This is a genomic window from Anisomitus miae (SeqCode), assembly GCF_054906395.1.
On record NZ_JBRACL010000008.1, the window covers coordinates 57,672 to 173,014 of the forward strand.

General features: G+C 29.6%; 109 protein-coding genes and 1 tRNA gene (2 of these 110 cut by a window edge). 34 read left to right on the top strand and 76 right to left on the bottom strand.

Features of this window, described 5'->3' with window-relative positions; translation table 11 throughout:
• The 16 genes from AALI31_RS05880 to AALI31_RS05955 form a co-directional block, all read right to left on the bottom strand.
• Nucleotides 1-1,143: the 5' end (the start) of a hypothetical protein gene (locus AALI31_RS05880; protein ID WP_489885603.1), read on the bottom strand. It extends 3,315 nt beyond the left edge of the window; the window shows 1,143 of its 4,458 coding nt (coding positions 1-1,143); its start codon is at nucleotides 1,141-1,143; the stop codon falls past the left edge of the window.
• A gap of 143 nt (nucleotides 1,144-1,286) precedes the next feature.
• The gene (locus AALI31_RS05885) at nucleotides 1,287-2,723 is read right to left on the bottom strand and encodes an ABC transporter substrate-binding protein (protein WP_489885604.1); all 1,437 of its coding nucleotides are present in this window, start codon (nucleotides 2,721-2,723) and stop codon (nucleotides 1,287-1,289) included.
• Nucleotides 2,724-2,780: 57 nt separating this feature from the next.
• A complete protein-coding gene (ligA, locus tag AALI31_RS05890) occupies nucleotides 2,781-4,763 on the bottom strand; it encodes an NAD-dependent DNA ligase LigA (protein WP_489885605.1) in 1,983 nt (660 codons plus the stop codon).
• Between the two features lie 19 nt (nucleotides 4,764-4,782).
• A complete protein-coding gene (locus AALI31_RS05895) occupies nucleotides 4,783-6,981 on the bottom strand; it encodes an ATP-dependent helicase (protein ID WP_489885606.1) in 2,199 nt (732 codons plus the stop codon).
• Nucleotides 6,982-6,992: 11 nt separating this feature from the next.
• Nucleotides 6,993-7,709: a pseudouridine synthase gene (locus AALI31_RS05900; RefSeq protein ID WP_489885607.1), complete on the bottom strand. Its 717-nt coding sequence runs from the start codon at nucleotides 7,707-7,709 to the stop codon at nucleotides 6,993-6,995.
• A 149-nt stretch (nucleotides 7,710-7,858) separates the two neighbouring features.
• The gene (locus AALI31_RS05905; protein ID WP_489885608.1) at nucleotides 7,859-8,443 is read right to left on the bottom strand and encodes a lytic transglycosylase domain-containing protein; all 585 of its coding nucleotides are present in this window, start codon (nucleotides 8,441-8,443) and stop codon (nucleotides 7,859-7,861) included.
• 70 nt (nucleotides 8,444-8,513) lie between these two features.
• Nucleotides 8,514-10,544, bottom strand: a complete 2,031-nt coding sequence (locus AALI31_RS05910; RefSeq protein WP_489885609.1) for a triple tyrosine motif-containing protein — start codon at nucleotides 10,542-10,544, stop codon at nucleotides 8,514-8,516.
• Nucleotides 10,545-10,709: 165 nt separating this feature from the next.
• Nucleotides 10,710-14,177 (bottom strand): BREX-1 system adenine-specific DNA-methyltransferase PglX, encoded by a 3,468-nt coding sequence (gene pglX, locus AALI31_RS05915; protein ID WP_489885610.1) that lies wholly within the window; start codon nucleotides 14,175-14,177, stop codon nucleotides 10,710-10,712.
• 4 nt (nucleotides 14,178-14,181) lie between these two features.
• Nucleotides 14,182-17,370, bottom strand: coding sequence for a BREX system P-loop protein BrxC (gene brxC, locus AALI31_RS05920; RefSeq protein WP_489885611.1), 3,189 nt, complete (start codon nucleotides 17,368-17,370; stop codon nucleotides 14,182-14,184).
• A gap of 69 nt (nucleotides 17,371-17,439) precedes the next feature.
• Nucleotides 17,440-18,792 (bottom strand): glucose-6-phosphate isomerase, encoded by a 1,353-nt coding sequence (locus AALI31_RS05925; RefSeq protein WP_489885612.1) that lies wholly within the window; start codon nucleotides 18,790-18,792, stop codon nucleotides 17,440-17,442.
• A gap of 57 nt (nucleotides 18,793-18,849) precedes the next feature.
• Nucleotides 18,850-19,035, bottom strand: coding sequence for a polysaccharide biosynthesis protein (locus tag AALI31_RS05930; protein WP_489885613.1), 186 nt, complete (start codon nucleotides 19,033-19,035; stop codon nucleotides 18,850-18,852).
• 124 nt (nucleotides 19,036-19,159) lie between these two features.
• On the bottom strand, nucleotides 19,160-19,822 hold the full coding sequence (locus AALI31_RS05935) for a hypothetical protein (protein WP_489885614.1): 663 nt from the start codon (nucleotides 19,820-19,822) through the stop codon (nucleotides 19,160-19,162).
• Nucleotides 19,823-19,852: 30 nt separating this feature from the next.
• Nucleotides 19,853-21,070 (bottom strand): ABC transporter permease, encoded by a 1,218-nt coding sequence (locus AALI31_RS05940; RefSeq protein WP_489885615.1) that lies wholly within the window; start codon nucleotides 21,068-21,070, stop codon nucleotides 19,853-19,855.
• The gene (locus AALI31_RS05945) at nucleotides 21,054-21,941 is read right to left on the bottom strand and encodes an ABC transporter ATP-binding protein (RefSeq protein WP_489885616.1); all 888 of its coding nucleotides are present in this window, start codon (nucleotides 21,939-21,941) and stop codon (nucleotides 21,054-21,056) included. Before AALI31_RS05945 ends, AALI31_RS05940 begins: the two co-directional genes overlap by 17 nt.
• A 14-nt stretch (nucleotides 21,942-21,955) precedes the next feature.
• Nucleotides 21,956-22,591 (bottom strand): hypothetical protein, encoded by a 636-nt coding sequence (locus tag AALI31_RS05950; RefSeq protein WP_489885617.1) that lies wholly within the window; start codon nucleotides 22,589-22,591, stop codon nucleotides 21,956-21,958.
• A 3-nt stretch (nucleotides 22,592-22,594) separates the two neighbouring features.
• Complete coding sequence (locus AALI31_RS05955; RefSeq protein ID WP_489885618.1) at nucleotides 22,595-23,083, bottom strand: hypothetical protein; 489 nt, start codon at nucleotides 23,081-23,083, stop codon at nucleotides 22,595-22,597.
• Nucleotides 23,084-23,253: 170 nt separating this feature from the next.
• On the opposite strand from AALI31_RS05955, the gene AALI31_RS05960 reads away from it, so the two are divergent.
• Nucleotides 23,254-24,063: a hypothetical protein gene (locus tag AALI31_RS05960; RefSeq protein WP_489885619.1), complete on the top strand. Its 810-nt coding sequence runs from the start codon at nucleotides 23,254-23,256 to the stop codon at nucleotides 24,061-24,063.
• Nucleotides 24,064-24,115: 52 nt separating this feature from the next.
• Here AALI31_RS05960 and AALI31_RS05965 read toward each other — a convergent pair whose 3' ends face one another.
• The 22 genes from AALI31_RS05965 to hcp form a co-directional block, all read right to left on the bottom strand.
• Nucleotides 24,116-24,352, bottom strand: a complete 237-nt coding sequence (locus AALI31_RS05965; protein ID WP_489885620.1) for a hypothetical protein — start codon at nucleotides 24,350-24,352, stop codon at nucleotides 24,116-24,118.
• A 103-nt stretch (nucleotides 24,353-24,455) separates the two neighbouring features.
• On the bottom strand, nucleotides 24,456-25,004 hold the full coding sequence (locus AALI31_RS05970; RefSeq protein WP_489885621.1) for a DJ-1 family glyoxalase III: 549 nt from the start codon (nucleotides 25,002-25,004) through the stop codon (nucleotides 24,456-24,458).
• 157 nt (nucleotides 25,005-25,161) lie between these two features.
• The gene (gene dut / locus AALI31_RS05975; protein WP_489885622.1) at nucleotides 25,162-25,599 is read right to left on the bottom strand and encodes a dUTP diphosphatase; all 438 of its coding nucleotides are present in this window, start codon (nucleotides 25,597-25,599) and stop codon (nucleotides 25,162-25,164) included.
• A 68-nt stretch (nucleotides 25,600-25,667) separates the two neighbouring features.
• The gene (locus AALI31_RS05980; protein WP_489885623.1) at nucleotides 25,668-26,570 is read right to left on the bottom strand and encodes a hypothetical protein; all 903 of its coding nucleotides are present in this window, start codon (nucleotides 26,568-26,570) and stop codon (nucleotides 25,668-25,670) included.
• Nucleotides 26,571-26,648: 78 nt separating this feature from the next.
• Nucleotides 26,649-29,195 (bottom strand): hypothetical protein, encoded by a 2,547-nt coding sequence (locus AALI31_RS05985; RefSeq protein ID WP_489885624.1) that lies wholly within the window; start codon nucleotides 29,193-29,195, stop codon nucleotides 26,649-26,651.
• A gap of 213 nt (nucleotides 29,196-29,408) precedes the next feature.
• The gene (locus tag AALI31_RS05990; RefSeq protein ID WP_489885625.1) at nucleotides 29,409-31,385 is read right to left on the bottom strand and encodes a clostripain-related cysteine peptidase; all 1,977 of its coding nucleotides are present in this window, start codon (nucleotides 31,383-31,385) and stop codon (nucleotides 29,409-29,411) included.
• Between the two features lie 295 nt (nucleotides 31,386-31,680).
• Nucleotides 31,681-33,246: a clostripain-related cysteine peptidase gene (locus AALI31_RS05995; protein ID WP_489885626.1), complete on the bottom strand. Its 1,566-nt coding sequence runs from the start codon at nucleotides 33,244-33,246 to the stop codon at nucleotides 31,681-31,683.
• A 23-nt stretch (nucleotides 33,247-33,269) separates the two neighbouring features.
• Nucleotides 33,270-33,611, bottom strand: coding sequence for a hypothetical protein (locus AALI31_RS06000; RefSeq protein WP_489885627.1), 342 nt, complete (start codon nucleotides 33,609-33,611; stop codon nucleotides 33,270-33,272).
• 169 nt (nucleotides 33,612-33,780) lie between these two features.
• Nucleotides 33,781-33,857 (bottom strand) — tRNA-Arg (locus AALI31_RS06005).
• Between the two features lie 201 nt (nucleotides 33,858-34,058).
• Nucleotides 34,059-34,817: a flagellar hook-basal body complex protein gene (locus tag AALI31_RS06010; protein ID WP_489885628.1), complete on the bottom strand. Its 759-nt coding sequence runs from the start codon at nucleotides 34,815-34,817 to the stop codon at nucleotides 34,059-34,061.
• A 26-nt stretch (nucleotides 34,818-34,843) separates the two neighbouring features.
• A complete protein-coding gene (locus tag AALI31_RS06015) occupies nucleotides 34,844-35,620 on the bottom strand; it encodes a flagellar hook-basal body complex protein (protein ID WP_489885629.1) in 777 nt (258 codons plus the stop codon).
• Nucleotides 35,621-35,644: 24 nt separating this feature from the next.
• Nucleotides 35,645-36,346: a FliA/WhiG family RNA polymerase sigma factor gene (locus AALI31_RS06020; RefSeq protein ID WP_489885745.1), complete on the bottom strand. Its 702-nt coding sequence runs from the start codon at nucleotides 36,344-36,346 to the stop codon at nucleotides 35,645-35,647.
• 431 nt (nucleotides 36,347-36,777) lie between these two features.
• Entirely contained in the window at nucleotides 36,778-38,187 is a 1,410-nt protein-coding gene (gene flhF, locus AALI31_RS06025) for a flagellar biosynthesis GTPase FlhF (RefSeq protein WP_489885630.1), read from the bottom strand.
• Nucleotides 38,177-40,270, bottom strand: a complete 2,094-nt coding sequence (gene flhA, locus AALI31_RS06030) for a flagellar biosynthesis protein FlhA (protein WP_489885631.1) — start codon at nucleotides 40,268-40,270, stop codon at nucleotides 38,177-38,179. Before flhA ends, flhF begins: the two co-directional genes overlap by 11 nt.
• Nucleotides 40,271-40,306: 36 nt before the next feature.
• Nucleotides 40,307-42,142 (bottom strand): flagellar biosynthesis protein FlhB, encoded by a 1,836-nt coding sequence (gene flhB, locus AALI31_RS06035; RefSeq protein WP_489885632.1) that lies wholly within the window; start codon nucleotides 42,140-42,142, stop codon nucleotides 40,307-40,309.
• 2 nt (nucleotides 42,143-42,144) lie between these two features.
• A complete protein-coding gene (locus AALI31_RS06040; RefSeq protein WP_489885633.1) occupies nucleotides 42,145-42,417 on the bottom strand; it encodes a flagellar biosynthetic protein FliQ in 273 nt (90 codons plus the stop codon).
• Nucleotides 42,414-43,157, bottom strand: a complete 744-nt coding sequence (gene fliP / locus AALI31_RS06045; RefSeq protein ID WP_489885634.1) for a flagellar type III secretion system pore protein FliP — start codon at nucleotides 43,155-43,157, stop codon at nucleotides 42,414-42,416. The genes AALI31_RS06040 and fliP overlap by 4 nt, the downstream gene beginning before the upstream one ends.
• Nucleotides 43,158-43,162: 5 nt before the next feature.
• Entirely contained in the window at nucleotides 43,163-43,411 is a 249-nt protein-coding gene (locus AALI31_RS06050; RefSeq protein WP_489885635.1) for a flagellar biosynthetic protein FliO, read from the bottom strand.
• 49 nt (nucleotides 43,412-43,460) lie between these two features.
• The gene (locus AALI31_RS06055) at nucleotides 43,461-43,916 is read right to left on the bottom strand and encodes a flagellar basal body-associated FliL family protein (protein ID WP_489885636.1); all 456 of its coding nucleotides are present in this window, start codon (nucleotides 43,914-43,916) and stop codon (nucleotides 43,461-43,463) included.
• Nucleotides 43,917-43,920: 4 nt separating this feature from the next.
• Nucleotides 43,921-44,631 (bottom strand): OmpA/MotB family protein, encoded by a 711-nt coding sequence (locus tag AALI31_RS06060; protein WP_489885637.1) that lies wholly within the window; start codon nucleotides 44,629-44,631, stop codon nucleotides 43,921-43,923.
• Between the two features lie 18 nt (nucleotides 44,632-44,649).
• Complete coding sequence (locus AALI31_RS06065; protein WP_489885638.1) at nucleotides 44,650-45,447, bottom strand: motility protein A; 798 nt, start codon at nucleotides 45,445-45,447, stop codon at nucleotides 44,650-44,652.
• A gap of 154 nt (nucleotides 45,448-45,601) precedes the next feature.
• Complete coding sequence (gene hcp, locus AALI31_RS06070) at nucleotides 45,602-47,173, bottom strand: hydroxylamine reductase (RefSeq protein ID WP_489885639.1); 1,572 nt, start codon at nucleotides 47,171-47,173, stop codon at nucleotides 45,602-45,604.
• A gap of 107 nt (nucleotides 47,174-47,280) precedes the next feature.
• Between hcp and AALI31_RS06075 the strand changes: the two genes are divergently transcribed.
• Nucleotides 47,281-47,919 (top strand): Crp/Fnr family transcriptional regulator, encoded by a 639-nt coding sequence (locus AALI31_RS06075; RefSeq protein ID WP_489885640.1) that lies wholly within the window; start codon nucleotides 47,281-47,283, stop codon nucleotides 47,917-47,919.
• On the opposite strand, the gene AALI31_RS06080 is transcribed toward AALI31_RS06075, so the two are convergent.
• Nucleotides 47,902-48,318 (bottom strand): acyl-CoA thioesterase, encoded by a 417-nt coding sequence (locus AALI31_RS06080; RefSeq protein ID WP_489885641.1) that lies wholly within the window; start codon nucleotides 48,316-48,318, stop codon nucleotides 47,902-47,904. The genes AALI31_RS06075 and AALI31_RS06080 overlap by 18 nt on opposite strands.
• On the bottom strand, nucleotides 48,296-49,627 hold the full coding sequence (purB, locus tag AALI31_RS06085; protein ID WP_489885642.1) for an adenylosuccinate lyase: 1,332 nt from the start codon (nucleotides 49,625-49,627) through the stop codon (nucleotides 48,296-48,298). Before purB ends, AALI31_RS06080 begins: the two co-directional genes overlap by 23 nt.
• A gap of 149 nt (nucleotides 49,628-49,776) precedes the next feature.
• On the opposite strand from purB, the gene AALI31_RS06090 reads away from it, so the two are divergent.
• Together AALI31_RS06090 and AALI31_RS06095 are read left to right on the top strand one after the other, a co-directional pair.
• Nucleotides 49,777-51,063, top strand: a complete 1,287-nt coding sequence (locus tag AALI31_RS06090; RefSeq protein ID WP_489885643.1) for an adenylosuccinate synthase — start codon at nucleotides 49,777-49,779, stop codon at nucleotides 51,061-51,063.
• A 64-nt stretch (nucleotides 51,064-51,127) separates the two neighbouring features.
• A complete protein-coding gene (locus AALI31_RS06095) occupies nucleotides 51,128-51,346 on the top strand; it encodes a glutaredoxin domain-containing protein (protein ID WP_489885644.1) in 219 nt (72 codons plus the stop codon).
• 349 nt (nucleotides 51,347-51,695) lie between these two features.
• On the opposite strand, the gene scpB is transcribed toward AALI31_RS06095, so the two are convergent.
• The 6 genes from scpB to AALI31_RS06125 form a co-directional block, all read right to left on the bottom strand.
• Nucleotides 51,696-52,247, bottom strand: a complete 552-nt coding sequence (gene scpB, locus AALI31_RS06100) for an SMC-Scp complex subunit ScpB (RefSeq protein WP_489885645.1) — start codon at nucleotides 52,245-52,247, stop codon at nucleotides 51,696-51,698.
• Nucleotides 52,240-53,004: a segregation/condensation protein A gene (locus tag AALI31_RS06105; RefSeq protein ID WP_489885646.1), complete on the bottom strand. Its 765-nt coding sequence runs from the start codon at nucleotides 53,002-53,004 to the stop codon at nucleotides 52,240-52,242. The genes scpB and AALI31_RS06105 overlap by 8 nt, the downstream gene beginning before the upstream one ends.
• A 101-nt stretch (nucleotides 53,005-53,105) precedes the next feature.
• Complete coding sequence (locus AALI31_RS06110; protein WP_489885647.1) at nucleotides 53,106-54,284, bottom strand: D-alanyl-D-alanine carboxypeptidase family protein; 1,179 nt, start codon at nucleotides 54,282-54,284, stop codon at nucleotides 53,106-53,108.
• 90 nt (nucleotides 54,285-54,374) lie between these two features.
• On the bottom strand, nucleotides 54,375-55,679 hold the full coding sequence (locus AALI31_RS06115) for a pyrimidine-nucleoside phosphorylase (RefSeq protein ID WP_489885648.1): 1,305 nt from the start codon (nucleotides 55,677-55,679) through the stop codon (nucleotides 54,375-54,377).
• Between the two features lie 16 nt (nucleotides 55,680-55,695).
• Complete coding sequence (locus AALI31_RS06120) at nucleotides 55,696-56,313, bottom strand: stage II sporulation protein M (RefSeq protein ID WP_489885649.1); 618 nt, start codon at nucleotides 56,311-56,313, stop codon at nucleotides 55,696-55,698.
• A 72-nt stretch (nucleotides 56,314-56,385) separates the two neighbouring features.
• A complete protein-coding gene (locus tag AALI31_RS06125) occupies nucleotides 56,386-56,925 on the bottom strand; it encodes an NUDIX domain-containing protein (RefSeq protein WP_489885650.1) in 540 nt (179 codons plus the stop codon).
• A 125-nt stretch (nucleotides 56,926-57,050) separates the two neighbouring features.
• On the opposite strand from AALI31_RS06125, the gene AALI31_RS06130 reads away from it, so the two are divergent.
• Nucleotides 57,051-57,371, top strand: a complete 321-nt coding sequence (locus AALI31_RS06130; RefSeq protein ID WP_489885651.1) for a hypothetical protein — start codon at nucleotides 57,051-57,053, stop codon at nucleotides 57,369-57,371.
• Nucleotides 57,372-57,643: 272 nt separating this feature from the next.
• Here the strand turns inward: AALI31_RS06130 and AALI31_RS06135 are convergent, their stop codons facing one another.
• From AALI31_RS06135 to AALI31_RS06155, 5 genes are all read right to left on the bottom strand, one after another.
• Nucleotides 57,644-60,724 (bottom strand): SbcC/MukB-like Walker B domain-containing protein, encoded by a 3,081-nt coding sequence (locus tag AALI31_RS06135; protein ID WP_489885652.1) that lies wholly within the window; start codon nucleotides 60,722-60,724, stop codon nucleotides 57,644-57,646.
• A 12-nt stretch (nucleotides 60,725-60,736) separates the two neighbouring features.
• Nucleotides 60,737-61,900 carry an exonuclease SbcCD subunit D gene (locus AALI31_RS06140; RefSeq protein ID WP_489885653.1) on the bottom strand — a complete coding sequence of 388 codons (1,164 nt, stop codon included), beginning with the start codon at nucleotides 61,898-61,900 and terminating at the stop codon, nucleotides 60,737-60,739.
• Between the two features lie 14 nt (nucleotides 61,901-61,914).
• Complete coding sequence (locus AALI31_RS06145) at nucleotides 61,915-63,156, bottom strand: competence/damage-inducible protein A (RefSeq protein ID WP_489885654.1); 1,242 nt, start codon at nucleotides 63,154-63,156, stop codon at nucleotides 61,915-61,917.
• A 113-nt stretch (nucleotides 63,157-63,269) separates the two neighbouring features.
• Entirely contained in the window at nucleotides 63,270-64,484 is a 1,215-nt protein-coding gene (locus tag AALI31_RS06150) for a sensor histidine kinase (protein WP_489885655.1), read from the bottom strand.
• Entirely contained in the window at nucleotides 64,444-65,325 is an 882-nt protein-coding gene (locus AALI31_RS06155) for a helix-turn-helix domain-containing protein (RefSeq protein WP_489885656.1), read from the bottom strand. The genes AALI31_RS06150 and AALI31_RS06155 overlap by 41 nt, the downstream gene beginning before the upstream one ends.
• A gap of 159 nt (nucleotides 65,326-65,484) precedes the next feature.
• On the opposite strand from AALI31_RS06155, the gene AALI31_RS06160 reads away from it, so the two are divergent.
• From AALI31_RS06160 to AALI31_RS06180, 5 genes are all read left to right on the top strand, one after another.
• Nucleotides 65,485-66,300, top strand: coding sequence for a hypothetical protein (locus tag AALI31_RS06160; RefSeq protein WP_489885657.1), 816 nt, complete (start codon nucleotides 65,485-65,487; stop codon nucleotides 66,298-66,300).
• A gap of 88 nt (nucleotides 66,301-66,388) precedes the next feature.
• Entirely contained in the window at nucleotides 66,389-66,586 is a 198-nt protein-coding gene (locus AALI31_RS06165) for a hypothetical protein (RefSeq protein ID WP_489885658.1), read from the top strand.
• Nucleotides 66,587-66,810: 224 nt separating this feature from the next.
• A complete protein-coding gene (locus tag AALI31_RS06170; RefSeq protein ID WP_489885659.1) occupies nucleotides 66,811-67,305 on the top strand; it encodes a hypothetical protein in 495 nt (164 codons plus the stop codon).
• Between the two features lie 37 nt (nucleotides 67,306-67,342).
• Nucleotides 67,343-67,822 carry a hypothetical protein gene (locus AALI31_RS06175; RefSeq protein WP_489885660.1) on the top strand — a complete coding sequence of 160 codons (480 nt, stop codon included), beginning with the start codon at nucleotides 67,343-67,345 and terminating at the stop codon, nucleotides 67,820-67,822.
• Nucleotides 67,791-68,198: a hypothetical protein gene (locus tag AALI31_RS06180; protein WP_489885661.1), complete on the top strand. Its 408-nt coding sequence runs from the start codon at nucleotides 67,791-67,793 to the stop codon at nucleotides 68,196-68,198. The genes AALI31_RS06175 and AALI31_RS06180 overlap by 32 nt, the downstream gene beginning before the upstream one ends.
• A 63-nt stretch (nucleotides 68,199-68,261) precedes the next feature.
• Here the strand turns inward: AALI31_RS06180 and AALI31_RS06185 are convergent, their stop codons facing one another.
• The 19 genes from AALI31_RS06185 to AALI31_RS06275 all read right to left on the bottom strand — a co-directional run bounded on the left by AALI31_RS06185 (nucleotide 68,262) and on the right by AALI31_RS06275 (nucleotide 82,348).
• Nucleotides 68,262-68,633, bottom strand: a complete 372-nt coding sequence (locus AALI31_RS06185; RefSeq protein ID WP_489885662.1) for a hypothetical protein — start codon at nucleotides 68,631-68,633, stop codon at nucleotides 68,262-68,264.
• Nucleotides 68,634-68,891: 258 nt separating this feature from the next.
• A complete protein-coding gene (locus tag AALI31_RS06190; RefSeq protein ID WP_489885663.1) occupies nucleotides 68,892-69,296 on the bottom strand; it encodes a DUF2634 domain-containing protein in 405 nt (134 codons plus the stop codon).
• Between the two features lie 17 nt (nucleotides 69,297-69,313).
• Nucleotides 69,314-69,667 (bottom strand): DUF2577 family protein, encoded by a 354-nt coding sequence (locus tag AALI31_RS06195; protein ID WP_489885664.1) that lies wholly within the window; start codon nucleotides 69,665-69,667, stop codon nucleotides 69,314-69,316.
• 14 nt (nucleotides 69,668-69,681) lie between these two features.
• Nucleotides 69,682-70,650, bottom strand: coding sequence for an XkdQ/YqbQ family protein (locus AALI31_RS06200; RefSeq protein ID WP_489885665.1), 969 nt, complete (start codon nucleotides 70,648-70,650; stop codon nucleotides 69,682-69,684).
• The gene (locus AALI31_RS06205) at nucleotides 70,647-71,261 is read right to left on the bottom strand and encodes a LysM peptidoglycan-binding domain-containing protein (protein WP_489885666.1); all 615 of its coding nucleotides are present in this window, start codon (nucleotides 71,259-71,261) and stop codon (nucleotides 70,647-70,649) included. The genes AALI31_RS06200 and AALI31_RS06205 overlap by 4 nt, the downstream gene beginning before the upstream one ends.
• Nucleotides 71,251-73,818, bottom strand: coding sequence for a phage tail tape measure protein (locus AALI31_RS06210; RefSeq protein ID WP_489885667.1), 2,568 nt, complete (start codon nucleotides 73,816-73,818; stop codon nucleotides 71,251-71,253). The genes AALI31_RS06205 and AALI31_RS06210 overlap by 11 nt, the downstream gene beginning before the upstream one ends.
• Before the next feature lie 151 nt (nucleotides 73,819-73,969).
• A complete protein-coding gene (locus AALI31_RS06215; RefSeq protein WP_489885668.1) occupies nucleotides 73,970-74,356 on the bottom strand; it encodes a phage tail assembly chaperone in 387 nt (128 codons plus the stop codon).
• Nucleotides 74,357-74,367: 11 nt separating this feature from the next.
• The gene (locus AALI31_RS06220; RefSeq protein WP_489885669.1) at nucleotides 74,368-74,820 is read right to left on the bottom strand and encodes a phage tail tube protein; all 453 of its coding nucleotides are present in this window, start codon (nucleotides 74,818-74,820) and stop codon (nucleotides 74,368-74,370) included.
• Nucleotides 74,821-74,834: 14 nt separating this feature from the next.
• Nucleotides 74,835-75,893: a phage tail sheath C-terminal domain-containing protein gene (locus tag AALI31_RS06225; protein ID WP_489885670.1), complete on the bottom strand. Its 1,059-nt coding sequence runs from the start codon at nucleotides 75,891-75,893 to the stop codon at nucleotides 74,835-74,837.
• Between the two features lie 39 nt (nucleotides 75,894-75,932).
• Nucleotides 75,933-76,364 (bottom strand): phage tail terminator family protein, encoded by a 432-nt coding sequence (locus tag AALI31_RS06230; RefSeq protein ID WP_489885671.1) that lies wholly within the window; start codon nucleotides 76,362-76,364, stop codon nucleotides 75,933-75,935.
• On the bottom strand, nucleotides 76,364-76,735 hold the full coding sequence (locus AALI31_RS06235) for an HK97-gp10 family putative phage morphogenesis protein (RefSeq protein WP_489885746.1): 372 nt from the start codon (nucleotides 76,733-76,735) through the stop codon (nucleotides 76,364-76,366). Before AALI31_RS06235 ends, AALI31_RS06230 begins: the two co-directional genes overlap by 1 nt.
• Nucleotides 76,725-77,060 (bottom strand): phage head closure protein, encoded by a 336-nt coding sequence (locus tag AALI31_RS06240; RefSeq protein ID WP_489885672.1) that lies wholly within the window; start codon nucleotides 77,058-77,060, stop codon nucleotides 76,725-76,727. Before AALI31_RS06240 ends, AALI31_RS06235 begins: the two co-directional genes overlap by 11 nt.
• A complete protein-coding gene (locus AALI31_RS06245; protein ID WP_489885673.1) occupies nucleotides 77,050-77,340 on the bottom strand; it encodes a head-tail connector protein in 291 nt (96 codons plus the stop codon). Before AALI31_RS06245 ends, AALI31_RS06240 begins: the two co-directional genes overlap by 11 nt.
• Nucleotides 77,340-78,482 (bottom strand): phage major capsid protein, encoded by a 1,143-nt coding sequence (locus AALI31_RS06250; RefSeq protein ID WP_489885674.1) that lies wholly within the window; start codon nucleotides 78,480-78,482, stop codon nucleotides 77,340-77,342. The genes AALI31_RS06245 and AALI31_RS06250 overlap by 1 nt, the downstream gene beginning before the upstream one ends.
• Complete coding sequence (locus AALI31_RS06255; protein ID WP_489885675.1) at nucleotides 78,475-79,086, bottom strand: HK97 family phage prohead protease; 612 nt, start codon at nucleotides 79,084-79,086, stop codon at nucleotides 78,475-78,477. The genes AALI31_RS06250 and AALI31_RS06255 overlap by 8 nt, the downstream gene beginning before the upstream one ends.
• A gap of 14 nt (nucleotides 79,087-79,100) precedes the next feature.
• Entirely contained in the window at nucleotides 79,101-80,024 is a 924-nt protein-coding gene (locus AALI31_RS06260; RefSeq protein ID WP_489885747.1) for a phage portal protein, read from the bottom strand.
• Entirely contained in the window at nucleotides 79,997-80,338 is a 342-nt protein-coding gene (locus AALI31_RS06265; RefSeq protein WP_489885676.1) for a hypothetical protein, read from the bottom strand. Before AALI31_RS06265 ends, AALI31_RS06260 begins: the two co-directional genes overlap by 28 nt.
• Before the next feature lie 118 nt (nucleotides 80,339-80,456).
• Complete coding sequence (locus tag AALI31_RS06270) at nucleotides 80,457-82,148, bottom strand: terminase large subunit (protein ID WP_489885677.1); 1,692 nt, start codon at nucleotides 82,146-82,148, stop codon at nucleotides 80,457-80,459.
• On the bottom strand, nucleotides 82,145-82,348 hold the full coding sequence (locus AALI31_RS06275; protein WP_489885748.1) for a P27 family phage terminase small subunit: 204 nt from the start codon (nucleotides 82,346-82,348) through the stop codon (nucleotides 82,145-82,147). The genes AALI31_RS06270 and AALI31_RS06275 overlap by 4 nt, the downstream gene beginning before the upstream one ends.
• On the opposite strand from AALI31_RS06275, the gene AALI31_RS06280 reads away from it, so the two are divergent.
• From AALI31_RS06280 to AALI31_RS06305, 6 genes are all read left to right on the top strand, one after another.
• Nucleotides 82,337-82,735: a tyrosine-type recombinase/integrase gene (locus AALI31_RS06280; protein WP_489885678.1), complete on the top strand. Its 399-nt coding sequence runs from the start codon at nucleotides 82,337-82,339 to the stop codon at nucleotides 82,733-82,735. The two genes, AALI31_RS06275 and AALI31_RS06280, sit on opposite strands and share 12 nt — an antisense overlap.
• A 496-nt stretch (nucleotides 82,736-83,231) precedes the next feature.
• Nucleotides 83,232-84,122, top strand: coding sequence for an Rpn family recombination-promoting nuclease/putative transposase (locus tag AALI31_RS06285; RefSeq protein ID WP_489885749.1), 891 nt, complete (start codon nucleotides 83,232-83,234; stop codon nucleotides 84,120-84,122).
• A 134-nt stretch (nucleotides 84,123-84,256) separates the two neighbouring features.
• Complete coding sequence (locus AALI31_RS06290) at nucleotides 84,257-84,625, top strand: DUF3310 domain-containing protein (protein WP_489885679.1); 369 nt, start codon at nucleotides 84,257-84,259, stop codon at nucleotides 84,623-84,625.
• Nucleotides 84,626-84,991, top strand: a complete 366-nt coding sequence (locus tag AALI31_RS06295) for an HNH endonuclease (protein WP_489885680.1) — start codon at nucleotides 84,626-84,628, stop codon at nucleotides 84,989-84,991. It abuts the gene before it with no gap.
• Between the two features lie 224 nt (nucleotides 84,992-85,215).
• On the top strand, nucleotides 85,216-85,716 hold the full coding sequence (locus AALI31_RS06300) for a phage terminase small subunit P27 family (protein WP_489885681.1): 501 nt from the start codon (nucleotides 85,216-85,218) through the stop codon (nucleotides 85,714-85,716).
• A complete protein-coding gene (locus AALI31_RS06305; RefSeq protein ID WP_489885682.1) occupies nucleotides 85,703-86,281 on the top strand; it encodes a terminase large subunit domain-containing protein in 579 nt (192 codons plus the stop codon). Before AALI31_RS06300 ends, AALI31_RS06305 begins: the two co-directional genes overlap by 14 nt.
• Here the strand turns inward: AALI31_RS06305 and AALI31_RS06310 are convergent.
• On the bottom strand, nucleotides 86,195-86,674 hold the full coding sequence (locus tag AALI31_RS06310) for a hypothetical protein (RefSeq protein ID WP_489885683.1): 480 nt from the start codon (nucleotides 86,672-86,674) through the stop codon (nucleotides 86,195-86,197). The two genes, AALI31_RS06305 and AALI31_RS06310, sit on opposite strands and share 87 nt — an antisense overlap.
• Nucleotides 86,675-86,875: 201 nt before the next feature.
• Here AALI31_RS06310 and AALI31_RS06315 point away from each other — a divergent pair, with 201 nt between their 5' ends.
• From AALI31_RS06315 to AALI31_RS06365, 11 genes are all read left to right on the top strand, one after another.
• A complete protein-coding gene (locus tag AALI31_RS06315) occupies nucleotides 86,876-87,631 on the top strand; it encodes an ABC transporter permease (protein WP_489885684.1) in 756 nt (251 codons plus the stop codon).
• Complete coding sequence (locus AALI31_RS06320) at nucleotides 87,618-88,331, top strand: ABC transporter ATP-binding protein (protein WP_489885685.1); 714 nt, start codon at nucleotides 87,618-87,620, stop codon at nucleotides 88,329-88,331. Before AALI31_RS06315 ends, AALI31_RS06320 begins: the two co-directional genes overlap by 14 nt.
• A gap of 62 nt (nucleotides 88,332-88,393) precedes the next feature.
• Entirely contained in the window at nucleotides 88,394-89,416 is a 1,023-nt protein-coding gene (locus tag AALI31_RS06325) for an ABC transporter substrate-binding protein (protein ID WP_489885686.1), read from the top strand.
• 316 nt (nucleotides 89,417-89,732) lie between these two features.
• The gene (locus AALI31_RS06330; protein ID WP_489885687.1) at nucleotides 89,733-95,417 is read left to right on the top strand and encodes a DUF4214 domain-containing protein; all 5,685 of its coding nucleotides are present in this window, start codon (nucleotides 89,733-89,735) and stop codon (nucleotides 95,415-95,417) included.
• Nucleotides 95,418-95,586: 169 nt separating this feature from the next.
• On the top strand, nucleotides 95,587-96,081 hold the full coding sequence (locus AALI31_RS06335; protein ID WP_489885688.1) for a GNAT family N-acetyltransferase: 495 nt from the start codon (nucleotides 95,587-95,589) through the stop codon (nucleotides 96,079-96,081).
• A gap of 65 nt (nucleotides 96,082-96,146) precedes the next feature.
• Nucleotides 96,147-96,884 carry a DUF4097 family beta strand repeat-containing protein gene (locus AALI31_RS06340; protein WP_489885689.1) on the top strand — a complete coding sequence of 246 codons (738 nt, stop codon included), beginning with the start codon at nucleotides 96,147-96,149 and terminating at the stop codon, nucleotides 96,882-96,884.
• 250 nt (nucleotides 96,885-97,134) lie between these two features.
• The gene (locus AALI31_RS06345; RefSeq protein WP_489885690.1) at nucleotides 97,135-99,000 is read left to right on the top strand and encodes a PTS mannitol transporter subunit IICBA; all 1,866 of its coding nucleotides are present in this window, start codon (nucleotides 97,135-97,137) and stop codon (nucleotides 98,998-99,000) included.
• Between the two features lie 44 nt (nucleotides 99,001-99,044).
• Complete coding sequence (locus AALI31_RS06350; protein ID WP_489885691.1) at nucleotides 99,045-100,175, top strand: mannitol-1-phosphate 5-dehydrogenase; 1,131 nt, start codon at nucleotides 99,045-99,047, stop codon at nucleotides 100,173-100,175.
• 109 nt (nucleotides 100,176-100,284) lie between these two features.
• Nucleotides 100,285-100,989, top strand: coding sequence for an N-acetylmuramoyl-L-alanine amidase family protein (locus AALI31_RS06355; protein ID WP_489885692.1), 705 nt, complete (start codon nucleotides 100,285-100,287; stop codon nucleotides 100,987-100,989).
• Nucleotides 100,990-100,995: 6 nt separating this feature from the next.
• Entirely contained in the window at nucleotides 100,996-102,324 is a 1,329-nt protein-coding gene (locus tag AALI31_RS06360) for an MATE family efflux transporter (protein ID WP_489885693.1), read from the top strand.
• A gap of 177 nt (nucleotides 102,325-102,501) precedes the next feature.
• On the top strand, nucleotides 102,502-102,786 hold the full coding sequence (locus AALI31_RS06365; protein ID WP_489885694.1) for an ArsR/SmtB family transcription factor: 285 nt from the start codon (nucleotides 102,502-102,504) through the stop codon (nucleotides 102,784-102,786).
• Between the two features lie 233 nt (nucleotides 102,787-103,019).
• Here the strand turns inward: AALI31_RS06365 and AALI31_RS06370 are convergent, their stop codons facing one another.
• Nucleotides 103,020-103,457, bottom strand: a complete 438-nt coding sequence (locus AALI31_RS06370; RefSeq protein WP_489885695.1) for a carboxypeptidase-like regulatory domain-containing protein — start codon at nucleotides 103,455-103,457, stop codon at nucleotides 103,020-103,022.
• Nucleotides 103,458-103,589: 132 nt separating this feature from the next.
• Complete coding sequence (locus AALI31_RS06375; RefSeq protein WP_489885696.1) at nucleotides 103,590-105,494, bottom strand: NAD(+) synthase; 1,905 nt, start codon at nucleotides 105,492-105,494, stop codon at nucleotides 103,590-103,592.
• 119 nt (nucleotides 105,495-105,613) lie between these two features.
• On the opposite strand from AALI31_RS06375, the gene AALI31_RS06380 reads away from it, so the two are divergent.
• The 7 genes from AALI31_RS06380 (at nucleotide 105,614) to AALI31_RS06410 (ending at nucleotide 113,794) form a co-directional block, all read left to right on the top strand.
• Nucleotides 105,614-106,285: a uracil-DNA glycosylase gene (locus AALI31_RS06380; protein ID WP_489885750.1), complete on the top strand. Its 672-nt coding sequence runs from the start codon at nucleotides 105,614-105,616 to the stop codon at nucleotides 106,283-106,285.
• A 77-nt stretch (nucleotides 106,286-106,362) separates the two neighbouring features.
• Nucleotides 106,363-107,418: an alanine racemase gene (locus AALI31_RS06385; RefSeq protein ID WP_489885697.1), complete on the top strand. Its 1,056-nt coding sequence runs from the start codon at nucleotides 106,363-106,365 to the stop codon at nucleotides 107,416-107,418.
• On the top strand, nucleotides 107,412-108,044 hold the full coding sequence (locus tag AALI31_RS06390; RefSeq protein ID WP_489885698.1) for a hypothetical protein: 633 nt from the start codon (nucleotides 107,412-107,414) through the stop codon (nucleotides 108,042-108,044). The genes AALI31_RS06385 and AALI31_RS06390 overlap by 7 nt, the downstream gene beginning before the upstream one ends.
• 72 nt (nucleotides 108,045-108,116) lie before the next feature.
• The gene (gene dapF / locus AALI31_RS06395) at nucleotides 108,117-108,953 is read left to right on the top strand and encodes a diaminopimelate epimerase (protein WP_489885699.1); all 837 of its coding nucleotides are present in this window, start codon (nucleotides 108,117-108,119) and stop codon (nucleotides 108,951-108,953) included.
• The gene (locus AALI31_RS06400; RefSeq protein WP_489885700.1) at nucleotides 108,953-109,702 is read left to right on the top strand and encodes an SDR family NAD(P)-dependent oxidoreductase; all 750 of its coding nucleotides are present in this window, start codon (nucleotides 108,953-108,955) and stop codon (nucleotides 109,700-109,702) included. The genes dapF and AALI31_RS06400 overlap by 1 nt, the downstream gene beginning before the upstream one ends.
• 89 nt (nucleotides 109,703-109,791) lie before the next feature.
• The gene (locus AALI31_RS06405) at nucleotides 109,792-111,045 is read left to right on the top strand and encodes an AAA family ATPase (RefSeq protein ID WP_489885701.1); all 1,254 of its coding nucleotides are present in this window, start codon (nucleotides 109,792-109,794) and stop codon (nucleotides 111,043-111,045) included.
• 148 nt (nucleotides 111,046-111,193) lie between these two features.
• Nucleotides 111,194-113,794: a hypothetical protein gene (locus AALI31_RS06410; protein WP_489885702.1), complete on the top strand. Its 2,601-nt coding sequence runs from the start codon at nucleotides 111,194-111,196 to the stop codon at nucleotides 113,792-113,794.
• 203 nt (nucleotides 113,795-113,997) lie between these two features.
• On the opposite strand, the gene AALI31_RS06415 is transcribed toward AALI31_RS06410, so the two are convergent.
• The 3 genes from AALI31_RS06415 to AALI31_RS06425 all read right to left on the bottom strand — a co-directional run.
• Nucleotides 113,998-114,648: a nitroreductase family protein gene (locus AALI31_RS06415; protein WP_489885703.1), complete on the bottom strand. Its 651-nt coding sequence runs from the start codon at nucleotides 114,646-114,648 to the stop codon at nucleotides 113,998-114,000.
• Between the two features lie 86 nt (nucleotides 114,649-114,734).
• Nucleotides 114,735-114,980: an ArsR/SmtB family transcription factor gene (locus AALI31_RS06420; protein WP_489885704.1), complete on the bottom strand. Its 246-nt coding sequence runs from the start codon at nucleotides 114,978-114,980 to the stop codon at nucleotides 114,735-114,737.
• 264 nt (nucleotides 114,981-115,244) lie between these two features.
• Nucleotides 115,245-115,343: the 3' portion of an aldehyde dehydrogenase family protein gene (locus tag AALI31_RS06425; protein WP_489885705.1), read on the bottom strand. It continues 1,290 nt past the right edge of the window; the window shows 99 of its 1,389 coding nt (coding positions 1,291-1,389); its start codon lies off the right edge, out of view; it ends in the stop codon at nucleotides 115,245-115,247.

Genomic DNA, 115,343 nt, shown 5'->3' on the forward strand with positions numbered 1-115,343 from the left:
ACTAAAAGATATAGAACTTATTTCTTTAGAGAAAATTTGCTCATTCTCCACATGATCATTCAAAACATCAACCAAGTAAATATTCAAAATCTCTCCGCTGTTAAACTTAACCTTATTATCAAATCCAAATGATACTCTTACTCCTCTAGAATTTAATACAGAAACTTTAGAGTTTATGTTGTAAAAATCATTTTCCTGTTTGATAATTCGCTCAAATTCCTTACCTGCAAAATAATATGCCAGCTTCACACTATACTCTGAGGAAACATTGCCTGTATCCAAAGTGGTTGAATGTATGTCTGTTTTTAAAATTTTTTCAATTGGGTCAGCAGGAAAATTCAATTCACCAAATTTCTTAACGAATATTTTTATACAATCCTTATCTAAAAATTTAAAATCATCGTCTGAAATACTCCAATCTAACTTAATCTTTCTGTCTGATATCATTGAAGTTTTCATTTCTGATATTTCAAAATCCTTACTTTTGAACTCTTTATTGAAAACAAGGTTTATATTATTACTCATAGAAAGTACACATCCTATGTTATATGTAGTGCCCGGCTTAACACTAACATTTTTAAAACTGAATGTACTTCTGTATGTATTCAAATCTGCTCTACTTTTTTTGAGTAAAAAATCATATTCATTTTCTTCATTTGAAATATCTTTTCCATAAATACAAAATTCCTTTATTAACAATAAATCTTTTCCACTATAGTTGACAAACACATTGCAAGAATTAAGAGTTATATTCTTCACACTGAAGCTATTCTCTAAATATTTAAAATTTGAACTATATTCAATATTTTTTCTAGATATTTTATCTAATAAATTAATTTTCAAAGTATATTCATTATTATTTTTTAACTCTTCATAAATAAAAAAACTTTCATCCACCATAGATATATTAATTGGTCTACCAGAGTCTGAAACAATCAAATCCACTTGACTAATATCATAATTCTCAAGTTCAGTTCTATCCATAAATATTTCAGTAGATCCTTCCCACTTAATTATGTATACAGGAATATCAAATTCATTAGCTGCAACTTTCTCACTTTTCAAAACACTAAACAAAGTAATTAAAATGAAAATAAAAAAAACATAATAACAATTTTTTATCTTCCTAGGTGAATTGCTCATACTTATGATTACCCCCCAATGAAAAAAATAATTAATCCTAACAAACCTCCATTTTAGTTTAAATTTTTTTTAATAATTTATTCATTATGTAAATACAAAAACGACTCTCAGGTTTAAAACCCCAAGAGTCATCTCTCTTCATATTAATTTAAATTATTAATTTGGATTGTGCCATTACCATCGATAGAATTCTTATCTAGCCCAATACTAGATAATATAAGATTTGGTTTGTCAAATTTCAAAATATCACCTTTACTATTTTGTGTAAAATGAGATATTAGTATATCATATTCTGTTTCCTTAAGACTGTTTTGTATATAATCATCCTCAAACGCAATGATGTTTATGGATATATCTAACTCTGCATTTAAAAATTCTTTAAATTTTCTTGCAAGCTGTATGTAATTATCCTCAGAGTGAGTTACAATTTTTAAAGTTTTGTTATCTTCGAAATTATATTTTTGAAGCTTATTTATAATGTACTCCTTATCAAATACATATTTATATAAACCTTCATTATCTATACCATTAACGTATCTTATATCTTTGGTGTCAACTATAAAATTCATAAAATTCCCTTTTCTCAGTCTCTGACTTTCGTCCAAATGTTCTTCATCCAAATTCATAGATACCTCCGCAGTCTTTTCTCCATTGCTAAATTTATCTAAATTAAATACTAAACTCGATATATCATTATGGACATAATATAAATCCCTAGAATTAAAATGATCATCCATGGAACTATACGCAATATCAAAAACAAATTTAATCTTTCCAGATTTATAAGATTCCAAAGCAAACTCTCTAGTTGAGAAAACCTCTAAAATTATTTCCTTATCGTTCCCCACAGAATACAATTTTTCGTCAACAGTCTTATAATTATTTAAATAATAATATTTATTTGGTTTTAATATGACTTTCAAATTTCCATCTTCACTATCGTATATGTTATGTATGACATAAGCACCTGAATAATTTATATACTGATAAAAATCCATATAATTATACAAATACTTAAACTCACTCCTTAAAGAAAACTTATCTTTAGTTAAATTTTTAAGGAAGCTTTCATCCCTATATGCAAGTTCGATTAATAAACAATCTTTTTTATCAACCTTAATTCCAACCTCATCAAAAGCAACTTTGCCATCATAAAATTCTTGAACACCAACTATAGATTTTAAATCATCATAATAAAACCTTTCCTCATCTTTACTTATTATATTTTTAAAAAAATCTAAAAAATCCTTAGATGTTATCAAATCTCCATTACTAAAATAAGCATCATTCCTAATATAAAACTTATATATTAATCCATCCTCAGATACAGTACACCTCTCCGCAATCCCAGAAATAACATCGCCATGTGAAGAAAGATTTACAAGACCCTCAAATAAATTGCCCACGACAACATTATTAACATACGATTCATCCGATAAATAAAGAAGATTTTCAGGTAAATTCACAACACCAATAGAAACTACATTTGTTGTCCTTGTAGTTTCTTTCTCTTGTAAAACGTTGAAAGTTAAATTATAAATAAGAAAAATACCCAAAATAATTACCTTAACTACCCTCACATAATCACCTTCTAAAATTTAAAGATTATATATAAGGATAATTCCAAATTTTAGATTTTATATTCCTACTTTTTCACAAATTTCACTAAATTCATCCTCCGATAAAGTTTTTATATTTAAAGAAATAGCTTTATCAAATTTACTTCCAGCACCTTCACCAAATATTACATAATCTGTTTTTTTACTGACAGATTCAGAAACTTTTGCACCAAATCTTTCGAGTAAATCCTTTGCTTCACGTCTCGAAAAATTTTTCATGGTTCCAGTTACAACAACAGTTTTTCCTAAAAACTCATTTTCCTTAAAATCATTATCGTTACTATCAATAAAATTTATACCGAGTTCTCTAAAACGATTTATTTCATATACAACTTTTGGATTATTGAAAAATTTCAATATATCTTCAACAATTATTCCTCCAATTCCATAAATTTCACTCAGTTCTTCCCTAGTTAGTTTCATTATTTTGTCCAGTGTTTTAAACTTTCTCACAATATCCTTGGAAGTCTTAAGTCCAACATTTCTTATTCCTAAAGCATAAATAAAATTCGCAAGATTACACTCCTTACTTTTCTCTAGAGAATTTAAAATATTATTTACCTTTTTATCTTTGAATTTATCTAGTCTTATTAAATCATCAAATTTTATTTCATAAAGCTCTGATACCTTCTTCATATTCAACTCTTCATAAAACTGAGTTGCAATTTTATCACTTAATCCCTCGATATTCATAGCATCTCTTGATGCAAAATGAACAATTGATTTTATAATTTGAGGTTTACACGATATGGCATTTGTACAATAAATATGTACCCCATCTTGACTTAGCTCAGAATTACAAGATGGGCAAGCATTTGGGATTTGTATCTCCATCAAATTCTCATCATCACTTATTCCCCTAATTATTTCAGGTATAACATCATTTGACCTTCTTATCAATACTTCCCCATTTAGTTTTACATTTTTCCTCTTAATATCATCTATATTATTGAGCGTTGCTCTTTTTATGGTTATACCTGCCATATCAATTGGCTCTAAAATTGCCGTAGGAGAAACTCTTCCACTTCTTCCAACATTCCATTCAACATCAATTAATTTTGTAATCCCCTCTTCAGCTTCAAATTTATACGCCATAGAAAATTTCGGATGCTTAACCGTATATCCCAAAATCTCTCTCAATTTAAACTCGTTAACGGAAACAACAACTCCATCAATATCGTAATCAAGAGCACCTCTTACGGACTCTATCCTAATTATTTCATCTTTTATCTCATCGAAGGTTTCGCAAAATTTAAAATCTGCACATTTGAATTTACTCTCTTTCAAAAACTCTAAGACCTCTAAATAGGTTTTAAATTTCCCTTCTTCAAAATATCCAATATCAAAAAAGAACCCTGTCAAATTTCGTTTTTTAGTTTCCTGTACATCCAAATTCCTAAGAGCACCTGCAGCTCCATTCCTCAAGTTTTTTAATGGAACATTTGCTCCTTTGTTATATTTTTCAAATTCCTCCTTCGTCATAATGATTTCTCCACGAATCTCAAACGAAGAAACATCATCTATACCTAAGGGAATACTCTTTATAGTTTTAACCTGTTCAGTTACGTTCTCACCAACCTCTCCATTCCCACGAGTTGTAGCTTTTGTAAATTTTCCATCTTCATAAGCTAAATTTATACTAGCTCCATCAAACTTTTGCATTACAATATAAGTCGGAGCAGATATTTTATTCTCTTTGGCAATTTCGAGATTCTTATCATACCAATATTTAAATTCTTCAAAGGAAGTAACCTTGTCAAGACTCCACATCTTTGATTTATGTACAGATTTCTCAAATTTATCTAAAATAACATCTCCCACACGCTGAGTAGGCGAATTATATAAAATATGCCTGGTTTTAATTTCAAGCAATTTAAGCTCATCGTACAGTTTGTCATACTTTTTATCATCAATTATTGGATTATCTAAAACAAAATACGAATACGAACATTCATTTAAATATTTAACAAGCTCTTCTATTCGCTTTATTTCTTCATTCACAAAAATCTCACCTCTTTATTTAAATGAGCTCGATTGGTGCTTTGCTAAATAACAATTTTTTCACTCCATTGCTATCAAAAGCAATATACAGTTTAAAATCTCCATCGCCTTCTTCTACTTTTACAATCGTCCCAACTCCAAAAGTTTTGTGCTTTATCTTTCTACCTATCCTAACCTCATCTTTAGAGATATCGTTTTTAATTTCATTAATTTGTTTACTAGTGTTTCTATCATAAGGAAATTTTTCAAAACTCCCCATGGTGTCGCTTCTAAATGCACTTCTTTCATCACCATCAAAATTAATATCCATTATTAAGTTTTGGGGAATCTCCATTAAGAATTTCGACTTAGTTCGATAGGTCATTTCACCATAAACCATTCTAACATTCGAGTATGTAAAATATAGCATCTCTTTAGCTCTAGTTATACCTACATAACAAAGCCTTCTTGACTCTTCCATTTCCTCAATATCTTCAAAACATTTGTTACTTGGAAAATTACCATTTTCCATACCAACTATAAAGACAACAGGAAATTCAAGACCTTTTGATGAATGAAGAGTCATAAGAGTTATAGCAGAAGATCTTTCATCATATTTATCAACCTCTGAAACCAAAATTATATTTTCTAAAAAATCTTCAATACTACATCCGTAATTTAAATTTTCAAAATTCACAGCTGCATTTATGAATTCTTCAATATTTTCAATTCTCGTTTGATATTCAGCATCTTTAGAATTTTTCAAACCTTCCATATATCCTACCTTTTGCAAAAGTGACTTTATGAACTCAGAAGGTTTGCTCTGAAGTATTTCCCTCATATCAAAGATGATTTTTACAAAATCCTTTAAAATAGTTACTGTTCTCATGGAAATCGTATGTATCTCAAACGATGCAACCATAGCATCAAAAAGAGTAATTCCATTTGCTGCTGCATACTCTAACAACTTATCAATAGTTGCATTACCAATTCCTCTTTTAGGCTCGTTAACAATTCTCATCAAACTTATTTCATCGTTTGGATTAATAACAGTTTTTAAGTATGCAATAATATCTTTAATCTCTTTTCTTTCATAGAATCTCACAACTCCAACAAGTTTATACGGTATTTGGTATTTTACAAATATTTCTTCAAGAATTCTAGATTGAGAATTTGTCCTATACAAAATTCCAAAATCCCTATAGTCATATGCTTTAGACTTCATAATCCTAGAAATCTCATTGATTATAAATAATACTTCCTCCTCAGCCCCATCAGCTTTAAACAATTTTATCTTTTCTCCTTCTGGATTAATGGGCTTTAAAATTTTATCTTTACGTCTAGAATTATTTACGATTACGCCATTTGCTGCACTCAAAATATTAGCCTTGGATCTATAATTTTTCTCAAGCTTTATAACCTTTGCATTACCATAGTCCTTTTCAAAATTGAGGATATTATCAATGTTGGCTCCTCTCCACTGGTATATACATTGATCATCATCACCAACAACACAAACATTTTTGTATTTTAACGCCAAAAGTTTTACCAAATAATATTGAGAATAATTCGTGTCTTGATACTCGTCCACCATTATGTATTTAAATTTTGATTGGTAAAATACAAGAACATCTTCATATCTTTCGAAAAGTTCTATAGTTTTGAAAATTAGATTATCAAAATCCAAAGAATTATTTTCATATAATTTCTTTTCATACAACTCATAAATCTTAGCTATAAGTCCCTCACGATAATTATCAGCAAATTTAATAGCATCGGTAGCCTTAATAAAATCGTTCTTATACTTAGAAATCTTTTTAATTACATCATTGACTTCTATGTTATTAGTATTGACTCCCAAATCATCCATGCACCTCTTGACCAAGGTCTTTTGATCATAAAAATCATAAATCGTAAATGACTTCGTATAGCCAAGTTTTTCAATTTCCCTCCTTAGGATTCTGACACAAAGAGAATGGAAAGTTGAAATCCACATATTTTCAGCAACTTGTCCTATAAGTGATCGAACCCTATCTTTCATTTCCCTAGCTGCTTTATTCGTAAAAGTTATGGCAAGAATTTGATAGCTATTTATCTCCAAATTCTTTATCATGTGAGCAATTCTATATGTAATCGTACGAGTCTTGCCAGAACCTGCTCCAGCTAAAATAAGTAAAGGACCTTCCACGGTCATTGCTGCTTCCAGTTGTTCCTCATTTAAAAATTCTCTCAATTCCATAACTCTTCCTCCTAAACTGATTTTAAGATATTTACTTCACTATCTGTTAGATGTCTGTATTCGCCTTCATTTAAATTACGATCAAGCTCTATACCACAAAATTCAATCCTTTTAAGATACAAAACGTTTGAGCCTATCGCACTAAACATTCTTTTAATTTGGTGAAACTTGCCCTCGGTTAAAGACAAAATACATTCAGAACCCTCGGCACTTGAATTAACAATTTCGAGTTTAGCAGACTTACATTTGTATCCATCCTCAATTACAACTCCATTATTAAAGGTTTCAATATGAGAATTTTTTAAACATATATCCACCTTAGCAAAATACTTTTTTTCAACATGCCGCTTAGGAGATAGAACCCTATGGCACATGTTCCCATCGTTTGAAATTATCAAAAGACCAACAGTATCCTTATCGAGTCTCCCAATTGGATAAGGGGACAAACCCTTATCTTCATCGTCTATAAGTTCAAGTACTGTCCGATCGAATTTATCGTGTGTCGCCGATACAAACCCTGAGGGTTTATTCAGCATCAAATAGATAAAATTTCTATACACAACCTTTTTATCTAAAACGTATATCTCATCTTTCAAAACATCAACATGGACAGAAGGTATATTTACAATTTCACCATTAACCGTGACTTTCTTTTGGCGTATAATCTTCTGAGCTCCTCTCCTGCTTCCATAACCTGAATTAACAAGAATACTATCCAACCTTTTCATAAAACTTTAATTCCCTTCTCTATCTGATAAAAAATATTCTACTACATATGAAATTTTTTAACAAAAAAAATTTAGAAGTAGCTCATAACTAATTGAGCTACTTCCATTTTTGCAATTTTCATTTTATAAATTTTTGTAAAACACTTTAATTAAAACTCATTATTGTAATAGTGAAAAACCTTAATCACATGTATCTGTGTTTCTTTTGGAAGCATAGATACATCGTCAAGCGATTTAAAACCACTTTTATCTAGTGCGTTACCTCCACAGTTGTAGGCCGCAATAGCTTTAACTATATCTCCCTCATACCTTTCTATCATTCCCTTAAGATGTCTTGTACCCGCATCAATATTTTGATAAACATTGTAGGGATCTTTCACATTAAATTTTTCTATAGTGTTAGGCATTATTTGCATAATACCTATAGCTCCAGCATCTGAAACACAATTTGGATTAAAGTTTGACTCTTGTTTTATCAATGACTTTATGAGATTTTTATCTACATCATATCTCTTAGCTGAAATATTTATAGCATCATTTATAATATCAGATTCAAAAATTTTGCTAGAACATAAATCCCTAAATCCAAAATCCTCAATGGGGTTATGTAATTCATATAAAAATATCTCTTGTGTGTTATTCGAAGCTAAAGTAGTATACGATTTTAACATTAGCCCAAAACATGAAAGTAAAAGTCCTGAAACAAAAACTTCTACAGTATCCTTTAAGTTCATATATACCAAATTTTCCTCCCAAAATATTTTATATTATGTTTGGTACTTTAGGAGGTTTTTATTCAGAAATCTATGTTACTTTAAATTCATAAAGTGCATAATCCTCATAATTACAAGTCTTATATTCACTTTTTGCCAAAACCAAAAGTTTATAATTCCCTGCCCTAAATGGTATAAAGCTATAAGTATTTTTTCGACTATAAGTTTGCACCCTTCTCCATTGCCCTTGATCCATGAGATAAAATTCATATCCGATGTTTCTACCACCGCTAGAATTAACAGCAAAAAATATAGAATTGTTTATAACTAGATCATCTTCTCCAGCTTCGCAAATTATTCTAGTACCAGATATAGGTAAGGAATCTTGGACATATATCTTTACCTCTTTTCTCGTATCATACTCAAGCTCAGAATTTTTGTTTTTAGCCAAAACATTTAATGTGTATCTCCCTTTTACTGTAGGAACATATTCATAAGCTATATTACCACTAAAGCTAGTTTCCTCAATAACATGATCATCCACTGATAAAATATATTTAAATAAAATATCTTTTGTATTTTGAGCAACAATATCAAATATCACAGGCTCTCCAACCACATAACACTCTTGAGTCCTATACAAAATATAATCAATTCTAGCAGGATAATAATCCCAAACCTTAAAATGCAATATAGTAGAAGCATCATATTGCTGAACTGAAAACATATCTTTAACTTTTATTTCCAGTTCATAATAACCTGCCTCTTGAGGCATAAATGTTAAAAAGTTCTTATCGCTGTAATCAATAAATCCAACTTCCTTATTTTCCTTTGTTATAACAAAATTATATTGAAGCTTCAGTCCACCTTCAGCCTTGACTATAATTCCAATTGGTTTATTCTTAACATGCTTTTCATAAGAGTCTATCTGGACATCTAAAATTTTAACAACCTGAGACACATAAGGTAACACTTCAATATCTAGTTCAGCGAAAACATCATATCCATGGGAATTGCTCTCGTCTTTTACATAAACAGTAATTTTATAATCTCCAGAAACCTTAGGTATCCACTGATAAAAATTTTCTCTTAAATAACCACTTTCTTCTATGAATGGTTCATCATCTGTGCTCGGTCCATTTATGACATACTTAAACATCAAGTTCTTTCCACCCTCAACCTGTGCATTAAATATAATCGGATGCCCTGTATAATATGGAGAACTTAAATCAGCAGAAAAGTTCATTATCTTTATTTCGTTATAAGGCTTAACCTCATATATGATAACTGCCCTATCATCATAATTATTAATCGAGTACAAATCTTTAATTAAAACAAGTAATTTGAATTTTCCGTAATTCTCTTCAACAAAAGAGACCATACTCTTTGTGGAATAATCCTGTACAACATTAACATTTCCATTATCATCAATCACGATAAACTTATACAAAACTGTTTTTGATTCCTCATTTTTCACTTCGCACTCAAATATTAATTCTTCACCAGAAATTAATTCTTTGCTTAGGCTTTTAAGTGATACAATTTCAATCTTTACAGCCTCATAAACATAAAACTTCACTGTCGAAAAGTCATCGAAATTATTTTCAGAATTTTGTCTTTTGCACTGAACAAGAATTTCTTTCTCACCAGTTTCATTTAGAGTTAAAACAAGTTTTTCATCTGATGTATAATCTTTCAATAATTCCCATCCATACTGACCATTTATCCAAAATTTATATAAACTCGGGGAATAAATCGAATCAACCGTTAAACATAACTGATCTCCAACCGTATAGCATTCCCTGTCTAAATGTATAGATTTTATTATTTTTTCATCTTCAAAATTTTTACCAATCGTATAATTAACCCTTATTATATTGTCAAAAGCTTTTCTACTAGAAATCTTTTTAGATTGTACCATAACTATGTAATTTCCATACTCACTTGGCGTCCAAGCAACTTCTTTCTTGGTAGAAAAATCCTGTATAGTATACCAAACTCCATTTATGCCAACACAAAATCTATATACCGTATCTTCTTCCAAGCTCGAAACACTTATATCTATCGGAATATTTTTGTCTTGTGGAGACGGTAAACTAAAATTTACATCTAACTCATTCACGATTTAGCCCCCTTAAAACTCATACACTTCAATTCAACTCTAAAAATGATCAAAAACATACTTGCTCAAATTCAATTTTTCCAAAATTATCAACCATATTATACTTCATTTAATTATTTACCTTCAACTAGAAACCTCTAAATTTACAAATTTTAGATAAACGATCTATTTAAATAACGTTTGGTTATTTTCCAATCCTATATTTTGTAAGTTTTCATAGTTGGCTATCACACCATCTTGTAAATCTATATAGATATTAGAATCACACGCATAAGAAACAAGGCTTCTGTATCTTTTAAATTCCTCGAATTTCAATACTAATCCTTCCTTATATTTCTTATACTTTATAGCATTCCCATTTTTGTACAAATCATCCAACTTCATAATCTCATTTTCATATTTTTGCTCAATTATATCTAGATAATTCATTTTAAATTTTAATATATCTTCTTTTGAAAATCTGTGAATGCAAGTTAACGCATTAATTGCATTATTTTTACCAGAACAAAATTGCAAGTATATCGGATGTTTATTGTAAGTCTTCATATGAGTTTTAAAAAATTCTTTAATGAAATATTGACTTATATTTTCTCTAAAATTTAAACCCTTATAAGACAATGTCTCACATATAAATTTCAAATTTTCATCAAGGGACTCCTTCCCAAACACAACACTCAAAAAATGTACAAACAAATTATGTATATCATTTTCAAAATATCCTTCTGGTGAAATAACTATTAAGTTATCTTCCTGAGGTAAAAATGATCTATACTCCCTATTAAAAATATTTTTTGAATTTTCAATAACTCCAAGATAGTCAATAGAATATCTTCCAAAAACACATCCAACAAAATAGCTCATAAATGATTCAACAAAACTTCTTTCATCAATTTTCCTTATGGATACGTCCTCATCCTTAACGTACTCAGAAACTTCTTCATCAAAACCATATATTACTTTGAAAATCTTGTTTATCCTTTCTTCATTTTCTTTAACCTCTGAAAACAAAGTTTCAATTTGCTTCTTAAAATTTTGAAAAGAATCTTTAATAAAAGAACTAATCTTAAACTCTATAGCCGGATGTGTTTTAAATTCCCAAGAGGTTTCATAAAAATTCCATTCCCTTTTGCACAAATATATATTTCTGTTAGCAAGCATATTTATTTCATCCAAATGAGAATCGTCAATTATAATAGGAAGATCTCCAATATTTCCAATTTGAAAATTAACAGTTGGAGCTATTGAGGATAAAAGATAAAAGCAAACATTCGAACATAAAAATGCCAAAACATATTTATCGTATTTTTCATCAGGAAAAATAGAAGATCCCGATACGTCAAATATAAAACCATGATCCTTATATCTAACGCCAAAATTTTTAAATCCAAAAAGAGACCACGTGATTCCTTTCTTAAAATAGTATTTTCTATTTTTTACCACAAACTCTGGATCAGTTATCCTCGGATACTTATCTCTTACGAATTTTATAAGATTCTCCCCTGAATTTTCATATTTGACAATATATTCATTATTACCATACCACTTCCTGTAGTAACCACCCTTGTTATACGGAAACCATTTTTTATCAATAAATCTCAAATCATCATGAGATTTACAGTCAAACTCGATGTCATCTTTATCTATTTCATACCAATACCTTACAAATTTTTTATTATCCGTAGTTGCCATTCCTTGCTTTGGTTCAAAATACTCTTTAAGCGATTTGAATTTTTTGAATACCTCTCTCGCTCTTTTGCTTATCCAATAATTAAGAGGAGCACCCGGTACATCATAAAAAGATTTCAACTTTATTTTGAAATTTCTATTTTGCGATACAGGAAAATCATTCAAGTTACCATTTTCATCCAGATTATTAAATTCCACATAATTGTATACTCCTTCATAGTCCTGCACAAATTTCTTTTTGAAGACTGTAGCACTCGTACCAAATGCTATTGGCATTACATTATTATCCATGTGGAGCAAAGACACTATGGTATTACTTTGAAAAATAGATCTCCTTAATTTTTCAAACTTACATAGAAACATCCAAGATTGCATAGTAAGCATCACATTAAAACCATTTTTACAAGTCAGCTTAAACCCTCTTTCAATAAACACAGAGAACAAATCCATTTTACTATTTGGATAATTATACTTTAGATATGTAGAAAGTTTCTCACTCATCCCCCTACTACTCATATAAGGAGGATTCGTTATAACAATATGGTAATTACAACTTAGAATTCTGGCTATGCTAATTACTTTCTTCATGCAATCGCTCTCATATTCGGATAAGTATTCGTACAAAGATTCTTCAATTAAATCAAAATTCAACTTCTTCACAGATACCAAAGATCCATATTCCTTCGCATCCATGAACACATCTAACAAATACTTTATATCTTTAGCATAGCTAATATTTAATCTTTCAATCTTTTCAATAATGTCATTATAAATATCATTGCTCTCGGTTATGGGATAAAAATTAAACTTCACTTTCCTATTGAAAAACTTCTTATACCTGCCTCGCCCTTTCATCATTAGAGAAAAATATGCAAGTTCATACGCTCTATCATCAATATCAATTCCAAACAAATTATTTTCAAGTATCAAGTAAGGAATTTCGTCTTTTAAATATCCATTTTGTACATATATCTCAAACAGCAAATCAAATACATAAACAAGTATGTGTCCACTTCCCATACATGGATCGATTATCCTTATATCCTCCGGTGAGATTTTCTCAAATTCATTCTCTGATATATCGCTAGTTTCAATATAATATTTAAGGTCAAATGGAAATTTAAAATCGGGATTATTGTGAAGATAAAACTTCCCTAGGGAATTCTCTACCATGTACTTTACGATCCATTTCGGAGTAAAAATTTGAGTGGCTGGAGGGATATTCTCTTTAGATATTTTTATATTTTGCTTTAATTTTTTAAATATTTCATCTTTCTTTTCAGTTATGTAATACTGGTACAACCATCCTATTATTTCAACATTGTCCAAAAAATAATTTTCATCAATATCCTTTACAATCCTTCTAATAAAACTATTTTCGTTAGACAAATTTGATGGAAACAAAATATTAATGTAAGCATCTGTTTTTTTAAAGAGCCCTGGCAATATATCATTTAAAGAATTGCATTGTGCAATGAACATATATCTAAAAAGCTCATCTATATCGTTATTATGTTTAAGCATAACTACATAATCTCTATCAAACGGAAAATCCAAATCATCAAAATATGTAATGATATCAGGCTCAGTTTTACTTTTATTTATGGATGATAGCACCCTTACTCCAGAAGGTAAATAATTGTTTATTTCCATAAACCTTATTGCTATTATCCTATTAAACCAAGTATAGGCAACCTCTTCTACAATAAAATCAAATCCCTTTTCGCTTATTTTCTTCACAAGCATTTCACGTTTTATGATATCGTGTCCATAGATTTTATACGTTTGAAAATTTCCTATGGTATATTCCTCATACTCTAAATTTTCAGATATATTTTTTTTAATTTCACTTTTTGTTATTCCGATTAAGGTGAGTTTGTCTGTTATTTCACGTATTAAAGTTTTTCTCGACCACGCTGCAAAATTTTTAACAATATTTTTATTCATAATACTAACCTTTTAATTTCTCTTTCAAGAAAATACTCTCCATCTTAATTCCATAAACATCAAATAACGTTTTACATTTATCCAATTTACATTTCAATTCACAAACAAGATCCAAACCTAGAGATATCAAAATTTCATCCTGAATAAAGTCATTTATATTTACAATGGCATCGCACAAAATCTTTTTATGTAAATCTATAAATTGCTGTGTGTAAACCTTAAGTTTTGAAATTTCTCCATAAGGCTTATCCATATTCAAAATACCCTCAATACCAAAAAAAGTTTTCACCAATTCACTATTACATATAAAGCTTTTATCTTTTTCAAAAATCCTATAAGCCTCTAACCCCTTTTCGAAAATTTCAAACTGGACACTATTGTAGAAATTAAAAATCATATCAAATTCATCAAAGATTTTCACAACACTAAAATCATGAGTTACTCTCTCAATAAATTCATCACTACTACACGATAAAGCATTAACCACAAATTTATCTAAATCTTCTACGGTATCCTTTCCTGGATACAAATGATCTCGGAAAACTAATTCCTTAACTTTATCTAACCTTAATTTAAATTCTTCCAAATCACTTTTACATTGTTTAAAAAAATCGTAAAAACTATTTGTCAAATACTTCTTATCAAAAATCTGTTCAAACATTTTTTTACAAGAAGCAATGCCTACTATCTCTGAATCATCACATTTAGAAATTTGTATCTTATTTGAAAAATTCTTATCCGAAGAAATCCCTTCCACGATTTCATCAAAATTAAAATTACATACTATCCTTCTCATTTTGAGCAAATACAATATTCCAAATAAAACATCATTCTTTCCAAACCCATAAGGTATACTTTTAAAGTGTTCGAACACTTGTCCAAAACTAATTTTATTAAATTGATTTAAAAAATCAGCAAGTTCATTTACAAAAAGTGAGTTTAGACTTAAAACCTCATTTAATTGATTTTGATTTTCAAAAATTTCAATTACACGATTAAATTTTTCAATAAATTTATTTATGTATCCAAATTTATTAAATCTGCAAAGCATAAGTCGATTGATAGAATCTTTAAAAATATCATTTACATCTTCAAAACTCTTGGAAACAATCTCTCCATTTACAAATATGGAAGATGTTTTTATACAATTTATAATTAAAATATTTATTCTATTAAGTCTATTTTTTAATTCATCTTCCTTGGATAGTAAAATAACTCCATATCTTTCTCTAAAATCAGATTTAATATACTTCAAAAACTTCTGTAATTTTAAATACAAAAAAACTTCATCAATTAAACTTTTGTCATCATTAAAATAGATTATAACATTGTTTTCAATACCAGATGCAATTCGTATAGAATCTAAATTAAAATCCTCATCATAGACAGTAGTTAAAATTTTAATTCCAATCATATTCTTTTGAGAGACTTTATAATTCAAATCATTTAAAATTTTGTTAAAAGAAAAGTTTATTTTATTTCGGTATCTTATCTTAGATATCCCGCAAACCTCATTAAAGATTTTATCACACAAAAATTCTTTTATTTCATGAGATTCGATATTTGTTTCTATTATTTTATAATTGATATCTCTCTCCATTTTTGATAAAAAGTAAAATCTATCACCATCACTATTAACAAATCCCTCATTAATTAATTTCTGCAACGAACTAAGGACTTTAGATTTTTCACAATTATTGTTAGAAAAATCCAATATAACAAGAGTCTCTATTGTTTCAACACATGGGATCACATTAGGTAAATACTTTATTAATAAAAGTGTCTTTAGAATATTTATATCGAAATTATCTAAATTTCTATTATCATAGGCAATTGAAAAAACATATTTGTGATTGTGATCTATAAAATCTGAAATAGCATCATAAAACATATAAAACGGCACAACTGAATTAAATTCATAATTTTTAAAATTAATTAATACCTTCTGGAAAAATATTAAAATGCTTCTCTCACCTTTTGACATATCATCACTTATTACATTATTTATGGACATGAAATAAATAATATCTTTTATGAGTTCGAGTTGATATGAAAAAAATGGATAAAACAAACCAAACTCTTCTCTACTTATTTTTGAGACTTTTGAATCAAATAAAGAACTTAGCCTTAAATTATTTTTTATAAATAATTCCCTATCTATGTACAATTCATGAATTTTAGACAAGTATTCCTCTTTCTTTAACAATAACCTTTTACATAAAACCTCACCCATGCTCGCACTTGATAAATACAGTCTACTCTCAAATCGACTTTGAATCTTAGAAAAATCATATTTTTTGTTATTATCAATAGAATTTATATCAACATGACTTGTAACTACGACAAATACTCTACCGAAACATTTATTTGATAGCTCTTCAACAATTGTTTGAAGATTCAACATCTTATTTAAATTATCTGAAATAAATTGTGAAACCTCATCTATCATAAATATGATACTGTGATTTTCACCTTTTGAACTTATATACTCCGAGACTTTTTCAGAAAACTTTTCTACATTCATCCTGTAATTCTTTTCAATACTTATAAAATAATTTTCTCCTTCTTCATAATTATAGTTTTTAACATGACACAAAGATTTAATTAGGTCATTTCTATGAAAGTAAAACTCCTCCCTAGCATCTTCCCAATTTTTATTTGAAAGATTAAAAAAATAATCTTTAAACTCTCGAAAAATATTTTCCTCCAAAAGCCTTTCCTCAAGCTCGCAGATGAACCCATAGGTTTTAGAAAAACCCCTCATAGCATTAAACTCATTTACAAAAATATCTAACACACTACCCTGCATCATATTTTTGGAATCTATGTTAAATAAAATTACGTCTTTCTCAATATCAGATAAGAATTTCAAATCCTTTTCAATATGTAATAAGCATTTATTATTTTGTATGAGTAGATCAAGCCTTATGCCTTTAAGTATGTAGTATAAAATTTTCAGAAAATGAGATTTACCACTACCAAAAAATCCAGATATCCAAAATCCTATTCTATCATCTTGATTTATAAAAACATATTTATACATGCTAGTAAACAAATTAATACATTTGAAAACTTCCTCAGTAACAACATATTCATTAATTTCATCAAAATATTTTTTGTCAAGGCTTGAAACCTTAATAACACTTTGTATATTTCGTTCAATATCCTTTTCAAATATGTCCTTAATAAACATATTACACCTCAAAAAATAACAACTTACAATATACAAATCATAAGTTGTTACAAAATAAAATTTCTAAAATTACAACCTTCTCTCAAGGTGATCTCTTAAATCCTCAAACCCTTTCTTTCCAAGAAGAGCAAACATATTCCTTTTGTAGCTTTCAACTCCCTCTTGATTAAAAGGATTTACAGCAGACAAATGACCACTTATAGCACAAGCTTTTTCAAAAAAATAGATCATATATCCCATATTATAAGCATCAATCTTAGGTATATTAATTACCATATTAGGCACTCCACCATCTAAATGAGCAAGCAACGTACCAGCAAAAGCCTTCTTATTTACAAAGTCCATTGTCTTACCAGTTAAATAGTTAAGACCATCTGCATCACCTTGCATCTCTTTTATAACTATGTCTTTTAACGGTACCTCAACATTTATAACTGTCTCCATTATATTTCTCATTCCATCTTGTATATACTGTCCAAGAGAATGTAAATCTGTTGATAAATTCACAGAAGATGGGTATATTCCCTTCTTGTCCTTACCCTCACTCTCGCCAAACAACTGTTTCCACCATTCAGAAAAAAATGCTAAACTTGGCTCATAAGAAGCCAAAATTTCTGTTATATAACCTTTTCTATAAAGTATATTTCTAATAGCAGCATACCTATAGCAACCATTAGTATTAACATCATCATAATCTAAATCTTGGAGTGCATCTCTAGCTCCTTTCATCAAATCATCTATATCAGCACCAGAAACAGAAATAGGCAAAAGTCCAACAGGTGTTAATACAGAAAACCTCCCCCCAACATCATCGGGAATCACAAAAGTTTCATATCCCTCCGATTCAGAAAGACTCTTAAGAGCTCCTTTACTCTTATCGGTAGTTGCCACTATTCTCCTTTTAGCTTCTTCCTTCCCATACTTTTCTTCCAAGAGGTCTTTAAAAAATCTAAAAGCAAGTGCTGGCTCAGTCGTTGTTCCGGATTTAGATATAACATTTACATAAATGCTCTTATCCTTAACGTAACTCAACAATTCACTAAGATATGTAGAACTTATGCTATTACCAGCAAAAAATATCTGAGGAGATTTCCTTTCACTTTTGCTCAAAAAATTAAAGAAGGAACTATTTAAAGATTCAATGCATGCCTTTGCCCCCAAATAGGAACCTCCTATACCAATTACTATAAGAACATCTGCATCATCTCTGATTCTCTTAGCTACTTCTTTTACTCTCTCATATTCTGCAATATCATAATCATTAGGCAAATTTAACCAACCTAAAAAACCACTCCCAGCACCAGTCCGACTTTTCAAGAGTTCATGTGCTAATTTAACTTGAGGAGTTATTAAATTTAATTCCTCACTATTTACATAATCAGAAAGCTTAGAATCATCAAATCTTAATTTTGAAGAATACATTTTATATAAAACACTCCTTATTTATAAATTTTAAAAACTCTCTAAATCCATAATGGATTATCTTAAAACAACCCCTGTCAAAAAAAGAACAAACAAGAAATAAACACCTACTGTTATGACCACAAACGGAAACACAGCCTTATATGCTGACTTAACCAGCAGCCAAAAATCCTGTTTATCTAAATCAAACTCATTGTCTAATTTTTCAAATTTCTTCTCCTTAGGCTTTTTGTTTAAAGACATAATCCACCCCTTTGAATTTTCACACAATATCTATAAGACTATTATAAATTAATCCAAATTAAAAAAACAATAAAAATGTTAATATAACAAATTATTAACTCTTTATTGCTTTAAAATCTAATAACTAAACAACATTTATATTACAAAATAAACTCTTACTTCTTATACTTACAGTTTTACTAGCTGTTCCATTTCTTCTTATATAATTGCCATTTAATATCACATTCCAACTAGGGTTTATACTTATTCTGATGTCCCCAAAGATACCCAAAATTTCAAAATCAATCGTATCTTTAGTAATCATTCTAGTACTGAGAAAATTAACCGCAATATCAGAGAAAAACGTTTTAATCTTAACGCTAGATATATCATCTGAAAAATTATTAATATGAATTGCAGAAAATCTTTCACTTATATCAATATCATTCCTACTATCTTTGAAAACTCCCTTATTAAACATAAATACCTTTGATCTTATAAATACGAAGTAAAATCCATACACTAATAATGCTACAGCAATTATAAACTTGAGAGATATCCCAATTACATGTACTAAAAAAGTATACGCAACAAAGAATATACCAAATATAATCATACCATTACCGAATGATCTAGTTTCTGAAAATCTTGAATATCTTTCACCATAAAATATCAAGATAATAGCAATCAAAGTATTAAATACCACAGAAAAATTTATATTAATAACGTCAAAACTCCAAAGCATAAACACAATGCCAGACAAAATGAGTAATAATCCTCTGATAAAATATTTATTATTCAAGTTCAAAGCACAAGCACCCCCCAAAAATCAATTCGTTTATTTCCTTTGCCTATAAGTATTCCCTTTAAATTTGATTGTTGATTTAATTGCATTAACATTAAATATTACTAATATCACTATGGAAGCAATCATGATTCCAACCATAAAAACTTCCGACAATAAAGATACAGGTATGTTTGAAATTATGGAAAACGACATAAAAAACGGTATATACTTTGAGATGAAAGCTAAACCGCTTTGTGGAAACTGTATACCAATAAACAAAACAACCGATCCTATTGAAATCAAAAATGTAACTGGAATAAGTCCCATTGGTAAATCCTCAGTTTTATTAACGATACTTCCAATCAACATAAACACAAGCCCATAAAAAATAAACCCCAAGGCAAAATACAAAACGTACCTAACAACTAGTATAAATTCTAAGTCCACAACACTTTTCACAGTTGGAAAATACTCAACACTTAACAAACTAACAATTAAAAATAAAACTATTAAAAAATAAATCAACTGTAACATACACGCTATCAAGACTCCTATAACTCTACCTAAAATTATATTTAACACTTTCGCCTTAGTCAAAACAATTTCAGTTATCTTAGAATTCTTTTCAATATTTACACTCGTACTTATAGATTGACCATAAATAATGAAAATAACATATAAAAATATAGTTAATATTGATGGTATCATGTATCTTTGTAGGATATTACCAAATTCATCTTGTATTGTCGCAGAAGAGACCAAATCATAATTAACATACAAATTATAATCATATAACCGATTTTCATTAACCAATCTATTACTTATTATGTATCTATCAATAAGAAATTTCAAATCCGAATAATTATTATTAGCAACAATTTTAACATCATCTTCGCTATTTACCACCAAATAGCCATTTATTATCCCTTTTTCTAATTCTTTATCTATGCTATAAATATCCATTTCCTCATCTACTAGATGGAAAAAATATTTTCCATCTAGTAGACTGGACATATCATTTGCATACATATTCAGATCCAAATGATTATTAAAAATATAATTTTTATTGTCTACTATATAAAATAGATACTCTTTACTTTCATTAAATAGCTCTGAATTTAAAATAAAATCAGGTAATATAAAAATAAGCAATAATAATAATGTAATCACAACAGTAGAAATTTTAAAAAATCGCTTACTGATGGTATCTCTAAAATTATAATTCAATATTACTAAAGCTTCTCTCACTAAATCAATCACCAACCACATCTATGAAAATTTCATGCAAAGACTTGTATCCCAAACTAAAGTTAAATATTTTTATCTTGTTTTGAAACAAAATGCTAAGTATATTATTTGCTATATCTTCATTTAATATATCTAGCTCATAAACTTTTTTATTTCTTCGTATACTCTTTACACCATAAATATTCAAATTTGGAAGGTTACCTTTTATTTCTATGGTAAGCTTATTCCTGCCATAAGACTTTTTTATTTCAATCAAATTACCCTCTATACACTGTCTACCGTTTTTTAATATAGAAATACTATCACAAAATTCTTCTACATAAAACATTTGATGTGTACAAAACAATATATACTTGCCTCTATTTATAAAATCTATAACAATATTCCTAAGTATCTCAGAATTGATTGGGTCAAGACCACTGAACGGTTCATCAAACACTATTATATTTGGATCATTAATTATAGTGGAAATGATTTGAACTTTCTGTTTATTTCCCTTGGACAACGTGTCCAAAACCCTATTGTCCATATTCTGCAATCCAAACTTCTCAATCCAATAATCTATCTTTGTATCAGCATCTCTCGATTTAAGTCCTGATAACATTGCAAAATATTTAAGTTGATTTCTCACAGTCTTTTTACTATACAGACTTCTCTCCTCCGCCAAATACCCAACCTTAGTTTTTATAACATCCAGCTCTCTATCATTTAACATTACTTGTCCACTATCCTTGGTGATTATATCTAAAATCATTTTTATCAATGTTGTCTTACCTGCTCCGTTCATACCCAATATCCCATAGGCACTTCCTCTTTTTACAGTGAAGCTAATATTGTCTACTACTTTTTTATTTGAATAATACTTTACTAAATTTTCAATAGATAGACTCATACAAAATACCAAACCTAAGACTTTGTAATATCCATTCCAAAGTTTTGCTTATAATAATCGATTATATATTGCTCAGCCTCAGGTACTTCAGTTTTCTGAAAATGGTTTCTCATGTTAGTTATATTTTCTTGAACCTCTTGGTCCATTTGAGCTTGCTCTTTCGTATATTCTATAAACTTAGATTGCTGTAAAACACCACCTATAACCCCTGCTACCATAGCACCACTAGCTACAAGTCCACTAGCCACTACAGCTTTAGTGAAAAGATGATTAGCTCTCTGAGATTCCAAAATAGTAGACTCCTCAAGAGTTGCCAAACGTTGATTAAGTGAGTTAATAGCTTGTGTGCTACTTGTACCTTGAGTACCTCCAGTATCATTAACTCCAGCACTTGAACTAACAGTTGATAATCTTCTAGTTATTACACCCGCACCCGTACTAGTAACATTTCCACCTATACTACCAGAGGTAGACAATCTTCTACTAACGGAATTTCCAAGTGAACCCACCATACCTCCCAATCTAGATAAAATACCTGCATTTGCTTCACTCCTATAACAAACAAAGGGGATAGTAAAACATACACTAGCAAGAGTCGCCATGGATAAAATCTTCTTTACCCTAAACTTACTGCTTAATTTACCGTACATATATTAATCCCCCTTACCAAGGCTAAAACCACTAGTAACTTGATTTCCACTACTTATTTCCTCAGTTTTCAATGGGTTTTTATATTTCTCTGGCATAGGAACTCCCCATTGATTAAATAAATCCCTCATTGACTGCTCTCTTTCTTCAAGAAAAGAGTAATAGGTTCTATCAACAATATCATCATAAGCACTCCTAGTTTGGTTATACTGATTCTCCGTTAGAGCCAATCCCACAGCTGTCCCTACAATACTCACAACCCCTACACCAATACCAATTGTACCTAAAACCTTATCTGATGTAGATAACACACTAGGTCTTGTTAATGATGTCGTTCCTAACCCAGAAGAAAAACTTCCCGACCCAGACCTAAACGTTCTATTTAAAGTCACGGCATTAGAAATAGTCGAATTCCCTATTGCTCCAAACAAAATTGGTGATACAAAAAGAAAGGCTGTTTTCTTAGAGAATTTGCCCATACTTTTTCGCAACATATATCCTCCTTAAAATTTAACTGAAATATAAACCTCAACGTATTAACACTAAATTGAATACTTTATCGATATTAAAACATATCTTCTTTATAACTACTTAAAATTTTTTTGTAACATTAAGATGTGTAAGAAATAATATAAAATCATTAATATTTTTTTGAGGGCTAATAATGAAAAGTTTAATAGATGCAATAAATACAAAAATAGATAACTTAAATTCAGATATTGATTCTCTTCTTTACAATGAATTCTTATTGACTTTACAGGATATGAAAGAGAACTTTAAGAACAATGAGAATTTAAATTTAGACAACTATTTTGAAAAACTAAAAGGGATATTGAATATCAAGAAAGATATCTCTTCGAATTTAATTTCCTATGACTATGTAATAGATTTCGACTCGAATTCCTTTCATGAAGATATAGAAATAGAATTAGAAGAAAGTGTATCTGTTTCAGCAAATATTTCAAAACCCACGGATTTTGAAAAACTAGAGCACACAATAAATATTTTGAATCTAGATAATGGCTACTACTACTTTCAAAATTTGAATGAAGACTATGGGGAAATAGGCAATTTATTAAATATCTCTTACTCAACGACTAATTTGGAAGATTTTAAATTATTTTCATTAAAAATAAGTGGAATAAAATTATTTGATAATATTTTCATAGCCAGAACTCTCAGTACATCTATGATAAAATTGCTTTACTTTTTATTTTCAGTAAATGAAAGTCCATTCATTACCCTGTGTGAACAAAACTCAAAATACTTTGCTAAATCTCCATCGAACATGAAAAAAGCCGTAACACTTAAAGAAAATTATTGTTATTTTGAATCTGATGTTGATGATTCAGAGGCTTCAGAAATGATAAAAACATTCCTAAACCACATCAATGTACCAATTTCAGCCTGCAAGGTATTACTAAGTTGTTCAACCACAAAATCAGGAGAGAGCTATATAACATTTATCCTATAATCCTTATACTGAAAAAGGGCAACATAAAAACATGTTGCCCTTTCCACATATGCTAATATTCAATATCCAAAACACATATACTACTATCATCCAGAAAGTAGTATACAAATTCTATCATAAATTCGTTCTCAAGTCTAACCCTAACCCTGTAATATATATTCCCTAAAAAATCAAAAACATCCCTATATGCATACTCTACAATTTCATATTTCAAAATATCTTGGAGCTCTTCTAAAAATATTCCCTCGTCTCTGAACTTCTTACACAAAAGAGTATCCAAAAGTTTCAATTCCATTCCTCCCTACTAGATGTGATAAAATTAAAAATAATTTACAAACATAATAAAATAACCACTACGACTTTAACTTTACATCATAACCACAAACAAATTTTTACGATTTCAAAATCATCTTATTTCTCACATCAATATACTCATCCTGACCTTTTAGAATTGTTACCAATTTAAAACCAAAATCAAACACCGATCCAACACAATCAGATGTTATTATATTTTTACTTTCAACAACTCTTTGATCTAAATATACACCGTTCTTTACAAATTTTTGAATTCCTTCATAACATGTAAAAATATTTTTGTTTAAAATCCCTAATTCATCTAAAATAATCGGTGCAGCACATATAGCTGCTATGTATTTTCCTGAATTATAAAATTCATTTATTACTCTATGAATAGGTTTAAATTCTTTTATGTTATTAACTCCCTTCATTCCTCCAGGAAATATTATCATATTAAATAATGAAAATTCAATTTTATCAAACTTATTATCGCAAAAAATTCGTATACCATGAGCTCCTGACACCTCTAGAGAATTCATTATAGATACTATAACAGTTTCAATTTCAGCTCTCCTTAAGATATCAACTATACCTATAGCCTCCATTTCTTCAAATCCATCAGCTAAAAATATACAAGTTTTCAATTTCGTTCACCTCCATATCATAAATTTAATGTGTAATTAATTCACATATTATGATATAATTTACTCAGTTACATGGTATGTTACTTTGATTTTCCATATTGAATCAAACATATTCTTCTCCTACTTTTACCCATATACATACCAATGTAACTAGCCATTATAGCTCACCACTTGAACCGAAACCACCATCTCCTCTTTGTGTTTCGCAATCTATGTTATCTACCCTTATTATTTCCACATCATAAGTTGGTTTTAACACTATTTGTGCTATTTTCATTCCATCCTTCACCATAAAGTCAAATTTTCCATGATTTATCAAAATAATTTTTAGCTCCCCTCTATAACCTTCGTCTATGGTTCCCGGTGAATTTAACAAAGTTATTCCATTATTTAATGCAAGACTGCTCTTAGGTCTAACTTGAATTTCTGTATTCTTAGGCAACTCAATTATTATTCCTGTTTTTATTGAACTAATTTCTCCACTTTTAACAATCTTTTCTTCAACAGAGAATACATCCATTCCAGCATCTCCATCATTTGCAAATTCGGGAAGCTTAGAATTGCTATACAAAAGCTTAATTTTTAATTCGTACATAACTATACCTCTTGATAAAATTTTTGTTTTTATAATTATAAACTTTTTTCGTATATTTTAAAATAAAGTTATTTTAAAAATATATTTCCTGAGTTAGGAGATAACTTTTTCATATCAAAATTTAAATTATTTATCCTAACTTCTATGCAATCATCAACAAACCTTACATTACCGATATCTAAATCTAAATTCAAGTTATTAAAAGATCTGAGTACATCTTTTACGAAAATCTTTACTGGAATATGTTCAATATTTACACCTGGGAAAACTGAATTTATTATTTTCAACTGTATATACAACAAATTTTCCTTCATGTCTTTTATATTAACGGATACATCGCCGACATCAAATGAATTTACTATTATCCCCTTTATATAAACAGCTTGACTAACATCTATACCTGATATCATAACCTTATCGGTCCTTATAAAATCTTTTACGAATGACATTATATCTTCGCCTGAAAGTTTCAAAGTAGTTTGTGTTAATTTCAAGAATAATCTTCCTCCTCTATATGATTTTAATTTATTTGATTTACTTTCTACATCAACATTTTCCACAATAATATTTATAAAACCTTTTTCTAAGTATAATTTTGTTAATAAAAATCTTACATTTGTACTTTTTATATATGAATCTAAATTAATAATAATTAAGATTCTTCCTTTTTTATTTTGTTTTTCAAAATTTACCGAAATAAACCTTAAAAAAATATTTGCGATCCCTTTTGGAATAGTAAATCTTCTAAAACTCATCTTATTAATTTTCAAATATATCTTATTGCCCAATACCTTATGTACACCAATGTTTAAATTTATATTGCGAATTATCCCATAACAAATATTTTTTATGGATAAACCTTTATCGATTTTGATATCTTCAATAAAAATATTTCTACTTCCTAAAAATTTCCTAAAAATATATAATAATTCGTCTTCACTAACTTTTATAGAAATACTTCTTATCTTCATCAACCATCTCCTACTTAAAAAAAACAAAAAAAGCATACATCTTTAATTAGATATATGCTTTTATTTAATGAATGTATTCTATTTTAATTGTTTTTCCAAGGATTTAAATTTTAAGTTAGTGAACATTTTTTCAATGACTAATTTAAAAGACTTATCTTCATCCTCTTCTTTTACTATTTTATCTAAATCATTTAGCCACACACTTAAACTCTGCTCTGTTGGATCAATACCAAAAATTATGTTATATAAAATTTTTATTCTATCGACTTTATCGTTGTATCTTTCAAAAAAGTATTCTTCATCTAATACTTCAAAAATAAATTTCTTTAAATCAATTTCGCCTTTTTTAATTTTGGTATGCCAAAAATCAAACACGACCTCATCTGCAAATTCAAACTTCTTTTCGTCATTACTTAATCCGTTTTTGAGCATCATATATGTTTTCGAAATAAAATTTTTAATTTTATCATTTGATTCCATACAAATAAACTCTGGAATTTGAAATTCGATTAAATTTTTATCCTCATTTCCAATTGAAATATTTATAATTTCATATTTTTTGTAAGGCACTAAATTGCTAATTATAATATGATCTTTATCGATTTCACTTTCTAAACCCACTGTATGACAAATTGCACTATTAAAATCTATTGACCCATCTAAATTATGTGGAAACCTCAAATATCCATCTCCAAATTCTACACTATTAATATCAATAATTTTCTTTACCTTCTCTATCGGGTTTTCAATACCATCAATCAATTTGACATTTTCATCGTCATTCATAACCAAAATCGGAATTATTTCATTAAACTCAACGTTATTAATCTTAATCCTCATGCCATAGTTATGATCTTCTACTATAGCAGCCTTTAAATATACTCTACCTTTCTTACTTAAAATTTTCGTATCTTTGTTTACGTCGAGTAAATTAAAATCTTCATCATTCAAATCAAAAACACTCTGAACTTCAATTACATCATTGTTATTTATAGAATCTACATTCTTGAAACAAACTTCAACTTCTTGACTCGAAGCTTTAGTTCTTGCAATAGATCCTTTAAAGGAGATATCATTATTAACAGTTATTTTTATTGTATTTTCAAGTTCCACATCGTTAATTTTGAATTTTACATAATAATTATTTTTTGTATCTAAAGTATAATTTAAAAAAATAGTTCCATTCAATTTTTCAATCTCAGTATTATAGGAAGATTTTAGAAAATTTCTTTCATTATCTCCCTCCTTATAAACACCAATAACTCTTACGGAATCTGTCACTTTTAGACCTTTAGCATTTTCTAAACATATAAAAATCTTATTGCTTATAATATCAGTTAAAGCAGTCGAATTTGATATATCCAGAGGTATAACTTCAACATTCAGACCATTCATCAAAAAACCGTTTATCTTTATTAGCGTTTCGTAGGAACCACCAGACTTTATTTTGTCCAAAAGCCTAACTTCATTAACTTTATTAGTTAGCTTAGTTTGAGAAATTAAATTTTCGTCTTTTTTATTCACATCGTGCAGGGAAATTACCTCTATTGAATCCTCTTTATCTAAATTATCAATTCCACTTAAATCAATCTTCAATTCCCTACCTATTTTTTCAACTGCTGTAACTTTAATTTTTGATATATCTATATCTTTAATATGTACATCACAACAGTCTTGAGGGTCCATCTCAACACCATTGATCCTTAATTTTACTTTATATCTTTTCCCTTCAACTAAGCTACTCTTTAAAGTAACCTCTCCATCTAAATTTGATATCACATTTGCATTTTCGTCTAAGGTAAGTAATAAATTCTCAGAAGGTGTTGAATCTTCATAAACACTTACAACTTGAACTCTGTCATTGAATGTTATTCCACTTTCTACTTTTATACAAACCTTTAATTTGTTTGATATTTTTGAAGTTATGCTGAATTTTACATTATCATTAAGACTTAACTCTTTATAAGTTGGAGTTATATGAAAAGAATCTATTCCTAAAATCTCCGATCCCTTCTTCACAAGAATCGTATACGTAGAAGTACTCAAATTCTGTATGTCATTTATGTATATACTTCCTTTCCCTTCTTCATCGATCTTAACGGTTCCAACTTTAGTATCATTTTTAAAAACGGTTATCTCTGAATCCCTAAACAAGACATTTGAATTTGAGATATCTAGAGAATTTTTATATTTATTATAAACAACCTTTATGTCGAGCACCTTATATCCATAATCGGTCTTGTTTATAATTTTATAAATTTCACCTAGCTCTTTTGTATTCAAAACCAATGTGTAGCTCTGATCTTTAAGATTCTGAACTACATTACCTAAAGAATCCAGAAGAATATTATCCGGATTTGAAAATTTATAGGCCTCCCCTGAGTGCACGATTCTAGCATTTATAATATTTATGTTTTCAGGAATATCAATTAACTTATACCTAACATCCTCACAATCCACTCCACTTTCTTCCCTAATAATTTTAAGTCCAACAACATCAATAATATCTACTTTATTTACTATCTTTGGTAATGACTTGACTATTTGAACACTGCAAAGAATTAAAATCAAAGAAGACACAAAAAGAAATACAAGATTAACATATAAACTACGTCTAATTCTCATACTACCTACTCCTTAAAATATAGTTAATGTTATTATTCTATTTTTTTAAAATTATAATAACGTAAAATTTTTTCCAATTAAAATCATTGCCTGATATCATAGTCTTATCATCAAGCATATTCGTGTCTTCCCAAAATCCTAAAAATAAAAAAAGACAAAAGGCAAATTACACATACAGTAATCTGCCTTTTTAAATTTAATATACAACCTCGTCTATGCCGCTACTTCATCACTTTCATTATTGCCTTCCTCGCTATTTAATTCTTGAGAAGTACCTCTTCCTGGAAATTCGAACTTGTCAATTTCCCCATCTTTAATACGTACTGAAACTATATCAGTCGAATAATTACGACCCAATATATTAACTATATTAAACAAAAAATCATACTCACCATCTGGCAAAGATTGTTCAGAAAACTCCAATTCACCTGCAACAACTACAGTTTCAGGAGATTTATAATACAAAGGTACTATTTTTTCATCATAATAAAATCTAGGTAACAAAGGTGCTATAACATCACCATCCTTTACTTCCTTAAACACACGAGAACTCACCATATCATCATAAATTAGCCCTTTCCAAACTCCCAATACTTCATATTTTTTAGAATTACTATCATATTTAACACGTAAGCTTGTTGTTTCACCATTTAATTCAATTGGAATCGCATAAATAATATGATCATCTGAAGCTGTTACGGTTTCTGCAAAGATAGGTATTCCATTTATGGTTAGAGTCTTGCCTGTGAATTGTGCTTCAAATACAGAGCCATCTTCACTAGATTCAATATCTAATTTCACATCATACCTTATGTATCCTCCATCTTCTCCATCAATCGATAATCTAGGATAAACTTTATAAATTGAATCCTTTGCATTACTAACAGTAACACTAAACGTATTGTTATCTTTAATTTCAGAAGTATATTGCAATATATAATCTTTAAAATTTAAATCCCTTATTCTTTCAGTTTTTTCATATACCCAATCCGGTGCAGTCCACACATGAGACACCGCATCTAAAAATGCTAAATACTCTGCACTTTTACTTCCATATGAATATTGATTATAATTCTCCCGTGAATCTGCAAAATTAGCGTAGAACGAAATACCACTTGCATTAGGGTGGGCATCACCACTTAGATTATACACTACAGCGTCATCGATAGTCTTATATGTATTTACTGCAACTTCACCAATAACATGCTCTGCATTCCTTACAAAATGTCCTAAATCTTTCATGCCAGAAAATCCCTCGATCATTGACGAAGCACCATAAGTTTCAGCTTTCTCAAGTGCAGCGTATACAGACCTAAGTTTATCTAAATCTGTCAGAGATTTACTTAGTTCCAAAGCCAATTTATCAAAATTCTCTTCTACCTTTGTAATTTTGTTTAAATCAATAATAGAGAAAGTAACATTACCATCAAAGGTTTTGTCCACTTCATTCGCAAAAAAAGAATCAGCAACAACCTTACTCAAATCAAAAGGACTTATATCTGGGTTCTCACAAATGGCTCCTCCCCATGTTGCATAATCCCATCCCTCTCCAGGCTCAATTTCTTGTGATGCTATCATGTAAGTACCATAATCCTTTACTTGAGATGCAGTTTCAAGATTTGCGGCTAAACAAGTATCGAATCCTATAATATCAAATTTAAAGTTCGTTGTTTTTAAAGCATTTCCAAGTTCACTCAATGTTAAATTATCGTCATAAATCTGATCAAATATTACTCCATTTACACTTCCATCACCATGGTTCCATAACACTACCATATTTTTCTCAGCAGGAAATTTATTCACTCCCCAAGTAAGAAAATCGGATAACGTTCTACTATCACCCATGTTCTCTAATTGTTCTTCCTCTAACAACACAAGCTCACCTGATTTAATTTGAAATCTTTGTAGCTTATTAGGATCTATACCTTCTATATTCCATTCCTCAGTACCACCAGTAGTAACTATTATATTCACGTCATCTGGTATTTCTAATCCAAGCAATTGATTTAAGTTATTCGTACCATGTGAACTATAAGTCTCTAAATCTGTACCACATAAATAAATGAATATAGACCACTTAGCCTTTTCCACTCCTCTCGCTGATGAAGTTCCAAATCCTGGAATCATTAAAAATAAAAACACAATCAAGAAACTAATCAAAATTCTAAATCTCTTCAAAACACTTAACATAAATCTTATACTCTCCTAAAAACTAAAAAACTGATATTCATAAAAACAAAATAACTCTAAATCAAAACATCACTCCTATAACATTTATTTTTTTAATCTACAAGTCCAAGATACCCTACTAACATTATAACTTTTTTAAATTTTAATCACAAGTAATTTAAATATCACGTAATTAAATTTGATATATCACCTTGTGACAAATGGCTCTTTCCAAAATTATAAAACCTCAAACTCATATAATCAAAAAACAAAAATGGGAGATTTAAAATCTCCCATTTAATAAAATTCAAAACATTCAAGCGACTTCAGAATCACTCTCGGTCATCTCTTCCTCTGTATATGACCCTTCATCACCCTGAGCTGTAATTGAAACAATTTCACCATTCTTAACACTTACGGAAACTGGTGTAGTATTATATTGACGCCCAACGACATTAACTATACCATCAAAAAACTGATACTCTCCATCTGGTATAACCCCTTCAGAAAATTTCATATCTCCTGAAAACGTAAGAGAACCTGATGAGTGATAATATATGCCATCCTTAAAAGTAAATGTATTATAGATCTTAGGTAATAAGAATTCGATGACATCTCCCTCTTCTAATTTTGTAAAAAACCTAGAACTAACCATGTCATCATAAATCAATCCCTTCCAAGCACCTAGAACTTCGTATCTATCTTCTTTAATATAATAATTAACTCGCAAACTCATCTCCTCATCATTTAACATAATAGGTATGAAATAAATGACATTATCTTGATAAGCATTTACAACTTCAGCAAAAACCGGAATTCCTTCTATCATCAATGTGTTTATACCAACCTCCATATCGTACACAGACCAGTCTTCATTAACACTAGTGCGAACATCAGTAAAATACCTAATGGCTCCACCATCTTCATCTACATCTAATAAATAATAATCAACCGTATAAACCGAATTCTTACCATTGCTTAAATTAATCCTGTAGTTACTATCTTCTGTTATCTCATCTGAATACTGCAAGATATGATCACTAAAGTTCAGGCTTTTAACTTTTGGAGTTTTCTCATAAACCCACCTAGGTGCATTCCAAGTATGAGATATTGCATCAAGAAATGCCAAATATTCAGCACTGTTGCTTCCTTTAGCATACCTATTATAATTATCTAAATCATCATAGAGATTGCAATAAAATGAAATTCCACTTGAATTTATACGTGCATTCCCATTAACTTTATAAAACACAGCACTATTAATTGCATTTTGCACATCCACTGCCGCTTTACCAATTATAGATTCAATATTCTTCGCAAAGTGTCCTAAATCCTTCATACTTGAATTACCTTCGATTAATGAAGTAGCACCATAAATTTCAGTCTTTTCCAACGCAGAATATATACATTTAAGTTTATCTACATCCTCAATTACCTTACTCATCTCTAAAGCCATCATATTAAAACTCGACTCTAATTCTTTAACTTTACTTAAATCAATAACCGACAAAGTAAGTATATCTTTAAAGCTCTCGATTGATTCGTTAATAAGCTCAGAATATGAATCACAAATCACCTTACTCAAATCCTCTGGACTAATATTGGGATTACCTGCAATTGCACCTACCCATTTTGTATAATTCCATCCAGCTCCAGGTTCAAGTTCCTGAGAGGCAATCATATAGGAAGCATATTCTCGTATTTGAGATGCAACTTCAAGATTTGCAGTTATACAAGTATCGAATCCTACGATATCGAATTTGAAATCTGTGGTTTCAAACGCATATCCAAGCTCATCCAACATCAAAGTATCATTATCATAAATCTCATCTATCAAAACACCATTTACACTACCATTACCATGATTCCAGATTAAAACCACATTTTTTTCAGCTGGAAACTTCTCTAGCCCCCAAGTAGAAAATCAGATAAAGTACTACTCTCTCCCATGTTCTGTAGAATATATTCTTCTAACAATTCAAGCTTACCCAATTTTATTATGAAACGCTGCAACTTAGAAGGATCTATACCCTCCATTTCCCATTCTTTAGTTCCGCCTGTCGTTACTACTATATTTACATTATCAGGAATATCAAGAGCTAACAACGCTTTTAGATTATCCGTACCATTAGATACGTCATCTAAACTTTCTAAATTCGTACCACACATATAAATAAACACAGACCATTTAGCTTTCTCAGCCCCGCTCGCTGATAAAATCCCAAATCCTAAAACCGTATAACACATTACTGTGATTAGAGATACAACAAAAAATTTATACTTTTTTTAAAATAGATGCCATAAATTTTAAACCCCTCATAAAATTAAAAATCATATAACGTCAAAATATCACATCAAGACTCTCATTTAAAATTCAATACCTTGTCCATTACTAAAACAGTAAGAGTTTTAATTTTGGTGCATCCAGCAGGATTCGAACCTGCGACCTTTGGATTCGAAGTCCAACACTCTATCCAGCTGAGCTATGAATGCACACGACTACCGCACAATTGTACTACAAATTTTACCAAAATTCAATTATGATTAATTCCAAAATTACCAATTTTTAAAAAACTATTTTTGAAATAACAAAAAGATATAACCAAATTAACACAAAACAAATTTTCATAAAACATAAATACCAAAGCTCTATTCAAAAACAAGTAGAACTCATTTTAAAACGAGTTCTACTTTTTATCTGATACTATTTAACATCGACCACATTTCATCAACCATTGTAATTCCCTTACTTGCCATTTGATATGCTCTTTGTGCGAGAATCATATCCGTCATTTCTTGAGATGTATCAACATTTGACATCTCCAAATGATTTTGGTAAATATCCGGAGAAACCTGAAACATAATAATATTTTCACTTGAAGTAACAAATTTGTTATCCCCTTGCGAAATTAATGCATTGCTCCCAACCGCATCATAACAATTAATCCTCCCAATATCTATCCCATCAGAGGTTGATATATTTCCTGATCTATCCACAATCATGTTAGTAGCAGTTAACCCTGTGTTCAATGGATCTACACCTTCATTATAAGCTACATCAACCAAATTTCCATCTTTATCAGTTAGCCTTCCAAATATATCTACATTCAAAGCTCCACCTCTTATATATGAAACATCTCCAGTTGAACCAGTGATTCTAAAAAATCCATTTCCATCAATTGCTAAATCAGTGCTTCCTCCAGTACTCTGTAAATACCCTTGAGTCTTAGTCCTTGTTACATTATTGATTTTAACGCCGTTTCCTACGAATGATGGATTATCAGAAACAGGGATGCCCATAGTATTCAAATTCCTATAAAATAGATTAGAAAAAGAACTTTCTATCCTTTTGTATCCATAAGTATTAACGTTTACCATATTATTAGAGATGATATCGAGCTTTTCCTGTTGAGCAATCATACCACTTTTACTATTGTTCAAAATAAAAAACATACTCAACCTCCAACCAAAACCAAATCTTAAATCCTTCCAATTTCATTAACAGATATTCTCAAGCTTTCATCTAAATAATTTAATATCTTCATACTACTTTCAAAGCTCCTCAAAACATTTGTTAAATTAACCATTTCCTCTGCGGCGTTAACCTCTGAAACTTCAAGTGTCCTATTTTGAACTCTTGTCGTAGCAGTTTCGAACATACCACCTTCAGCTGAATACAAATTATTTGCTAGTTTTTCCAAATTTCCATAATCCGCTGTATCAGAAATCCTCATTCTATAAACTGGAACTCCATTTATGCTTATATTGTTCGATCCATCAACAGAAATTTGAGTTGCTCCGGCTAAATTCATTCTTTCATAATTACCTGTATTTATATTTGTTCCCATCACAAAAGCTCCAGATGATGTCAAGAGATTTCCTTGCAAATCTAAAACAAAAGATCCATCTCTTGTATAATACTCTTGTCCATTTTGCGTAACTGTAAAAAAACCAGATCCATTTAAAGCAAAGTCCGTAATATTTTCTGTTTGCCTCAATGTCCCTTGACTAAATTTAACCATAGTCGAATCTATTTTTGTTCCAATGGACATAGCTCCTATATTTCTAAAAGATCTTGACGTACGATCCTTATTTCCAATCATAACTTTATCAAATTGAGAAATCACAAGTTCATCAGGTTTAAACCCCGGAGTATTTATATTTGAAAGATTGTTTGTGATAACTCCTTGTTTTGCTTCAAGGCTTACAAGACTTGAAATCGATGTATACATTCCTCTTGTCATAAGTTCACCCATTAATACGCCTTTCCCCTAAAATTTTTATAGACGACTCGAATTGTCATATTTATTCATCATGTATCTAAGATTTTTAAGTGCTCTATTATGAATCTGGCAAACTCTCGATTCTGAAACTTGTAATATTTTACCTATTTCTTTCAACGTCATACCCCTGATATAATAGTAATAAATAACTCTTTTATCTTTTTCCTTCAGATTATTTATTATTTTCCCAAGATACTTTATGAGTTCTTTTGATTCAAGAATTCCTTCAGGGCTTGGACTAGTATTGTCCTTTATTGTATTCATCAAGGACATACTATCATCATCTGAAAATACCAAACTCTCAAGTGAGGTTTTTGAAATATAATTTATATAATTTTCAATAGTGCCTACTTCCTCAATCGACAAATTGAGGTGCTCTGCAATATCTTGAGAATTCGGTTCTCTCATTAATTGATTTCTAAGAACCTCTATTGCATTATTGTACTTATTTAACTTGTCCATAGCACCTTTAGAAACCGGACTATTCTTCCTTATCTCATCTATCATTGCACCTTTTATTCTTATTGACGCATAAGTTGAGAACTTCATTCCCTTTCTTTCATCGAATTTATTGAAAGCATCCATCAATCCGACCATACCATATCCAACTAAATCTTCAAACTCAACATACTTCGTTTTTCCAAGTATAACTTTTGACGCTATATACTTTACTATGGGTATATAATTTTCAATTAGCATTTCTTCTTTTGAATCTAAGTCACTTTCTATTTCACTTAGATCACTATCAATATTTTCATTTTGATCAATTTGCTCAATATTCTTAGTCCTAATCCCCCCTGATATCATACAAATTTCCTCCTGTATTTCTAAAACATTCCCCCATCTTTTCTAAATTTTTGCTTATATCGGTAAACCCACCTAGGGATTTAACATTTCGAAAATATATATAATAAAATCTCTTATTTCCTTTTTTTCAAATACACAAATACAAATTTTCCATTTAGGCTTGTACGTAAATAGAAAATCCAAAAATGAAATTTTTAAAATTTCAAATCTATTGTTTACAAATTTCAAATTTTTATAACCATTTTTTTAATTTCAATTTTCCATTTTTAAAATTTCCCAAAAAAAATGTTGCCCAAAGTAAAGACAACATTTTCAAAATCCAATTATGTAGTTTTTAATTTTTCCTCTCCCAAAAGCATATCTAAGATCTCACTCTTATTAGCTTTCCTTATATCAATAGGAACCTCCTGACCTGTAGTTATAAAGCTTATTGGTAAAGAAGTCTTATAGCAAATATTCACTAAGGTTCCAAAGCTATCGGTTTCATCTAGCTTAGTAACTATGACATTTGTAAATTTTATATCCTTAAATGAGTTTAAAAAAATGTCCATATCTTGAGCCTTCATCCCAGCACTCAAGATTAAACTTATATCACTACACTCCATAGATTGCACAAACATACTAAGTTCACTTAGCTGTATAATATTTCTATGCCCCCTACCAACAGTATCAATAAGAATAGTATCGCAATCTTTCATATCCTTAGAAACATTTCTTATATCATTCAAATTCATTACATATTTATATGGAATATCCATAATATCCGCATACATTTTCAATTGCTCAACTGATCCAATTCGAACTGTGTCTGTATTAACAAGTCCAACCTTTCTATTAAGAGTCAAGGAAAATACTCCTGCAAGTTTTGCAATAGTGGTCGTTTTACCACAACCAGTAGGACCGACAACAACAAGTTTACTAAAATAATCTCTATCATAAACCTTTACAATATCCGAAAAAATATCTCTTAAATACGATTTGACCATACTCTCATCCATAAGTTCTTCATTCGTAAGAACACATTTCGATTTTATCTCATCGCTCAGTTCTTGACAAATATTATGCTTACGTAATATTGCATCTATGCAATCCCAGGGTTTTTGATTTTTAATTGAGAGAGTTTTTAAAAGTCCCTTTATCTCTTCTATGTCCTTTTTCAAATCATAACTTTCATCAATCTTAAATCCCTCATTACCAATTTCGGTTTTTCTATTTTCCGAATTCAAATTATGTACATCATCATTGACCTTAAGAGCATCATTTGAAATATTGAATCTATTCAAATTGTTTAATAAATTCATATCATCATTTAAACTTTGTTTTTCTTCGAAGTTATTATTAAACATTCTCTGCTTTTCTTCAAAAAGCTTGTTATAATAACTCATTGAAGATGAGTTACCACTTTGTAAATTAAAATTTTGAGATTTCAAATCCGTTAAATCTTGTTTTAAATTATTAGATTGAAGATTTTGAAAAGTGATTTGCTGAGAATCATTGTAAGTCTTAATAGCCTTCTCCTCCACACTACCGTTTAATGGATAATTAGTATTAGACAAATTATTTCTATTTGCAAGCCCTACAGTAACTTCGATCTTTTTATTTAGAAAGAATCCCTTAACTCCAGGCTGTTTGACCATTTTCTGATTTATGATATACGCATCATCGCCAAGCTCTTGTTTTATACGAAACAATGCCTCATTTATATTGTCGACTAAATATTTCCTAATTATCATCTATCTCTACCATCCTATCATTTATTATGTGAATATCTGGTGTTATTTCATTTAAAGAAATCACAAATACGTCACCAAAAACTAGCTCTGTAAATCTCCTAAATGCTGGTCTCAATCGTGGAGAAACAAGAATAATTGGTTGACTGTAGTTAAATTGGATTCTTTTCAATGTATTACTTATCGCCTCGAAAACCTTCCTTGACAAATTAGGTTCCAGTGCAATAAAACTTCCCTGTGTAGATCTTTGAATATTTTTTGTTAGGAGTTCTTCAAGATCAGGACTCAATGTAGCAACAACAATTTTTTTATCATCGTTCACAAACATACCAGATATAACCCTATTTAAAGAAAATCTTACATGTTCTGTTAAGACCTCTGTATCTTTTGTAAGTTTTGAGTTGTCAGCTAAACTCTCAAATATAGTAACCAGATCTTTAATAGAGATTCTTTCTTTAAGCAAATTTTGTAAAACCTTTTGAATATCACCTATACCCATCAAATCAGGTATGAGCTCTTCAACCACAGTTGGATACTTTTCTTTCAAGGTATCTACTATCTCTTTCACCTCTTGTCTTCCTAATAATTCATAAGCCCTACTTTTTATAGTTTCAGTAACATGAGTAACAATTATTGTAGTTGGATCAACAACTGTAAGACCTGAAAGTTCAGCTTCTTCCTTCTTCGATTTGTCAATCCACTTAGCGTCCAAATTAAATGTAGGATCTTTCGTTATAAGCCCTTGAATGTCATCTAATCCTTCGTTGGAAGTCGAAATTGCCATTAACATATTTGGGATAACCTCCACTCTTACTACAACAGTTCCTCTAATTTTCAAAACATATTCGTTACTTTTTAGCTGTAGATTATCTCTTATACGTATAGGCTTCAAGATCAATCCTAATTCTAGAGCTGTCTGTCTTCTAATTGAAGCTATTCTGTTTAACAAATCTCCTCCTATTTTTTCATCTGCAAGAGGAATCAATCCATATCCAATTTCCAATTCAATAGGATCAATTAACACAAGCTTATTTACATTTTCAGGTTCATGCTGAACATCTTCATGTGGTTCAGATGCTTTACGATAAGAGTCATCGCTTGAAGTATCCAGCAAAGCATTCTCTTTTTTAAACAAGATAATTGAACTACCACCAGTAACAAGTGATAATATCAAAAATGGCAAAGTCGGTAACCCCGGTATGATAGCGAGTAATGCCAAAATACCAGATGATGTAATTAACACAATAGGAAATGCCGAAAACTGTTTTGTAATAAGGCTACTTAGGTTTATATCATCCCCTGACCTTGTCACAATTATTCCGGATGCTGTTGATATTAAGAGTGCGGGAATTTGAGATACTAATCCATCTCCAACCGTCAATCGAACATATGTAGAAGCAGCTTCAGAAATTTCCATTTTAAGCATCAAAGTTCCAATAACAATCCCAGCAATAACATTTATGAGCGTTACAACTATTCCAGCAATGGCATCACCTTTAACAAACTTTGAGGCACCATCCATAGAACCATAAAAATCCGCCTCGAGCTGTAAATTCTTCCTACGCCTCTTGGCCTCATCCTCTGTTATGATTCCCGAATTCAAATCGGCATCAATGCTCATTTGCTTTCCAGGCATAGCATCTAAAGTAAACCTAGCTGAAACTTCAGAAACTCTTCCTGCACCATTTGTTATAACTAAAAACTGTATTATAACTATAATCAAAAATATAATTATACCAACAACATAATTCCCACCTATTACAAAATCCCCAAAGGCTTCTATTATACTTCCCCCATCAGCTTGGGAGAGTATTAGCCTCGTTGAAGAAACATTTATCGCTAATCGAAAAAGCGTTGTCACCAATAGGACACTCGGGAAAATTGAAAATTGGAGAACTTCTGTAGCAAATATAGTTATGAGCAATACAACTACAGACACTGTTATATTAACAGCTATCAGTATATCTAAAACGAATGACGGCATAGGAATAATTATCATAAGCACAATGCCAATTATCCCAGCTGCCACAGCCACATCTAATATATCCTTTTTCGTAAGTCCGCCTAAAGTTTTCACATTGTCCAATTTTCAAAATTCCTTCCTATGATATTTTCTCAATTATTATCTTCTCTTATTTAATTTGAAAATATGAGTTAAGATATCTGCAACTGACCTATATATTTCCTGAGGTATCTCTTGGTCGAGTTCAACATTTTTATAAATAAACCTAGCCAAATACTTATTTTCAACCATTGGAATATCATTTTCTTGAGCTATCTCCCTAATTTTATAAGCCATATAATCAATCCCTTTTGCAACAAGAACAGGAGCTAAATCCTTACCTTGCTCGTACCTAAGTGCAACGGAAATATGAGTAGGATTAGTTATTACAACAGATGAGTTTTTTACATTTGAAACCATGTTTTGCATAATTATCTGCTTTGCCTTTTGCCTTATTTGCGATTTGACTTCTGGGTCCCCTTCCATTTGTTTAAATTCTTCTTTGACTTCCTGCTTTGTCATTTTGAGTTTTTTCTTGTATCTGAATTTCTCAATCGCAAAATCTAATATTCCAATTACTCCAACTACCATAAATATTTTGAAAAATATATTCATGAATAAAGGTATCAATGAAGAAAATGAATACTTAATTTTAAAATTTGAAATTCTAAAAAACTCATCTACATTATTACGGATAAACCTATACGCTATGTAACATAAAATACCTATAACAACTAAATCCCTAAGCAAATCAAATAAAGATTTAATGTTAAAAATACTTTTGATATTGCTCAAAGGATTCAGACTTTTAAAAGATGGTTTCAAAGCCTTAGGCGTTATTAAAAATCCTGTCTGTATGAAATTCGAAATTATAGCAAGCCCTACAAAAATAAGCCCTGGAACAATTATCAAAACCATAGACTTAAACGTTATAGATTTGAAAACATCCACAACATCATAAGGACCATAATTATATGAAATACCATCTCTAAGAAAATAAACTAAAATACCTTTTAATTCGTTTAATATGTAACTTCCTATAAAAATAATTAAAATAATTCCCACAAAAGATATAGCTGAAACTAGAAATGTTGATTTTGCAACATTCCCTTCTTCTCTTGTCTTCTTAATTTTTTGTTGAGTAGGCTCTTCAGTTTTGTCATCTGAAAATACAAAAAAAATCGGTGCAAAGGAAAATATCTTAAAAATTAAATTATTAAAATCAAAATATATATTTGAGAATCTATTAAAAATAAATTCTATACTTAAAATAAGTAGACTTATTGTAATTAATATCTTCAATGGAAAGCTTATAACTATAATGTTTATTTTAGGAATTATTCTAGATATTATTCCTAAAATAATATCCACAAATATCAGTATGACTATTATTGGAATTACAATCATAACGGAAACTCTAAAAAGTACAGCCATTGCATTTATAAAACTGTTAATGAAATTTTCGGTAAAATTCAAATCTCCAACTCTAATTTTCTCATAACTCAAAATAAATGCTCTTATGAAATAATGATGACCATTTAAAATTAGAAATGTAGTTAACGCTATCCAATAAAACAGTCTTTCAATTATTCCTGAACTATTATTCGTAATTGGATCGAATATTTCTGATGAAGAAAAACCTCCCTGAGAATCCAACATTGCTCCGACTGAACTAAATAAATTAAATATTAAATTAGTGAAAATTCCTATTGAAACTCCTACTATTACTTCAGAAAATATTAAAAAAATATACTGCACCCCACTATATACAATAATTTTTGCACTAGGAGATACCATAGAAAATACTATCAATGATAAAACAAATGAAAATACAATTTTAAAAATATTATGTATACCTTTTGGAAAGAATACTGGAGAAACCACAAAGAAAGAAGTAACTCTTATAAAAATAAGGATTAAAATTTTGAAGTCTAAATCACAAATCAGAAATACCACACCTAACCAGTTGTAATTTTTTCGATTATATCAAACAACAAATTTGTGAAAATAGTCATTTGTTTAATTATAAACGGAGCTAACATAAGTCCCATAATTCCTGTTATTAAAACTTTAGGTACGAATGTCAAACTTTGATCATTTAGGTGTGTAACCGCCTGAAGTATACTTATAATGATCCCGATTATCATAGTGACTATCAAAAATGGCATAGATATCTTAAATCCAACTATCATAGCTTTTCTTATAACTAAAATCGTTAAATTTTGACTCATAAAATTCCCCCAAAACTTAAAAATACCGATCTAATTACAAGTTTCCATCCATCAACAAGTACAATTAAAAGTATCTTAAATGGTAAAGAAATTATTGCTGGAGAAACCATCATCATTCCCATGGACATGAGTATGCTCGCTACAACTATATCAATAATTAAAAATGGTATAAATATCAAAAAGCCAATTTGAAAAGATGTCTTCAGCTCACTTAAAACAAAAGCCGACATAAGGGTTGTGATCGGTAAAGCACTTGAAGTTACATCTCCACTATATTTTGATAGCTCGATAAATAACTCCAAATCATCTTTTCTCGTTTGTTTAAACATAAAATCTTTAATTGGAATTATTCCCCTATTGTATGCCTCTTGTACAGAAATCTCTTTATTTATATAAGGAGCTATAGCTTCACTATTTATTCTCTGTCCAACAGGAGACATTATAAAAATTGTTAACATAATAGAAATTCCAATTAATACTATACTTGGAATAGAATTCTGTAATCCAGATGCATTCTTCAAAAATGCAAAGGTAACAATCACTCTTGTAAAGCTAGTAGTCATTATTACAAGCATAGGTAAAATTGTTAATAATGTCAAAAATACCATAAGCTCAATATTTTTATCAATAAATCCCTCTATACTATCATTCTGAAAAATTGCAGATGCATTTACTTTACAACAAGTTCCTAAAGTTAATAAAACTACTAAACCAAATATCGCATTAAATTTTTTCTTCATAAAATCTACTCCTCTTTAGATAGTACTTCCTTTTTTAAATTTAAATAGTTATTTAGTTCAGTCTCATCCACATTTTCAATTACCCTAAATTCACTTTGCGTAGAAGAACATAAATAATATTTTGTCATTATTTTTACAATCAAAATATAACTATCTTTAGATATTGGAGTTTTACAAATAATCTTTACGACCTTATTTTGAGAACTAAAATTCTTAAAATTGACCTTCACGTAAACAAGAAACAACAAAATCATAATTAAAATTAACGCTAATAAATTCATAAATATCTCATATTATGTAATTTTAATGAATTATCAAATCTGTGAAATATACTGATATTATTTCATTGTCTTCAAGTATAGAGTTTATTTTTTGCTTTATCTCTTGTTTTATTTGTTCAATTCCGTAACTATCATCAATATCACTGACTTTCTTCTCTTTAAAAATTGATATAATACCATCTTTTATTTTATGTATGTTCGAATTTATATCTTCGAGTATTCCCTTGTTCTTAGAATCATACGTAACTGCTAATGTAAATTTAGCATATTTATTAGATGATACGTCGTTTATGTTAACAATAATTTCTTCAAAATTTAGAACCTGCTCAACAATTTTCCTCTCTTTTATTTCTCCATTGCTCAAAGCTTTACTAATTATAAAAAATCCTGCAACCCCTCCTATAACTATAATTAATAACAAAATAACAATTATTATTAACATACCTTTATTGAATTTCTTTTGATTATCCTTGGCCATAATATCACCCTTCTGACTTATTCAAAATCAAAACATTTACACGTCTATTTTTAGATTTATTTTCTGCTGTATCATTTAAAACAATCGGTCTATATTCACCATATCCTTGAGCAGAAATTCTAACTGGATTAATTCCCGAACTTTCAACTAAGAATCTAGTAACAACTACAGCCCTTGCTGTAGACAACTCCCAGTTACTAGCAAACATATAAGTACTTATAGGAACATTGTCTGTATGACCTTCTATGACAATTTGATTATCAACTTCGTTTAATACCTCTGCAATATCAACTAATAACTCTCTACTTTCATATTTCAAATCCGCTTTACCAGATTCGAAAAGTAAAGAATCAACGAGAACCATTGACACTCCTCTCTCAACTTTTTCAACAAAAATATAATCTTGCAATTCCTTTTGCTTAATTAACTTATTGAGAGTCCCTAATAATTCCTCAATGTTATCAGAATTCTGAACATTGCCCGTATCGTTCATTAATATATCATCTCCAACACCTTCTCCAAGTATCGGATTATCACCACCGCCATTAAGGATTTTATTAAATGCAGATGTAAGTTTTACTTCCTTCTTCTCATCAACTGTAGACATAGAAAACAGTAATATAAAAAATACCATAAGCAAAGTCATAGTATCAGAAAAGGTTACTATCCAGTCAGGGGCTCCTCCACCTTGCTCTTCTTGCTTCTTCTTCGACAACTAATTCACCTCGCCAGATTATTTCTTGTTCGAATTTTTCATTTTATCTTCCAAAACAACTTTCTCCTTATCATCTAAATAGGTACTTAAAATTTCCTGTATCATTTTTGGAGTGTACCCCATTCTTATACATTTTATCGCTCTATACTGAAAATTTATAAAATCAACTAACTTCGAACTATTCAATGAAATCTTATCTGCAATCGGAAGTAAAACCAAGTTAGCGGCTATAGAACCATACAGTGTAGTTATTAACGCAACCGCCATACCAGCAACAAGTTTTGTTATATCTTCCATATTACCAAGCAATTGAATCAATCCAACCAAAGTTCCTATCATACCAAATGCCGGAGCATAAGCACCCCACTGTTTGAAAAATCTGACTCCTTGCCTCATTCTCTCTTCATAATTTTCAATTTCACTTTCCAGAATAGCTAGTAAGGTATCCTCTTCAGCACCATCTACAATAAGTTTAATACCTTGCTTTAAAAATTCGTCTTCCATTTTTTCAATTTCAGTTTCCAGGGATAACATACCCTCTTTTCTAGACTTCTTTGAAATATTTATAATATTTTCTATAAAAGAAATCTTATCTCTATTTGTATCCCTAGTAACCACTGAAAAAAATTTACCTATACTCTTTATCTCTTGTAAGGAAAAACTTACCAACATCGCAGCAAATGAACCACCTATAACAATTACAAATGATTTTACGTCTACAAAAGCCATAAGCGAGGTTCTCCCTCCACTAACAGCATACAAAAGCATGGCAATCCCAACTACAATACCAATGATACTCAAATTATCTTTCTTCATCTGCTTACCTTCCTTAGACAATAAATTACTATACAGTTAGTATTGGTATAAGATTTGATTATATTCAATTTGGGAATATAAATTTATTTCCAATATTATTAACAAAAAAACACATACAAAGTGTATGTGTTTTAAAATCTAAAACTCTTAAAAGTTAAATTGTAGAAACCATAAATCTTTCTATCAAAAAATTCTTAACGTTTGGAGACAAAAATGCAGGAAGAGTTGGACCTAATTTTATATTCTTAACACCCAAATACAGAAGTGAAAGCAAAACTATAACTGCTTTCTGCTCATACCATGCAATATCATACTGAATAGGTAAATCATTAATATCCTCTAACTTAAATTGCTTTTGTAATTCCATAGCAATACGAACTATTGAATACGAATCATTACATTGACCTGAATCTAAAATCCTCGGAATGCCATTCACATTCCCCAAATCCAATTTATTATACCTATACTTTGCACAACCAGCAGTTAATATAATCGAATCCTTTGGAAGACTTTTTGCTTTTTCTGTGTAATACTCTCTCGACTTCATCCTTCCATCACATCCTGCCATTACAACAAACTCTTTTATATTACCACTTTTTATATTTTCAATAAGTTTATCCATAAGTTGCTTTACCTGTCTATGTGCAAATCCTCCTACGATATTTCCACTTTCTATTTCAATTGGTGGAGAACATTCCTTTGCCATATTAATAACCTCACTGAAATCTTTCCTACCATCTTTCGTCGTATTTATATGTTTACACCCTGGATATCCAACAGAACCTGTAGTAAAAATTCTATTCTTAATTTCCTCATTCTGTGGAGACACTATACAATTGGTAGTAAATAAAATTGGTCCTTTGAATGTGCCAAAATCATCCAATTGTCTATGCCACGCACCACCATAATTTCCATATAGGTTTTTATATTTTTTAAAATAAGGGTATGTGTGAACTGGAAGCATCTCACCATGCGTATAAACATCAATGTCTTCTCCCTCAATTTGATCAAGCAAATCTTCCATATCTCTGAGGTCGTGTCCAGAAACTAAAATCCCTGGTCTATTCCTCGTGCCAATATTAATCTCTGTTATTTCAGGATGTCCATATCTACTTGTATTTGCGTTATCTAAAATTTCCATTGCTCTAATTCCAAATTTACCGGTTTCAAACACCAAATTTATAAGATCATCAAGTGTCATTTCGCAATTTGAAATTTTATAAAAAGACTCATAGATAAATTTGTAAATCTCATAATCCTCACAACCTAAAACAAAAGCATGGCTAACATAAGCTGCCATTCCTTTAATTCCATAAACGATCATTTGCTTTACTGATCTTATATCTTCGTTAATTTCATTCAACACTCCAACTTCATCAGCAATCTTCAAAATTTCTTCCTTCGTTAAATTTCCAAATTCATGTTCACTATTTCCTTTGATTTCATTTTCGATTAAAATGTTTTTCTTAATTTGATTAAATATATCTTCTTCATCAAAATTTACATTTGTAATACTCATAAAAAGAGATTCAATCACAGCTCTATTAACATTGCTTATATGATTTATATTTAATTTATTTTCAATTACTGCACTTGAAATTTTCCCAACAGCATAAACTAAAAAATCCAATAACTTCGCAACATTTTCATTCTTTCCACAAACTCCTAAAATCGTACATCCAATACCTCGTGAAGCCTCTTGACATTGATAACAAAACATACTCACAGAATTTCCTCCTCAATTGAATTCTAAAATCAATTAAAGTATACTAATTGTTAGAAAACAAAAGTGTAACTTGTGTTAAATAAAGTAAAATTTCTAGAGGTTTGTTTATGATACCAAATAACTTATTTGAAAATCCTTTATTCAAAAACTCAAATATCGAATTAATGAAGGAACTATTGAGCAATGGGCACATCAATATAAGCTGTTACAAAAAAGATTCCATAGTTGTTCAGGAATATCAACAGTGCAAATGTGTAAGTTTTGTATTGAACGGCTCTCTGTACATAAGTGAAATTTCAGAAGACGGAGATATTCTTTATGTAAAGCTTTGTGAGAAAAACGATTCATTCGGTTGTTCCCTATACGGCTCTAAAAATAAAAATTATCCCTTTACTCTAATAGCACATGAAGATTCTCAAATCATTCATATTCCCTTTGACCAAATTAGGAAAATGCTCGAAGAGGATATGAACTTTATGAACAATTTCATAGAGATGCTTTCGAATAACGTACTTTTTTTAAGGGATAAAGTTAAAATATTAAACTCTAAAAACGTAAGAACCAAATTAATGTTCTACTTTTATAAAAATATAAAAGACGGCATAACAAAAATTAATCATACAAAAACCGAGTTATCAAAAATTTTGGGCATAGCTCGTGGATCAATATCAAGAGAACTTAAAAGTATGGAAGAAGAAAATGTGATTTCGTTTATAGACAAAACCACATTAAAAATTCTTATTTAAATGAAGTGAATTGTACAAATCTTTAAGTTCTTTATCAATACGCACAGCCTTGAAATTTGATTTTCTTACACAAACGATTGTGACTGTTGCCTTAACCTTAATTTCATCATTGTCATTAAGGATTGTTTGCATATAAATGGTTCTCAATTTTCCTATTTCATAAGCAACGGTTTCAACCCTTATATTTTCCCCGTATCTTGTGGCATTTATAAATTTTATATCCATAGCATAAACAGGAAATATATATCCCATTTCTTCAAGTCCTATTATATTAAATCCTATATCCTTTAAAAAGGTCGTTCTTCCCATCTCCATCCACGCAAGATAATTTGCATGATATACAATTCCCATTTGATCCGTCTCTGAATACCTTACTTCAATCTCTTTTATTGAGGTCATCTTCTCCCTCCTCACACAAAATACCAACTCTTTTTAGAATCCTATCAACATTACGCAAATGAAAATCCAAAGAGAATCCATCCTTAATCTCATCTTCAGATAAATATTTTATTATTTGGGTATTGCCCAGTAAAATATCCATAAAATCCCTATTATGTATCCAAGACTCCATAGATAATGGTTGCACAATATCATAAGCCTGTTCCCTAGCCAATCCTTTATCAATTAATTTTGTCAATATTCGTTGCGAAAATATAACGCCATTAGTCTTATAAATATTTGATATCATATTTTCCTCAAATACCACAAGGTTTTCTATAATTTTGTACGCTCTATTTAACATATAGTCAAGCAACGTAGTAGCATCAGGTAATATTATTCTTTCAGCACTAGAATGAGAAATATCTCTCTCATGCCAAAGAGTAACATTTTCAAAACATGATAATGCATATCCCCTTAAGACTCTTGCACATCCCGATATATTTTCACTCGATATGGGATTTCTTTTATGTGGCATAGCACTCGATCCTTTTTGACCTTTTGAAAATGATTCCTCAACTTCACGGACTTCCGTTCTTTGAAGATGCCTTATCTCTGTTGCAATCTTTTCAAGAGTACATCCTATCAGTGAAATTATAGAAACATATGCAGCATGCCTATCCCTTTGAAGGGTTTGAGTTGAAATATTGGAAGAGGCAATTCCCAATTTATCACAAACGTAATCCTGTACAAACGGATCTGTATTGGCAAAGGTCCCAACAGCACCACTTATTTTTCCAACCTCCACTTCCTCTGAAACTGATTCAAACCTACAAAGATTTCTTTTCATCTCATCGTACCAAAGTGCAAACTTAAGTCCAAAACTTGTGATATCAGCATGGACTCCATGAGTTCGACCTATACATGGAGTGTTTTTGTATTTGATAGCCTTTAATTTCAAAATTCCCAACAATCTTGTAATATCATCTTTCAAGATTTCATTTACCTGCTTCAATATGTAACCATAAGCGGTATCAACCACATCAGTACTGGTCAATCCATAATGTATCCATTTCTTCTCCTCTCCAAGTCCCTCACTTAAAGAGCGTGTGAATGCAACAACATCATGAAAAGTTTCCCTTTCCAATTCATGTATTCTATCTAAATTAATTTTACTATTCTTCTGTAGTTTCTTCATATCGTCCTTGGGGACAATTCCAAGTTCGCTAAAAGCCTCGCTAGATAAAAGCTCAACCTTCAACCAAGATTCGAACTTATTTTTGTCGGACCAAATATCACACATTATCTTTCTCGAATATCTATCAATCATATTTACTCCTTGAAAAATTCTTAAAATTAATTCCTCAAGTAATTTTAACTAAAAATCAACCTAAATTCTATAAAATTTGTTATAATTAAAACGCTGAAAGCTAAAACCATCATTCTTAATTTTATATTTTGTAGTTAGGAGAACTTTAAATGAATTCATTAGTAATTGTTGGTATGGGATGGGGCGATGAAGGAAAAGGCAAAATTACAGATTACCTTTGTAAGAATTTTGACGTATGCGTAAGATTCCAAGGAGGAAACAACGCAGGCCACACAATAAAATTCAATAACAATAAATACGCACTAAACTTAATTCCATCTGGGATATTCAATAATAAAATAGAAAACATTATGTCAAATGGTATGGTGATAAATCCGGAATCCCTTGTGACAGAAATCAATTTTTTAAAATCCCAAGACTTTAATTGCGAAAATTTACATATCTCAGATCGAGCTCACGTATTATTTCCATACCATATAAAACTGGATGAAATTTTTGAAACTCTAAAGGGAAATAATAAAGTCGGTACAACTAAAAAAGGAATTGGACCATGCTATATGGACAAATCGATGAGAATAGGAATCCGAATTGGCGATTTAATGGATGAACTTTCCTTCTATGAGAAACTCTCTTCAAACTTGAAATACATAAACAAAATTCTACTAGCGTTCAACTCAATTCAATTTAGTATCGATGAAATTTTTAGTAAATATATTTCTTATGCAAATACAATAAGACCATATGTAAAAGACACTTCCCTATTTTTGTCTTCATGCTTTGGTGATAACAAGAAAATATTATTTGAAGGAGCTCAAGGTATAATGCTTTGCTTAGACCATGGCACATATCCTTATGTTACAAGTTCATCACCATCAGCATCATCTGTGGCAATAAATTGTGGAATACCTCCCCAAAGTATAAATAAAGTTTTGGGAATATCAAAATCATATTCAACTCGTGTTGGAGAGGGTGTGTTCCCAACAGAAATGAATTCTGATACATCAAACAAGATTCGTGAAATTGCTCATGAATATGGTACAACAACAGGTAGACCTCGAAGAATCGGTTGGCTCGATGCGGTAATTTTGAAACATGGAAAAAGAATCTCTGGAGTAACAAACTTAGCTATAACACTTCTTGACGTTTTAACTGGCATTGATAAAATCAAAATATGTACATCTTATTTACTAAATGGAAAAGAGATAGATTACATACCTTCAACAATAGATGAATTTAGTAAGTGTAAACCCATTTACATAGAACTAAATGGATGGGATAGCAATATTTCAAACGTAAAATCGTTTGACGATCTACCCACAAATGCTAAAAACTATATATTCAAAATAGAAGAAATTACCGGTATAAAAGTTTCAATAATTTCTGTAGGTGCTGATAGAGAACAAACAATTGAAATAAACAAGAATTATCTACCATAATGAGGAGGATTTTAAAATGCGTAACATAAAGATTTATGGAAATAATCAATGACAAGCTTGTACTATGTTGAAAGAGGATCTTTCAAACAAAAATATAAAATTTGAATACATAGATATACCCGAAAGTATGAGTAACCTTAAACAATTTTTATATTTTAGAGATAATTTTGATATTTTCGAAGAGTGCAAAATAAGTGGGAAACTTGGAATACCGTTATCACTAATTGAAGAGAATGGCGAAAGGAAACTGTTTATTGAAAATTACAAGGCAGACTTTATTTAAAACTTGTATATTAGTGTTTTAAGATTGAATAAAATAATTTAAAGTGGTTAATATAGTTAGCGTAGAAACCATTTAAGAATCATAAAATTAGACTTTGTATTTATGTTTATATTAAAATTAAACATTTATCATGTATAAAGTTTAAGCACGTATATAGCTTATTAAAACTGCGATTATGACTCTTACTTGGTTTCTTTATTTTTTTGTTCTAATATAACCTAAATCTGTTATAATTGTATTAACATTTTTAAAAAGGAGTAGTTTATATGTCGAAATATTCAATATACCTAGTACGAAGAATAGCATTTTGTGTTTTGGTATTTGTTATTGGTTATATAATTGGTGCAATTTAGTCCTCCAGACTATCACTATCATCAAGATTTGGAAGTTCCTCTAATTTCTTAATTCCAAATTGCTTTAGAAAATTATCTGTAGTCCCATATAGAATTGGTCGTCCTGCGACTTCAAGTCTTCCGGATTCCTTGATTAAATCTTTCTCTAAAAGTGTTTGGATTGCTTTATCACTTCTCACACCTCGTATTTCCTCAATCTCAATTTTAGTTATTGGCTGCTTATACGAAACTATTGAAAGAGTTTCTATAGCTGCCTGAGAAAGAGACTGACGCTGATTAGTTTTTAAAAGCTTAGATATATATTTCTCATTTTCCGGTTTTGTTCCCAATTGATATTTATCATCTATACGAAATAACTTTATTCCTCTGTTTGGTCTATTGTATAATTCTTCAAACTCATCCATAATTTTACTAATAGTCTCCATATCCTCATCTAAAATGCTACTTATGTTTTTAATAGAAATAGGATCGCCATGGACAAAAAGTATTGATTCTATAGCAGAAAAGTAAATCTCCATTAAATCCATATCAAATTCCAATTCATTCATATAAAATTTCCTCACCAACTTCCTGATTTTTTTGAATTATTATATTTCTAAATCGATCAACTTGAATAACCTTAAAATATTTTTGCTTAACAAGCTCTAAAATAGCAATAAACGTAACGATTATTTCAATTTTCTCTTTACAAGATTTCACAATATCATCAAACTTTATTATGGTTTCATCTCTTTCCTTTAGATATTTAATTTTATCCTCTACCTTGAATTTATCTATATAAATATTGGTTTTAATAGGATTTGAAGAATTTTGCTTTTGATTATATGAATTTATCAAATATTTATACTTCACGTAAAAATCCATAATATCCATTCCTTTGAATATTTCATTCAAGTCTATATTCAAATCTTTTTTTTGAAATATTATTTCTGGCTTTTTAAAATAGGAATTTCCCTCAGATACATATTTGGACAACATATATTGAGAAATTCGTTTAAATTTCCTATACTCTAAGAGTTTATCAAATAACGTACTCTGTAAATCTTCTTCACTTTGAGAATCTTTGTTTTCAGCTCTCGTCTTTCTAGGTAAAAGGGAACGAGATTTTATTTCAATTAGTGTCGCTGCCATGACGATGAATTCAGATGCTAAATCCAAATCTATTTCCTTCAACTTATTTATGTAATCTATGTACTGAACTGTTATATCATAAATGTTTACATTATGGATATCCATTTTATTTTTTTTAATTAAGTGTAGCAGCAAATCAAACGGTCCTTCAAAATTTTCTATTTTTATATTCATTCCAAATTTCAAACCCTTATAACTAAATAAAATTTGATTTTATTTATTATACCAAAAAAATAAAAAATAGAGTAATCGGAACAATTACTCTATTTTAAATATTACTTCTCTTCTAAACTCTCTTCTTCATCAGAATCATTTTTAAAGAAACCAAAAATCTTATCCATTAAACTATTTACTTTCAAATCACGATCGCTATAAACTTCAACTTTTCCTACTTCTTTCCCGTCTACTAAAACTACGGCTTCCCCTAACACTTCACCTTGCTTTATGCTCTTTTTATTTTTATCTATGTTAAGTTTAGTTGATATTTTAGGTTCTTTTCCCTTCTCAACAACAACATTAAGTGACTGCTTTGCCTTCAAGATGACAAAATTATCTTTACGATTACCAAACTGAAACTCAGATATGTCTGAATCTTGAGATATCAATTCTTTTCTTTCAAATATAGAAAAACCATAATTCAATAACATGCTTGCATCTCTATTTCTTATTTTATAAGTTGGTGCTCCCATTATAATAGCAAGCATTCTAACATCATTTCTTTGTGCAGTTGCAGATATGCAATACTTTGCCTCGTTTGTAAATCCAGTTTTCAATCCATCGCATCCATTAAAGAACCTAACCAATTTATTATGGTTTACAAGTTCTATTGGAGTCTTTCTATTTGCGGAAATAGTTTCCATATATGTACCACTATATTTCAGTATGCCTTCATGCTTCAAAAGCTCTCTTGACATAATCGATATATCGTAAGCTGTAGTCAAATGATTATCTGTTGGAAGTCCAGTGGGATTTTGAAATGTAGTATCTTTCATCCCAAGTTCTTTAGCCCTTGCATTCATGCTTTTTACAAAATTATCAACCGTACCACTAAGATATTCGGCTAGTGCAACCGCTGCATCATTCCCAGAAGCTATGGCTACGCCCTTTAAAAGATCTTCAACAGTCCTAAGCTCTCCTGCCTCCAAAAGCATAGTACTACCACCCATTTTTTGAGCATTTTCAGTTATTGTCACTACGTCATCTAATTTAATTTTTCCGCTATCGATTGCTTCCATGGTCAAAAGCATAGTCATTATCTTAGTTACTGAGGCAGGAGCAAATTTCTCCTTCGAATTCTTATCAAAAACAATTTTTCCTGATTCTGCTTCCATTAGTATAGCAGATTTTGCCTCAACATCTATTCCTTGAGTGGAATCATTCATAGCTTTCACTGGAAAACAACTAACCACAAACGAACACAAAACACCGAATAAAATTGACCTAAATATTCTCATGAATAATCCTCCTATTGACAAAAAAAATAACCATACAAATATAATCACCAATTATTGTGATATTATTTAATATGGTTATAATGTTAATTTTTATTTTTTAATCTTGTAAATTAATTCATTCTTTGTTCTACATTGATCAGAAATTTTAATTATTTCTCTCAATTTCCTCTGTATCGAGTCAATATCTTTAAAATTATTATGATGAATATAACATATAACGTCTCCAGCTTTCACATAATCTGAAACCTTCTTATCAAAAACGAGTCCAACCGATGGATCTATCACGCTATCTTTAGTTTCTCTACCCGCACCCAAGACTACACAAATTTTGCCAATTTCTTCTGTGTTCATGGAATCAATATATCCATCTCTATCTGCTTTAAACACATCAATCTTAGAAGCTAATTTATAGTTCTCTATATCATCAAAAATAGATATATCTCCTCCCTGAGAAGAAATCCATTGTATAAATCTATTGTATACACTTCCATCTTTAATTTTATATAATATCTTTTCCCTTGCCTCCTCCATTGAACTGGACTTTCCTCCTAAATAAATCATGGCAGATGCTATAGTCAAAGATACTTCCATTAAATCTTCAGGACCATTTCCCTTTAAGATATCTAATACCTCTCTAACTTCTATTATATTTCCTACTCCATTTCCGAGCGGTTCATCCATGCCAGATATTATACAAATAACTTTCTTACCTAATTTTTTCCCTATATCCAACGTAGCATTTGCGAGTTTCTCTGCTTCTGTTAATGTTTTCATGAATGCTCCACTTCCAACTTTAACATCCAAAACGATAGCATCAGCACCAGAGGCTATCTTCTTACTCATTACACTCGACGCTATTAACGGTATACTATCTACTGTAGCTGTTACATCCCTAAGAGCATATATCTTTTTATCAGCTGGGGCAAGATCACCAGTCTGACCAGCAATAACTATGCCATGTTTCTTTATCTGATTTTTAAATTCATCAGTTGTCATACTGGTTCTAAAACCATCTATTGATTCAAGTTTGTCTATAGTTCCTCCAGAAAACCCTAATCCACGTCCACTCATTTTTGCTACTGGAATCCCAAATTCTGCAACTATAGGTGATATAATGAGCGATACCTTATCTCCAACCCCACCTGTTGAATGTTTGTCTACCTTAATTCCATCAATATCACTTAAATTCAACACTTGACCAGAAAACGCCATAGCAAACGTTAAATCACTTGTTTCACTATCAGACATTCCATTTATAAACATAGCCATAATTAGAGCGGACGCTTGATAATCAGGAATATTACCGCAAGTATATTCATTTATAAAGTAAGTTATCTCTTCTTTCGTCAGTTCAAGTCCATTCTTCTTTTTATCTATAATATCTACAATCCTCATAAGCCCTCCTGAGTTTTTAGAATATCAATTTGATTATAAATGGTGTAATAAGACATTGAAATAACAAAGAAGTTAAAATGCTTACAAAAATAAATAAACTTAAAAACTTTATGGATATGCAATTATCATTAGTGGAAAATCTTCCTCTAAGTCTTGTTCTAGATATTCCTCTTGATATACTCTTTACACATAGTAAAACATATAAAAACATCGTTATTATGTTAGGAATTATTATTGTAAGAACTGTTAACAAAACTCCTTTAAGATCAAAATTTGTTAGCATAAACGTTACTGTAAATCCCAATGTAAAACCCTTCAATGACAAAATAACTAGAGTAATTGGTGAAAAAATTATGTTCGTGCTAAACAAAATAAAAATCACAATAGGAACTACAGACGACAAAAATGATGTCTGCAATACATAGCTTATACTGAAATTTCCAGAATTAATTGTTTTCATATAGTCAATAAAATCATTCTTAAGATAAGTAACAATCTCTGAATCTAAATATGTAAATAAATAAACCCCTATTAAAAATCCCGAAAGTAGAAATAGAAATACTACAGTATAAATAATAAAATTTTTGCTATAACTCTCCCTTAGTCCCGATGATAAATTTCTACTTCTTATCATACTTTTATCCCCCCATTTTAATAAATATGAGAGGATGATTTTATTAATTACATAAAGTAAAAATCTTTTTTTCTATTTACAAGAAATGAATTTTTCCAAAAATTTTATTGCACATATGGTTTTGCTATCAAATATCTTTCCACTTTCTATCATGGAACTCGTTTCTAAAAGATCAAATTCGTACAAATTTATAAATTCATCATCATCTCCTCCTTTTCTTCCTTTATATAAATCTCTTGCAAAATAAATATAAATTATCTCATCCGAAAATCCAGGTGCCATTACAATCTTACCAATAAATTTTACATTATCAGATTTATATCCTGTCTCTTCCTCAAGCTCCCTTATAGCACATTCAAATGGATCTTCACCTTTTTCTAATTTTCCTGCTGGTATTTCAATCAATACTGTATCTATTGCTTTTCTAAACTGCTCAACAAACAATATTTTTCCATTATCTCTCATTGCTACAATTGCTACACCACCGTTATGTCTAACGACATCTCTATTTGATATATTTCCATCTGGAAGTGAAACTTTTATCTTTTCTACATTAAAAATTTCACCTTTATAAACTATCTCATTTGAAACTGTTTTCTCAAATAAATCCATAAATCCTCCTAAACTTAAATATTAGACAAAATATAAAGTTTTCCATAATTATGTACGATATACGACGAAGGGTTCGATTAACATTATAAACCTAAATCTCTCTTTAAGGAGGCTTTTCATTTACAATGAAAAACAATAAATTAAAGCTACCAGCTATAATTATTGCTTCAATCGTTGCCACTCAAGCTTCAAGTTCTTTATTAACTCCATTGCGTACAAAAGCAATGCCAATTAATAAAAATCCAAATACTCCTAATCCCTTTAAAAAATATCTTGGTGGAAATGGAATTATCACAGGAAGTCTAATTGGGATAACTATTTTATCTTCTACCGGAATTGGAATATCAATAGGCTCTATAATAAATAATAATGATAAGAATTCTACCCCTAACAAAGATGATAATAATGACTCTCAAAAAAAGCCAGTAAATGGAATCGTATTTTGAATAAGTAGTTTTTTAAAATTTAGCGATATACTAATGTATGTCGCCATTTTTTATAAAAAAATATAATAAACTCTGTCAAACAGAATTTATTATATCTTTACAAATGCTATTTTAAGTCTTTTGAAAATACGGTGTGTAATACTTTAAGTAATACACCTTTAAAATTAAGAGGATAAGAAAATTAATTAAATATATTTTTTAAAAGGAGTTCTCTATTATTATTACAATTTTAGATTTATTTATACACCCTACCTAAAACTTTTCTCCTCCCCCTATTCATTTAGTTTTATTCTGCTTCCATTTACTGAGTCCAAAACTTCAATCTTAGAATTTATAAAATCTTTCAGCTCCTGTACATGAGATATTATCCCTATGAGTTTAGACTCACTATTAGCATCCACTAAACAGTCAAGTGCATTTTGTAACGAATCTGAATCAAGAGAACCAAATCCCTCATCTATAAATAATGTATCTATTGATATACCTCCCGAATGCCTTTGAATAACATCAGAAAGACCAAGTGCCAAAGAAAGTGATGCCTTGAAGCTTTCCCCTCCTGATAATGTATTTATTTTACGTTCACTTGAAGTGTAATTATCAAATACGCTAACATCTAATCCTTGCTGAACCCTTAAATCAAACCTCTCTTTCATATGCCTAAATAGATAGCGACCATTTGTTAATTTCAAAAAACGTATATTGGCAGCAGCTATTATCTCCTTAAAGTAAATTCCCAAAATATATCTCTCAAAACTAATTTTATATTTATTGTTTCCGTTTGATATCTTGCTCAATTCGTTTAGGTTAGTTCTATATTTATCGAGCTCAGAAATATTTTTATCAATTGACATTATGTTATCTTTAACATTCTTCAGTAACGTGATTTTGTTAGAGAGCTCTCTCTCTAACTCCCCAACTTCATTAAGCTTTTGTATTAATTCAGTTAGGTGATTATTAATATTTTCAATTTCCATGGAATCATTAGACCCAATCTCTTTTTTCAAATTTGATATGCTTGATTTTAAAAATCTATAATCGTCTCTTTTACTTTCCAAAAGTTGATTTCTCTTATTATATTCACTCTCAGGCAATTTAAAATTTATGTAATCTTCAATACTACTAAATCCATTTTCATTTATAGAATTTAAGAAATCTTCTTTATTTTTCATGACGTCAGCTTCAAGTTTTGAAATATCGTTATTTTTAGTATCAATTTGAGTTTTTAATTTCATGATTTTGTCTTCATAATTTCTTACATTATCATTCATTGCTTGACTCTTCGTTAATAGATCTTTATACTCACTTTTCGATCTATTCAAAATATCTATGTAATCGTTTTTTGTATGTATATTATACTTTAACAACCTATCTTTATTTTGTTTTAAGATTAGCTCACTTGCGGATATATCCACATTCATTTTATCTATATCCTTATCTAAGATATTCTTACTATCATTACTCATCTTGATGTCATTATCTATTTTTAAGACAATATCTTTAGATTGCAAAATCCTATTATTAATTTTTTCGCATTCATTAAGTTCAAATTTAAATTCATTAAATAGGAAATCAATTTTTTCAAATAAAGAATCTTCCATTTTAAAAATTGGAAAATCAACAAAATTAAAATCCTCATCAGCTAATTTAAGTTGATTATACTTGTCCATCAAATTATTTTCGCCAAATGATATTTGATTTTTCAAAGATATTATCCTATTACTAATTTGCTCTCGTTTAGTTTGAATATTTAAAAATTCTCCCTTCAATCTCTTCAAAGATTCTTCATCCACAAAATCATCAGGCACTAAAGCTTTATTAGGATGAATCGTAGAGCCACAAACCATACAAGGTGAATTTTCCTTAAGACTTTTAGCTAAAATCCCTGCCTGATTTTTAAAATAAACCTCCTCACTTTTCATCAACTCAAGATTTTTCTCTTTGTACAATTTGGAAATTTCATCATACAAAAGACCGCTTTCCTCAAGCTCTAATAAAGTTTTTTCATACAATTTCAAATCATCACTATACTTTGACAAGTTAACTTTAACCAGATTCAAATCATCAATTTTCTTTTCAATTTTTAAAATCTTTTGGGCTATATCTTTATTTTCAATTTCGAATTTCAAGATCTTGTCTTTTTCATTTTCAAGAATAGCTATTTTATCAATAAAACTTTTTCTATTCATCTCATTACATTTCACCTTAGATCTATAATCCAAAATCCTTTTTTCATGTACAATCTTTTCATCCACACAATTTTCTAAAATTTCAATTTCAATAATCTTATTTTTAAGAATTTCAATTTGAGAATTATTGAATTTCATATTTTCAAGATCCGTTTTGTATAACTTTAAACTCTCTTCACATTCACTGAGATTAATTTTAAGTTCACTTATCTCTTTGATAAAACTAGAATATGACTCCTCAAGTCTATGTAAATTTCTTTCCTTCTCACTTATTAAAAACGTTTTCTTAACTCTACTTAGATAACTAGACTCCTTTTCTAATTTGGGAATATCCATATTTTTAAATTGTGTTTCAAGTTTATCAAGCTCTTTCAATTTATTAAGGACGAGTTTTTTATTTTCGATATTTTCAGATAAATCTTTTTCTTTACAAATCAAATCATTATACTTATTTGAATAATTTAAGATATCGTCTTTCAAAATTTTCAGTATTTGTTCTATACCTAAATCCTCATAAGAAATTTCTCTTATAAGTTTTATCGATTCTAGTAATCCAATAATCTTTTCATTTAAATGTGATATTCTTTTATCTAACTCTGAAAACCTTTCCTTTAAAGAATTTTGTATACTCTCAAAATTAGTTGTGTTAAAAATTTTCCTATATATATGTTCTCTCTCTCTTGAATCTGCAGAAACCAATTTTCTAAATTCACCTTGAGCTATCATAACAATTTGCTTAAACTGAGTATAATCTATTCCTAAAATCTCTTTCACTATCTGATTTACATTTTTAACACCTGTCACTATCTCATCATCAAAAATAATTTTTGCATTTGACCTATGGATAACCTCTTTCCCTTTAGAAATCTTAATCTGCTCGGGCTCTCTTGTAATGCTGTACTTCCTATTCCTATGAAAGAAATCAAATTTTACGTATGTAAGGGTTTCATTATTTGAAAACTGGCTTCTAAATGTATCTGCTCTCCTATCTTGTCCACTCGCTTCACCAAAAAGAGCGTAACATATTCCATCAAAGATCATAGTTTTACCACTACCTGTATTTCCAGTTATCAAAAACAATTTGCTATCATAAAATTTTGTAAAATCAACTACTTCCTCATTTCTATACGGACCAAAAGCCTGCATAGTTAAACATATTGGAATCATTCTAAATACCTCCTAGGTCATTTCCAAATTATCTAAATCCTTTACTACATCTTCCATAATTTTCGATTGATCATCATTAAGATCTTTGTCAGAAACTAATTTGTAAAAACTTGCAAACATCGTAAGAGGAGAATCCAAATTTACCTTAGATACATTCATGTTATATTCAGAATGTACATCATTTTCTATGTCTCTGAACTTAACCTCCATAACATTTTTGTATATCTTTCTAAGCCGTGAGACCGGATCTGATAACCCAATTGAGTCGTGCAAAATAACTCTATAGTAATCATCGGTATTTAAATTTCTATAAAAATCATGCTTTATTAATAGATCTAAATGTCCCTCAATTTCACACATATTGTATTTAGGTTTTAATTCTATTTGTTTTATACTACAATTCCCTTTTTCTAAAACATTAACTACAGTTACAGATTTTTTATGATTCATTTCTGAAAATGAGTATTTGACAATTGAACCAGAATACCTAATATGATCATGTAGAACCTTTTGAGGTGCGTGCAAATGCCCGAGTGCAACATAATCAAAATCGCTAAGAACAGAAACATCTATAACTTCCTGTCCTCCGATAGAAAGCCTCCTTTCAGAATCACTTTCTATCATTTTATCTCCATTTTTATTTGAAAAATATCCATGACCAACAAATATATTTCTCTCAGAATAATCAATCTCAAGTTCACCAATTATATTTCGAAATGCATCATCAGAGGTTTTTATGGATGAATCGTTGTACAAGTGTCTAACATAAGCTTCATCAAAATATGAAAGAGGATAAAAATTCACATATCCAAACTCATCTTCTAAAATAATTTTGCTCACATGCCCACTAAACTTTCCTTCTATGTAAATACCTGAACTCTCTAAGAAATCTTTCCCAAAAGAAACTCTATCAGGACTATCATGATTTCCAGAAATTAAAATTACCTTTATCCCATAATCTTTTACAATTTTAAGCAAAATGCGATTCAAAAAATTTATAGAACTTACATCTACAATTGGCCTATCGTACAAATCTCCAGCAACAATTACAATATCTATTTTTTCATTTTGTATAATTTCATATATCTGTTCAAAGACATATTCCTGATTCTTAAACATTGAAAACTCATTTACCTTTTTGCCAATGTGCCAATCTGATGTATGAAGTATGTTCATACGACCTCCAAAAACTAATAATTTTTCAAAATGTTATAAGCATTCATCAACGCTTTAAATGTAGTTTTTTCTCTAATCCTTTGCCTATCTCCACTAAATTTACATTCTTCAATATAAACTTTACCCAAAATTCTAATTGCAATATATACAAGTCCTGCAGGCTTATTTTCACTTTGTCCAGGTCCTGCAACACCAGTAACCGATATACAAACATGAGAATTTGTTTTATTACTCAACCCAATTACCATATCTTCAGCAGTCTCTTTACTTACAGCTCCAAACTGATTTATTATTTCCCTTCTAACACCGACGTTCTTTATCTTGGACTCATTCGAATATGTAACAAAGGATTCATCAAAACAGGAAGAGGCACTGGGAAAATTAACAAATCTAGAAGCTACCATCCCCGCAGTGCAAGATTCAACAAACGAAATTTTAAAATTCCTTTTTGATAATTGCTCAAAGAGTAATTCCTCAATTGACTTTTCTCCCTCAGCATATATAAATTTCCCAACTCTTCTATAAACTTCATCTTTACATCTTCTTACTAATGCTTTACCCTCATTTTCATTTGCACACTTTGCAGTTATTCTCAATACTAAATCATCATCCTTAATGTAAGGAGCAAGAGTTGGGTTTTCGTTTCTAAATAAATCTGTAAGGTATTGATTTATATTACCTTCACTTATACCGTAAACTCTTAATAATTCTGAATAATATTTGGAATTTGTCAATGTCTCAATGTAAGGTTTCACATAATTATTAAACATAGGATACAATTCTCTAGGTGGGCCAGGTAGATTAATAATAATTCTGCCATCGAAATTTAAAATCACACCGGGGGCTGTACCAAAATCATTTTTTATAAGTTCAGAACCTTCAGGAATATAAGACTGCTTTAGGTTTGCCTCAGTCATTTCATCTTCTTTTATACCTAAAATTTTTTCCATATTTGAAACACACTCATGATTTAATACAAGTTTCTTATCAAAATATTTAGCACTGGCTTCTTTCGTTATATCATCATCGGTCGGACCTAATCCTCCAGAAGTAATAACTAAACTAGCTCCTCTATCGAATGCACCACCTATAGATTCGATAATTTCCTCAAAATTATCTCTAACTGAAGTATGTCGGTAAACACCAATTCCAATTTCTAATAATGCATTAGTTATAAATTGTGAATTCGTATCAACAATATCACCAAACAAAATTTCACTTCCTACCGATATTATTTCACATTTTAAACTATCCATAAATAACTTTCACCTCAAAACCTATGATACTTAAACAAATTGTTTTTTTCAATTTAAATCCTGTAAAAACTAAAAGCAGTGATGACCAAACGACTTACCACTGCCTTCAAAATCTATTTTTTAAACTTGACCAATACCTCAGTAAAGTAACCAAATTCACTTAAAATTTTTATTTCACCATGATACAATTTTATAATCTCAGAAGCTATAGATAAACCTATACCAAAACCATTATTATATTTTCTGGATTTATCTACTCTATAAAATTTATCCACGACTTTACTAATTTCATTTTTCTCAATTCCTACTCCGTTATCCCGAACAGAAATATATAAATATAAATTATCCTCCCTCACTTTAACCTCTATAACCTTCCTATCTTTATCACAATATTTTATAGAATTGTCAATAAAAATAATCATTAGCTGTTTTAAATGTTCCTCTAAAATTTTAAAATATATTTCATCATCGGTACTTAATACAAACTCTATGTCTGATTTCAAAACATCAAACCCATAAATTACTTCTTCAAGAATATTACTTACATTTACATATTGAGATACATTTAAGACCTTTGAATCATCCCTAACCTTTGTTAAATAAAGTAAATCATTTACGAGCTTTATGAGTCGTTCTAATTCGTCTAATACAATTTTCAACGATTTATCAAGAGTACTCTTATCATTTTTACCCCACCTATCTAACATTTTTAAATGTCCTTTTAATATTGTTAATGGTGTTCGTAATTCATGTGAAGCATCTTGGATAAATTGAGTTTGTATATTGAAAGACTTTTCAACCTCATCCATCATTGAATTGAAAACAACTCCTATCTTTTCAAATTCATCTCTTGAATTCGATATCATAACCCTACTTGAAATTCCATCATCCCTAACACTCTCCATCGTCAACTTTAAAATACTTAATTTCTTTACGAATCTCCTAGATATATACATCCCAGCAAGTGAACTGATACCTATTATTCCTAAAATAGCAATGAACATAATAGGAAGCATCTGCTTCAAAAAATCTTCATATATCTCAATATTTTTTTCAATATAAATATATCCTGATTCGTTTTTGAAATTAATTGGAGAGGTTAAAACTATCTTCTCATCACCATTAACATTTTTAAAATTTATATTCATCTTAGTAGGTAATTCAGATACAAATAAATACTCTGGCACTTTCCCATTTAAAAATATAATATCTCTACTTGAGTTATATATAACAAAATAAACTTCCATAATATCAAAAGTATCGAAATGCTCTACATAATTCAACCTATCATCTATGGATAAGCTGAATTTGGCTAATATTCCCTTCATGCCTTGAAATATCGAAAAAATCAACTATGGGAATATTATTCTCATTGCAAAACAAGAAAACCGTAGACAACTCAATGTATCTGTTATTTTTTAGATACTTTATATTCATCTTATTCTTTAAATAGTTGAACCAGACATCTATATTTTTTAACCTATATATTTCAAATTCTTTCTTCTCAAAGTCAAAAAAGTCACGTGGGTGTATTTTTAAACATTTGCATATCCTCAAAAACACATGCAACGTAGGCAACCTATCTATACTAATATTTATATCACTTCTCAGCATCTTTCCTTGTGCCTTTTCAATTTCATAAATTCTATCATTAAACATATCAATTGTCATTTCATTGTTAACCGTATTTTCTTTAACTTCATATCGTTCATTCTCTAAGAAAAAATCATTGCTAGTTACGTCAATTGCACTTAAATACTGATAAAACTTTTTTATAGATATTCCCGATCTTCCTGATTCAAAGTCGTATATTGTATTAGTGGATGCAAGATTTTTTGACCTATTCAAACTATACAAGATATCTTTGGCAGTCATTTTTTTTTGCTGCCTTACAATTTTAAATCTATGTCTTAAAAAACGATAAAAATCTTCAAAGTTATCAAACGACTTTTTAAATTTATATGTATTATCATCAAATATTAAAAAGTTTCTAACGTCTACATCAAGGACTTGTGACAATACAAATAAATTATTTAAGCGTGTACTACCCTTTTTAATGGCTTCGCCCACACCAGTCGCACCTCTACTTTCAACATACTCGTAAGAAAAGTTATTAAGTTTTACATATTTTTTTATCTTATATCTCAAATTACTACTAAAATTTTCCATATTAAAAACAAACTCCTTCTAAATTATTCTAAAACATTATTGACATATTTAATAAATCTGTGCTATTATCTAGTCAATCAAAAATCAACAGACCCCACAAGCCTAGGAAACTTAGGGGTTTTACCTAAGCGAAATAATCATAAGGAGTTTGCAAAAAAAATGAGTAATTGTAGTTTGGTGCTGAAATCTAAAATCCTAACTAGTGGCTGTAAAAGATATTACCAATATTTGTATAATCTGCAGAAAATATCTGTAAGACAAAATTGGTTAATATTAGACGGCGAGCACAAAAATAATAATTTTGTAATCGCAAAAGACAGCCACGCAGCGGAAAAACTGCTTATTAGCAAGTCTAGTATAGCAAACTACAAAAAAACTCTCAAAGCCTTAGGATTAATCAGTATACTACCAAAATTTACAACCAGAACCAATATATGCAAAAATAATCATTTTTGCCAGTTGATGGTTTTGGTTGACAAGCCGAGAAAATTTATTTCTAAACTCTTAACTTATAGGGCTGATTTAAAATCACTAAAGGCTACATCTGGCATTATATCACGTATCAGCAGAAAAATAAAGTCAATTAGCAATATACACACCAAAATCAAAAAAATTATTAGTAACATCAAAAATAGTTATAGTTATGATAAAAATCTGTCCCATAATGACCCTAAATATACAGATGTTACTAATATTTTGACTAGTTGCAATATTAAATTTAAAAAATCAGAACTAGAACAATATTACAGTTTATATACAGAATCACCAGATAAATTTTTAAATGTTGCAAAATATTGCAATGGAAAAATACTAATTAAACCACTAAAATATTTCATCAAAGTTTTTAATAATTACATACCTAATTTTAATATGCAACATATCAAAAAAATAAAAAACTCTTTTTGCAATTTTGATCAAAGAGAGTATGATTTTGATGAACTCGAAAGACTGCTAATAGAAAATTATTATGATTAGGAGGAGTGTATATACATGGATTATGATTATGTTGCTATACCCGCAATTGATGGTCAAATATCAATATATGATTTGATAGGTGTACAAGATGCTTAATACATTATTTGATGACTTAGCTGATTTAGCAGAAAGGACAAATGAAAAGATATTATACAAAGCTAAAATTAATAATAAAATAGCTGAATTATCCAAGATAGTTAAACAAGTTGAAGATGATATTAAAAATCTTAAACTAAGGAAAGATGCTATAAGTATGCTTATTAATAATATCAAAAAGAGAGGATGATCCTTTTGGCAAAATTAATCAATAACTTTAAAAATTTAATCAAATTAGCGATTAGAAAATATAGATTAACTAAATTAAACAAAGAGTATCTCAATCTAACAAACGAAATAATCAAACTTAAGTTAGATGCTTATATGGTACGATCACAAATCAATGACATTACAGGAGATCTAAAGAGTGGATGTATTAATAATTAAAAATATCCTAGTTAAAAGGAGTTTTATATGGAACTTCAAGAAAAAGTACTTTCAAGATTGATATTTAGGAATAAGATCTTTGAAAGTAGTGGGCAACCGTTTGAAGATTTGTTCATATCAATAATGAGTTATGCAGAGAAAAAATTTACTCCTATTGAAACTTTAGGAAATAATACAGAAGATAGAAAAAAATATGCTTATATAGCAAATACAGGAACATTTTATCAGGTATATGCTCCTGAATATATTAGTAAATGTGATGTTTTGAAAAAGATTCGTAAAGGATTTAATTATTTATTGAGTAAATGGACTTCAGTTAATAATTTTTATTTTGTCATAAATGATAAGTATAAAGGTATTGATACAGATGTTTTTAATATAATGCAACAAATAAAACAAGATTACAATTTAGATAAGGCAGAAATACTCATAGCAAAAGATCTTGAAAATATTGTATTTGAAAAATTAAAGGATGATGAAATAATCACCGTAATTGGTTGGAATGTTTCCAAATTATTTTAAAAATTATATTAGGAATTAAAATGAAAGGAATTTTAAAATGACATCAACATTTTATATGGATACCATAGATAAAACCCTAGATATAATTTGTTACGAAATACATAAGGTAGTAGATTTATTTAGGTGCATAGAATTTAACACAAAAGCTAACGTATCAATATTAAATAATCAAATATTTGTAGATAATTACCTAGATAATTTTGTTAACATGGACGAGTTTAAAATATTTGTGCTAGACGTTGCCAAAACAATTAAATTACCCAATATACTAATGTGTAAAAAGTTAGATACCATACTTGATCATTATAATTTCTATGACGTATTCAATAACATTATCATTAATTCTGATATGGAGACTGTGGATTTTATAAACCAAAATCGTGATTATTACCTAGACATTTTTACAAACTATTGCAACAGCAAAAGCACAAATCTAGGTACACATGTAGTTAAACTAATATTTAAAAAGATTTTAGGTGATATCAATGCCGAAGAAGCAAAGAGAAAGAGATTTTAGAGAATATGACGCACAAATAACTATACGGATTTGTGAGAAATTCTATAAACTATGTTGTCTGTTTAATAGATACAACGTATGTAATTTTATAAGAAAATTGATACGTGCCGACTTGACTAACGATTATTTTTTAAGTATAGACCTAAAAGACCACTACAGATTAGATAAGGTATTTGATGTTAAAGATTACACAGATATTAAGAGGTATACTTTTAACGCTAAAAAAACTCGCAAAATAACAATCAGATTATATATAAATGAAAAATTAGAACTTAAAAGAAGAAGTGAAGGTAATGTATCTAAGTACATACATTACATGTTTATGGGATTTATTGAAAATATAATCGATGATATAGAAAATATGAAAGGAGCTTAAAATCATGAAACTAATGTACATAAAGAAAGAAGAGGAACAGGATAAAAACACCCAAGCATCGGATTACAAATCCGATGGTATCCTGATCCTAGCCCTTGTACTAATTATATTACCCATAGCAGTAGGCATGATAGCGAATATAATTATAAAAGTACACGAGCTAAATATATCATAGATATTTTTATTGTACAAGTATTTTCTAGGTACCCTCGATATCGCTTCATCTATCCTCTCTATCGCTTCCTCCGCATTCCCTACTCCTATCACATCTATTCCTCCTAGCCCTAACTCCCTGCTCCTCATGTTACCCACACTCAATCCTATCATTTGCTCCCTATTCGCTCCTACTTGTAATCTTATACCTTCTTCTTCCTTACTCACACTGTTCGTAAACTCAAACCCTCCACTCTTTCCTGCTGTTATTTTACTATCCAAATCTTTTAAATTTAACGTTATTCCTCCTAGCTCAAATGTCTCATCAGCTTGAGGATCATCTAATGTGAAACTATCTAATAAATATTTCTTTCCTCCATTAAATCCTGACTTGTCAAATAATTCAATCGTTACTGCATCCCCTTGACCTTGAGCAGCGTGTGTTAACGTGTGTTAACTTGAATTCAATTGCTTCTAAATCATCTTTAAGTGGACCTGCGGCAGTTAGCGAACCATTAGGAGTAATACTTGCCTTGTCCGTTATCTTATACTCCTTCCCTGATATATTACCATTAGTGTGTTTCCTAATGTATGTATCCTAAGATTAATATACATGTTATTGCAATCTAAGGCATAATCTGTAACAGTAACGCTATCTATGTAATCACTAACCATTAGGGCATCTATGATTTCTGATTTAAAATCTCTTTTAACACTTTCGGTAAATACTTTGCCTATATAACTATTAATTGACGTTCCGTATGATTTACCATAAGCTAAAAATTTAAACCTTTTAGTTTTAATTGTCTTGTAAACCCAAACTCTTAATGCTTCTAATCCTTCTACAATAACAAATTCATTATCTTTAATTATTGGTGTATCATTTTCAAAATCCCAAGCTATTTCTTTCAACTTATTGAGTTCTAGTTTGTTCGTTTCCTTCACCTGTATATTTGGAAAAATCATACGTATACCCTATCAATCACTATAAATTTTTGTCCATCTTCAACACTATTTAAAACTACTTTATCTCCTACTTTAAGCTTATCTTCTTCATATTTATCTTCTTTAATTTTTGCTTCACAACTGCAACTACATTCCCCTGTACAAGAAACATTACATTCTATATCTGGTATTAATGGTTCAATTAATTTTTGTACTTTATCAGTTAAAATAATGTCTTCTTCATCAAGTAAAATATCACTTAAAGAAATAGACATTGGATCTAAACTTTTAATCTCTCCAATGTCTACAACATTACTTGTATTCTTAAAATCACTATTTATTTCCTTTGCCAAAGACGAATAAGCATTCAATAATATTCACCTCTTTATTTCTTAGATTGTGTTTTCTTATTTTCTTTTGATTCTTCTTCTCCTGAACTTTGTTCATCCATTATCTTTTCAAAGCTAAGTTCAAGACTTGTTGTATGAGTGCTATTTTCAAAATTATGAGTATCTCCTTTAATATAAAATAAACCTTTAATATTTGTGTCCTTTTCTGTTATATGTACACACTTTCCAGTAGTCAAAGACAAATCTCCAATACATTCAGCATTTAAAGTTTTTTCTATGTCTTTAAGCTTTGAATTATAATCCTCTTGTTCTCCATCTTTATTCTTTTCAAAACTTAAACTAAGTTTTCCATATAAAGAAATCCAAGAGTCATTTTTAATCTCCTGGATCTTTTCTTGATTTTCATTGTAAATAATAACTGCGTTTATCATATTCTGCAAATCTTCAGAATGAGAAACTTTAATAATGTTTAGACCTTCTTTTAAATCTACCCCTTTTCCTACAAATGCTTCTTTTATGGTTAATCCATTATTATAAGTCATATAGTATTTCTTTTTAGTTTTCTCACTTGCCATTGTGTAAGCCGTTTGAATAATCCCATATAAATCTATGTTTCTAAACTTTCTATTTATTGTAATTCCTGTACTTTCTATATGATTTACTTTTATATTAAATTCAACACAAATCTTTCGAGTAATATCTTCAGGAGTTTTATTCTTAAAATTATAACTAGCTTGATTCTTCTTTAAGTAAATTAACTTGTCAAAGCAAGTTAATTCCATCTGCACTCCTTCGCTATCAATATTTTTAGTAAATATATGATATTCAACTCCGTTAAACTCTATTATCTCACCTAAGTTAACATCTCTATAATCTTTACAATATATAGATAAATTAAGAGTCCTAGCAACCTCACTAAGACTCCCACTTTCAGTCATCTTAATTCTTATATCACTTATATCAAATTTTATACCTGATCTGTTTGTATGATATATCTTGATCATATTGATAATACTTGTCCTTCATAGATTCTATTAGGATTAGCTATATTATTTTTAGTTGCTATCTCCATGTATTTGTTACCATCCCCGTATATTGCCTTAGCTATATTGTATAGCGTATCTCCATATTTAACGATGTATGTTGTACTACCACTTTTAGGTATTATTTCATTTTCTCTTTTAGTTTTGATATCATTTACTTTTTTAGCCCCGACTTCCTTATATTCTATTAAACTTAGATTGTAGTATATATCGCTAGATCCATTATTTGTATACCATTCGTATTTATTTATTTGAACTTTTGTATCAATGTCAAAATTGTATATTTTAAAATCAACCACTTTGTTATTACGTTGTATATTGTGAAAATACGCATTAATATCTTCATAGCTTGATACACTTATTGTATATTCCACCGCATATGATGGTTTAGGTTTTGTTGGATCATAAAAAAAAGAACTTATTTCAAAAGTCCTTAATTTTGTGTTTGTAGTTTTTGATATTTCTCCTAGTCCATCTATTGTAACATTTGATATATCATTTTCTTCGTAAGCTTTTATTTCTTTGGGTAATACTGGAATTTTGAATTCTCCGAGCCATATCTCATATAACATTAATCTTAGCCACCCTTATTTTATTAACTATTATATTAGCTACTTGATCAGCCATATTATTAATATCAATATTATTATTACTTGCTCCATTAGCATTAACACTTACATTAACTGTTACGTTACTACTACTATTATTACTTACTGCATTATTAGTATTAGTTATATTGCTATACCTATTGTTATTAAGCATCTTAACAATATCATTGTCATTAGATTTATCTCTTATCCTTAAGCCACTATATAACTTATTTTCCTCTGCTGTTAATACTCTCTCACCTCTATGTAGTTCTGCTACAAATCCATCATATGGTACATAATCAAGACCAGCTCTATATGATCCATTAATTAATGGTGTATTATATCCTGGGGTAAGTAATGGACTATCCTTAGACGCTTGCAATCCATTCCCACTTGATTTAAATTCATTTAACTTCTTTTGCTTAGAACTATCTGTCCATGTAACTTCTGCTGCCATGGGTATGTTAACTCCTGGTATATTGTTAATCAATCCAATAAGCCCATTGTATGATACTATAAGACCATTAACTATGCCCTCCACGAAAGTTAATATACCTTGCCAACAATCATGTACAAAATCCCTGAACCACTCATGACTATTATATAGCGTACCTAGTGCCCCACCTATTAGTGTTAATGCCCCAATTATTGCTACAACTGGATTTGCAGCTAAAAATACAAACGCTTTAGACAATAATCCTACAGATGTTGTTGATCCTATTAACAATGTCTTAAGCACTGCCAATCCTCCACTAATTGTTGATACTGTACTTATCAATCCTCCTATAGCTGTTACTATAGGTGGTATTGCCACCATTAATAATCCTAATGTTACTATTACACCTTGTGTACTTGGTGATAAATTTCCAAATTTATCTATTATGTCACCTGCAAACTTAACTATATTGGTAAAAGCAGGTATTAGATGTTCTGAAATTTTTATCCCTAAATGCTCTAACTTTGATTTTAGTGATGCAATATTCCCTTCAGCATTATCCTGCATAGTTTTAGCCATAGTTTCTAAAGCACCATTTGCAGTACTAATATCAGCTGCAAGTCCCTGATATTCATCTGATAATCCATTCATAATAGCTTCCATTGTCTTTCCGTGTTCTTTACCTGCTATCATGCTAAGGTATGTAACTTTTTGTTCCTGATTCATACCTTCTAGTGATTTTTGTAATTCTTTAAATGTTTTTTCTAGTCCAATAAAGTTTCCTTGTGAATCAAATGCTGAGAATCCTAATTGACTTAATGCTTTCTGTGCTTGTCCTGTAGGTGATGTTAAGTTTGTGAGTATTGCAGACAATCCTCTACCAGCTTCAGATCCTTTTAATCCTCTATTAGCCATAATCCCTAAAATTCCAGCAAGTTCTGTTATATCTCCACCTAAACTTTTAGATTTACCTCCAGTAACAATAAAAGCTTCCATCATTTGGAGAATTGATGTATTAGAAGATGTAGATGTTTTAGCTACTTTGTCCAGAAACCCTCCTAACTCATCTACCTGTAATCCTAGAGCTGACATACTATCTGTAACAAGATCCGATGTTGTTGCTAGGTCTGCTTTCCCAGCTTCGGATAATCTAAGTATTGGTTCTATTCCTCCTATAATTTGCTGTGTATCCCAACCAGCTAATGCCATATACTCCATAGCATTTGCTGATTCAGTCGCTGATTTAGTTGTTTCTCTCCCCATCTCCATTGCTTTTTGTTTCAGTATTCCCATATCTTTATCTGTAGCCTTATCTCCTATTGTTGCTTCAACTGATGACATAGCAGACTCAAAATTCATACCAGTTTTTAACGATGCTGTTAATCCTACTGTTAATGGTAACGACATTCCTAAACTCATATTTTTCCCTGTATTCTTAACTGTATTGCCTAATTTGTCAAAACCTGAATATTTATCTTTTTCACTCTTAAACTTATCGTAAAAACTATTAATTTTATCGCTTTTATCTTGTAAGTTAAAACTATTTTTAGATTTCCTATTTAGCGTATCGAGTTTATTGCTTAATTGTACTAAGCTTACATCTAGCTTTGATACTTCTTTTTGGGATGCTGATAGTTCTTTTGTGTATTGCCTATGTTCTGATTTTGCCTTTGACAATGTTGTAGTTTTATCTTTTAGTGTTTTATTAATTTCGTTTAATTGATTCTCGTATTTTCTAAGTTCATTTGTATTTGTAGTGTTTTTAAATTCTTCTACTTTTGATGTTAGTTTTTGTTTTTGCAATGATAGATCTTGTACTTCTTTGGATAATGTTTTAACATTTTGTGCTGATGTAGTAGTTAATTTTTGCCATCCATCTAGTGTTTGTTTAGATTCCTTAATTTCAGTTCGATTTTGTTTGATTAGATCATTAATCTCACTTATAGCACTTTCTAACTGTTTTTTATCTAATTTGTAGGATTTATCTATTGTATCTTTAACGCCTTTAGTTTCCTGCTTAAAAATATCTTGCTGTTTTCTAATACCGCTTAAAGTACTTGTAACCATGTCTTTAAGGGTTATTACAGCGTGTAAATATTTCATTTTAAGTACCTTTCTTTATTGTTATCAATTTCTAACATTGCACTTGATACCATAAATAATTTGGTCTTTAAATCTAATGATAGTAAGTATTCAATCTTAAATCCTTTTTGTAGATAATAATGAATAAAATATGCATCATCATTAGATCTAATTAGTTTTTTATGTCTTCGATTACCTTTACTGCTGATTCATTGTATCCTGCCATATCAAGTAATATCCTGCCTATGTATATTATCTCTCCCAATGTGAATATTTTATCTAATATCTCTGTTGGCTTTGATACATTATATACATCATGTAACTCAGTATCCTTAAGGTTAGGTGATATTACAGAGTTGTACACCAAATGATAATCGGATTCTAGTTTTGATTCTGATAACACCTCTGTTGCATCTAATATAAGGGTATTATTTGGTTTTTTTACTGTTATAGTTCTATTTAACCTTTTTATGTATATTTCTCTATATTCGTCTTTGTTATTGCCTGATTGTCCTGCACTATTTATCAATTCATCTATAGTTAATTTGTCGTATTTCATTTCTCTATCTCCTATACTTTATTTAATATAGATTCTACAAATTGTAAATCACTCGCTGTGAATCCAAACTTAAGTTCTTGTTCTATTGGTTTTTTGCTTTCAAAGTTCATTATGTCGACACCAATAAACCATACATTATTAATTATTACTCTCTCTGTACCAAAAGAGTCTGGATCTGATAACTTAGCAATAATTTTAGACCTAGGATCTAATCCTTCTAACCATTTTTTTGCAAATTTATCCCATTCCCTAGAATAGACCTTTTTAGTTGTCATAGTGCCTTCGCCTTTTAACGCAACTAATTTTGAATCAATATCCATAGATCCTGGAAGAGTAATATCTTCTCTTTCTGTGCTTAGTTTAGCTTCGAATTTTACAATATCTATTACTCTATCTCCATCTAGCCATAAACTACCCCACGATCCTGATATAATACGGTTTCCTCTTAGCTTTTCTGCAGACATATCGCACCTCCCTCTTAAATACTAAAAATTATATTTATATCTTCGACCGAGTCTACTGGTGTAATGGATCCTATTATATATAGCTTTGATCCTGTATTTATTTTTCTTAATTCTGTATCACTCATATTTGAAATTTCTTCTTCATTTACTCCTTTATCTCTTAATACTTGTTTGTGGGATTCTAAATTTAGATCTACTTTATTATCTCCATCCCCTAATAACTCTTGATCTACCAAAGATTTCAAATATGAGTTGATTACAGATATACAGTTCATTTTATTATCATATGTGTTTGACATTTTACCTATATATTCATTTTTCAGCGTCTTACATATATCATTTTTAATCATGTCAATTATTTCAACTATTCTAATTTTTTTAAATGATTCATTTTTATCTTTAGTTATAGTAGTTAAAGCATTTACACCCCTAGCTATTTTGACTATACCGTCATCTTTTATCAATATTAATTTACCAGCGTCAACTATTTCATTGGGATTATCTGTAATTTCCACATCAATTATATCTTTAAGTTCGTAATATGTTGATGATAATGTAAATGGTAATGATGCTAATATTCCTGCAATCCTTGATGTAAATTTTTGTGGTGGGTATGTTTTTCCTTTTTCATCAACGCAAGTTGATACATAATTTATAATACCTTCATGATCGCATTGAGTATTTGGTAATACCGCCTTAAATATCTTGTTGTTTTTACGTTGTTCTTTTATAAATGATGCTATCTTTGCATTATCTTCTTGTTCTCCATCTGGATAACAAAGATAGTTAAAATTTTCTGTAGAAAGTCTAGTTAATGCTTTATCTATTGTGTTTTCATTTGTAATTCTTTCAATAATTAATTTACTTAAATCTTCTTTAAAAGCTTGAGATATATAATCAAAACTTTCTGCGGTAAATTTTGAATCATCTACTTTATCTAAAGAGCTATATGTATACCTTAATTCTTCAGCTGTATCATCTTTCAGTATCATTGCTACTATTCCTCGTTCACTTCTTTTAATTGCTGTTGATGATAATGTTTTAAATTCTATTTCTATTTGTGGTAATCCCACTAAATCATCTCCTCTCAAAAAAATAAAAAACCACTATGCTTATAGTGATTTAAATTTAAGATCAACTACTCTTAACAATTCGCTTCCTGTTTCTTCTTCACTACATAGAAAATCATAGTATTCTATACCAAAATTAAATTCTACATAATCTTTTTCACCTTTGGAAAATGATTTATTGTGTATTGTAAATACTCTATCTTTGACTTCCAGAATCTTGATAAATAAATTATCTAGCTTTTCTGTAACTTCTAGTCTTTCTGTATCTAAAATATTTTCGTTAATATATCTAATGTAGATATCTAAATACTTTTTAACCATATTTGAGTTTTCTAAACTGTTTTCATACTTTTCTATATTTACAAAGAAACATGGTGTGTTAAACCCTTCTTTAACATCATTTGCATAAACTTCTATATCTAAATCTTTTAGTTTCAATGTAATGGATTTTTGTATATCTTTAATCGATACCATTAGAAAAATTCCTTATCAAAATAATTATCTATATTCGATTCTACTTCTCTTATAGCATTTTTGAGCATGTGTTCCCCTGCTTTAAATCCTGTAATTTTCTTATTTCTATTCTTCTTTATGTGTCCATCTTCTACCAAGTGTGCGTATGGTGCTGTGTTTCTGACTGCTATACTTATAGTTCCACTTTTATTTTTTACCTTCTGAATTTTCCAACTTCTTTTTAGTTTACCTGTTTTAAATGGGGAATTCTCCATTGCTTTTTTCCTAATTCTATTAGCTACTTTCGTAGCAAATTTATTTACCTTACTTGGAAATGTTCTTTTAATATTGTCTATATAGTTGATAAAATCATCTAATCCTTCAATTTCTATAGTTAACCACCTCTAAATTCATTTCTTTGTTTAAAAATCTATAGTTTTCTATCTTAGTTATGTAATATTTCTTGTCTCTAAATTCTACAATCATATTTAGGTTTACATCTTTGCAGTACCTTATTTTAATTGATAGTGTTTCTACATTTTTAATCTTATCATCTAAGTTTGTTTCTCTGCCTTGCTTATGTTCTACTCTTGCCCATATAGTTTTAATTACCTTTTCTACTTTAACTAAAGCTCCTAGTTCGTTTTCTTCTTCAACAAAATCAATTAATTTTATTCTATGCCTTAATTTTCCTATATCTAAATTATTATTCTTCATTCTCTACTTCTTCTACATCCTTTGTTTTAACTTCTCTTAACTGTACAATAATAGAATTTAAACTAAACTCCAAATTACCAAGATTGCCTGTAATACATCTATTTTCATACCAGTGAGAGATAAGCATTTTAACAGCTATTTTATAGAGATTATTATCATAATTTTTAATACATCCAGCATTATATAAGTACTCTTCGGAGGCTTTTTGTAACCCTAATAACAGTTCATCCTCTTCATCATAATCAACTCTAAGATATAATTTAATTTCCTCTAATTCCATTAATCTTTCTTCTTTCTCTCATTAGATAATAAACTAGGTGTGACCTTAGCAATTCTAAATGCTGACTTTAATTTAACTCTAATGTCTGCCCATGCTGTTAACACAAATAATTCTTGACCCTTTTCAATATCTTTTCCAGAATCAAAGACAGAATCTATATCATAATTTAAATGTAATTGAGAAAAATCACCTATTATTGGTTTATCTGCAAGTTCACAGAAAACAACCTTAACTCCTAGTACCTGCTCTGGCTGTTTATCATAAAAATTAGTGTTAAAATTTGATAGCTTATCTATCATATTTGTGTAATCACTTCTTTTCATAACTATACTAGCTCTTTCATAATATTTATCTTCTAAATTTGCTAATGATAATTTTATTGCTTTAAATAAATCTTCCCCCTCAATCTCTTTAATGGCATTTTGAGAGGAATATATATTCATGTGTTCCTCACCTGAATTCGTAGTTTTAAATATACAAATTTTTTCTTTCTCTGCTAACCCTTCTTTTAATGCTCCTTCTATATAAGATACTAAATCAGCATTAGTGCCGTATAATACAGTATCAGACACCCTACATTTCACTTTAAATTTAAATCTTCCAAAACTAATCTTATCACCAGTTAATTTTATTTCTTTAGCTGTTTCATTATCTTTTATAAAGTTATTATCTTCTAGTTCATAGGACACTTTTTGTATCTCAAGTCCTCTTGTATTAGTAATTGTCATTATTTCTCTTAAAGGATTGTCCTTAAGAGGTTCTCGTAAAAGTTCATTAGCTAATGTTGTAGGGATTAATTTTTCTCCTCCAGTACTTGGAGTAAGATCTGACCCAAACAAACTCCTTTTAACATCCTCTGGCATTTCATTTCCTGAAATTATACTTTTATAATAAATCCCTCTGCAAACAATTGGATCATCATTATTTATTTGTACTTTTATAGACTCTTTTTCTCTTCTTTCAAGTTCTGCTTTAAGAACACCGAGACTTGTTGTAATAGTATCAATATCTTTCTTATTTCTTGTTATTCCTTCTGAATCATTGGCTAAAGCAAGTTCTACATTCTCACTATAAAGTTTTTGCAATTGCTCATTATAATTTTGTATTTCCCTTTTAATCTCATAAACTGTTCTTTTACTCATTTAAACTTCTCTCACTTTCTCTAATTTCTTTTAATTTCCTTTTTGATTCTCTAATAATCTCTTCAAAATCAAAGTTACTTTCCTTATTTTGTTTTGTACACTTAATTTCTTTACTCCTTTTAACTTCTGCTTCTGTCACTTCGTACGCTGGTATTGGTGTAATAGTTATCTCAATTAAATCAACTTCAAGAATTTCTCTAAATACAGTATTTTCTTTTTCTGTCCATGTGCTTTTTGTTACAAATCCAGCAAAACTACACTGATTAACTATCCCTTTATCAATTAGTTCGTACAAATCATTCCCTTGCGTTGTATCTGGTAGTTCAATCTCAAAATAGAGTCCTTTATCTTCTTCAACAAGTTGCATATTTACATCTTTACGAGCTAAAACATTGTTAAAATCATGATTATATAACGCCAATATATTATTCTCTTTAAGGCTTTGTATAAATGCTCCCTTGCGTATACATTCTTTCCATGTATCTATACCTATCCACGTATCAAATACAACTGCATATCCTTGTATTATCTTTCTATCTTCTTCTCGCTTTGATCTATAACTAATTTCATAACTTCGTTTTATTGGTAGTCTTTCTCCTTCCATTTTAATCACCTCCTTTAATTGTTAATCCTCTCATGTTTATCAAGAGTATCTAAATACGAGTAATTTAGAGATATTACTGCTCTTTCTCCTATTTCTCCATAGCTTTCCAAGTCTTCTAGACTTCTAACTTCGTTAAGTGTCATAGCTCCCATTGACACCATTTCTTTGTAAAATTTAGATCTAGAACTCATGTCAGCACGCATAAGAGCATTAATATTAAACTTAAAATAATACCCTTCCTTTATTTGCTGTTCGGTTAAAAGTTTTCTATTTAATTCCTGTTCTATAAGTACTACTTCTGGAGCTATACAATTTTGTATAAAATCTATGGTTTGATGCTCCATGTTAATGTATTTACTGTTGTCACTTTCTCCTAACATAAAAAGAGGTAGTCCAGAAACCGAACTTACCTCTTTTGCCGTTATTTTATTTATATCTGATTGTTTCAAATCATTAATATCATACTTTATTTGTTCAAACACCATACCAGAATCTAGTACTACAAGACCATTAAATCCTTGAGAATAACTTTTTTCAAATTGTTCTTTGTACTCTTTCATCTTCTCAATAGATAAATTGCTAGGCAGTTTAAGAGTCGCTCCCGCTTTTATTGATTTTTCCATCTGCTCAGAATTTATTTTAATAACATTTTCTTTAAAGTTTAATTGACTCCTCAAACACTCTAAAAAACTAATTCCCTTATACCCTGAAACATAAATACTCGAAAAATGAAGTATATCTAAATTATGTAAATATAACTCTTTATCATTATATGGTTTATAATAAACTTCTCCTAATTTATCTAAATATATTCCTACCTTTGATGGATCTAAAATATTAAGCTCTACCACCTCCCCTATACTATTCCTCTTAATGTAAACATATGAATTACCGTATATTTCTTTTTGAGCTATAACAGTTCTCCAAAATATATATATGGTGTCATATTGTTATTAGGAGATGTATTTAAAATATAAGATATATCATTGTTAACTACACTCTTACGTTTAAATACGCATTTATTTTCTTTTAATACATCATTTTTGTATAATCTTAACGGTAATTGTGCTATAGCTTTACTCTTTCTATCAACTACTGCATAAATTAAACTATGTATCTCTAGTAACTTTTCTCTATATCCACTATTGATAAAAGCAGAATTGGTTAAATTCCTTGCTATATTAAAATTTAATACCCGATTCTTGTTTCTTTTTATCGTGCTCATTAATTTATTAAATATTTTATTAATCAATTATAAACTCCTTATATTTTTCTTAAATACTGATATACTACTTAACGGATCTAACAATTTTAAAAGCCATTCAAATTAAAAGACAATAAGATTAAATCTTATTGTCTTTTTCTTATAATTAATCAAACTTCCATATATCAAATATTAATTCTCTTTCATTTTGGCTATACATTGCACGTACAAATGCATTAATAACAGATGCTAGTGGATCTATTCTCTCTTTTGCCTTTCTCTTATCTAATTTAAAGTTACCATTAGTATCACTTATAGTTATGGCATTTAAAACTGCAAAGTTAAGTATTGGATTATTATCATGCATTACTTCTTGAGTATAAATTTTCTCTCTAAATATCTTAGTTGCTTCTCCTAGTGTTCTAATTCCTTGCCTTATTTCAACTGTGTTATATCCTAGATCACTTAAATCCCTTGCAAGTATACTAGCATTCCAAGGATCATAACATATCTCTTGTATTTCTAGGTTATACTCTTTTTCTACTTGCTGTATATATCTAATCAAAACTCTGTAGTCTACTGTATATCCTGATGTTAATGTTATATATCCTTGTTTCTCCCATAGATCATATGGTTTCTTTTCCTTCTTCATCTTCTCTTCTATATGTTCAAACGGTGAAAAATTGTGGTTAAACACAAAAAACCTATCATCTCTAACTCCTATTATTCCTATACTTGTTAGGTCAATAGTTGATGATAAGTCTATTCCTATCCATACTTTACATCCTTCCAAATCTTTAAGTGTTACCTCTTCCCCACACTTACTCCATTTTTCAATATCAAGATATGTATTATTAGATGATCCTATTTGCACCCACTTATTCATATGTTTGGTTAAGTAGTTTCTCATAGTCTCAGGTTTATCTAGTGCTTCTCCTAAAAATGTTCTAATATTATTAATACCCTCTTCATACGTAGCAAGTAGTGGATTTGCTTTAATCCAGTTTTTCTCATCTTTTATATCATCATCTTTCTCAAGTTCACAAATTAACGCAAAATATTCTTCGTTTTCAATCGCCCCAGATAACAACATCTCTGAGTACTCGTATTCTTTATGGCAAGGTGAGTATAAGTCAAATCCTGCTGTAGTTATTATAAGTGTTAGTGGTTCTGTTCTTGCTACCATTCCGCCTTCCAATACGTTAAGTATTTCGTCTGTTTTGTGGCAATGATACTCGTCAATTATTGCAAGAGATACATCTCTACCGTCTCCTGTGCTAATAGCTCCAAGTGATAATGGTTCAACAATAGATCCATTCTTTTTGTATGTTAATTTATCTTTAGTTTGATAGTAATATCCATCTAAATGCTTATTAGTCTTAATTAATCTAGATACTTCCTTAAAACAAATATCCGACTGCGATAATCCCCAACCTGTTATATAAATCTCTTGTTGCTCTTTGACTACAAATAAGAAATAACTAACTACTATTGATATTAACTGTGTTTTACCATTCTTTCTCCCTAACTGTATATATGCCTTTTTGTATTTTCTGTAATTTGTAATCTTATCTTTTATGCACAGTATATTTGATATAACAAATAACTGAAAATCCGTAAGTTCTATATTTTTCCCCTTAAGTACACCCTTTGAATATGTAAAATAGCTTGCCCATAAATTAATCTTTTCAAGTTCTTTGTCATCTAAATAATAATTACTTTCTTCTCTTATATCTCTCAAAAATCTAGAACATGCTTGTTTGTGTTTTTTACACGAGTTTATTTTGTTGTTACAAATTTTATTGCAATAACTTATTACTCTGTTTTTTAGTGATATCTCTTTTTTATCCTTGCTCATCTAAAAAAAATCTCTCCGAATTTCTGAGTATTACTTTTCTCCGAATTTACATTTATTACTGTAAACTTAACTCTTGATGATGGGGTTAGTCCTAATTCTTTAGCTAGTTTGTTGACAATCTCTAGGTATTTATTTTTAAGTTTTAGTCTTGGATTTTCAATTAGGTTAGTTGCTCCTGCTTTATTTGTGTGTTCTATTATTTNAGAAGTGAATTTATTTTAATTGAAAAAAAGACTAAGAAACGAAAGGTGTTAAATATAAACCCTAACCTTAAGATGATGTTAGTTAGATATGTGAAAAATAGAGACGACAGAGAATACATAATATCATACAGAGATAATGGAGATAATCCTATAACTAGAGCGAGAGCATTCCAGATAATTAAAAGCTGTGGAGATAAGTTTGGGTTAAGATTATCGCCACATAGTTTGCGTAAGACATTTGGATATTTTCATTATAAAACAAATAAAGATGTTGTAATACTACAAAAGATATTTAATCACTCGCACCCAGATATAACATTTAGGTATATTGGAATAAATTCTGAGACGATAAAGAATTCAATAAATAATTTAAAATTATGGTGATTTTAGTGGATAAAACTAAGGTCTTTTTTATTTTTTTGTGATTGATTTTACATAATGAGTCCATGTTTAATTTAAGTATTAGATAGATAGAGAACCTTTTTAGAATGGAGGTTTGAGATGTGATAGGTAATTTAACATAATCTTACAATATGTCAAGTTTAGTTATTAGTTATAAATATGATTGATAGTTATATTATTAATATGCAGGTATATATTGATTAGATTGATTTAGTTTTTGTTCATAGATTTGTAAAAATAATTTCTCTCCCCTCTCGAAAAAATTTTTAAAATTAAAAAAATAATTTCTATAGTAAAATTTGTCCTACGATATAGTAGGACAATAGGTAGTACATTAGGTAGTACAATAAGTAGTACAAAAATAAATGTCCCCTTGTAGTACAAGATGAACAAAATTTAAACAAACAAAACAAAAAAAGAGATAAGAAATACTTTAAATTTGGTATAATGTATTTAGAATTTATGGTGAGAGAAGTTGATGAATGTGGGAATAGATAGAGAAAAAATATGGGAAAGTTTAACGATAAGCAATGATTTTATATTTGCGAAGGTAATGAGAGATAAAGAGATATGTAGGGAGACATTGGAGATATTGCTTGATAAAAAGATTGGAGATATAGAGTACATAGATAATCAAAAAGTTATTGATATGAGATATGACTCGAAAAGTATACGACTTGATGTATATGTGGAAGATGAGAAAAGAATTTATAACATTGAGATGCAAGTTGTAAATAAGAAAGATTTAGAGAAAAGAAGTCGATATTATCAAGGGATGATGGATTTAGATGCAATTGAGAAAGGAATGACATATAGAGAGCTTAAAGATAGCATTGTTATATTTATCTGTAAATTTGATCCATTTGGAGGAGGATTATCTAGATACACATTTGAGAATATTTGTGTAGAGGATAAGGGAATATATTTAAGAGATGGAAGTAGCAAGATATTTTTCAATACTAAGGCTTATGATAGAGAAAGAAGAGAAGAAGTTAAATTATTTTTAGAGTATATTGAGAGTAATATTGCTAGAGAGAATAAATTTGTTAAGAGAATAGATTCTGAGGTTAGAAATGTAAAGGAAAGTGAAGAATGGAGGGCACAATACATGAAATTATTAGAGTTAACCCGTGAAAGTTTTGAAGAAGGACTTGAGGAAGGAATAGCTAAAGGTAAAGCTGAAGGTAGAGCTGAAGGTAAAGCTGAAGGTAAAGCTGAAGGTATTGAAGAAGAATTACAGAGAGGAATTCAAAAATTGATAGAGAGTTTAAGAGGACTTAAAATTGAAGATAGTATTATTGAGAGAGAACTATCTACGAGATACAATTTAAGTGAAGAAGAGATTGACAAATATTTGAAAGCACTATGATAAGTAGTGCTTTTTATTTTGCCTAGAATTAGAGTTAGAAAAAATGTACTACCATATGGTAGGACAATAGGTAGTACATTAGGTAGTACATTAGGTAGTACAATAAGTAGGACAAAAAAAAGGGGAAATATTAAATGGATATGATAAGAAAAAATTTTGAGAACGAAATCAAATCAAATATCATTAACAATAAAAATGATAGAGTTAATGACATAGCAAAAAGAATTGATAAATTAATCTATGATTCTCCGCATTATTTAGGAGAGATTGAAACAATCGATTTCATGGCTGACAAATTATCGAGAGAAGAATTTATCGGATACTGCAAAGGGAACGCTGTGAAATACCTATCAAGAGTTGGTCACAAAGAAAATCTCAAAAATACTATAGACGACTACAGGAAGGCACTAACTTACATACTAATAGCGACAGAAACGCTGAACAAACAATTTGAAATAGAATTAGCAGAAGAAGCTGAAGGGAAAAGGAAAGTAAATTTTTAGATGAAAAAGATTTGTAATAAGATAGGATGCAACAAATTAACAAAACTAAAAGAGAAATATTGTGATGAACACAAAGTAGTAGAACTTGAAAGTGTTAGGAGATGGAGAAGAGATTATGATGATAAACGTAGAGATGACAAGCATAGGAAATTTTATAAGAGTCAGCAATGGAAGATAGTAAGGGATTACATATTAAGACGTGATAATTATCTATGTCAAAACTGTTTGAAGGAAGACAGGGTGACAACAGCTACTACAGTACATCACATTGTAGAGATAAAGAGAGATTATACGAAAGCCTTAGATGAAAATAACTTAATTACACTTTGTCATGACTGCCATAATAAAACACACAATAGATTTTGATTATATTTATGTATGATCGATCCCCCCCTATATATTAGAATTTTGAGGTAGTGTGTGGGGACCGGTGGGGGTAGTTTTCTTTTCATGGATTTCCCTAAAAAACCGTAAAAGGGGGACATTATCATAAAGAATAATAAATATAAAGTTGTTTTATAAACTCCTTTATTTAGTTTGCTACTAGATAGGGGAGTTTTGCATTTGAAAATGTAGAAAGGGGGATTACATTGGGAAGAAATCCAAAATTAACAATAGTAAACAAAAAGCATTTAACAAAAGATGAAAAAAGGATAAGAGAACAAAAAGAAAATGATTTACTTAGAAATAACAGAGTTGACAAAATAATTCCACCACCATGGCTGTGTAAGAAAGCTAGAGAATTATTTTTGGAAATCTCTGAAGAGTTAATTAGCAAAAATATGATAAGCAATCTAGATTTAAACTGTCTATCTGTATACTGTGACTACTATATTAAATTCCTAAGCTTAGATAATAAGATTAAATCTGAAGGAGAATTAATAGAACACACAAATAAAGCAGGAGCAACTAACCTAATTGAAAATCCAAGACTAAAACTTAAAAATAAATACCTAGAGATTGTCAACAAACTAGCTAAAGAATTAGGACTAACCCCATCATCAAGAGTTAAGTTTACAGTAATAAATGTGAATTCGGAGAAAAGTAATACTCAGAAATTCGGAGAGATTTTTTTAGATGAGCAAGGATAAAAAAGAGATATCACTAAAAAACAGAGTAATAAGTTATTGCAATAAAATTTGTAACAACAAAATAAACTCATGTAAAAAACACAAACAAGCATGTTCTAGATTTTTGAGAGATATAAGAGAAGAAAGTAATTATTATTTAGATGACAAAGAACTTGAAAAGATTAATTTATGGGCAAGTTATTTTACATATTCAAAGGGTGTACTTAAGGGGAAAAATATAGAACTTACGGATTTTCAGTTATTTGTTATATCAAATATACTGTGCATAAAAGATAAGATTACAAATTACAGAAAATACAAAAAGGCATATATACAGTTAGGGAGAAAGAATGGTAAAACACAGTTAATATCAATAGTAGTTAGTTATTTCTTATTTGTAGTCAAAGAGCAACAAGAGATTTATATAACAGGTTGGGGATTATCGCAGTCGGATATTTGTTTTAAGGAAGTATCTAGATTAATTAAGACTAATAAGCATTTAGATGGATATTACGGCAGGGATACCAGCATTTCTAATAGCTTCAGCTTTATCTTTAGAAACTCCGATTACAATATCGGGATTTAACTTTAAGAGTTCTTCGATATTAATATCGTTACCATTTATGAAATCTGTTTTAGCTGTTAATATTTCAGGATAAATTTTCCCTAACAGTCCACTTTTAGCAGCTCCCATCGATTCAGGATGTATTCCTACAATTTTATCAGCTCCGCCTAGATACACGCTAAGTGCTGCTGATAAAGGGTATATATCACCAATGATTATTCTATTTATCTCAAGTGGAATTTCCATTTCTATTCCTTCATGGTCTATAATTGTTTTAGTTTTTTTAACTTGGACGCTTGAAGTTTCAGAATTAGTTTGGGGTGTATCTGTATTCTTGTTATTGATTGAACAACCTGATAACGTAACTGTAAATACGATTGACAAAACTAAGGATAATAATTTTTTAATGTGCATATATGTCCTCCATTATTTATTTTATTTTTAAGTATTGGTTTTAAATATTAAGACTTATAACAAAGTCTATTTTATTGATAATAGATATTATTTTCAATTATAATTCACAAGAAAGTTAAATAAATTTTTGATTTGTGATATAATCAACAACGTGTATTTGAGAATTCATTTATGCAGAGGTGATGATGGGGATGTACGTATATGAAAAAGTTTAAAGTCCTAATTACTGTAGGCATTTTTGTTTTGATGTGGTATGTTGTTAGTAAAATGAATATTGTTAGTTCTTATGTTTTGCCATCTCTGTTTAAGGTCGTGGATAGTTTTGTAAAAATGGTAAAGTCAGGAGAGGTATTTGAGGATATTTACATAAGTTATGTGAGAGTATTAAAAGGATTTTTATTATCTACAGCTATAGCATTTCTTTTAGCTATGATTAGAGTTATTCTACCTAAACTAAGCGATTATTATGACGGGATAATACAATTTTTAAAAAACGTTCCCCCTTTAAGTCTTATTTCTCTTTTGATTCTATGGTTTGGCATAGGTGAAACTACGAAAATTGGGATAATCATTTTGGTATCATTTTTCCCAATTTATTTGAGTACGGTAAAAGGATTTGTAGGTTGTGATAACGATTTAATAGAGGTGGGAAAGATTTATGGGTATTCGAGAATTGAGAGATTTGTAAAAATTAGGGTACCTTATGCTCTATCGGATGTATTGGTGGGGATGAGGATAGGTCTCGGATACAGTTGGAGGGCTATAATAAGTGCAGAAATGATTGCTGCTTCATCTGGACTTGGTCACATGATACTTTTTGCACAGCAAATGGCTAGAACGGATAAGGTCATAGTGGGGATTTTAGTTATAGGTTTAGTTGGTTATTTAACAGATAAAATATTTGCAATAATAATTAAAAATAGCTTAAAGGGAATGGATGTAAATGGATGGGATTAGTTTGATAAGTGTAAGCAAGTCATATGAGATGGAAAACCAAAGTGTAGAAGTTTTAAGAAATGTGAATCTAAATTTGGATTCAAATAGAATAACTATAGTTTTGGGTCGTAGTGGATGTGGAAAAACTACACTTCTCAAAATTATATCAGGACTTGAAGGGTTTGATAGTGGAGAGATATTAGGGATCGACAATAAACAAAAAGCTTATGTTTTTCAAGAGCATAGGCTCATGCCTTGGCTTAATGTCGAGAAAAATATAATGTTTGGCATAAAGAACAAAAATAAATATAGTTCATACATAGATGAGGTTATTGACATTGTCGGACTTAATGAATTTCGCCATGCCCATCCGAATCAGCTTTCTGGTGGTATGAGGCAAAGAGTATCTATTGCAAGGGCTTTTGTATGCAATCCGGATTTTATATTAATGGATGAACCATTTTCTGCTCTTGATTTTTTCACAAGAGAGATAATGCAAAAGGAGCTTATGAAAATTCACAAAAGGTCTAAATGCATTATTCTATTTGTTACTCACAGTGTAGATGAAGCTCTTATGCTTGGAGACAAAATAATAATTCTTGAAAAGGGAGTTATTAAATCCGAGTATATAATAAGAGATAATGAGTTAGAAAGAAATTTAATGAGTGAGTATTTCATAGATTTGAAAAAACGAATAATCAATGATTTGAAAATTATATAAGTATGAGTTAGAATTGTAGGCGAGTAAGTGTACATATTTAATAACATGGGGGATGAAAATTTATGAAAAATCTAAGATCCTTAAAACCTAAAATTACAATGGTTGCGTTAGTATTGTTTATGTTAACGTTTGTTGTTAGTTGTAGTACAAGCAGTACGACTACGAGTTCTTCAGGAGGGAGCAGTTCTTCTACTTCGAGTCAATCTAGTAGTGTGAGTAAACTTGACAAAATAACCATGACTTATGTTACATCACCTTTGAACGTTCCAAGCATAATAGAAAAGAGCAAAAGCATTTTTGAAAATTACTTAAAAGATAAGGAAGAAAATATAAAAGTTGATTATGCAGAAATAACTTCAGGAGCTGATCAAGTACAAGCCTTAGCATCTGGAGATGTAGATATACTTTATGCCGTTGGAGCTACATCCATAATAAGTGCTGCATCTAATGGTGCTGATATTAAGGTTTTGAATATGTATAGCAGAGCACCTGAGGCGTATACTTTATATTCAATAGATAAAATAGATTCAGCAGAAGAGCTAAGGGGAAAAACCATAGCAGGACCTGTTGGAACAAACTTGCATCAGTTGTTAGTTGCGTATTTAGAAAAGGCGAGTATGACTATAAACGATGTTAATTTTGTGAATATGTCTATACCAAATGCTAAAGCTGCTTTAGATAGCAGAAGCATAGATGCGGCATTGATTGCAGGACCTACAGCATATATTGCTAAACAACAGGAGTACAATCTCATTACGGATGGTGTTGGATTGACTGATGCATCTGTTGCGGTGGCAGTTAGTGAAAAATTTTTAAATGAGAATAAGGAAATATTGACTTATTTTAAAGAAGCTCAGTCTAATATATATAATTACATATTAGAGAATAAAGATGAGGTCATGCAGATAGTTGGAAGTGTTTTGGATCTTGAAAAAGAAGATGTAGAAGAGATGTATAAACAGTACGATTTTAATATCGAGGTAACTGCAAGTGATAAAGAAGCATTTCAAAATATAGCAGACTTTATGTACAAAAATGAAATGATAGAAAATGAGTTTAATGTAAGTTCTCTTTTTATAGAATAGGAATGATAAAATCATTAAAGTAGTTGTAGGTACTTACTAATATTCTCTAAAAATTTTAAAGAGATACTATGTTTAACATAGTATCTCTTTTTGTGTTTTGTAAATGTAAAACCATCAATGTTAATTAACCATGAATAAAACATAAAAAAAAATTAATAATAATACTGTTGATTCAGAAATTAAAGGTTTATCTCTACATAACTCTCGATTATGTTATGTTTTTGGGTCAAAGTATTTTTGTGTACATGTAGTATGTTCTTCTTAATGTGTATTTGTACTCGTGTTCGATGAAGATTGAAAGAAGGAGGAGAGATTATTGTTCGATAAATTCAAGAGTTTATCTAGAGTCTTGTGCTTTATTTTTTTGTTTAATTTTATGATCTCAAACTTTGGTATAAAGTCCAGAGAAGCTAAAGCTACAATCATAGATATAAATTCTACGAGAGTTATAAATTACGATTTAAAGGTAAGTGACAATTATGTAGTTTTTGATTTCTCTAATTATTTATCTAGTGATGAGAAAATAGAGAGTTTTGTATTGAAAAAAGGAGAGACCACAATTAGTACAGAAGCCTTTGACGATAGTAAGAAAGCTTGGAAGAGTAGATTTATCCCTCTAAATGGTGATAAGTACGAGATACAAGCAGTAGCCAATTTAGGGGGGAAGCAAAGGAAGTTAACATACAATTTTGTTTACAACGATTATGATGTTAATTTTGAGCCTATTGGAACAACTTCAAATAATAATATTTCATTTGATATGAAAGCTTGGGCAGCAAACTTTCCTGATGATTGGTCTATTGAGGCTGATATTATAAAGATGAATGGGGCAACTGTAATTCCTAAAATTACAAAAACTGTGAAAGATGTAAAGGCAAGTTCTCTAGTATTTGAAGGGAAGAAGGTTGGTCTTAATTCTGGAGGATATGTTTTTAGAGTTAAGATGAATGGTAGGGACTATAAGAGAAAATTTTTTTATGATAATGTCGTTTTTAGAGACTTAAGTTTTTCGGTACCCTTATTACAATTCAATAACAATGGTAACATAGATATATCTTTTAAAACAGAACTTATTTATGATCATTTTAATTTATACAGTGGCGTTGAACACAAGATTAAAAAGATGAGGTCGCAATTATTCGAATTTAGGAATATACCTTCGAAATTAGATAATGATTATGAAATCAGTGCTGAGGGATCGAACAGTGGTTACAGAGAAGCAATGGTTAGTGTTTGTAGATTATCGAAATTTGATAGACTTGATTGTGGAATAAATGTTTTGAATGATAGCAGTATGAACTTAACATTTCCAAATATGACGAATTTCTTTTCAGTCACAGCTACAAAGAACAAGGCTTATGTATATGAGTTAAATGATAATTTCACAAAAGGCACTAAGATTGCATCAAAAGAGTCAAACCTAAGTTACACAACTGCTAATACGATAAACTTAAACAACGGTGTGAAATTCTCTCAAGATAAATCTTATTTAATCGAACTCACAAATGGAGATAGAACAGTAACTGTTCCTTTTGTTTATATTCCCGTAAATGTATCAACTTCCGAAATAAAAACTACATCTGCAAAACTACACTGGGAATATCCAGCAGGGTACACACCGGTTTCTGGTGATAAGGTGGAAATATATTTAAGGGATAAGTCTCAGAGTAGTGAGCATTCAGCTATACCAAGATTAGCATTTGTACATGGAAGTCATAACGTAAACCTATCTAACCTAAAGTCCGTAGTCATAGGTGGAATTGCTCCAAATACAAATTATGAAGCTAAGTTTGTGTTGAACAATCAGAGGGGTTCTATATCAAACTGTTTAAGTTTCACCACATCAGCTTTTAGGTTAAAGGATTATATACAAGTTAATGATGTTATGTACCAACAGACTGGTAATAAGATAGCTTATCCTAGATCAAGGAATATTACGGTAACATGGGACTTTGAACCGACTGACATTGAGTTCGCTAGTGGAGATAAAGTTGAAATATTTTTAAAGCCTAATGGAAACTCAGCTTTTTCAAGTTATCCCAAAAATGACTACTATAAAAATCCTGTATTCACAGCTACCGAAAATCTTAAAACCGTAAAAAGTGCAAACATACAAATACCAACTTGGATGTCTAACATTTACGTAGACTTAATATACACGATAGGGGGGAAACAAGTCTTAACGTCAAAGCCACAAGGTACTCAAGGTGAGAGTCACTATAATAGAAGAACAGTATACCCAACTTTGAATAAGCCAAGTATAACGTTTGAGAATATAACTCAAACTACAGCAAAGGTTAAATGGAATTATGATTCTGGATTTACTGGAGATTATAAAAAGTATGAGCCTGAGAACGGCCACATAATAAAAATCCATTTAAAAAAGATAAATTCTTTAAACGATTATACTACAACTGGATTTGAAGGAAGTAGTGACGCGATTTTCCATTATGTACATGGTCAAGATGGTGTGAATTTACTTGAGAAGAAAGAATTTGATATTAAAGGACTTGAGCCTAATCAATGTTATAGAGCTAAGATTATTCACATTTTGCAATTGCCTGGATTTGATAACAATTACAGAGATACGGTGGATTACGCTAACTTTAAAACAGAGGCTTTTTCAATTAATAATTTAACTGCAACACAAGAATCAGAAACACCTAAAGTTAAATTGACATGGGAAACAACAGGGGTTGTAGAGTTTGCTGATGGGGATAACGTGAAGATATATTTGAAAGAAGCTACAACTTCACAATATCCAGAAACACCAGTTGAAACCATAGAGAAAGATAATATGAATTCTAAGAAAGATACGGTGATAGAATTACCTAAATATAACACACCTTATAATGTTAAAGTTGAGTATGAGTTAAAGGGGAAAAAGATAAGCCAATATGTTTTGACTGAAGCAACTGGAATTGTAGATGTTTATGTTACTGATATAAGCGAAATTGCCGAAGCAGCTAGAGATTCAAATAAAAAATGGTCAGCAAAAATAAATTGGACTTATCCTGAAGGATATACAGAAAGCACTAGAAAAGATAAAGATAAGATAAAGCTAACTGTTAAGAAACATCAAGAAGCTTCATCACATACGTCTACATCAGAGTTTACTGACAAAGATATAGCTATTGAAACTAAAGAAGAAAAATTAACAGAACTTGAAGCTAATGCTACTTATGATGTTAAGTTATCATTCATGAATTCAGATTCAGAAGTTTATACAGTGGAGACTAGCTTTAAGGCAACGAGTGATCTCCAAGTTATAGGACTTATAGCTACAGATGTAAAGGCTAAAACAGCTACTTTAAAGTGGGAATATATACCGGAAAGTAAGGACTTCCAACAAGATGATAAAGTTGAAATTTCTATAAAGAAAAATGAAAGTGAGGCTGCACGAAATTCAGGTAGTAACGACTTGAAGGACTATACTAAGATATATACATTCAAGCATAAAAATGCCGTATCTAGAGGTACTGCAGATATTGATGGAGCAGCTATAGTGAGCGAAACTGAAGATGCTAATAAGCACCCAAAGCATGTTGAAACTGAAGGAGATATGACTAAGTTTAAATCTCTTGGCTTGAAGGAATTAGGAGTTAATAAAGAGTATTCTGTAAAGATTGAATATATGGTTAATGAAGATTCACCTTTTGCAGAAGTTTCCTTCAAGACAATGGTAGATGCATTTAAGGCAACAGTATTTTCATCCGACCAAACTACTTCAACTTATGGTTGGGAGTATCCTAACGGATATGAGTTACAAGAAGGAGATAAGATAGAAATTTTTGTTAAAGAGGTTAGTGAAGAAGAAAAAAGTAGTAATGTAAATACCAATTATGGAGGTCCACTTTTAACGTTAGAACATGGTACTGGTGATGATAAGCATAATTTAAATGAAATTACTAGAGTTGACGTGTCTGGTCTTACTCCAGAGAAAAAATACAAATCTAAGATTGACTTTACGATGGGAACAGGTGATTCTGCTTACACGATTTCTCAAGAAGTTGATATTTCTACAAAGTCATTCGAGATAAAGTCTTTTGAGGTGGATAGCTATGAGGAGTATGACATACTGGTGAAATGGGAAATTGAACCAGAAGATATGGTATTTAATCCATCAGATACAGCAGAGATATTCGTAAAATTAGCAAATGAGGAAAATTATCCAAGTGCTCCATCTTATAAGTTAACTATGGATGATAGTAAAGAGAAAAATATTTCGAACACATTTAGCGATTATGTTTTAGCTGAAAGCATTGGTGTAGATCAGAAAATGAAACTTGTCTACACTATTGGAGGAAAGAAATACGAGAAGGAACTAGAGTTTAATAATACAATAGATCCAATTAATGCTAGCGTATTTTCAGTTGATGAAACAAGAGCATTAATACAAATTGAGACTCCTAAAAATTACGAATTTGTTAATGGAGATAAATTGTTAATATATTCGAGAGATGAGTTCTCAGGAGGAGAACTTGAGAGTGATGATTTTTTAGTGTTTGAGGGTGTTCAATCAGATGCTTTGAGTATTGCAGATGATATGAAATTAATAGAGCTGAGCTATTTATTACCTGAAGCTAATTATGAAGTTTTAATCGTACTTGATCTACTGGATGGTAAAGCTGATCCTGTGAAATTAAAATTCCTAACAGGCAGTCTTCCAGTTTCTGATATTAAGCTAGAGGCAATAAAGTATAACGATTCTGTAATATCTTGGGATTATGGAGATAATAGCGTTGACTTTTATAAAGCTTCTGATTACGATACTTCAGACAAACTTATAATTGCTCATAAAGAATCAGATGGGACTCCAATACCTGAAGATTTAAATTCTATAAAGAAACTCAAAAATGTAGAATATTTGGGTGGAGAAATTGAAAACGTTAAGGATAGTAGCATACAAGTAGAAGATATATCTAAAGATTACGATGTTGTAGTTTGTTATGATCTTGGTGGATTGCTTTATACTAAGAGCTTTAAGGCGTCTTATTTATCAGTTTCAATTGCTGAGAATTCAATATTGAGTGACGGTGCTAAAGTTGGTTGGAAGTATCCATCTAACGTAACCTTTACTGATGATGATAAAACAGAGATATTTATAAGGAAGAAGCAAGAGGCAAGTTATCCTGAATCACCTGTATTTACTTCAACAGGTTCTTCTACAACTAGATGTAGTTTAGAAAGTTTAGAAGGAAGTACTGAGTATGTAGTTAAGGTTCAAGTTACTAAGGAAGGAATTCAAATATATCCTGTAGAAGTTGAGTTTACAACTTTAACTAAACCTGCATCAGAAGTAGTTATTGAAGAAATTCAATATGAAATAGTTGGTATGGCCGCTCAATTTGCTATACCTGACTCAGAAAATATTGTTGTTGATAAAGATAAACCTATAGGATTAAAAATGGGAGAAGAACCATATCAAGGATTCACAGTTGTACTTGACGAAAATGGTACTTCGTTTACAATAAAACCAACTATTCCTAAAAAGAAGTATGAAAATATAGAAGTTGAAATACCACTAGAAGATGGAACTGTATTCAAAATTTTTATAAAAGAGTTTGTGACACAGCCTGAAGATATAGCACAAGATTGGATAAGTAACGCTTATTCATTTGCTTTTGAAAGATTCCCTGATGAGGAAGGATATAATTATTGGTATGAGCGTAGAATGCTCAATAAAACCTTAAACGGAGAATACTTCCTTAAGAATTTGATGTTTGCTGAAGATGAATTTACTAATAGGAACTTAGCAGATAAGGACCTTATTGCAGCACTTTATCAAATAGTCGTAAACAGAGAATTTGATGAAGAGGGACTTAATTTCTGGGTGGGAATTTATAATGAGAATCTACAAAACGCAAGTGGAGATAAAAAATTGGCACAAGAGGTTCTTGTGGATAGAATGGTTCACGAACCTGAATTTGGAAAATTGTGCGATAATGTAGGAATATTCTGGAGACAATCTGACCAAGATGCTGCAGGAGTTAATCCTTAAAACAATAGATGTTTAATTAAGTGGCGAAAACTTTGCCACTTAATTTTTTTTATGATAGTATGAATTTATCAAATCTGAATTTTAAAAATATTAAATTTGTAAATTTGTTTTTGATGTGAATCTATTCTTAGTTTTGTGAAAATATTAAAGTTGTAAAGGAGAATTTTAGGTGTTAAGAAAAGCGGCTATTAACGATTTACATAAGGTCATGTATGTTGTCGATGAAGTTAAAGAGGATATGAACAGTCAAGGAAATGATCAGTTCGATGATAATTATCCTAGAGAGGAACATTTTAGAGATGATATAGAAAACGAAAGTTTATTTGTTAAATGTATCGGAATAGATATTGCAGGAGTTATTTGTGTGAACAATAAAGAGTTTACGGATTATGAAAAGTTTAATTGGAGCAAGAAGACATCATCTACAGTATTTTATAGATTGGTTGTAAACAAATCTTACAGAAGGAAGGGAATAGCAAGGGAACTTGTCTCTCTTGCTGAAGATATATCTAGGATGCAAGGGCTTAACTATATCAAGGGGGCTACTTATGAAATTAATAAACCCATGATTTCCCTATTTGAAAATCTCAATTATAATTTTGTTGGGGAAAGCTATGTGGATAATAAAAAATACCCATTTTATTATTACGAAAAACTTTTGTAGACCTATTGGATTTTTTTCGATAGGTCTTTTGTGATAGAATATTTAGATGGGGAAGGAGGAAATATATGGTTTTGTTATTGCTAGTGTTGATAGTTTTAATCTTGATATCTAAGGATAGTATATTTAAAATGTTCGTAAACGATGAAGCCAATGTTTTAGATTCTAAAGGTATCTTGTCTGAAGAATACAAAATAGGATTTGTCTCTAAGAGAAAAGTCTATATAGACGTACTGGACACAGATATAAAAATTTTATTCGATAAACATGTAGATAAAATAATTATAGAAACTAAATGTTTATCAGAAAATTTTAATTATAATGTAACCAGTAAAGATGATATTATAAGAATCTTAAGGGGAAATAGAAAGAATTACAATCAACCAGGAAACAGTGGGAAAGTATTAATAAGATTACCCAAAGGGTGTTCTTTAGATGAAATAAATATTTTGGTTACAAATGGCGATGTGGAGATTTACGATATTAATTCTCAGAAGTTAGTCATTAAGAGTGATAATGGTATATTGAGAATAGATTCTTTATTCGTTGGAGACTTGGATATTTTTAAACTTCACGGTGATGTTTATTTAAGTCATGTTGAACTTGTAAATTTGAAATTGAATATTGAAGATGGGAATGGAGATTTTATAGATGTCTATGGAGAGGATATCTATGCAAATGTTATAAATGGAGACTTTGTGTTTGCTAATGTTTGCCGAAATGATTACCAAATTGGTTCTCTGAAAGTGAAAACTCTAAATGGTAAACAGCGTGTAAATGTTAATGCAAATATGGTGAGTGAGTAAGAGTATATTTGAATTTGGAGAACTCATAAAATCAGTAGTGTTCATTATTAAGATTTATATTTTAATTGTTTGCAGGGATTTCTTTATGGCCTTTGAGTTTCTAAAGTAGCATAGTGGTGCTACTTTTTTATTTATGAGTGATCATAATAATTTTTATATTTTTTATGATTATTTCTATTGTAAACATTTAAATTAAAGTTATATAATTTAGTTGTAAATTTTAATTTTTAGAAATGAGGATTTTAAAGTTATGGTTAGTTTTAAGGATAAGGTTCAGAAATTTGGTAAATTTTTGAGCGGGATGGTTATGCCTAATATTGGAGCATTTATTGCTTGGGGATTAATAACTGCACTTTTTATACCAAGTGGTTGGATTCCCATTGAATCCTTTGCAACACTAGTTGACCCCATGCTTAAATATCTTTTACCGATTCTTATAGGATTTACAGGTGGTAAAATGGTTGGAGGAGTTAGGGGGGGAGTAATTGGTGCAGTTGCTACAACCGGCGTTATAGTGGGTTCAGAAATCCCTATGTTTATAGGTGCTATGGTAGTAGGTCCTATTAGTGGATATGTGATTAAGAAGTTTGACGATTATGTTGAAGGAAAAATAGCTTCAGGATTTGAAATGCTTATAAATAACTTTTCTATAGGTATACTAGGATTAATCTTAGCTATTATTTCACTACTCGCTATAGGACCTGTTATATCTGCTATAACTGGATTTTTATCAATTAGAGTTTCGATAATTATCAGAATTGGATTATTACCACTTGTTTCAATCTTTGTTGAACCAGCAAAGGTTTTGTTTTTAAATAATGCAATAAATCATGGAATATTTGGACCAATAGGTATTGAACAGGTTCAGCAATTGGGAAAATCAGTTTTATTTTTGCTAGAATCAAATCCTGGTCCGGGTCTTGGTGTGATTTTGGCATATTTCTTTTTTAGCAAAGGTGCAGTTAAACAATCGTCAGTAAGTGCAGGAATCATACATTTCTTTGGAGGAATTCACGAAATATACTTTCCTTATATTTTAATGAATCCAATACTTATTTTAAGTGTGATACTTGGATCAGCAGTAGGTATATTTATATTTTCCATATTTTCAGTTGGACTTGTGGCTACTCCTTCTCCTGGAAGTATAATTTCCATAATGGCTCTAGCAGCTAAGGGAGATTTATTAAAAATATTGATAGGCGTAATAGCATCTACTGTTGTGTCTTTCTTCGTAGCTTCTATTTTTATAAAGAGGAGTTCTGGAGATTACTCTCTTGATAGTCTTGATAAAGCAAAAAATACAGTTGGGAATTTAAAAAATTCAAACACTAAAGAAGTCGATATGAGCAAGATTACTAAAATCGTATTTTCTTGTGATGCAGGAATGGGATCGAGTGCAATGGGGGCTTCTAAATTTAAAAATAGGTTAAAGAAACAAGGTGTTGGTGGTATAGATGTTTCTTATAGTTCTGTTGATAATATACCATCTGATGCTCAAGTAGTTGTAACTCATGAGAATTTAGAGTCTAGGGTTGCATCTGATAATGTGCTCAAAGTTGTAGCCATAAAGAATTTCCTAAGTGATCCGAATATAGAATTTCTCTTTAGCGAAATTGTTGAAGCCAATAAGAGCTTTAATCAAAATGAGGAAACCATTAATGATAAAACCAATGATTCATTTAATCACTCTGATATATTTACTGAGGAAAATATAATTTTGGATGTGAAGGTTTCATCTAAAGAAGATGCTATAAAGATGGCAGGAGAACTTTTAGTTAAAAGAGGATATGTAGAGGATAGGTACGTCTCTGGAATGCTCGAAAGAGAAAAATTGATTTCAACATATATCGGAATGGGAGTTGCTATACCTCATGGTGAGGGAAGTTTTAAAGATAGTGTTAAAAAATCTGGAATAGTTCTTCTTCAGGTGAAAGATGGCGTTGATTTTGGTGATGAAAAAGCTTATTTAGTATTTGGTATAGCTGGAGTTGGAAATGAACATATAAAAATACTCTCTAGTATCGCAACAACAATTGAAGATAAAACCATGGTAGAAAAGTTGATTAGCACAAATAGTAAAAAGGAAGTTATAGATATAATTTCGAAGGATATGTAATTTGAAATTTTCGTTTATTATTTATGGGAAGGTGGTTTTAGTTTATGAAGGCAATTCAATTTGGAGCTGGCAATATAGGGAGAGGATTCATTGGAGGGTTACTCAGAAAATCTTCATATGAGGTTGTGTTTTGCGATGTAAGCAAAGAGATAATAGATAAAATAAATGAGAATAGATCTTATAGAATATTTGTAAAGGACATTAATAGGAAGGAAGAAATTATAGACAATGTAAGAGGAATATGTGCAAATGACCCAAATTTATTGAACGAAATCGCAAGCAGTGACATATTAACAACTGCTGTCGGAGTACTTGTTCTTCCAAAAATATCTAAAAATATCGCTCGTGGTATAAAGAGAAAAATAGAATTGGGAGATAAAAAGTATTTAAATATAATTGCTTGTGAAAATGCTGTTAATGCTACTGAGGTTCTTAAGAAAGAGATATTTAATCATTTAAATGAAAGCGAAAAGGAATTTTGTAATAAATTTATTGGATTTGTAAATTGCTCAGTTGATAGAATAGTTCCTCCATCTGGAGATAATTCTATTGATGTAAACGTGGAAGAGTTTTATGAGTGGAATCTTCAGAAGAATCAAATCTTAGGAAACCTAAATTTACTCGGTTCAAATTTAGTTGACGATTTGTACTCTTACGTTGAAAGAAAATTATTTACTTTAAATACGGGACATACCATAACAGCATATTTGGGATTCATAAAAGGATATAAAACCATATACGAAAGTATAAATGATAAATTTATATATGAAAATGTGAAAGAGGCTATGATTGAAAGTGGGGAAGGTCTTGTGGAGAAACATGGATTTGATGAAGAGAAACACTTGAAGTATATAGACATCATAATCGAGAGATTTAGGAATCCATATTTACTTGATGACGTTCTAAGAGTTGGACGTGAACCCATGAGGAAGCTTTCTAAAAACGATAGATTTGTCAAACCAATTTTAACGTCATACAGTTATGGTAAAAAGATTGATAAATTATGTTTTGGTGCTGCAAGTGCTTTGAAATTTAACACACCTAAGGATAATGAAAGCTTAAAAATGCAAGAACTTATAAAAGATAAGGGAGTACTTGATGCATTTAAACAAATTTCTGAAATTGAAGAAACCTCTATTTTAGATAAGGTTGTAAAGTATTTTAGTAAAATATAAATTAGGTTTAGAAATGGAAATTATAACAATAATTTCCATTTTATTTTTGATTTTTATCTTATACTTATGATAATATAAGCTGATTATATATTTTTACAAATGGTGGAAAATGAAAAAATTTAAAACAATAATTTGCGTAGTAGTTTTATGTTTTGCAAGTATATTTTTCATAAATTTTATAATTTTGAATGAAAGTGATGAAGATATTGAGGATGTTTCTGTTAATGAATTAAAATATATTGGAACAATAGTTATAGACCCAGGTCACGGAGGATATGATGGGGGAGCAGTTAGTCAGAATAATATTTATGAAAAAGATGTTGTGCTTGATATATCTATAAAACTTGGGAATAAGCTTTCTGAAAATGATTTTAAGGTATATTTTACTAGGGAGAATGATAATGCACTTGGAGATACTACTAGAAGTGATATACATAATCGAGCGAAGTTTATAAATGGGAAAAAACCAGATATATTTTTATCCATACACTTAAATGGATCTGATGTAAGTACCGCTAAGGGTGTTGAAACTTATTCTAGATTTTTAGACGATAAGAGTTATTCATTAGCTGAAAGTATACAAGATGAATTATCTTCAATTGAGTATACGAAGGACAGAGGAATAAAGCAAACTAATGAAAAGAGTCTAGGAATTTTGAGATATACAAATTTTGTAGGAGTGTTATTGGAGCTTGGGTTTATTACAAACGTTGAAGACGAGAAGTTTTTATTATCGAACAGTGGACAAAATATTATAGTAGAAGCTATATTTAACGGTATTGTAGATTATTTTAAAGAGATGGGTAGAGGTTAATAAAATATGGATTTGCTTAAGGATGATTTGAGAAAGATATTTTTAAAATATTTGATACCAGGTGTTTTATCATCTATCGTGGTGTCTCTCTATATATTTGTAGATACGATGTTTGTAGGAATTGGAGTTGGGACATATGGCCTTACGGCTTTAAATATTGTATTTCCTATGTTTACTGTGTTTACTTCAATATCTTTGTGTATTGGAATCGGTGGATCAAATGTACTTTCCATAAACAATGTAGATGATAAATCTAAAAATAATATTTTTATGAATGCGTTGATTTTTACCATTATAATAGGTGCGATAATATCAATATTTGGAGTTGTGTTTGTTGATGATATAGGCAAAATTTTGGGAACGACAAGTGAAGTTGAGAAATTATTTAGAGAGTATTTTATTATATTGGTAGGATTTACTTGGGCATTTTTGGTGGCAGGAGTTCTAGGATGTTTTATAAGGAATGATAAAAATCCGAGACTTGTAATGATTGCAACCATAATTTCAAACGTTGTAAATGTGGTGTTTGATTATATTTTTATATTTGAGTTTAAGTGGGGAATGAAGGGTGCAGTAATATCTACTGTAATGTCTCCAATTGTGAACATATTAATTTTGTTACTCCATTTTAGGAGTAAGAATAGTTCTCTTAGGATTAATCATTTTAAATTTAGTTTTAATATAATTTACAAAATATTGGGTAATGGTTTTGGGACTTTCATACTGGAATTTTGCAGAGGGGCTTCAATATTTTTATTCAATAATGTATTGATAAGGTTAGGTGGTAACGTTTATGTTGCAGCATATGGAATATTGCTTAATGTATTTTATGTTTTAGTGTCTATATTTTCTGGGATAGCCCAAAGTGTTCAACCAATAATCAGTTCAAATTATGGTGTGAAGAATATAAAGCGTGTTAAGGAATCGTGTTTATATGGTATTTTAACCTCAGGGATATTTGGAATTTTATCCTATGGATTTGTATATATGTTTTCAGAAAACATATCTAAACTTTTTACAAAGGGAGATATGGAACTGGTTAGTATAACTTCATATGGTATGAGAATATATTTCATAGCATGTGTATTTATATCTTTTAATATTGTATTAATATATTTTTTTCAATCTATAGGTAGAGCAAGGAGATCCATATTTATGTCCTTGTGTTCTGGAATATTATTTATTATTTTGGGATTTATAGTTTTAGTTCCAAAACTTGGTATACTAGGTGTTTGGCTTGTATTCCCTTTTGCTGAAATTTTAGGATTTTTATTATGTATATTTAGTATTTATAAAGTTAATTTATATAATAAGAAAGTTAATTATATAAATTAACTTTTTGTTATATATTAAGAAAATATTAATAGAAATTTAGAAAAATATTGAAAAGATAAATTTAGGTAAATAATTTATTTTATGAATATATATTCATTTACAAACATAGGTTTTAATATTATATTATATATTAATAAGTTTCAAGAATTATAAAAATGAAAGAGGATTAAATATTTTATGATTATCGCAAATGTTAAAGAAGTAGCAGAGATCTTAAGGGTACTATCTAATGAAAATAGACTTAACATAGTTTGTTATCTTTTGGAAAGACCTATGACAGTAAGTGAACTTCATAGTAGACTTAGTCATGTTACACAATCGGCATTATCTCAACATTTATCTACGCTTAAAGCCCATAAGATATTAGTTTCTCATAAATCAGGATTAGCAATTACATATTCTATAAATGATAAAAATTTAGGGAAATTAATAGAAGTATTAAGGGAAAATTATGGGTATTAAAATGAATTAATATTCAATTTGACTTTAAGATATTTTGCTAATTATAATACTGAATTGTAGTTTATATGGAGTATAATTTTAAAAATGATATTAGTGGAAATTTTTATATAATTTTAGCAAAATAACAATTTATATTGCTCATTATTTTTAGAAACATCCAGTCAGTGTATAAATTAAATAATATTTAAAAAAGAGACCTAATATTTACATTAGGTCCCTTTAATTTTTCGTTGTTAATTGTTACAATTACAACAGCACTCTGAAACTGAAAGTGTAGAATTACCAGGGCAGGGATTGTACCCAGATTTATCTGGTGGGCAATTTCCTGTAGATTGTACAGTGAGTTCTGCACCAGTGGGTGATTTTGAAGCCAATATTTTATATTGTGCGTTTGTTTCAGGGCATATATCAAATTGATAAAATCCTTGACAATCTGATGTTGTATGGGCAACTCCAGAATAAGTTGATCCATTTATTGATCTAACTAACTTTAGTAGTGCATATGAGATAGGATTTCCAGCGGTATCTCTTACTTGTCCCCAAAGACGCAATGATCGATATTGTGTTACAGGTATATCAGCTCTTATTTCAGAATAGTTGTTTATCGTATTTGCTCCTAAATTCATGTCTACAGAATTTCCAAGTATATTTTGAAGATTACTATTTGCCATAGTAAAAGCTCCTCCTTTGAAGTTAAAAAGTATTTTTATTTTTTTATCTTTTTGATTAGTTTTAATATATAGTATTCTTAATATGAAATCTGTGATAAAAAATAAAAAAGTATATTTTTCAAAATATACTTTTTAAATAAATGAATTGTAGGAAGAGTCTGAACTCATTTTTAAGTCTCCTCTAGGTGACAATGATACCTCTGTTATTTTTGGACCATCCGGCATAGCTGATCTTTTGAATTGATTTTGAAAAAATTTTTTTACAAATATATGTAAAGATGATTCAATTAATTTTTTATCAAATATTCCCTTAAATCCATGAATTGCTAAAAATTTTATTTTGTTAAAGGGTAAATTATTTTTAATAAAGTGGTATAAAAAAAAGTCGTGTAATTCATAAGGACCTATTATATTCTCAGTTTGTTGTAGTATAGTATCATCTTCATCGGTAGGTAGAAGCTCGGGTGATATGGGGGTGTTTAAGATGTCAATTAGAATTTCTTTTAAATTGTTTGATATATCGAAATTTTCGTAATAGTGTCTTATTAAGTGTTTTATTAGGGTTTTGGGCAATGAGCAATTTATATTATACATGCTCATGTGATCCCCATTGTATGTTGAAAAACCAAGAGATATTTCCGATAGATCACTGGTTCCGACTAGAAGAGCATTATTTTTATTTGCTAGGTCCATTAAAATTTGTGTACGTTCTCTAGCTTGTGAATTTTCATATGTGGTATCAAGTAAGTCTTCGTTGTGATCTATATCAATAAAGTGTTGTTTTACAGATTTCTCTATATTTATGTTTCTAAGAGTCACTCCAAGTTCATTGCAAATTTTGATTGAATTATTTTTTGTTCGAGAGGATGTTCCAAGCCCAGGCATTGTTATGGATAATATATTTTTGCTGGGAAGACCCATAATTTTAAATGTATTATGTATTGATATTAAAGCTATCGTGGAATCAAGTCCACCACTTATTCCTAAAATTACTTTATCTTGTTTCGTGTGATTAAGTCTCTTTTTGAGAGCATAAGACTGCATCAGGAAAATTTCTTCGAACATTTCAAAGTTCCTATGATCATCTTCGTGCAAAAAAGGAAATATGTTTATCTTTTTATCAAAATCACCAAATTCTATTTTTTCATCAAATTTAAATTCAATTACTTTTATATCCTTTGAGTAATACTTAAAAGAGTCTCTAAACGTTATATTATTTACCTTTTGAGTTTCGAGATAATCAATATCGATTATTCCAGTTATAACAACGTTATCATCATTGAATTTATCAGATTCGCAAACCATTTCACCGTTCTCATATATGCATGCATATGAAGAGAAGATTAAGTCAGTAGTTGATTCGGAAGAATTTGAATTTGAATAAATGTATGCACAGTTTAATTTATTACTCTGAGACTTGATTAAATTTTTTCTATGTTCATGTTTAAATGTTGTTTCGTTTGAAGCTGATAAATTACAAATTACGTTTGCTCCATTTATTGATAAATAAGAACTTTTTGGTATAGGTGCCCATAAATCCTCACAAATTTCTATACCTACTTTTATATTTTCACACGAGAATATAATGTCAGTTCCGAAATAAGTTTTCTCACCTAAAAATTCTGTTTCCGCCAATTTAACAAATCCTTCTGTGAAATATCTTTTCTCATAAAACTCCCTATAATTAGGAAGGTATGTTTTAGGAACGATTCCAAGGACCTTACCTTTATGAATTGTGAAGGCCGAATTAAAAAGAGAACTATTGTATTTAAATATTGATCCAATCACTATGAGGATATCTTTAGATTTTGAAAATTCCAAAATGTCTTTAATTCCTTCGTAACTTTTTTTAAGAGTATTTTCATTTAAGAATAAATCGAGACACGTATATGAGGTTACGCACAATTCTGGGAAAGTTATAATTTTACACTTTTTATTTAAAGCTTTGTTTATGCATTCCTTTATGTTTGAAACATTAAACTCTATATCACAAACATTAGTTTTAGGGCTTGATGCTCCAACTCTTACAAAATTCATTCGATTCCCTCCTTGTAATTAATGAATATAGTTTTTATACTAAATATGTAAAGTGAAAAATTCAAGCATTTGAAATTTGTAATTAGGAGTGTTTTGTGGAATTATTAATAGATTTTGACATTTTGAATATTTGTAAAGAATTTAGAAAAGTAATACTAAATGAATACAACGAGAGATATTTTAGGAGTATACTTAAGCTTTTAAATGAAGAATATGAAAAATTTACAATTTATCCTAAGAAAAGTGAAGTATTCAATGCTTTCAAATATAGAGATTTGTACGATATAAAGGTTGTTATACTTGGACAGGATCCGTATCATAATGAAAATCAGGCTCATGGGCTTTCTTTTTCTGTACATAAGGGATGTGATATACCGAGTTCTCTTAAAAATATTTTCATAGAATTGAACTCGGATATTAATATTAAAATACCTAACCATGGTAATTTAATTTCTTGGGCGAATCAAGGGGTTCTTCTTTTGAATTCTGGTCTTACAGTTAGAAAAAATCATCCAAATTCCCATAAGTTGATTGGATGGAGTATGTTTACAGATAAAATTATAAAGTTATTATCATCAGAAAGAGAAAATTTAGTTTTTGTTTTGTGGGGAAATTTTGCAAAGAAAAAGGAAAGTTTAATAGATAAAGGTAAGCATCTGGTTTTAAAATCATCACATCCAAGTGGATTATCAGCACATAAAGGATTTTTTTCTTCAAAACCTTTTTCAAAGATTAATAAATATTTGAAAGATAATTCAATAAGTGAGATCAATTGGAATATAGAGGACTAAAAGAGTATTTTGTGTATACAGGAATCGATAATTTGGTATAATCCTAAAAAAATTATTACTGGGAGTAAAGATTTTACGTGGAAAATTTATATTTAGAAGTTAATTTAAGTAAGATTGATGAAAATATTAGTATAATTAGAAATATTTCGGGGAATAAAAAAATCATAGCAGTGGTTAAGGGAAATGCGTATGGACTTGGGATTTGTGAAGTATGTGATTTTTTAAGGGATAAAGTTGATATGTTCGGTGTTTCAAATTTGGATGAAGCTATTAGGATTCATGAAATGGGAATAGAAAATGAAATAATTATATTAACTCCAATTGTAAGTAAAGATTATTTTGAAACCAGTTACATAGAGAAGTTTACTTTAACTATAGATAGTCGAGAGATTCTCAATTTAATTCCTAAAGATTTAAACATAGATGCCCACATATACGTTTGCACTGGTATGAATAGAAAGGGGATAGAGGTAAGTGAGTTAGATGAGTTTATAAATTTTATCAAGGTGAATTATGAAAATATAAATATTAAGGGAATATATACTCATTTACATAATACAGGAGATGAAGAATATACTTTAAAGCAGGTAGAGATATTTCATGAAAGTGTAGGGAAATATATAGATAAGTATTTTATACATATTTTAAATTCTGGAGGCTTTATAAATGAAAATATAAGGTATAGAGCAGAGTTTGCACATGGAATAAGAGTAGGAAATTTGGTTTATGGATACGACGGTAGTAGTATAGGAATTAAACAAAGTTTTGACTATTACGCTAGAGTTTTGAGTTTGTATAATGTAACAAAGGGGCAGAGTATAGGATATGGGAATAAATTTGTTGCTAAGCGTGACATGGTGGTTGGAATACTTGAGATTGGGAATATACAGCATTTTGGTTTTTACAGAGACTATAGGAAGAATTTTGTATACGACATTTTGAAATTTATATATAGGTACTTTAAGAAAGATTATGAAATATATAAAGGCAAAAGGGGTATAAGGATAATTGGAAAATGTAATATGAACTTAACACTTGTAGATGGAGAAAATTTATGTGTAGGTGAATACGTTAGAGTTGCTATATCTCCTATACTTGGAGATAGTTCTATAAGCAAAAAATATATATGTTAGGAAGTGGTGTTTTGTCTACATATTTGTTCAATAATAAAAGAGATCAAGAAACAAACAAACTAATGGGAGTTGTTATATTCTTAATTTTATCTTTAGTGATCACAATAGTGGTTTCTGTTTCAGTGTTTTTAGTTTATTTTGGTGACTACATGGATGTACAGAGGCAGTGTGTCATACTAGAAGAAAAATTGCAGAAGATGAGTATAGAAAATTATGAAAAGGTTAGCGATTATACACGTATTAATGTGGAGCTAAATCAAGTTAAAAATGAAATTAACAAACTTAATTTAGAAAAAGAGGTTTCTGGGAAGAATATCAAGCTAGTTGAAGAATTTATTGATGCTGTTAATAAAGGTGATAAAGCACAAAGTGATAAGTTCTTAGATCCTAATGTTATTGGTGAAGATGTTATTGATAAAGATCAAAAGTTTCCAGATGATATGTTCTCTGTAGATTTTGTACTAAATGATAATCTTGAGAGCGGTAAGGTTACTTATTTCCATACTAACAAAAATAGTGGGACAGATAGGTATGTATTTGAAATGGTTTTGAGAGATAACAGCTGGCTTATATCCGATTTAGAAATTTTTAATAACGGTTATGAACAAAAAGCTTTTCTTAATTGAAAATTACCATTATATCCATAATGGTAATTTTTTTTGTTATAATATCTTGTAGCTATTTAGGAGGTTTTGATTATGACTAAGATTTTTAAGTACGAAGCTCTTGGAAATGATTATTTAGTTATTGATCCTAATTATTGTAATATTAATTTGGATTCTAGAAATATAGAGAGGATTTGTCATAGGAATTTTGGATGTGGGTCTGATGGGATTTTGTTTGGTCCAATTTTTAATGATAAGGGGGAGATATTTTTTAAAATATTTAATCCTGATGGTAGTGAAGCAGAGAAAAGTGGGAATGGCATAAGAATTTTTTCAAAGTATTTACGTGATTACGGGTATATAAATGAAAAAAATGTAACCCTTTTAACAAAGGGAGGAAAGGTACATGCAACATATTTAAATGATCAGGGGACAGTTATACGAGTTTCCATGGGGAAGGTCTCATTTAATTCTAAGGAAATAGGAATAAAAGGATCGGAAAGAGATGTGATTAATGAGAGGATTTACGTTTTAGATAAAGAGTTTTTAGTGACATCTTTAACCATCGGGAATCCACATACGGTTTGTGTTTTTGAAAAATTAGACGATGAAAGTATACATAAATATGGACCTTATATTGAAAACCATGAAATGTTCCTAAATAGAACAAATGTGCAATTTGTAGAGGTTATTGATAGAGGAACAGTAAGGATAAAGATATATGAGCGTGGTGCTGGATACACTTTAGCATCGGGATCTAGTAGTTGCAGTGCCGCAAGCGTTTGTCATAAGCTTGGGTTTGTTGATTCTAAGGTTATGGTAATTTGTGATGGAGGTAACATAGAAATAGAAATTGATTTAAGTGGGGAGGTATTTATGACAGGAGAAGTAAGACAAGTGTACGAAGGGGTTTTAAAGGTAAAGTTATAATGGATTTTAATTTTACAAATAAGACTGTTTTAATTACAGGGGGAGCCAGGGGTATAGGACTTGGTATTTCAAAAATGTATTTATCTAGAGGGGCAAATGTTATTGTCACTTATAATAAAAGTTTTTATCACGCAAAAGATCTTTTGAAATGGAGTAATGAGAATTCTTATAGTCTTAAAATTCTTAAATTAGATTTGGAAATTTTAGAAGACGTATATCAATTTATAGATTTACTCAATAATGAAAAGATATATAATGTAGATATTTTGGTTAATAATTCTGCTATTGATGATGTTAATCCATTTATATTTCAGGACGATAGTACTATTTTGTCGATGATAAATGTGAATTTTTCAAATTCTATTATATTCACAAAGCATATTCTAAGGGATTTTATGAAAAATAGATCTACTATAATAAATATTTCATCAATATGGGGAAGTATCGGTGCGTCTTGTGAGACTGTGTATTCATCGACTAAAGGAGCTATGAACTTATTTACAAAGTCTTTGTCTAAAGAAATGAGGTCTAGAGGTATAAAAGTTATTGGAATTGCTCCTGGAATCATAGATACTGATATGAATAATCACCTCGACGAATTTGAAAAATATGAAATAATTAAAAATATTCCTTTAAATCGTATAGGAACTGTTGATGATATTGTTAACTCAATTAAATTTTTTTCAAGTGATGCTGTTTGTATAACTGGTGAGATAATAAAAATAGATGGTGGATGGGATATAATGTAGAAAAAATTTAAATTTAAATAATTTTTGTTATATGTTACAATAACTCTTAAGAAACTTAGTTTAGAATTTGTGGAAGGGCTAATTCAATTATGAAGCAGAGATATGTTGTTAATATACAAAACTTGGATAACTTAGATGATGTGCAAATTGAGGTATCGCCATTTACTATTTTTACAGGTGATAATAACAGTGGTAAAACTGTAGTTATGAATATAATGTATGGTTTGTCTAGGCTTAGCCGAAACATAATACAGAGTGGGGATAAATTTTCAAAGGAATATAGAGCATGTAAAAACTTTATAAAGGATTTAAGGAACCTAGGAGAAGGCTGTATAGATAGTGAAGTTGGATCGATTTTTTGTGATTTTTTTAATAGGTCGTTGCTTTGTAATAAAGAATATTTCTTTAATAAAATATTCAATGTAAGTATTGAAAACAACTATAAACGATTTGAAAATACTAAAGTTTTTTTATCTAATTATAGAATTTTTCCGAAAATATGGTTGTCTATAGATGATTATTGTGATGAAATAGTTATAGAGGGAAACTTTGTTAAGATACCTAAGGACTTTTTAAGAAACGAAGATGGGTTTTTAAGTTTTATTTGTAGTAAGGTAATACATGATGGCTTTAGTGATATAGGGGAGTGTAAACCTGTGTTTATGCCGTCTGGTAGAAGTACGTTTTTGTGTTATTCTGAAATTTTTAAGAATTTAAAGTATAAAAACTTGAGTATAGATGATTTTATTAATAATATCGAAAATTTAAGATTTTCAGATAACGGAGTATATGCAAGTATCTATAATTTTATAGAGGAGGATATTATTAAGGGAAGTTTTACAAAGGATTCGTATAGATCACATGTCAATAATATAGAAATACCTATTAGTATGGCATCTGATTTTATTCGAGAAATTGCATCACTTGTTTTGTTTTTAAAATCTGATGATCGGTTTACGGCTTTTTTTATAGAAGAAATAGAAACACATTTGAATTTAAGTCTTCAAAGGAATGTGGTTAGTGTTCTTAGTAGAATTATAAATTCAGGAACATCGATTTTTATGTCTACGAATAGCAATATTATATTAGATCAGATATGCAATTTTATACTTCTAAGTAATTTAAATAGAGAAAAGATATCTGGATTTGGGTATGTGATAAATGATATTTTGAATGCTGATGATATAAATATTTATGAATTTGGGTACGTTGGAAGCAGTGTTACTGTCAATAGGGTATCCATAGGATATGATGGGTTTGAAGCTAAATTTAATGATAGAGTAATAGATAATATATCTAAAGAAAATCTTCAACTAAAGATTGAAATATTTGATAGGGACTAAGAGAGATCTGCCTAAAAAATTTTTAGGTGGATCTTTTGTTTTTGTGGATTTATGAAATAATAGCAAAAGAAATTAAAATATGTTAAAATTTATTAACAATATATTATAAATGAAAATTAAATAATGGATTTCATGGAGAGAATTTGTAATGAGGAAATATAATTTGAAGTTGATTCAAAGTTGTGGTAACGGATACAATTTTAGAAAGATAAGAAAGAAAAATGATAATATACTTTCTGTTGGAGTAGTCGTTGAGCTCAAAAATGGTAACGTCTATATTTCATATAAAGAAAACGAAATTAAGAAGTGTGGTTTTGATAAAATACGCAAAATAGAAATACATAGAAACTCATCGCTTGTTTGTTATGAAAATAAGGTCCAAAATTTTTCTGCTAAGTTTCCATGCTTTTCTTCAGAAGGCATATATGAAATAAGAACAATTATTGAAAATTCAAAAGATAATTTAAAAACCTATATTGTGAATACTTTCGAGTTATTTGGGCATAGAAAGGAAGTTTCGTGTACTAATTTTGAAATGAATTTAAGTAGAATTGGCAAGAATTTATGTATGAATTTTAACAAAAAGTTTGGTAATTTGGATTTATCAGAGATAAGTTTGTCTAATATAACTTTGTTCGATTCTCAGAATAATCAAATAAAAAATATTGTATGTAAGATGTACGCAAGGATGAGCAGTATAGATTTTGTAATTTTGGATATTTTTGATAATGATAAGTCGAGTAAGTTAATTCCAAATGAAGTTTATGTTTTGAAGATATTTACTAAAGGCAGAGAGATAGTTTCATCATTTTCTTTTGAGTATGATTCTATTGAAATGAGGGCTTATAGAGTTGTTGAAAATATAGATCATGAGATTGTGTCCAAATTGTCAGATAAAGCTATCTTTTTGAAGCTTTATATAAAGGTGAATTCTCTCATAAATGTTGATGATTATGATTACTTCATTTCAAATGTTAGAAGTAGGTTTTTGCATTTTAAGTCTTCAGGAAATGAAAAAAATGATATTGTAGTCTTTGAGTGCGTTATTAAAAATGAAAATGGATATTTTGAACTTTGCATTTGCAAAGGTAATAGCGTCAATGTGGTAAGGTTCAATTATGATTTTACTAAACAAGGTGAAATTTTAATAAAACAAGCTATTTATTTCGGTATTCCTACTATAGATAGAACCTTGAATAAGTATACCATAGTTTTGGATATTGATAGCTGTGAAGATCATTTGAATAAAATACCATTTTTAGGGATTTCAGATAAGTTTGGTCAACTGAGTATAGGAAATAGAGATAGAAATTTTATTGCAAGAGGAGATCTTGTAAATCAAAGTGAAAGTAATTCTAAAGTTATTTTTAAAGATGTGAGCATTCTAAATAAATTTAGTGAAGTGTATACGGTAGAGCTTGATTACGAAATTAAAGATAGTTTTGTATTTTCTCCATCAATTGGAGTGAAGTTTAACAAAATAAAATTTAAATCAAATGTTTTCAATGGCAATAATATTAAAATTGAATATTTGACTAAAGGTAATTTAGGTAGCAAATATAGTGTGGAAAGAGATAAGGAATGTCAAATAGATATCTATGAGAATATCTCTTTAATTGAAATTAAGGAAGATGATTTGGGTAAAATTGTTTATTTAAAAACATATGATGAAAACAATAATTGCCATTTTGATACTATTATTTTATATGATTTAGAGCTTGGACCATTTGTAAAAACATCTAATAGTGAGAAATATTTATTGGATATTTTTAATTGCTTATCTGTTATAGATAAGAGTGTGTTTGATTATTTTAATTGTGGATTTGAAGCATGTGTATTATCAGAAAGTGGAGAATTGATAAAGGAAATAGTCATACATGAGTTTAATGCTGAATTTAAAATATATTTTGGTGATATTGAAATAGATAATGGGAAAATGTATTACTTAAGGTTTAGTAAAGGAAATTTTTATAGGATTTATTCGTTTTTTGTAAACTACATAAACGAATATAAGAAAGTGTTTATTAGAAACTTTGATGTAAATGGAATGGAGTGTACTATTACAGATCTTAGTAGTAGTAAATCTCTGTGTGAAATTATAGGTGTAAATGTTTTTATGATTATGGGTACTATTAAGTATTCTATATTTGAGGATAGTTTAAGTATTTCGTCTAGGAATATTAATATAGATTCTATTGGTAATATGCTCGTTGGGGGTACTGAATATTTTGTGCAGTTCAACATTAGTAGAAATGGTAAAAGGAATATTTTGTTTACCTATATTGGTGAAAGTGAATCATTGAGTGAGATTTCAGGATATATGAATGAATTACACGACATGTTAGTGTGTAATCTTGGACAAGCACATGGGAGTCATGCAGACATAGTAATTAATGCATATAAAGTATTTTTAAATATCGATGTAAGTTCGTATGATAAAGAGTTTACTTTATGGGAACGAATTATAAGAGATAGAAAAATAGATTTGAGGTATTTTATGAAACTGTTTATTACTGAATGTATGTTAAGTAATAGTAAACATGAAAAATATGATATGGTAGATAGCGTTCTTAAATTTTTAAATATAGATAATAGCTTAAGAGATAGAATTTTAGGGGATACCAATCATCAGGATTTTGGTTTATTTGTAGATGAAATTCTGGATAATGTGTGTAACACTGATGAGTACATAAGTATTGATAATATTTTTAAGGGATTTTATGAAAATGAAAAAGCAGCACTCACTTGAACGATCATTAATTTTATAGAGTAACTAATTTACATTTTATATTTACAAAGATCTATTTTTGATGATTATGGTTTTATTACTGAAGGCGTGGATATTTATTTAAATAGCGATTAATAAAAAAGGCACCTTGACTATAATTTCAAGGCTGCCTTCAATTTTTTACTAAGGTTTTATGATGAATTTTATTTTGTATCGAATTGTAGTTATAATTTTTTTCCAGAACCTAATTCGAAGTGATATTTTACAATCCCAAAATCTAATTTCACACCTAGTCCTTTACCGCAAATCGCATTGACTTTATTATCTGGGAGCAATTCAAAGAAGAACTTCTGTCGATTCATCGAAGTTGGTGCAAGGAGAGCTGCCTTTACACCATTTAAAAACCATTCAGGCATATTCTCTTTGTAGTTACAAACATCCTGCAATGATTTGCTTTTGCTTACTATTCCCTGAGTTTTACCGTATCCAATGGAAGTTAAACATGATTGTTTTTCCCCTTTTGATATGTCTGCTTTGCTCTTTCCATGAGTTAGTGCAACCCAGCAGGTATTTAATCCAAGTTCTTGTGCTTTTAAGACAAGTTTTTCACCGTAATATCCCAATATTTCATCAAGGTCTGGAGATTTTTTGCCTATGAGTGCGATATAGTTTTTTACGCCGGAAAATTTTCCATAATGTGCTATAATTGAGTCGAAGCATTTTGGTTCATCGTAAAGAATTTGAATATGCAATCCTGTTTTATGGTTAATTTCTGAAATTAGTTTGTTCAATATGTCTTGTTTTTCTGGTTCAATTTTATCGTCAGTATATTGTCTAACACTGTGTCTTTGTTCCATGATTTTGAATATTTCCATAATGCATCCCCTTATATTTATGATTTATTTACTTTGAGCCTTTGGGTTAATAAATATTATTTAATACAAGAATATAAAATTTTAAGCTATTCGTTTTTAATATTCATCTTTTGTAATTCTACTGAAATTTCTATAGCAAGTTGTAATGTGGAAATTAACAATTTAAATATTTCCATTTCGAGTTCAAAGTAATAATAATTTTTTGTCCCTTCTTTACGTACTTTTATTAGTCCAGCTTCTTTCATAATTTGTAGGTGGTGTGAAACCGCAGGGCGAGAGAGGTTAGTTTTCTTTGTAATGTCACCGACTCTAATACCTTTACAATTTTTCATTTTTATCATTTCCAAAATTAAATGTTGTCTTGTTTCATCACCAATTGCCGTTAATATTTTCTTAGACTTAGAAAAGCCTTTTTCTAGGTTATAAAATTTCTCATCTATTTTTATACCCGCCTACCTTTCGTTTAAATATTTAAACCATAATTAGTTTAGCATAAAACTTTAAGAAATGTTTATTGGTAAAGAAAATCGAGATGATTAATTTAAGTAAATTTGTATGAAGGTAAAGATAATGAATAATTGTTAAGAATAGTTAATTTATTTAATTCTAAAAATAGATTTTAAGGTTTTGAAATTATAATTTTTATTGTTAGGGTATCTTAGGTTTACGTCTATTCTATTTGATTTGAACAAAAT

Coding starts and splice junctions, on each gene's coding strand:
- AALI31_RS06410 (WP_489885702.1), top strand. CDS start 111,194: ATGAGGAAATATAATTTGAAGTTGATTCAAAGTTGTGGTAACGGATAC.
- AALI31_RS06375 (WP_489885696.1), bottom strand. CDS start 105,494: ATGAATTTTGTAAGAGTTGGAGCATCAAGCCCTAAAACTAATGTTTGT.
- brxC (WP_489885611.1), bottom strand. CDS start 17,370: ATGTTTATTAAGGACATATTTGAAAAGGATATTGAACGAAATATACAA.
- AALI31_RS06090 (WP_489885643.1), top strand. CDS start 49,777: ATGAATTCATTAGTAATTGTTGGTATGGGATGGGGCGATGAAGGAAAA.
- AALI31_RS06210 (WP_489885667.1), bottom strand. CDS start 73,818: ATGAAATATTTACACGCTGTAATAACCCTTAAAGACATGGTTACAAGT.
- AALI31_RS05940 (WP_489885615.1), bottom strand. CDS start 21,070: ATGTGGTTGGTGATTGATTTAGTGAGAGAAGCTTTAGTAATATTGAAT.
- AALI31_RS06245 (WP_489885673.1), bottom strand. CDS start 77,340: ATGGAATTAGAGGAAATTAAATTATATCTTAGAGTTGATTATGATGAA.
- fliP (WP_489885634.1), bottom strand. CDS start 43,157: ATGAAGAAAAAATTTAATGCGATATTTGGTTTAGTAGTTTTATTAACT.
- AALI31_RS06115 (WP_489885648.1), bottom strand. CDS start 55,679: ATGAGGATTGTAGATATTATAGATAAAAAGAAGAATGGACTTGAACTG.
- AALI31_RS06015 (WP_489885629.1), bottom strand. CDS start 35,620: ATGGGTGAACTTATGACAAGAGGAATGTATACATCGATTTCAAGTCTT.
- AALI31_RS06080 (WP_489885641.1), bottom strand. CDS start 48,318: ATGACCTCAATAAAAGAGATTGAAGTAAGGTATTCAGAGACGGATCAA.
- AALI31_RS06320 (WP_489885685.1), top strand. CDS start 87,618: ATGGATGGGATTAGTTTGATAAGTGTAAGCAAGTCATATGAGATGGAA.
- AALI31_RS06050 (WP_489885635.1), bottom strand. CDS start 43,411: ATGATTTTGTTGTTTCTTGTTTACGTGAAGGTCAATTTTAAGAATTTT.
- AALI31_RS06200 (WP_489885665.1), bottom strand. CDS start 70,650: ATGATCAAGATATATCATACAAACAGATCAGGTATAAAATTTGATATA.
- AALI31_RS06285 (WP_489885749.1), top strand. CDS start 83,232: ATGAATGTGGGAATAGATAGAGAAAAAATATGGGAAAGTTTAACGATA.
- AALI31_RS06120 (WP_489885649.1), bottom strand. CDS start 56,313: ATGATAAGAAGTAGAAATTTATCATCGGGACTAAGGGAGAGTTATAGC.
- dut (WP_489885622.1), bottom strand. CDS start 25,599: ATGTACGAATTAAAAATTAAGCTTTTGTATAGCAATTCTAAGCTTCCC.
- AALI31_RS06355 (WP_489885692.1), top strand. CDS start 100,285: ATGAAAAAATTTAAAACAATAATTTGCGTAGTAGTTTTATGTTTTGCA.
- AALI31_RS06220 (WP_489885669.1), bottom strand. CDS start 74,820: ATGTCTGCAGAAAAGCTAAGAGGAAACCGTATTATATCAGGATCGTGG.
- scpB (WP_489885645.1), bottom strand. CDS start 52,247: ATGAATGAATTGGAATTTGATATGGATTTAATGGAGATTTACTTTTCT.
- AALI31_RS05895 (WP_489885606.1), bottom strand. CDS start 6,981: ATGGAATTGAGAGAATTTTTAAATGAGGAACAACTGGAAGCAGCAATG.
- AALI31_RS06175 (WP_489885660.1), top strand. CDS start 67,343: ATGACATCAACATTTTATATGGATACCATAGATAAAACCCTAGATATA.
- AALI31_RS06165 (WP_489885658.1), top strand. CDS start 66,389: ATGCTTAATACATTATTTGATGACTTAGCTGATTTAGCAGAAAGGACA.
- AALI31_RS06155 (WP_489885656.1), bottom strand. CDS start 65,325: ATGGAAAATTTTAGTAGTAATTTGAGATATAAGATAAAAAAATATGTA.
- AALI31_RS06310 (WP_489885683.1), bottom strand. CDS start 86,674: ATGCACATTAAAAAATTATTATCCTTAGTTTTGTCAATCGTATTTACA.
- AALI31_RS06170 (WP_489885659.1), top strand. CDS start 66,811: ATGGAACTTCAAGAAAAAGTACTTTCAAGATTGATATTTAGGAATAAG.
- AALI31_RS06305 (WP_489885682.1), top strand. CDS start 85,703: ATGAGCAAGGATAAAAAAGAGATATCACTAAAAAACAGAGTAATAAGT.
- AALI31_RS05945 (WP_489885616.1), bottom strand. CDS start 21,941: ATGAGTCTATCTATTGAAAATTTAGTAAAGTATTATTCAAATAAAAAA.
- AALI31_RS06145 (WP_489885654.1), bottom strand. CDS start 63,156: ATGGATAGTTTAAAATGTGAAATAATATCGGTAGGAAGTGAAATTTTG.
- AALI31_RS06405 (WP_489885701.1), top strand. CDS start 109,792: ATGAAGCAGAGATATGTTGTTAATATACAAAACTTGGATAACTTAGAT.
- dapF (WP_489885699.1), top strand. CDS start 108,117: ATGACTAAGATTTTTAAGTACGAAGCTCTTGGAAATGATTATTTAGTT.
- AALI31_RS06400 (WP_489885700.1), top strand. CDS start 108,953: ATGGATTTTAATTTTACAAATAAGACTGTTTTAATTACAGGGGGAGCC.
- AALI31_RS05930 (WP_489885613.1), bottom strand. CDS start 19,035: ATGTCTTTAAACAAAAAGCCTAAGGAGAAGAAATTTGAAAAATTAGAC.
- AALI31_RS06075 (WP_489885640.1), top strand. CDS start 47,281: ATGATACCAAATAACTTATTTGAAAATCCTTTATTCAAAAACTCAAAT.
- AALI31_RS06180 (WP_489885661.1), top strand. CDS start 67,791: ATGCCGAAGAAGCAAAGAGAAAGAGATTTTAGAGAATATGACGCACAA.
- AALI31_RS06420 (WP_489885704.1), bottom strand. CDS start 114,980: ATGAAAAATTGTAAAGGTATTAGAGTCGGTGACATTACAAAGAAAACT.
- AALI31_RS06130 (WP_489885651.1), top strand. CDS start 57,051: ATGAAAAACAATAAATTAAAGCTACCAGCTATAATTATTGCTTCAATC.
- AALI31_RS05980 (WP_489885623.1), bottom strand. CDS start 26,570: ATGAAGATAAGAAGTATTTCTATAAAAGTTAGTGAAGACGAATTATTA.
- AALI31_RS06215 (WP_489885668.1), bottom strand. CDS start 74,356: ATGAAATACGACAAATTAACTATAGATGAATTGATAAATAGTGCAGGA.
- AALI31_RS06230 (WP_489885671.1), bottom strand. CDS start 76,364: ATGGTATCGATTAAAGATATACAAAAATCCATTACATTGAAACTAAAA.
- AALI31_RS06290 (WP_489885679.1), top strand. CDS start 84,257: ATGGATATGATAAGAAAAAATTTTGAGAACGAAATCAAATCAAATATC.
- AALI31_RS06150 (WP_489885655.1), bottom strand. CDS start 64,484: ATGAAGGGAATATTAGCCAAATTCAGCTTATCCATAGATGATAGGTTG.
- AALI31_RS06350 (WP_489885691.1), top strand. CDS start 99,045: ATGAAGGCAATTCAATTTGGAGCTGGCAATATAGGGAGAGGATTCATT.
- AALI31_RS06295 (WP_489885680.1), top strand. CDS start 84,626: ATGAAAAAGATTTGTAATAAGATAGGATGCAACAAATTAACAAAACTA.
- AALI31_RS05985 (WP_489885624.1), bottom strand. CDS start 29,195: ATGAGAATTAGACGTAGTTTATATGTTAATCTTGTATTTCTTTTTGTG.
- AALI31_RS06415 (WP_489885703.1), bottom strand. CDS start 114,648: ATGGAAATATTCAAAATCATGGAACAAAGACACAGTGTTAGACAATAT.
- AALI31_RS06095 (WP_489885644.1), top strand. CDS start 51,128: ATGTTGAAAGAGGATCTTTCAAACAAAAATATAAAATTTGAATACATA.
- AALI31_RS05950 (WP_489885617.1), bottom strand. CDS start 22,591: ATGTACGGTAAATTAAGCAGTAAGTTTAGGGTAAAGAAGATTTTATCC.
- AALI31_RS06365 (WP_489885694.1), top strand. CDS start 102,502: ATGATTATCGCAAATGTTAAAGAAGTAGCAGAGATCTTAAGGGTACTA.
- AALI31_RS06140 (WP_489885653.1), bottom strand. CDS start 61,900: ATGAACATACTTCATACATCAGATTGGCACATTGGCAAAAAGGTAAAT.
- flhF (WP_489885630.1), bottom strand. CDS start 38,187: ATGATAATTAGGAAATATTTAGTCGACAATATAAATGAGGCATTGTTT.
- AALI31_RS06250 (WP_489885674.1), bottom strand. CDS start 78,482: ATGAGTAAAAGAACAGTTTATGAGATTAAAAGGGAAATACAAAATTAT.
- AALI31_RS06160 (WP_489885657.1), top strand. CDS start 65,485: ATGAGTAATTGTAGTTTGGTGCTGAAATCTAAAATCCTAACTAGTGGC.
- AALI31_RS06105 (WP_489885646.1), bottom strand. CDS start 53,004: ATGAATATAAAAATAGAAAATTTTGAAGGACCGTTTGATTTGCTGCTA.
- AALI31_RS06065 (WP_489885638.1), bottom strand. CDS start 45,447: ATGAAGAAAGATAATTTGAGTATCATTGGTATTGTAGTTGGGATTGCC.
- AALI31_RS05925 (WP_489885612.1), bottom strand. CDS start 18,792: ATGTATTCTTCAAAATTAAGATTTGATGATTCTAAGCTTTCTGATTAT.
- AALI31_RS05955 (WP_489885618.1), bottom strand. CDS start 23,083: ATGTTGCGAAAAAGTATGGGCAAATTCTCTAAGAAAACAGCCTTTCTT.
- AALI31_RS06125 (WP_489885650.1), bottom strand. CDS start 56,925: ATGGATTTATTTGAGAAAACAGTTTCAAATGAGATAGTTTATAAAGGT.
- AALI31_RS06370 (WP_489885695.1), bottom strand. CDS start 103,457: ATGGCAAATAGTAATCTTCAAAATATACTTGGAAATTCTGTAGACATG.
- AALI31_RS06055 (WP_489885636.1), bottom strand. CDS start 43,916: ATGGCCAAGGATAATCAAAAGAAATTCAATAAAGGTATGTTAATAATA.
- AALI31_RS06390 (WP_489885698.1), top strand. CDS start 107,412: ATGTTAGGAAGTGGTGTTTTGTCTACATATTTGTTCAATAATAAAAGA.
- purB (WP_489885642.1), bottom strand. CDS start 49,627: ATGATTGATAGATATTCGAGAAAGATAATGTGTGATATTTGGTCCGAC.
- AALI31_RS06110 (WP_489885647.1), bottom strand. CDS start 54,284: ATGAGAATATTTAGGTCAATTTTATTCGGTGTTTTGTGTTCGTTTGTG.
- AALI31_RS05900 (WP_489885607.1), bottom strand. CDS start 7,709: ATGAAAAGGTTGGATAGTATTCTTGTTAATTCAGGTTATGGAAGCAGG.
- pglX (WP_489885610.1), bottom strand. CDS start 14,177: ATGAATAAAAATATTGTTAAAAATTTTGCAGCGTGGTCGAGAAAAACT.
- AALI31_RS05960 (WP_489885619.1), top strand. CDS start 23,254: ATGAAAAGTTTAATAGATGCAATAAATACAAAAATAGATAACTTAAAT.
- AALI31_RS06255 (WP_489885675.1), bottom strand. CDS start 79,086: ATGGAAGGAGAAAGACTACCAATAAAACGAAGTTATGAAATTAGTTAT.
- AALI31_RS06135 (WP_489885652.1), bottom strand. CDS start 60,724: ATGATTCCAATATGTTTAACTATGCAGGCTTTTGGTCCGTATAGAAAT.
- AALI31_RS05990 (WP_489885625.1), bottom strand. CDS start 31,385: ATGTTAAGTGTTTTGAAGAGATTTAGAATTTTGATTAGTTTCTTGATT.
- AALI31_RS06315 (WP_489885684.1), top strand. CDS start 86,876: ATGAAAAAGTTTAAAGTCCTAATTACTGTAGGCATTTTTGTTTTGATG.
- AALI31_RS06000 (WP_489885627.1), bottom strand. CDS start 33,611: ATGTGTTATACGGTTTTAGGATTTGGGATTTTATCAGCGAGCGGGGCT.
- AALI31_RS06325 (WP_489885686.1), top strand. CDS start 88,394: ATGAAAAATCTAAGATCCTTAAAACCTAAAATTACAATGGTTGCGTTA.
- AALI31_RS06345 (WP_489885690.1), top strand. CDS start 97,135: ATGGTTAGTTTTAAGGATAAGGTTCAGAAATTTGGTAAATTTTTGAGC.
- AALI31_RS05905 (WP_489885608.1), bottom strand. CDS start 8,443: ATGAACTTAAAGGATACTGTAGAAGTTTTTGTTTCAGGACTTTTACTT.
- AALI31_RS06240 (WP_489885672.1), bottom strand. CDS start 77,060: ATGAAGAATAATAATTTAGATATAGGAAAATTAAGGCATAGAATAAAA.
- AALI31_RS06270 (WP_489885677.1), bottom strand. CDS start 82,148: ATGAGCAAGGATAAAAAAGAGATATCACTAAAAAACAGAGTAATAAGT.
- AALI31_RS06040 (WP_489885633.1), bottom strand. CDS start 42,417: ATGAGTCAAAATTTAACGATTTTAGTTATAAGAAAAGCTATGATAGTT.
- AALI31_RS06010 (WP_489885628.1), bottom strand. CDS start 34,817: ATGTTTTTTATTTTGAACAATAGTAAAAGTGGTATGATTGCTCAACAG.
- AALI31_RS06340 (WP_489885689.1), top strand. CDS start 96,147: ATGGTTTTGTTATTGCTAGTGTTGATAGTTTTAATCTTGATATCTAAG.
- AALI31_RS06360 (WP_489885693.1), top strand. CDS start 100,996: ATGGATTTGCTTAAGGATGATTTGAGAAAGATATTTTTAAAATATTTG.
- AALI31_RS06020 (WP_489885745.1), bottom strand. CDS start 36,346: ATGCTAATTGAAAATTATATACCCATAGTAAAGTATATAGCGTCAAAA.
- AALI31_RS06205 (WP_489885666.1), bottom strand. CDS start 71,261: ATGTTATATGAGATATGGCTCGGAGAATTCAAAATTCCAGTATTACCC.